78 protein-coding genes and 3 pseudogenes (1 of these 81 running past the window's edge) are annotated in these 115343 nt (G+C 69.3%); 37 read left to right on the top strand and 44 right to left on the bottom strand.

Annotated elements, in window-relative coordinates; all coding sequences use genetic code 11:
- From NLX83_RS34360 to NLX83_RS34340, 5 genes are all read right to left on the bottom strand, one after another.
- Positions 1 to 20, bottom strand: the beginning of a protein-coding gene (locus NLX83_RS34360; protein WP_254239421.1) for a Na(+)/H(+) antiporter subunit C. It extends 370 nt beyond the left edge of the window; only the first 20 of its 390 coding nucleotides appear in the window; it begins with the start codon at positions 18 to 20; its stop codon lies beyond the left edge, outside the window.
- A complete protein-coding gene (locus NLX83_RS34355; RefSeq protein ID WP_254239420.1) occupies positions 17 to 508 on the bottom strand; it encodes an MnhB domain-containing protein in 492 nt (163 codons plus the stop codon). The genes NLX83_RS34360 and NLX83_RS34355 overlap by 4 nt, the downstream gene beginning before the upstream one ends.
- On the bottom strand, positions 505 to 2778 hold the full coding sequence (gene mbhE / locus NLX83_RS34350) for a hydrogen gas-evolving membrane-bound hydrogenase subunit E (RefSeq protein ID WP_254239419.1): 2274 nt from the start codon (positions 2776 to 2778) through the stop codon (positions 505 to 507). The genes NLX83_RS34355 and mbhE overlap by 4 nt, the downstream gene beginning before the upstream one ends.
- A 151-nt stretch (positions 2779 to 2929) precedes the next feature.
- On the bottom strand, positions 2930 to 3724 hold the full coding sequence (locus NLX83_RS34345; protein ID WP_254239418.1) for a S1 family peptidase: 795 nt from the start codon (positions 3722 to 3724) through the stop codon (positions 2930 to 2932).
- Between the two features lie 237 nt (positions 3725 to 3961).
- A complete protein-coding gene (locus NLX83_RS34340) occupies positions 3962 to 4774 on the bottom strand; it encodes a helix-turn-helix domain-containing protein (RefSeq protein ID WP_254239417.1) in 813 nt (270 codons plus the stop codon).
- A 57-nt stretch (positions 4775 to 4831) separates the two neighbouring features.
- On the opposite strand from NLX83_RS34340, the gene NLX83_RS34335 reads away from it, so the two are divergent.
- Both NLX83_RS34335 and NLX83_RS34330 read left to right on the top strand, forming a co-directional pair.
- A complete protein-coding gene (locus NLX83_RS34335) occupies positions 4832 to 5386 on the top strand; it encodes an SDR family oxidoreductase (protein ID WP_254239416.1) in 555 nt (184 codons plus the stop codon).
- A 272-nt stretch (positions 5387 to 5658) separates the two neighbouring features.
- Positions 5659 to 6777 carry an HNH endonuclease signature motif containing protein gene (locus NLX83_RS34330; RefSeq protein WP_254239415.1) on the top strand — a complete coding sequence of 373 codons (1119 nt, stop codon included), beginning with the start codon at positions 5659 to 5661 and terminating at the stop codon, positions 6775 to 6777.
- Here NLX83_RS34330 and NLX83_RS34325 read toward each other — a convergent pair.
- Entirely contained in the window at positions 6774 to 8006 is a 1233-nt protein-coding gene (locus tag NLX83_RS34325) for a sodium:proton exchanger (protein WP_254239414.1), read from the bottom strand. The genes NLX83_RS34330 and NLX83_RS34325 overlap by 4 nt on opposite strands.
- A gap of 76 nt (positions 8007 to 8082) precedes the next feature.
- Between NLX83_RS34325 and NLX83_RS34320 the strand changes: the two genes are divergently transcribed.
- Positions 8083 to 8415, top strand: coding sequence for an ArsR/SmtB family transcription factor (locus NLX83_RS34320; RefSeq protein WP_254239413.1), 333 nt, complete (start codon positions 8083 to 8085; stop codon positions 8413 to 8415).
- Here the strand turns inward: NLX83_RS34320 and NLX83_RS34315 are convergent.
- Positions 8412 to 9584: an acyltransferase family protein gene (locus NLX83_RS34315; protein WP_254239412.1), complete on the bottom strand. Its 1173-nt coding sequence runs from the start codon at positions 9582 to 9584 to the stop codon at positions 8412 to 8414. The genes NLX83_RS34320 and NLX83_RS34315 overlap by 4 nt on opposite strands.
- A gap of 165 nt (positions 9585 to 9749) precedes the next feature.
- Between NLX83_RS34315 and NLX83_RS34310 the strand changes: the two genes are divergently transcribed.
- Positions 9750 to 10676, top strand: a complete 927-nt coding sequence (locus tag NLX83_RS34310; protein ID WP_254239411.1) for a helix-turn-helix transcriptional regulator — start codon at positions 9750 to 9752, stop codon at positions 10674 to 10676.
- Here NLX83_RS34310 and NLX83_RS34305 read toward each other — a convergent pair whose 3' ends face one another.
- The 3 genes from NLX83_RS34305 to NLX83_RS34295 all read right to left on the bottom strand — a co-directional run bounded on the left by NLX83_RS34305 (position 10677) and on the right by NLX83_RS34295 (position 15866).
- On the bottom strand, positions 10677 to 10865 hold the full coding sequence (locus tag NLX83_RS34305) for a hypothetical protein (protein ID WP_254239410.1): 189 nt from the start codon (positions 10863 to 10865) through the stop codon (positions 10677 to 10679).
- On the bottom strand, positions 10862 to 12940 hold the full coding sequence (locus NLX83_RS34300; RefSeq protein WP_254239409.1) for a hypothetical protein: 2079 nt from the start codon (positions 12938 to 12940) through the stop codon (positions 10862 to 10864). Before NLX83_RS34300 ends, NLX83_RS34305 begins: the two co-directional genes overlap by 4 nt.
- Positions 12941 to 13004: 64 nt before the next feature.
- Entirely contained in the window at positions 13005 to 15866 is a 2862-nt protein-coding gene (locus NLX83_RS34295; RefSeq protein WP_254239408.1) for an AfsR/SARP family transcriptional regulator, read from the bottom strand.
- Positions 15867 to 15952: 86 nt separating this feature from the next.
- On the opposite strand from NLX83_RS34295, the gene NLX83_RS34290 reads away from it, so the two are divergent.
- Genes NLX83_RS34290 through NLX83_RS34265 form a run of 6 tightly spaced genes read left to right on the top strand, consistent with a single transcriptional unit; the run spans position 15953 to position 21370 of the window.
- Positions 15953 to 17107 (top strand): NAD(P)/FAD-dependent oxidoreductase, encoded by a 1155-nt coding sequence (locus NLX83_RS34290; RefSeq protein ID WP_254239407.1) that lies wholly within the window; start codon positions 15953 to 15955, stop codon positions 17105 to 17107.
- On the top strand, positions 17107 to 18354 hold the full coding sequence (locus NLX83_RS34285) for a lysine N(6)-hydroxylase/L-ornithine N(5)-oxygenase family protein (RefSeq protein WP_254239406.1): 1248 nt from the start codon (positions 17107 to 17109) through the stop codon (positions 18352 to 18354). Before NLX83_RS34290 ends, NLX83_RS34285 begins: the two co-directional genes overlap by 1 nt.
- Positions 18351 to 18668 carry a cupin domain-containing protein gene (locus NLX83_RS34280; RefSeq protein WP_254239405.1) on the top strand — a complete coding sequence of 106 codons (318 nt, stop codon included), beginning with the start codon at positions 18351 to 18353 and terminating at the stop codon, positions 18666 to 18668. The genes NLX83_RS34285 and NLX83_RS34280 overlap by 4 nt, the downstream gene beginning before the upstream one ends.
- Positions 18650 to 20128, top strand: a complete 1479-nt coding sequence (locus NLX83_RS34275; protein ID WP_254239404.1) for a class I tRNA ligase family protein — start codon at positions 18650 to 18652, stop codon at positions 20126 to 20128. The genes NLX83_RS34280 and NLX83_RS34275 overlap by 19 nt, the downstream gene beginning before the upstream one ends.
- Positions 20128 to 20988, top strand: a complete 861-nt coding sequence (locus NLX83_RS34270; protein WP_254239403.1) for an LLM class flavin-dependent oxidoreductase — start codon at positions 20128 to 20130, stop codon at positions 20986 to 20988. Before NLX83_RS34275 ends, NLX83_RS34270 begins: the two co-directional genes overlap by 1 nt.
- A 34-nt stretch (positions 20989 to 21022) precedes the next feature.
- Positions 21023 to 21370 carry a DoxX family protein gene (locus NLX83_RS34265; protein WP_254239402.1) on the top strand — a complete coding sequence of 116 codons (348 nt, stop codon included), beginning with the start codon at positions 21023 to 21025 and terminating at the stop codon, positions 21368 to 21370.
- Between the two features lie 272 nt (positions 21371 to 21642).
- Here the strand turns inward: NLX83_RS34265 and NLX83_RS34260 are convergent, their stop codons facing one another.
- Positions 21643 to 22323, bottom strand: coding sequence for a DUF998 domain-containing protein (locus tag NLX83_RS34260; RefSeq protein ID WP_254239401.1), 681 nt, complete (start codon positions 22321 to 22323; stop codon positions 21643 to 21645).
- A 104-nt stretch (positions 22324 to 22427) separates the two neighbouring features.
- On the opposite strand from NLX83_RS34260, the gene NLX83_RS34255 reads away from it, so the two are divergent.
- Positions 22428 to 23084 carry a TetR/AcrR family transcriptional regulator gene (locus tag NLX83_RS34255; protein ID WP_254239400.1) on the top strand — a complete coding sequence of 219 codons (657 nt, stop codon included), beginning with the start codon at positions 22428 to 22430 and terminating at the stop codon, positions 23082 to 23084.
- A gap of 160 nt (positions 23085 to 23244) precedes the next feature.
- On the opposite strand, the gene NLX83_RS34250 is transcribed toward NLX83_RS34255, so the two are convergent.
- Positions 23245 to 23505, bottom strand: a complete 261-nt coding sequence (locus NLX83_RS34250) for a hypothetical protein (RefSeq protein WP_254239399.1) — start codon at positions 23503 to 23505, stop codon at positions 23245 to 23247.
- Between the two features lie 203 nt (positions 23506 to 23708).
- On the opposite strand from NLX83_RS34250, the gene NLX83_RS34245 reads away from it, so the two are divergent.
- Positions 23709 to 23882, top strand: a complete 174-nt coding sequence (locus NLX83_RS34245; RefSeq protein WP_254239398.1) for a hypothetical protein — start codon at positions 23709 to 23711, stop codon at positions 23880 to 23882.
- 212 nt (positions 23883 to 24094) lie between these two features.
- Here NLX83_RS34245 and NLX83_RS34240 read toward each other — a convergent pair whose 3' ends face one another.
- The gene (locus NLX83_RS34240; protein WP_254239397.1) at positions 24095 to 24388 is read right to left on the bottom strand and encodes a DUF6355 family natural product biosynthesis protein; all 294 of its coding nucleotides are present in this window, start codon (positions 24386 to 24388) and stop codon (positions 24095 to 24097) included.
- Positions 24389 to 24655: 267 nt separating this feature from the next.
- Between NLX83_RS34240 and NLX83_RS34235 the strand changes: the two are divergent.
- The 7 genes and pseudogenes from NLX83_RS34235 (at position 24656) to NLX83_RS34205 (ending at position 31289) form a co-directional block, all read left to right on the top strand.
- Positions 24656 to 25061: pseudogene (locus NLX83_RS34235) on the top strand (VOC family protein).
- 322 nt (positions 25062 to 25383) lie between these two features.
- Positions 25384 to 26811, top strand: coding sequence for an FGGY-family carbohydrate kinase (locus NLX83_RS34230; RefSeq protein WP_254239396.1), 1428 nt, complete (start codon positions 25384 to 25386; stop codon positions 26809 to 26811).
- The gene (locus tag NLX83_RS34225) at positions 26804 to 27412 is read left to right on the top strand and encodes a histidine phosphatase family protein (protein WP_254239395.1); all 609 of its coding nucleotides are present in this window, start codon (positions 26804 to 26806) and stop codon (positions 27410 to 27412) included. Before NLX83_RS34230 ends, NLX83_RS34225 begins: the two co-directional genes overlap by 8 nt.
- Positions 27409 to 28209: a DeoR/GlpR family DNA-binding transcription regulator gene (locus NLX83_RS34220; protein WP_254239394.1), complete on the top strand. Its 801-nt coding sequence runs from the start codon at positions 27409 to 27411 to the stop codon at positions 28207 to 28209. The genes NLX83_RS34225 and NLX83_RS34220 overlap by 4 nt, the downstream gene beginning before the upstream one ends.
- An 8-nt stretch (positions 28210 to 28217) precedes the next feature.
- Positions 28218 to 28853, top strand: coding sequence for an HAD family hydrolase (locus tag NLX83_RS34215; RefSeq protein ID WP_254239433.1), 636 nt, complete (start codon positions 28218 to 28220; stop codon positions 28851 to 28853).
- On the top strand, positions 28850 to 29884 hold the full coding sequence (locus NLX83_RS34210) for a 2-hydroxyacid dehydrogenase (protein ID WP_254239393.1): 1035 nt from the start codon (positions 28850 to 28852) through the stop codon (positions 29882 to 29884). The genes NLX83_RS34215 and NLX83_RS34210 overlap by 4 nt, the downstream gene beginning before the upstream one ends.
- Positions 29868 to 31289: an FGGY-family carbohydrate kinase gene (locus NLX83_RS34205; protein ID WP_254239392.1), complete on the top strand. Its 1422-nt coding sequence runs from the start codon at positions 29868 to 29870 to the stop codon at positions 31287 to 31289. Before NLX83_RS34210 ends, NLX83_RS34205 begins: the two co-directional genes overlap by 17 nt.
- 161 nt (positions 31290 to 31450) lie before the next feature.
- Here the strand turns inward: NLX83_RS34205 and NLX83_RS34200 are convergent, their stop codons facing one another.
- Positions 31451 to 31939: a hypothetical protein gene (locus NLX83_RS34200; protein ID WP_254239391.1), complete on the bottom strand. Its 489-nt coding sequence runs from the start codon at positions 31937 to 31939 to the stop codon at positions 31451 to 31453.
- Positions 31940 to 31979: 40 nt separating this feature from the next.
- On the opposite strand from NLX83_RS34200, the gene NLX83_RS34195 reads away from it, so the two are divergent.
- Both NLX83_RS34195 and ctaD read left to right on the top strand, forming a co-directional pair.
- Positions 31980 to 33200 carry a PP2C family protein-serine/threonine phosphatase gene (locus NLX83_RS34195; protein ID WP_254239390.1) on the top strand — a complete coding sequence of 407 codons (1221 nt, stop codon included), beginning with the start codon at positions 31980 to 31982 and terminating at the stop codon, positions 33198 to 33200.
- A 37-nt stretch (positions 33201 to 33237) separates the two neighbouring features.
- Positions 33238 to 34983, top strand: coding sequence for an aa3-type cytochrome oxidase subunit I (gene ctaD / locus NLX83_RS34190; protein WP_254239389.1), 1746 nt, complete (start codon positions 33238 to 33240; stop codon positions 34981 to 34983).
- Here ctaD and NLX83_RS34185 read toward each other — a convergent pair.
- The 9 genes from NLX83_RS34185 to NLX83_RS34145 form a co-directional block, all read right to left on the bottom strand.
- The gene (locus tag NLX83_RS34185) at positions 34980 to 35936 is read right to left on the bottom strand and encodes a TIGR03885 family FMN-dependent LLM class oxidoreductase (protein ID WP_254239388.1); all 957 of its coding nucleotides are present in this window, start codon (positions 35934 to 35936) and stop codon (positions 34980 to 34982) included. The two genes, ctaD and NLX83_RS34185, sit on opposite strands and share 4 nt — an antisense overlap.
- 620 nt (positions 35937 to 36556) lie before the next feature.
- The gene (locus NLX83_RS34180) at positions 36557 to 37771 is read right to left on the bottom strand and encodes an MFS transporter (RefSeq protein ID WP_254239387.1); all 1215 of its coding nucleotides are present in this window, start codon (positions 37769 to 37771) and stop codon (positions 36557 to 36559) included.
- Positions 37761 to 38882 (bottom strand): serine hydrolase domain-containing protein, encoded by a 1122-nt coding sequence (locus NLX83_RS34175; protein ID WP_254239386.1) that lies wholly within the window; start codon positions 38880 to 38882, stop codon positions 37761 to 37763. The genes NLX83_RS34180 and NLX83_RS34175 overlap by 11 nt, the downstream gene beginning before the upstream one ends.
- Positions 38883 to 38884: 2 nt before the next feature.
- Positions 38885 to 50764 carry a non-ribosomal peptide synthetase gene (locus NLX83_RS34170; protein ID WP_254239385.1) on the bottom strand — a complete coding sequence of 3960 codons (11880 nt, stop codon included), beginning with the start codon at positions 50762 to 50764 and terminating at the stop codon, positions 38885 to 38887.
- Complete coding sequence (locus tag NLX83_RS34165; protein WP_254239384.1) at positions 50761 to 59694, bottom strand: non-ribosomal peptide synthetase; 8934 nt, start codon at positions 59692 to 59694, stop codon at positions 50761 to 50763. The genes NLX83_RS34170 and NLX83_RS34165 overlap by 4 nt, the downstream gene beginning before the upstream one ends.
- 36 nt (positions 59695 to 59730) lie before the next feature.
- Positions 59731 to 60810, bottom strand: a complete 1080-nt coding sequence (gene gntD, locus NLX83_RS41435) for a guanitoxin biosynthesis L-enduracididine beta-hydroxylase GntD (RefSeq protein WP_254239383.1) — start codon at positions 60808 to 60810, stop codon at positions 59731 to 59733.
- A gap of 41 nt (positions 60811 to 60851) precedes the next feature.
- Positions 60852 to 61787, bottom strand: a complete 936-nt coding sequence (locus NLX83_RS34155; protein WP_254239382.1) for a TauD/TfdA family dioxygenase — start codon at positions 61785 to 61787, stop codon at positions 60852 to 60854.
- Positions 61788 to 61790: 3 nt separating this feature from the next.
- Positions 61791 to 62003 carry an MbtH family protein gene (locus NLX83_RS34150; protein ID WP_254239381.1) on the bottom strand — a complete coding sequence of 71 codons (213 nt, stop codon included), beginning with the start codon at positions 62001 to 62003 and terminating at the stop codon, positions 61791 to 61793.
- A complete protein-coding gene (locus tag NLX83_RS34145; protein WP_254239380.1) occupies positions 62003 to 62935 on the bottom strand; it encodes an ArsR/SmtB family transcription factor in 933 nt (310 codons plus the stop codon). The genes NLX83_RS34150 and NLX83_RS34145 overlap by 1 nt, the downstream gene beginning before the upstream one ends.
- A 506-nt stretch (positions 62936 to 63441) precedes the next feature.
- Between NLX83_RS34145 and NLX83_RS34140 the strand changes: the two genes are divergently transcribed.
- From NLX83_RS34140 to NLX83_RS34125, 4 genes are all read left to right on the top strand, one after another.
- Entirely contained in the window at positions 63442 to 63879 is a 438-nt protein-coding gene (locus NLX83_RS34140; protein WP_254239379.1) for a helix-turn-helix domain-containing protein, read from the top strand.
- Positions 63872 to 64462 (top strand): hypothetical protein, encoded by a 591-nt coding sequence (locus NLX83_RS34135; RefSeq protein WP_254239378.1) that lies wholly within the window; start codon positions 63872 to 63874, stop codon positions 64460 to 64462. The genes NLX83_RS34140 and NLX83_RS34135 overlap by 8 nt, the downstream gene beginning before the upstream one ends.
- Positions 64459 to 65640, top strand: coding sequence for an MAB_1171c family putative transporter (locus tag NLX83_RS34130; RefSeq protein ID WP_254239377.1), 1182 nt, complete (start codon positions 64459 to 64461; stop codon positions 65638 to 65640). The genes NLX83_RS34135 and NLX83_RS34130 overlap by 4 nt, the downstream gene beginning before the upstream one ends.
- 78 nt (positions 65641 to 65718) lie before the next feature.
- Positions 65719 to 66711 carry an ArsR/SmtB family transcription factor gene (locus tag NLX83_RS34125; RefSeq protein WP_254239376.1) on the top strand — a complete coding sequence of 331 codons (993 nt, stop codon included), beginning with the start codon at positions 65719 to 65721 and terminating at the stop codon, positions 66709 to 66711.
- On the opposite strand, the gene NLX83_RS34120 is transcribed toward NLX83_RS34125, so the two are convergent.
- Complete coding sequence (locus NLX83_RS34120; RefSeq protein ID WP_254239375.1) at positions 66708 to 67265, bottom strand: TetR/AcrR family transcriptional regulator; 558 nt, start codon at positions 67263 to 67265, stop codon at positions 66708 to 66710. The genes NLX83_RS34125 and NLX83_RS34120 overlap by 4 nt on opposite strands.
- A 58-nt stretch (positions 67266 to 67323) precedes the next feature.
- Here NLX83_RS34120 and NLX83_RS34115 point away from each other — a divergent pair, with 58 nt between their 5' ends.
- The gene (locus NLX83_RS34115) at positions 67324 to 68178 is read left to right on the top strand and encodes an alpha/beta hydrolase (protein ID WP_254239374.1); all 855 of its coding nucleotides are present in this window, start codon (positions 67324 to 67326) and stop codon (positions 68176 to 68178) included.
- A gap of 246 nt (positions 68179 to 68424) precedes the next feature.
- Here the strand turns inward: NLX83_RS34115 and NLX83_RS34110 are convergent, their stop codons facing one another.
- Positions 68425 to 69405: an ABC transporter substrate-binding protein gene (locus NLX83_RS34110; protein WP_254239373.1), complete on the bottom strand. Its 981-nt coding sequence runs from the start codon at positions 69403 to 69405 to the stop codon at positions 68425 to 68427.
- Between the two features lie 90 nt (positions 69406 to 69495).
- Between NLX83_RS34110 and NLX83_RS34105 the strand changes: the two genes are divergently transcribed.
- Complete coding sequence (locus NLX83_RS34105; RefSeq protein WP_254239372.1) at positions 69496 to 70065, top strand: hypothetical protein; 570 nt, start codon at positions 69496 to 69498, stop codon at positions 70063 to 70065.
- On the opposite strand, the gene NLX83_RS34100 is transcribed toward NLX83_RS34105, so the two are convergent.
- Positions 70055 to 71113, bottom strand: coding sequence for a Gfo/Idh/MocA family protein (locus NLX83_RS34100; RefSeq protein ID WP_254239371.1), 1059 nt, complete (start codon positions 71111 to 71113; stop codon positions 70055 to 70057). The two genes, NLX83_RS34105 and NLX83_RS34100, sit on opposite strands and share 11 nt — an antisense overlap.
- A 56-nt stretch (positions 71114 to 71169) precedes the next feature.
- Between NLX83_RS34100 and NLX83_RS34095 the strand changes: the two genes are divergently transcribed.
- The gene (locus tag NLX83_RS34095) at positions 71170 to 72342 is read left to right on the top strand and encodes an ROK family transcriptional regulator (RefSeq protein ID WP_254239370.1); all 1173 of its coding nucleotides are present in this window, start codon (positions 71170 to 71172) and stop codon (positions 72340 to 72342) included.
- Between the two features lie 113 nt (positions 72343 to 72455).
- Positions 72456 to 73793 carry a serine hydrolase domain-containing protein gene (locus NLX83_RS34090; RefSeq protein ID WP_254239369.1) on the top strand — a complete coding sequence of 446 codons (1338 nt, stop codon included), beginning with the start codon at positions 72456 to 72458 and terminating at the stop codon, positions 73791 to 73793.
- Positions 73794 to 74134: 341 nt separating this feature from the next.
- Here the strand turns inward: NLX83_RS34090 and NLX83_RS34085 are convergent, their stop codons facing one another.
- The 12 genes and pseudogenes from NLX83_RS34085 to NLX83_RS34030 all read right to left on the bottom strand — a co-directional run bounded on the left by NLX83_RS34085 (position 74135) and on the right by NLX83_RS34030 (position 96159).
- Positions 74135 to 74536: a nuclear transport factor 2 family protein gene (locus NLX83_RS34085; RefSeq protein ID WP_254239368.1), complete on the bottom strand. Its 402-nt coding sequence runs from the start codon at positions 74534 to 74536 to the stop codon at positions 74135 to 74137.
- A gap of 651 nt (positions 74537 to 75187) precedes the next feature.
- Complete coding sequence (locus tag NLX83_RS34080) at positions 75188 to 76324, bottom strand: HNH endonuclease signature motif containing protein (protein ID WP_254239367.1); 1137 nt, start codon at positions 76322 to 76324, stop codon at positions 75188 to 75190.
- Between the two features lie 272 nt (positions 76325 to 76596).
- The gene (gene menC, locus NLX83_RS34075) at positions 76597 to 77694 is read right to left on the bottom strand and encodes an o-succinylbenzoate synthase (protein ID WP_254239366.1); all 1098 of its coding nucleotides are present in this window, start codon (positions 77692 to 77694) and stop codon (positions 76597 to 76599) included.
- On the bottom strand, positions 77691 to 78377 hold the full coding sequence (locus NLX83_RS34070; RefSeq protein ID WP_254239365.1) for a GNAT family N-acetyltransferase: 687 nt from the start codon (positions 78375 to 78377) through the stop codon (positions 77691 to 77693). Before NLX83_RS34070 ends, menC begins: the two co-directional genes overlap by 4 nt.
- Positions 78353 to 80209 (bottom strand): S9 family peptidase, encoded by a 1857-nt coding sequence (locus tag NLX83_RS34065; RefSeq protein ID WP_254239364.1) that lies wholly within the window; start codon positions 80207 to 80209, stop codon positions 78353 to 78355. Before NLX83_RS34065 ends, NLX83_RS34070 begins: the two co-directional genes overlap by 25 nt.
- Before the next feature lie 61 nt (positions 80210 to 80270).
- Positions 80271 to 80900, bottom strand: a complete 630-nt coding sequence (locus NLX83_RS34060) for a GNAT family N-acetyltransferase (protein ID WP_254239363.1) — start codon at positions 80898 to 80900, stop codon at positions 80271 to 80273.
- Positions 80894 to 82075, bottom strand: a complete 1182-nt coding sequence (locus NLX83_RS34055) for a cytochrome P450 family protein (RefSeq protein ID WP_254239362.1) — start codon at positions 82073 to 82075, stop codon at positions 80894 to 80896. The genes NLX83_RS34060 and NLX83_RS34055 overlap by 7 nt, the downstream gene beginning before the upstream one ends.
- On the bottom strand, positions 82072 to 82740 hold the full coding sequence (locus NLX83_RS34050) for a glutathione S-transferase family protein (protein WP_254239361.1): 669 nt from the start codon (positions 82738 to 82740) through the stop codon (positions 82072 to 82074). The genes NLX83_RS34055 and NLX83_RS34050 overlap by 4 nt, the downstream gene beginning before the upstream one ends.
- Positions 82737 to 85568 carry a type I polyketide synthase gene (locus NLX83_RS34045; RefSeq protein WP_254239360.1) on the bottom strand — a complete coding sequence of 944 codons (2832 nt, stop codon included), beginning with the start codon at positions 85566 to 85568 and terminating at the stop codon, positions 82737 to 82739. Before NLX83_RS34045 ends, NLX83_RS34050 begins: the two co-directional genes overlap by 4 nt.
- Positions 85565 to 87397 carry a beta-ketoacyl reductase gene (locus tag NLX83_RS34040; protein ID WP_254239359.1) on the bottom strand — a complete coding sequence of 611 codons (1833 nt, stop codon included), beginning with the start codon at positions 87395 to 87397 and terminating at the stop codon, positions 85565 to 85567. Before NLX83_RS34040 ends, NLX83_RS34045 begins: the two co-directional genes overlap by 4 nt.
- Positions 87398 to 87471: 74 nt before the next feature.
- A pseudogene (locus tag NLX83_RS34035) lies at positions 87472 to 95322 on the bottom strand (acyltransferase domain-containing protein); the annotation flags it as partial.
- 111 nt (positions 95323 to 95433) lie between these two features.
- Entirely contained in the window at positions 95434 to 96159 is a 726-nt protein-coding gene (locus tag NLX83_RS34030; RefSeq protein WP_254239358.1) for a phosphotransferase, read from the bottom strand.
- A gap of 272 nt (positions 96160 to 96431) precedes the next feature.
- On the opposite strand from NLX83_RS34030, the gene NLX83_RS34025 reads away from it, so the two are divergent.
- The 5 genes from NLX83_RS34025 (at position 96432) to NLX83_RS34005 (ending at position 101491) form a co-directional block, all read left to right on the top strand.
- Positions 96432 to 98972, top strand: a complete 2541-nt coding sequence (locus NLX83_RS34025) for a beta-ketoacyl synthase N-terminal-like domain-containing protein (RefSeq protein WP_254239357.1) — start codon at positions 96432 to 96434, stop codon at positions 98970 to 98972.
- A gap of 38 nt (positions 98973 to 99010) precedes the next feature.
- Complete coding sequence (locus NLX83_RS42130; protein ID WP_254239356.1) at positions 99011 to 99661, top strand: phosphatase PAP2-related protein; 651 nt, start codon at positions 99011 to 99013, stop codon at positions 99659 to 99661.
- Positions 99658 to 100413, top strand: coding sequence for a hypothetical protein (locus NLX83_RS34015; protein ID WP_254239355.1), 756 nt, complete (start codon positions 99658 to 99660; stop codon positions 100411 to 100413). The genes NLX83_RS42130 and NLX83_RS34015 overlap by 4 nt, the downstream gene beginning before the upstream one ends.
- A gap of 100 nt (positions 100414 to 100513) precedes the next feature.
- Positions 100514 to 100987 (top strand): hypothetical protein, encoded by a 474-nt coding sequence (locus NLX83_RS34010; RefSeq protein WP_254239354.1) that lies wholly within the window; start codon positions 100514 to 100516, stop codon positions 100985 to 100987.
- 249 nt (positions 100988 to 101236) lie between these two features.
- A complete protein-coding gene (locus NLX83_RS34005) occupies positions 101237 to 101491 on the top strand; it encodes a hypothetical protein (RefSeq protein WP_254239353.1) in 255 nt (84 codons plus the stop codon).
- A 1-nt stretch (position 101492) separates the two neighbouring features.
- On the opposite strand, the pseudogene NLX83_RS34000 reads toward NLX83_RS34005, so the two are convergent.
- Positions 101493 to 101846, bottom strand: a pseudogene (locus tag NLX83_RS34000) (FGGY-family carbohydrate kinase); the annotation flags it as partial.
- Positions 101847 to 101930: 84 nt separating this feature from the next.
- Here NLX83_RS34000 and NLX83_RS33995 point away from each other — a divergent pair.
- Positions 101931 to 102230, top strand: a complete 300-nt coding sequence (locus NLX83_RS33995) for a hypothetical protein (RefSeq protein WP_254239352.1) — start codon at positions 101931 to 101933, stop codon at positions 102228 to 102230.
- Here the strand turns inward: NLX83_RS33995 and NLX83_RS33990 are convergent, their stop codons facing one another.
- From NLX83_RS33990 to rhaI, 5 genes are all read right to left on the bottom strand, one after another.
- Positions 102231 to 103367: an HNH endonuclease signature motif containing protein gene (locus NLX83_RS33990; protein ID WP_254239351.1), complete on the bottom strand. Its 1137-nt coding sequence runs from the start codon at positions 103365 to 103367 to the stop codon at positions 102231 to 102233.
- 304 nt (positions 103368 to 103671) lie between these two features.
- Positions 103672 to 105012, bottom strand: a complete 1341-nt coding sequence (locus tag NLX83_RS33985) for a rhamnulokinase (protein WP_254239350.1) — start codon at positions 105010 to 105012, stop codon at positions 103672 to 103674.
- The gene (locus NLX83_RS33980) at positions 105009 to 106433 is read right to left on the bottom strand and encodes an L-fucose/L-arabinose isomerase family protein (protein ID WP_254239349.1); all 1425 of its coding nucleotides are present in this window, start codon (positions 106431 to 106433) and stop codon (positions 105009 to 105011) included. Before NLX83_RS33980 ends, NLX83_RS33985 begins: the two co-directional genes overlap by 4 nt.
- Before the next feature lie 10 nt (positions 106434 to 106443).
- The gene (locus NLX83_RS33975; RefSeq protein WP_254239348.1) at positions 106444 to 108474 is read right to left on the bottom strand and encodes a bifunctional aldolase/short-chain dehydrogenase; all 2031 of its coding nucleotides are present in this window, start codon (positions 108472 to 108474) and stop codon (positions 106444 to 106446) included.
- A complete protein-coding gene (gene rhaI, locus NLX83_RS33970; RefSeq protein ID WP_254239347.1) occupies positions 108471 to 109637 on the bottom strand; it encodes an L-rhamnose isomerase in 1167 nt (388 codons plus the stop codon). The genes NLX83_RS33975 and rhaI overlap by 4 nt, the downstream gene beginning before the upstream one ends.
- 373 nt (positions 109638 to 110010) lie before the next feature.
- Here rhaI and NLX83_RS33965 point away from each other — a divergent pair, with 373 nt between their 5' ends.
- Positions 110011 to 111330: an MFS transporter gene (locus NLX83_RS33965; RefSeq protein WP_254239346.1), complete on the top strand. Its 1320-nt coding sequence runs from the start codon at positions 110011 to 110013 to the stop codon at positions 111328 to 111330.
- Entirely contained in the window at positions 111327 to 115157 is a 3831-nt protein-coding gene (locus tag NLX83_RS33960) for a hypothetical protein (protein ID WP_254239345.1), read from the top strand. Before NLX83_RS33965 ends, NLX83_RS33960 begins: the two co-directional genes overlap by 4 nt.
- Positions 115158 to 115343 lie beyond the last annotated feature (186 nt).

Here is a 115343-nt window from a genome sequence, read left to right as displayed (position 1 = left end):
ATGGTGATGTTGATCGTCACCGGTCCTCCTCCAGGCTCACGCCGAGGGTGCCGAGCAGGTCGACCACCACGCCCACGATCAACAGGTACACGCCGACGTCCAGGAACAGGCTGGTTGCGAGCTTGACCGGGCCGAACTGCCAGACGTCCGTGGTGAGCACCGGCAGCCCGAACAGCGTCGGCACCAGCGCGGTGATCACCGCGATGCTCAGCCCGGCGCCGATCACCACCGGCGGGCGCACCCGGACCACGGCGGTCAGCTCGACCTTGCCGCCCGCGAGGTAGCGCAGCACGAACGCCAGCCCGGCCACGAGCCCGCCGGTGAATCCGCCGCCGCTGTTGTCGTGCCCGGCGAAGAGCAGGTAGACCGACAGCACGAGCACCGTCGGGAACACGATCCGCGCGCACACCTCGAGCAGCAGCGACCTCGGCCAGCCGTTGCAGTCCTGCTCGGTGAGCAGCCAGCGCTCGCGCGGCGCGTCCCACTCCCACCACGGTTCCCGGCTCATCGGTCCGCCTTCCGCCGAGCCCGCTGCGAGGCCAGGATCAGGCTCGCCGCGCCGGTCGCCGCGACCGCGAGCACCGCGATCTCGCCGACCGTGTCGAACGCGCGGAAGTCCACGATGATCGCGTTCACCACGTTGCTCGCCCCCGCGTCCTCCTTGGCGCGCTGGATGTACTCCACGCTCGCCTCGGGCAGGCCGTCCCGGTTGGCGGAGAACAGCACCGCCAACACCGCGACGAAGGTGCCCGCCACGCACGCGACGACGGCCTTCACCCATCGGCCCTCGGTCAGCGGGCGGCGCTCCTCGGTGAACCTCGTCGGCATCCGGCGCAGCACGAAGACGAACACCACCAGGGTCAGCGACTCCACCAGGAACTGCGCGAGCGCCAGGTCCGGCCCGCCGTCCACCAGGAACAGGGCGGCGATGCCGTAGCCGATCACGCCGGTCACCAGCACCGCGGTGAGCCTGCGCCGCGCCAGCACGGCGAGCCCGGCGGCGACGAGGACAGCCACGGCGAGCGGCACCTGCAACCACGAGTCGAACCACTGCGTGCGCGGCAGCGGCGTCAGGCCCGCGAGCAGTCCCGCGCCGGGCACCACGACCGCGACCACCAGGATCACGCCCAGGTAGACCGGGACCGAACCGGCCTGCAACCGGCCGGTGACCCCGCGCGCCACGCTGTCCAGGGCCATCACCACGCGGTCGTAGCCGGTCTGCGCGTGCAGCGCCTCGGGAAGCCTGCCGGGGTGCCCGGTGGCGAAGCGGTGCACCAGGTAGCCACCGCCGAGCACCACCGCCGACAGCAGCAGCGGCACCGTGAAACCGTGCCACAGAGCCAATCCATACGGTTCGGCGACCGGATACGCCGACGCGTAGCCCGCGATCACCGGCTCGACGACGCCCGGCGCGAAGGCCAACACGAGCCCGGCCAGCGCGGGGATCACCACCGGCCCGGCGAGCACCGCTCCCGGCTTCTCACTGTCCACAAGGGATACTCCGGGTTTGCTGCCGAACGCGCCGATGAGGAAACGCAGGCTGTACGCGACCGTCAACGCCGAACCGAGCACCAGGACGGCGAGCACGAACGGCTCCCCCAGCAGCGCCTCGAACGCGGCTTCCTTCCCGACGAAGCCCAGCAGCGGTGGCGCGCCGGCCATGGACGCCGCCGCGAGCACGACGAAGCCGGTGAACGCCGGCCACCGCGCGCCCAGCCCGGAGAGCTCCCGGACGTCCCTGGTGCCGGTGCGCTTGTCGATCACACCGACCGCGAGGAACAACGCGGACTTGAACAACCCGTGCGCCAGCACCATCGTCGCGCCCGCGACAGCCGCGACGTGCTCACCGACGCCCAGCAGCACGATCAGGAAACCGAGCTGGCTGACCGTGCCGAACGCCAGCAGCTTCTTCAGGTCGTGCTCCCGCAGCGCCCGGACACCGCCGAGCACCATCGTCCACGAACCCAGCACCACCAAGGGAATCCACCACGCGGGCAGGTCCGCGAAGCCGGGCGCGAACCGGGCGACGAGGTACACGCCCGCCTTCACCATCGCGGCGGCGTGCAGGTAGGCGCTGACCGGCGTCGGCGCGACCATCGCCGCGGGCAGCCACGGGTGGAACGGCACCTGGGCGGACTTCGTCAGCGCGCCGACGAGCAGCAGGACGACCGCGACCTCGACCACCGCGCCGGACGGCGGGTACGCCACGATCGCGGAGATCCGGAACGTGCCCGCGGCGGTGCCGAGCAGGATCAGCCCGAGCAGCATCGCCAGCCCGCCGAACCCGGTGACCAGCAGCGCCTGCGTGGCCGAGCGGCGCGCGGCCCTGGTCAGCCCGAGCCCGCCGACCAGCAGGAAGGAGCAGACGGTGGTGAACTCCCAGAAGACGTAGAGGGAGAACACGTCGTCGGCGGTGACCAACCCGAACATCGATCCCGCGAAGACCACCAGCAGCGCCGAGTGCCGCCCGATGCCTTCGGGCGGGGTGTAGGCCGCGTAGTAGACGAAGACCAGCGCGCCGACCCCGGACACCAGGACGATCATCAGCAGCGCGAGCGGGTCCAGCCGCAGCGTCAGGTCGAGCCCGATCGTCGGCGCCCAGCTCAGCGACTCCGTGGGCGGGGCTCCATTGAGGACGGTCGCCGACCAGGACACCGCGGTCACGAGCGCGGCCGCGGGCGGCAGGGTGGCCACGACGAACGCGGCCCGGCCCCAGCGCGCGGCGACGGCGGGAAGCAGTGCGGCGACGAGGAAATGCGCGGCGATCAGGATCAACACTCGTCCTCCACCGCCCGTCCCTCGAACCGCCCCGAACCACGACCCACCTTACGTCGCCGGTCCGACATTCGCCCACTTCAGGGCAATAACCGTTGGGGCACAAGGGAAACGCGAGGGCGGGCGACCGCGCTGGGGTCGCCCGCCCGCTCGCTCAGAGCTGCTGCTTGATCAGGTCCACGTAGGAGGAGACACGGGCGTAGACACCCGGCTTGCCCGCGAGGGCGCAGCCTTCGCCCCACGAGACGACGCCGATGAGCTTGCCGCCCGCGACCAGCGGACCGCCGGAGTCCGCCTGGCAGCTGTCCTTGCCGCCGTTGGGGTAACCGGCGCAGACCATCGCGGCCTTCCTGTAGTCCGTCCCGTAGGCCGTCGAGCAGGTCTGGTCCGAGGTGACCGGCACGTCGACCTGGTTCAGCGTGTCGGAGTAGGTCCCGCTGCCGGTGGTGTCACCCCAGCCCAGGGTCTTCGCCATGGTGCCCTCGGCGTACAGGCCCGAGTCCGCCGCGGTGGCCAGCGGCAGCGTCTTGTACGGCAGGTTCTGGTCCAGCGTCATCACGGCGACGTCGTCGCCCTGGGTGACGCTGCGGTAGTTCGGGTGCTGCCAGATCTTGGTGACCTTGGCCAGCACGCCCTCGCCGGTGCGCAGATCGGTGCGCCCGGCGGCGATCTGCCAAGTGCTCGGCGCCTTGCCGACAGTGCAGTGCGCCGCGGTGACGACCTTGTTCGGCGCGACCAGCGTGCCGCCGCACCACTGGGTGCCGTTGTAGATCAGCGCGACCGTCCACGGGTACTGCTGCGTGGTGGCCGGACTGCCACCGACGATCATCGGCGAGACATCACCGGACGGCTTGGCCGGTGCGGCGGCGGCGGTTCCGGTCGCCGTGGCGGCGACACCGAGCGCGGCGGCGACACCGAAGACCTTGACCAGGGTGCGCAGGGTGCTCACTGGTCACTCCCTTCCTCGTGCCCTCGAACGAGGTCCGGCCACAGGCGGGCCGGTGAGGAAAGGCAACTGCAGAAAGGGTTCTCCGGACAACCGACGCCGGAAGGGCGACCGATCGGAGCAGGAACGAGGACCGAACGACGCAGCGGCGCAGGGGTTTTGCCGCCGTCAAGGGACATCAGCGAATCCGGGTGGACTGTTGATTCCACAGTGGACTGCGCGAGAAACTCCTTGCTGGACCTATGAAACCAGATGGTGTACGAGCGCCGCGAGAGCAGCCGCAGAATTCGACCCGGTTTCGGCCGTGTACACCACGACGCGCTGCCCCTCGTCGTCCGGGAGCAGCATCAGCTCGTCGGTCAACGTCAAGCGCCCCACCACCGGATGGTCGTACTCCCGGGCGTTGAACGCGCAGTTGCGCACCGGGTACTCCGACCACAGTGCGACGAAGTCCTCACTGAGCGCGGTCAACTCGTCGACGAGCGCGGCGATGCCCGGGTCGTCCGGGTAGGCCCCGGCCACCATTCGCAGGTGTGCCACGGCATCCCGCTTCTTCCGCTCGTAGTCGACGTAGAGGCGGCGGGTGTGCTGGTCGAGAAAAACCAACCGCGCCAGGTTCACGTCCTGTGGTGCCGCGAAGTCCCGGTGCGGAGCGAGCAGCGCGTGCGCGAGCCGGTTCCACGCGAGCACGTCGGTGCGCCGCCCCATCACCAACGCGGGGACGTCCTTCATGGACTCGATCATCAAGCGCACGCTCGGCCGCAGCCGCTCGGGCTCGGCGGGCCCCGCCCCCCGCGCCAAGCGGTAGAGGTGCGCCCGCTCGTCGGCGCTCAGCCGCAGCACCCTGGCCACCGCGTCCAGCACGGAGTCAGAGGCATTGCGGACGCGCCCCTGTTCCAGCCGCGTGTAGTACGGCACGCTGATCCCCGCCAACCGCGCCAGTTCCTCCCGCCGCAGCCCCGGCACCCGCCGCCTGCCGCCGTAGTCGGGCACCCCCGCGTCCGCCGGGCTGATCCGAGCGCGGCACGCCCGCAGGAACTCCCCCAGCTCCATATCCTGACCCTCTCAGTGTCCTGGCTAACCCCGGCGCTCCCGGTGAGGCTTCCTCCCATGAGAATCATCGTCGTCGGCGCCACCGGAATCCTCGGCTCCACCGTCTCCGCGCGGCTGGAAGACCTCGGCCACGAGGTGGTCCGCACCTCCCGCTCCAGCGAGGTTCAGGTGGACCTCGCTGATCCCAGCACTCTCGACAAGCTGTTCGCCACCGTGTCCGACGTGGACGCCGTGGTGTGCACGGCGGCTCATGCGCCGCTGAAGCCGTTGCTCGATCTGACCGATGCGGATTTCCGACAGGTGAAGCTGGACGGGCAGCTGGCCTTGTTCCATCGGGCTGTGCGGGCTTTGAACGACGGCGGTCGCATCGTGTTGACCGCTGGACGGTTCGAAGGGCCGATGTGCCGGGGAGCGGTGGGGGCGATGGTCAATGCGGCCTTGGAGTCCTTTGTGGAGAATGCTCGGGCGGAGCTGCCTCGGGGAATCGATGCGACTGTGGTCAGTCCGGGGTGGGTTTCGGAGACCTTGGCGTTGCTCGGACGCTCTGGGGGGACTTCGGCTGGCGTGGTTGCGCAGTCTTATGTGGAGTTCGTGGTTTCTGGGGGCGGGTGAGTTCGTGGCTGGGTTTCCAGCTTGCGTCGGTGCCAGCGTGGGGGTCGGCTTGACCTGGGGCCCCTTGCGCGTGCCCTTGGGCCTCCCGGGGGCACGGGATGAAACCCCGGCCCTCGCGACAAGCGTATGGCACGCGCACCCCAGGTAAAGCCGACCCCATTTTCCAGCCCGCCCTCACCTTTTCGCTGGGGTTGCGTTTTCGAGCTTTTGGGCGCCTGGCAATTCACCCTGTAGAGCCATGATCCACTATTATTCTGCGATAGAATAGGGACATGTTCCCTGTAGATCCCGACCACTATTTGAGGGTCATGTTCACCGCGATGGGGAAAGCCTCGGCGGACTTCGCGGTCGCGTTGATCGACTACGTGTCTCGGCTGGAGTTGTGTGATCGTGAGTTCGCCGAAGAAATCCTCATGCGACTACTCGCCATCTCCAAGACCAAAGCCGCCTGCCTCCTTCAACGCGCAGAAGACCTCACCGGTCGGCCTGTGGTGTTGCGGGCGCTGGCCGAAGGCCGCGTCGACGAGGGCAAAGCGTTGATGATCGTCGACCTGCTCTCCACACTCACTGCGGTGCACGCCGCGATCGCCGAGCAGGACTTCCTCGCCTTCGCCGAAACGCACAACTACACCTCGACACGTCGGCATGCGGTGCGGTTCATCACCAAGCTCGACCCCAAGGCTGCCGAGCGTCGCCATAAGGAGAAGCGCAAGGCCAGGTTGGTGGAGAAGATCCCCCTTGACGACGGCATGTGCCTGCTGCGGATGTTCTTCCCCGCCCTGCAAGCCTCGTTGATCTACGACCGGATCGACCGCATCGCCAGAGCCCTACCGAAAGATCACCGGACCTTGGATCAGAAGCGGGCCGATGTCACCATGGACTTGTTGATGGGCAAGGAAACCGGCGCACCCCAAGGCCAGGTCACCGTCTACTTGACCATGCCCATGGGCTCCTTCCTCGGCCTCGACAACGAACCCGCCATCCTGCACGGATACGGACCGTTGCCCGCCAAGATCGCCCGCGATGTCGCTGCGGGAGGGATCTGGAAACGCATCCTCACCGACCCCGCCACCGGGATCGCCGAAGACGTCACCACCTACCGGCCCTCAGCCAAACAGCGGGAGTTGATCCACGCCCGCTACCCCACCTGCACCGCGATTGGCTGCAACAGGCCCGCACACCGCTGCGACCTCGATCACTGCTGCCCCTTCGACGGCACCAACACCACCATCGACAACCTCCGCCCGAAGTGCCGCAGGCACCACCGGATGAAGCACGAATCCAACTGGAGCTGCGAGAACCTGCCGGACGGTCGGCACGTGTGGACGACACCGAACGGGAAGACCGCCGAAACCGAAGCCGAGCCGATCGCCGAACCGGCGCCGTTCTAGACCCGGATCAGCTCCCGGGCGGGCGCCGACCGGAACGGAGCCAACAACGTGGGCGCGATGTGCCTGCGGTTGCGCACCAATGCGGCCAGGGCGATGGCGCCGTACACCGCACACAAGGCGTACCGGGCCTCCTGGCCGGGCAACGCGAACTGGAGGGCGAACAGGGCGAGCAGGGTCCAGGCGGCCCAGCGCGGGAAGCGCAGCGCTAGCAGCGCGGAGACGCCGAGCAGGGTCTGGGTGGCGGTCAGCAGGAACTCCTCGACCTGCCGCGCGTCCAGGACGAGGGTGCCGGAACCGCCGCCGACGAGGTAAGCCAGCGGCAGGCTGCCGACCAACAGGGTCCACTGGTTGACCTTGCTGGAGATCAGGGTGCCGATCGCGGCGGAACCGTTGCCGCGCAAGGCGAACAGGATCGCGACGATGAACTCGGGGGCCTCGGAGGCCAGGGGGGCCAGCCACTGGACGAGCAGGAAGCGGTCCACGCCGAGCTGGGTGCCGGTGTCGATCAGGGCGTGCGCGAAAGGCTCGGCGCAGAGCAGGATCACCACGGCTGCGAAGGCGAACAAGCCCGCGACGAGGGGGCGGCGGGTGCGGGACGGCAAGGCGCCGATGACCGAGGCGGGGCCGACGAGGGCGGGCTCCTCGGCCTCGGCGCGGGAGACCTTCCAGAGGTAGAAACCGAAGAAACCGAGCAGCGCCAAGCCGAAGACGAGCGTGATCTGACCGCTCACCGGCACCACGAACGCCACGACGGAGGCGATCGCGAGGAAACCCAGCTCGGTGCGGTGACCGGGGTCGAGGACGAGTTCGCGCACCGTGCGGCCGGACCGGCGGGATGCGACGGCGAGCGAGACCAGCACCACGGTGGACCAGCCGAGGCCGAGCAGGAGCCGGTTGGAGCCGGTCATGTTCGCGGCGGCGTAGGCGACGAACTCGGGGTTCTGCCCTGCGGTGTAAGCGAAGTAGAGGTCGACGACATATTCCGGCAGCACGGCGATGAGCGCGAGCAGGGCGATCGCCAAACCGCCGGAGATGTCCACCTGCGCCGCCTCGGCCGCCCACGCGAGCACGAACGACGCGGCCACGACGGCGGCGCCGAACAGCAGCAACGCCAGCCACGGGACCACCCCGGCGCCGGAGAACCGGAGCGCGAGGGCGGGGGTGGCGAGGGCGCAGCAGAGGGACAGCGGGCGGAACAGGACCATCACGGCGTCGACGTTCGCACACACTTCGACACTTTCGCAATCACCAAAATGTCGGCGTGTCTAGCCCCTGGTTGGGTCGCGGGGAACAATGAATCTCGTCATGCCGAAAAATTCCGAGCCGACGCCGGTCCAGCTCAGCGCCGCCGCCGCCACCTTCGCGTTGTTGTCCAGCCCGCCGCGGCTGCACCTGGTCTGGCTGTGCGCCCAGGGCACCTACGACGTGGGCACGCTCGCCCAGCGCGTCGGCGTGAGCATCCCCACCGTCAGCCAGCACCTGACCAAGCTGCGGCTGGCGGGGGTGGTGACCGCCCGCCGAGAGGGGCGGCACCACTTCTACGCGGTGGACGACCCGCACGTGCTGACGCTGCTCGACCAGATCTTCGAGCACATCGCGCCGGACGGGTCGCTCGCACCGGACCCACCGTCGCGCTAACGCCGCCGAGTCGCCAGGTGGGTCACCGCGGGGCGCTCCACGAACCTGTGCAGCAGCCAGGCCGCACCGAGCGACACCGGAATGACGACCAGCAGGATCAAGGCCGTGGCGGCCGGAATGCCGAACTTCGCTCCGGGTGTGAAGACGAACTGGCACAAGTACATGATCACCACGTAGTGGATCATGTAGAGCGCGAACGAGCGGTCCCCGAGGTAGATCATCGCCGGACGCCGGAGGAACGAGGGGACACCGCGGACGTCACGCGAGGCGACCTCACCGACGATCAGCGCGACCGGAAGCGCGAAGTACGGGCCGAAGGCGAACACCGGCGGCAGGACCGCCAGGGTCCCGATCGCCAGGAACGGCAGCGGGAGGACGAGGCCCATGTGCAGCGGTCGCCACAAACCCTCGGCGAGGATGCGCGCGAGCACCATGCCGAGCACGAACTCCGGCAGGCGGGCAGCGGGCAGGAAGTAGGCCAGCCAGATCTGCGAGCCCGGAACGGGGATGGTGGGGAGGAAGTCGGGTCCGTGCAGCAGCGTCGCCAGCGCCGGAACGGACAGGCCGACGAGCACGGCCACCCAGGCGGTCAGCCACAGCCTGCGCACCGGAATCCCGCGGACGAGCGGGAGCAGGACCGGGAAGAGCAGGTAGAAGAAGAACTCACAGGCCAGCGACCACGCCAACGGGTTCGGGCCGAGCAGGAACTCGTTCGTGGGAACCCAGTTCTGCACCAGGAACAGGCTCGCCAGCACGGCGAGCGGGTTGTACTCGTCGCCCGGGGAAACCAGGTTCACGTGGATGCCGTAGCCGATGACCAGTGCCGTCCCCAGCGCCCAGGCCACCGCGTGGTTGGAGAAGATCCGGACGAACCGGCGGCGCCAGAACTGCCTCGCGGTGTCGGCGGGCCGGGCCGACCAGGTCAGGACCAGGCCGGAGAGCACGAAGAAGAGGGTGACCGACGAGGTGGCCAGCGGGACCAGGGCGCTGGTGCCCTTCTGGACCGCGGCGTCGGCGTAGAGACCGGGCAGGAAGAAGGCGTGGGCCACGAGCACCAGTCCGGCGGCGAAGATCCGGATACCGGTGAGGGATGGCAGCCGGGCGTGCCCTGTCGTCTCGGCGTTTCCTGGTTGCCGCACAATGGCTTCGTCGCCATCTCGAATGTCCACGTGGTCCTCCGGTATCAGATTCACGGGCGCCGCTTTTCGCCCCCGGGCGAAGGAATGGCCGTGAGAAGTGATCTTCTCCCCGGGAAGAACCACCGCAAAGGGGGAGCTGGATTTCGTGCCCCAGGCCGTAAGTTCACCGGCACCTCGACGTAAACCCGCCACCCGATGGAGATCGTCGTGCACTACCTCAACTTCACGATCGACTCGTCGGAAGCGTGGTCGGAGCTGGCCGACAGCTTCGTTCCGATGCGCCACCGCTACCGCGACCCGGAGACCTGGTACTCGGCGCTGACCGCTCAGGAGAGCTCGGCCTACGCCCTGGTCCACTGGGACCAGCGCGGTGACCGCGTCAGCCTCCGCACGCCGTCGCTGGTCCGCCAGTCCCCCGGCGACGAGCACTACTGGATCATGCTGCCCCTGTTCGGGTCGTACTCGGCGTGGCGCGGCGACGAGCAACGCCGCGCCACCCCGGGCAGCGCCCTGATCAACCGGTTCGACCAGATCTCCCAGATCCGCATCCCGGAGTCCCGGTCCTACGCGTTCCGGGTGCCGAGGGCGGAGTTCGACCACCGCCTCGCCCCGGCCGCGCCGGTCCACACCCAGCTGGACATGACCACCGGGCTGGGCCGGGTCACCGCGAACCTGATCGACAGCGTCCACGAGCAGGCCGAGGCCCTCACCGATCGCGAGTTCAACGCGCTCTGCGACCGCGCGGCCGAACTGCTGTGCATGCTCGCGCTCGGCGACATGGGGCCCCAGCGGACCCATCGCGTCGAGGCCGCGGCGGCGATCCGGCGCTACGTCCGCGACCGCGTGGGCGAGAGCGATCTGTGCCTCCCGGCGGTCGCCCGCGCCCTGGGCTGGTCGCCCCGGCAGATCCGGCTGATCCTGCACGAGGAGGGCATCACCTTCCGCGACCTCCGCCAGGACGAGTCGCTGCGGGCGGCCAGGGACCTGCTCGCCACCGGCGAGGTCGAGATCGGCGAGGTGGCCGCGAGAACCGGCTTCACCCCGACCTGGTTCTCCGCGGCCTTCAAAGCCCGTTTCGGTGAGACACCAAGGGAATTCCGCAAGCGCAGACTCGCGGAGTGATCAGTCGGCGAAGGACTGCCCGCGCGCGGCCAGCTCCTCGCCGAGGATGCGGATGGACTTCGGGCCGATGCCGTGGATGCGCAGCAACTCCTCGGGGCTCACCCGGCACAGCTGGTCGTAGGTGGTGTAGCCGTTGAGCTCCAGCTCGCGGTTGGCCACCTTGCCGATCGTGCGGGGGAACTCCGTCATGTGCCCACCAGCTCCGCGAAGAGGTCCAGGACGCGGCGCACCGCGGGGCGGGCCGCGCTCGCCCTGGCCACCTCGATGACCTCGCGGTCCGCGTCGGTGATCTTGCCGATCGGCTTGGCCAGCACCTCGAACAGCCCGGCGGGCGGCATCCCGCAGAACCAGACCAGCCCGGAGCTCGTGCCCAGCGCGAGGTGCTCGCCGTCCGCCGAGGTGGCCAGGGTGCAGCCGGAGAGCTCGAAGCCCTCCGCGTGGGTCAGCGTCTCCAGGTCGAAGAGCACGAGCCGCACCGGGCTGCCGACCCGCGTGCTCATCGCCGCGAGCAGGCCGCGCGCGGGCACCACCCGCAGGTCCACCAGCGGGCTGCCCAGCTCCGGCGGGACCTTCGCCCTGGTGCCGCGGACCAGTTGCTCGCCGTCGCGGGTCCACCGGGACAGGTGGCCGTCGCCGTCCATGGTGAGCAGCGTGTCGGCGTCGACGAACGCGGTCTCGCGGACCCAGCCCGGCTCCTTCGCGGTCGCCAGCAGCCGCGCGTCGGCGTCCAGCAGCGCCAGCTCCGCGCCGCCGAGCGCGAACCGGCCCGTTCCACTGTGGACGGACAGGGAGGCGGGGCGGAACCGGTCGCCCTCGGGGACCGCGCGGCGGACCTCACCGTCCACTCCGGACCCGACGAGCAGTTCGCCGCCACCGGTGACGGCCACGAAACCGCTGAGGGAGCGGGCGAGCGCCTCGATCGAGCCCTCGTGCTTGGTCAGGATCTCGCGCTCCGCCCCGATGTGCCTGGCGAGCACGGAGCCCTCGGCGCCCATGTTCTCCGCGGTGATCACCGCGTGCCCGAGGTGCAGCACGTGGGCGAAGCCCGCCTCCACCGTGTGCATGGACAGCTCGTTGCCGGAGGCGACCTCCAGCTCGATGATCGAGCCCTGCTCCTTCTGCCTGCCGTAGCGCGGATCCCAGGTGGGCGCGTGGAATCCGGCCGTCGCCGCGATCCTGGTGGCGTCGGGCGAGAGCGAGACGCTGTGCACCACCGAACTGCCGACGCGGTAGCTCAGCGCCCAGTGCTCCGGCGAACCCTGGAGCTCGTGCACGACCTGGAGCGTCTCGATCTCGGCCAGCTGGGCGAACAGTCCCGGGTCGGTCTCCGGGCGCCAGTCCCGCGCCAGGTGCACCAGCTCCACCGCCTGGCACAGCGGCCGGGTTCTGGCGAACTCCCAGAGCCGTTGCGGGTCGTCGTTGTCGGCGAAGGCGAGGCCGATCTGCATGACCTGCTCGTCGGTCAGCTTCGCGCGCGCGAGGACCGTCCCTTGTGGATCCAGCTCGCGGTAGGCGTCGATCTGGTCCGCCCGCAACAGGTACAGCGCGCATTCCAGTGGCTTCTCCGGCTGGAGCCCGTGCCGCACCAGGAACTCGACCCGGCGCGGGTGGCCGATCGCCGCCTCGCACAACCGACCCGTCAGCGACGGCGTGGACAGGATGCGCCGCCGCGCGATCCGGCCGATGGCGCGTTCGGCGTGCAGCGCGGCGTCCAGCAGCTCCCCTGGGTCCACGTCGGCGCCGAGCGCGATGGAGGACAGCGGCGGGACGCGCCGGGGGTCGGGCTTGACGGGGTTGTGCAGCAACGCGTTGAGCACCTGCTCGTGCTCGCTGAGCGCCCACAGCGCGTAGAGCTGGTCACCGGTGGCGGCGGTGCACGCCTCGACGACACCGGCGCGCACGTCCTCGTCCTCGTCCTCGAACAGCTCGACCAGTTCCACCCCGCTGCGCCACTCGTCGAGCAGCTGCCCGTGCAGGGCCGCGGTGATCAGTCGGGGCTTGCCGTCGGTGGCCAGCGCGCGCAGCTGGCGCACCACCTTGCGCAGCGAGGACTCCCGGGTGGCGACCCAGCGGTCGGCGACGAGCTCCCCCGCCCACGCCTGGTACGGGTGGCGCTCGTCGCGGGCGATGGCGATCAGCGCGTCCAGCGCGCTCGGGTAGCGCTCCTCGGCGGCGCCGACGAGCTGGACCCACGCCGGGTACCCGCGATCGCGCCAGCGGCTCTTCGACCGTCTGACCAGCTTCGCGGCTTCCCTGCTGTCCATATGGGCCAGAGTCTAGGCACGCGCCCTACGCTCTCCCAGCATTCGCGCGCCAAGTGAGACCAAGTTAGGCCGATCCGGCGGCAAGGGTTGACCGGAGCAGCTCGCGGTGGGCGCGGTCGTGCGCCTCGTCCAGCCCGGCCCGCCGCAGCAGCGCCAGGCTGCGCCGCAACGGCTCCAGCGCGGCCGTGTGCATGCTCTGGTCGGCCAGCAGCTGCCCGCTGCTCAGCGTGGCCAGGCCCGCGCCCCTGGAGTCACCCAGCTCCAGGAAGATCTCTAGAGCGGCGTCGATGCTGCGCTTGGCCTCGCGGTGCCTGCCGAGGCCGCGCTCGTTCTCGCCGATCGCGAACAGCGTGTACGCCTCGCCGCTGGGGTGGCCGATCTCGCGGATGCGGCGCAGCCCGCCGCGCAGCTGGACCAGCGCCGACTCGAACGCGCCGCGCCTGGTGTCCAGCAATGCCAACGTGTGCATGAGGTTCACCTCGTTGAGCGGCTGGCCGAGCTCGGTGACGATGCGCAGCGCTCGGTCGATCGACTCGCGCGCCGCCGCGTGGTCGGCGTCGAAGAACAGCATCGCCTTGATCTTCAGCGTCTGGGCGACGGCGTGCCGGTTCCCGGTCGCGGTGAACGTCTCCAGCGCGCGCTCGACGCGGTCCCGGCCCCGCTCGTTCTCCTTGCGGAGGCAGTGGCAGAAGGCCAGGCCGACCTCCGCGCAGGCCGCCTCGTGCTCGTCGCCCAGCTCGCGCGCGGTGGCCAACGCCGCGCGGAAGGACTCCGCCGCCTCGGCGATCCGGCCGCGCTCGGACCACATGTCGCCGAGCGAGCGGTCGGCGAGCATGCGCAGCTCCGGCACGTCCGCGGTGGCGTCGCGGACCGCGCGTTGCATCCGTTCCCACTCCTGCCCGCCGCCGGTGAGGTGCCAGAACGCGTCGAGCCGCCCGGCGAGCCGGGACGCGCGCTCCAGTTCACCGCGCTCCAGCGCGATGCCCACGGCGTCGGTCAGGTTGCGCTTCTCGGTGCTGAACCACTCGGCCGCGCAGCTCTGGCCCGGTCGCCGCTCCAGGCTCGCCCCGGCGCGCGGGATCAGGCAGGAGGCGGGCACCGTCGCGGCCCGGTCCTCGACCCGTTCGAGCCAGCCGTCGACCACCCGGCGCAGCGCGGCGGCCCGGTCGGCTTCGGGTTCTTCCGCGGCTTCTTCGGCCGCACAGAGCCACAACAGGTCGTGCAGCTGGTAGCGGAGCTGGCCCTCACTGTCCACTGTGGAGGCACAGAGCAGCTGAGCGTCCACAAGGGACTCAAGCGCGCGTTCCGCCTCCCGCTCGGGCTCGTCGAGCAGCGCCGCGAGCACCCACGCGGGCTGTTCGCGCCCCGGCAGCAGCCCGAGCAGCCGGAAGGCCGCGCGCGGGCGCTCGCTGAGCCCGGTGAGGCTCAGCCGCACGCTGGCCCGCACGTCGAGGTCGCCGATCGCCAGCTCGTCCAGCCGGCCGCGCTCGTCGTCGAGCCGATCGGCGAGCAGTCGCAACGGCCACATGGGACGCGCGGCGAGCCGGGCCCCGGCGATGCGCACCGCCAGCGGCAGGCGCCCGGTGCGCTCGATGATCCGGTCCGCCGCTTCCGGTTCGGCGGCCACGCGGTCCGGGCCGATGATGCGCGCCAGCAACTTCCCGGCCTCCGCCGCCGACAGCACGTCGAGGTCGACCAGCCGCACCCCGGGCAGCTCCGCCAGCCGCGCCCGCCCGGTCACCAACACTGCGGTGCCCGGTGTCGCGGGCAGCAGCGGCCGCACCTGCGCCGCGTCGGCCGCGTCGTCGAGCACGATCAAGATCTTGCGGTCCGCTAGGCGCTCCCGGTAGAGCGCGGCGCGTTCGTCAAGTCCGTCCGGCACAACGGTTCCCGCGCCGCCGAGGGAGCGAAGCAGCTCGCCGAGGGCGTCGTAGGCGGTGCGCGGGCGGGTGGCCGCCCCGGACAGCGACACGTGCAGCTGACCGTCCGAAAAGGACGATCGGAGGAGGTGGGCGGTGCGCAGCGCGAGCGCGCTCTTGCCGACGCCCGCCGGGCCGGAGATCGCCACCAGCGGCAGGCCGGGCCCGGTCAGCAGATCGGTCAGCGCGGCGACCAGGTCGGCGCGGCCGGTGAAGTCGGTGGTGTCCGCTGGCAGCTGCCTCGGCACCCGGCGCAGCGCCGCCGAGTTGCCCTCCTTGGCGAGAACCTGCTGGTAGGCGGCTTGCAACTCGACGCTGGGCTCGACTCCCAACTCCACCGCGAGCATCCGCCGGGCGTCGTCGTAGGTCTGCAGCGCCTCGGTCTGCCTGCCCGCCCCGGACAGCGCGGTGATCAGCAACGCCCGCAGGCGTTCGCGCAGCGGGTACCGGGCGACCCAGGCGCGCAACTCCCCCGCCAGCTCCCCGTGCTCGCCCAGGGCCAGCCGCGCCCGCGCCAGCTCTTCGACGGCGAGCGCGTGCAGATCGTTGAGCTCCGTCAGCAGCGGCTCCGCCCCCGGGCCGAGCCGGACGTCCTCGCACGGTTCGCCGCGCCAGAGCTCCAGGGCGGATCGGACCCGTTCGACTGCCTCTTCGGGCTGCCCCGCGGATTCGGCGAGGCGAACGCGAAATTCCTGCGCGTCGATCGATTCGGCCGGGGCCGTGAGCTGGTAGCCGCCGCGGTGGGCGAGCAGGCGCACGTCCGGATCGACCTCGATGATCTTGCGGAGGGCGGCCACGTACCCGCGCAGGTTCGGTCCGGCGGAGGCGGGCGGCTCGTCGTCCCAGACGCTTTCGGCCAGGCGCCGCACGGAAACCGGCTGGTTGGCGCTGAGCGCGAGGGTCGCCAGCAGCCGGAGCTGGCGCGGCCCGCCCGCGGCGACGGCCCGACCGCCGACGCGCACTTGGACCGATCCGAGCAGCCGGATCTCCACTGGCCTGTTCCCCACACCACCGATGTACCGCATTTGTGCGCCGCCTGTGCGGTCGATCCCAAAACTCTTTCCTGGCTTCGAACAACTCGGGGGTGCAAGACATGACGACGTCCTACTGGCAACGGTCCGCGCTGCCCGCCACGGCCGAGGTCGTGGTCGTCGGCGGCGGGCTGCTCGGCGTCGCCTGCGCGTACTGGCTGGCCCGGCAAGGTGCCCGCCCCGTGCTCGTCGAGGCGGGCGAGCTGGCCGCCGGCGCGACCGGCCGCAACAGCGGCATGGTCGTGCAGGCGACGGCGGAGTCCTACCCGGAGGCGGTGCGGCGCCTCGGTGGGCCCGCGGCCAAGGAGGTGTGCGCCGACGCGGGCGAGGGAATGCGGCTCGTCGCCCAGGTCGTCGCGGAGGAGGAGATCTCCTGCGACCACCGCGAGACCGGTCACCTCCAGTTCGCGCTCGTCGCCGACCAGCACAAGGAGTTCGTCGCGGCGCTGAACGAGGACGGCTTCGACGGGCGGGTGCTCGACCGTTCGGAAGTCGCCGACCTCGTGCGCACCCGGCTCGCCGACGACGTGTGCGGCGGCATGCTGCTGCCGGGCGCGCTCGTGCACTCGGTGCGGCTCGTGCGCGGCCTGGCGGAGGCGGCGGTGCGGCACGGCGCGTCGCTGTTCCCCCACTGCGCGGTGACCTCGGTCGGCGAGCGCGGGGTCGAGACCGCGCAGGGTTCGATCACGGCCGACGCGGTCATCGTGGCGACGAACGCGTGGTCCGGCGGGCTGCTGCCGGAACTGCGCGGTCTGTTGAGGCCGGTGCAGGGCCAGATGCTCGCGACCGAGCCGCTGCCGCCGATCTGCTCGTCCGGCATGTCCGCGCAGATCACGCCCAACGGGGAGTACTGGCAGCAGACCCCGGACGGGCGCGTTGTGCTCGGCGGTTGCCGCGGCGCCGGAGCGATGGACCGCATGGACGCGCTGGCCGGAGTGCCAGAAGACGCCGTGCACGAGGCGCTGCTGGGCGTGCTGCCGCGGTTGTTCCCCGACATCGGGCCGATCCGCGCGACCGACTCGTGGGTGGGGCCGATGGCGTTCACCGCCGACCTGGTCCCGGTGGCGTCGCGGGTGCGGGAGCGGGTCTGGGCGGTCGGCGGGTTCTCCGGGCACGGCATGCCGTTCGGGCTGAGCCTGGGCCGGATGCTCGCGTCCGCGGTGACCTCGGGCTCGGCCCTGTCGCCGACGTACGCGCACGAACGGCTGGCGGTGTGATGGACACCGAAACCGTCGATCTCGTCGGCATCGGCGCGGGCCCGGCGAACCTGAGCCTGGCCGCGCTGCTGCACCCCGTCGGCGGGCTGCGGGCGCGGTTCCTGGAGCGGCGGCCCGAGCTGAGCTGGCACCCCGGTCTGCTGCTGCCCGGCGCGCGCATGCAGGTCAGCTTCCTCAAGGACCTGGTCACCCCGGTCGACCCCACGAACCCGTACTCGTTCCTGTCGTTCCTGGTCGAGCACGGCAGGCTGTACCGCTTCCTGTCCGCCGGGTTCACCCGCGTCAGCCGCGCCGAGTTCACCCAGTACCTGGCGTGGGCGGCTGCCCGGCTGCCAGCGGTGGAGTTCGGCAGCGAGGTCTGCTCCGTCGAACACCGCGACGGCCAGTTCGTGGTCAGCACGACCACGGGGCAGCTCCTGGCGAAGGACCTGGTGGTGGGAACGGGAGCGGTGCCCCACGTCCCGGACTTCGCGCGTGGTCGCACCGGCCCGACGCTGTTCCACAGCAGCGACTACCTGACCTACCGTCCCGCACCGGGCAAGCGCGTCGCGGTGATCGGCGGCGGGCAGTCCGGTGCCGAGGTGGTGCTCGACCTGCTCACCTCGTCCGCGCCGGACCGTCTACTGTGGACGACTCGGCGATCCAACTTCCTGCCGCTGGACGAGACCCCGTTCACCGAGGAGATCTACACGCCGCAGTACGTGCGGCGGTTCTTCGGGTTGCCCGCCGGGACCCGTCAGTCCCTTGTGGACGAAAACCGGCTCAGCAGCGACGGCATCTCCTCAGAGCTGCTCGACCGGCTCTACCACCGCCTCTACGAGCTGGACTTCCTCGCGGAGGCGAACCCTGCACGGCTGTCACCCGGCACGACCCCGGTCGGCCTCGACCGGCACGGCGACGCGTGGCGGATCACCGTGCGCGAGGACCGCACGGGCGAGCTCACCGACTTCACCGCCGATGCCGTGGTGCTCGCGACCGGCTACACCCAGCGGCTGCCGTCCTGCCTCAACCCGGTGCTCGACCGGCTGTCCATTGTGGATGGACAACCCGTCGTCGGGGTGGATTTCGCGATGGAGCTCCAGGACGCCGGGCGGTCCAGGGTGTTCGTGCAGAACGGCGCGCGGCACTCCCACGGCCTGGCCGACCCCAATCTCAGCCTCACCGCGTGGCGAGCCGCGACCATCGTGAACAGCTTGCTGCGCAAGGAAGTCTACCGGCTCGACCCCGAGGAGGGCGTACTTCGATGAGCCCGCGCCTGAGCTTCGTCAACCACGACACCCCGGCAGGACTGGCGTGGGACGAGGTGACCCTGCCCGCCGCGCCCTTCAAGACCGCGGTGCTGCGCGTCGACCCCGGGCACACCACGCCCGTCGACTCCCACGCAGTCCACGAGATCTGGCTCGTGGTGCGGGGAACCGGCGAGCTGACCTACGACGGCTCGCCGCTGCGGCTGTCCAAGGACGACGCGGTCTACCTGGAGCCGCCGAAGACCCACGAGGTGCACAACGACGGCACCGAACCGCTCGTGGTGCACTCGATCTGGTGGGAGCCGACCGCGTGAACCTGTTGATGCCGGTCCCGGCGACCGCGAACGGACGGCTGCACCTGGGGCACATCGGCGGCCCGATGTTGCGGATGGACGTGCTCGCACGGCATCTGCGCCGCTGTGGTGAACAGGTCCGGATGGTGTCCGCGACCGATCCGCACGACTCGTTCGTGCTGCTGCGCGCGCTCCAGGAGGACCGCTCGCCGGAAGAGGTCGTCGAGTACTGGCACGAGTTGATCGGGCGGGACCTCCGCGCGGTGGGCATCGACCTCGACTGCTTCGCGAACCTGCTGACCGAGCCGTGGGCGACGCGCAACGCGGAGATCATCAAGCAGCTGATGGACGACCTCGTCGCGGAGGGCCTGGCGGAGGTGGTCCGCGAGAAGTTCCTGTACTGCCCGGCGAGTGATCGGTGGATCGTCGGCGTCTGGCTGCTCGGGTCCTGCCCGACGTGCGGTGCCGGGTGCGCGAGCTACTTCTGCGAGGAATGCGGCACGCACTACCGCCCGGAGATGCTCGCCGACGCCCGTTCGCGCTTCGGCCTCGACGAGGGCCCGGTTGAGTGGCGCGAGCTGCCATGCCTGTACCTGCGGTTGCCGAACACCGAAGAGCTGACCCGGCGCATGGTCGAGATGGGTGTGCCGCAGGAGTTCCGCGACATCGTGCTGCGCCACATCGCCACCCAGGGTCCGTTGCTGCGGCTGACCGTGCCGGGCACGTGGGGCGTGCCGTACGAGGTCCCCGGCAGCCCGGTCCCGCAGGTGACGTTCACCTATTCCGTTGGCGTGCTGGCGTTCTGGCTGCTGAGCGCGGAGATGGCGGGCATCGAGCCGGGTTCCGAGTCGCGGTCGGTCGCCAGTTTCGGCATCGACAACTCGCTGCCGTTCCTGCTCGGCGGCCTCGGCATGGGGCTCGCGCTGAGCACGGTCCGGCCGCTGGATCACGTGCTGCTCAACCACTTCCACACGTTGGAGGGCTCGAAGTTCTCCACCAGCCGCGGCCACGTGATCTGGGCCGAGGACATGGCGGATGAGGCCGGTTCGGACGCCGTCCGGGCCTACCTCGTCGAGGTCAACCCCGCGCGCGGCACCACCGACTTCGCCCGCGCGGAGTTCTGGTCCTATGTGGACGACGTGCTGATCGGCCAGTGGCAGGCGGCAGTGCACCGGGCGTGGTCCGGCCCGGCGGGCGAGGCCGATCCGCTGCCGCTGCTCGAAGTCCAGTCACGGGCCATCGACCCCGCGCACCAGGACCTGGTTCCCGCGCTGGCCGCCGTCCACGAGTGGGTGCACGCCGCCACGCCCACCCTGGCCTGGCTCAAGGGTTTCGCCCTGCTGGCCTACCCGTTCACGCCCGCGTTCGCCACGTCCGTCTGGCAGGCCATCGGCGGATCGGGCACACCGTCCACATTGGACTTCACCGTCCGGGCGCCGTCCGCCGCGCCGCCCCTGATCACCTTCGCCAGGAGCCACTGATGCGCTACGCCATCAACCTGCCCCTCTTCGAGGAGTACGCCAACCCCCGCCTGATCGCCTCCCTCGCCCAGGACGCCGAGCGGGCGGGCTGGGACGGGTTCTTCGTGTGCGACCACCTCGTCTCCGACCTGGTCAACCCGCCGCCCATCGGCGACCCCTGGATCACCCTGGCCGCCGTGGCCGCCGCGACCGAGCGGATGCGCATCGGCCCCATCGTCACCCCGCTCGCCCGTCGCCGTCCGTGGAAGGTCGCCAGGGAGACGGTCGCGCTGGACCACCTGTCCGGCGGTCGCCTCACCCTCGGCGTGGGCCTCGGCTTCCCCCCGGAGCTGGAGTTCGCCAAGTTCGGCGAGGACCCCTCCGGCCGCGTCCGGGCCGCCAAGCTCGACGAGGCGCTGGAGATCGTCACCGGCCTGTGGTCCGGCCAGCCGTTCTCCCATTCCGGCGAGCAGTTCCAGGTCTCGGAGATCACCTTCCGGCCGACCCCCTTGCAGTTCCCCAGGATTCCGATCTGGGTGGCGGGCGTGTGGCCGCGCCCGCGCCCGTTCGCCCGCGCCGCGAGGTGGGACGGTGTGGTGCCGATGGGCGATGGTCTCGGCTACCACGAGATGATGTCCGTGGACAGCACCCGCGAGGTGATCGCGGCCATCCAGCGCCAGCGCACCAGCGACACCGCGTTCGACGTCGTGCACTGGGGCAGCACCCCGGACGGCAAGACCGCCGTCATGGACGACTACGCCGAGGCCGGTGTCACCTGGTGGATGGAGACCCTGGCGCCGTGGTCCTACGGCTGGGCCGACGAGGGCCCATGGCCCATCGAGGCGATGAACGAGCGCATCCGCATGGGCCCGCGCCCCTGAGTCACCTTTCCGGCGTGCGCGTCGTCGATGGAGTATGAGCACCGCATACGTCATCGCCGCCTGCGTCACCATCACCGCGAACCTCGCCATCGCCGCCGCGGACTTCGCCAAGGCCGAGTTCGTCGTCGCCAACTCGGCCGAGGTCGGCGTGCCCCTGTCGTGGCTGCCGACCTTGGCCACCCTCAAGGCAGCGGGTGCCGCCGGGTTGCTCCTGGGCTTGCTCGGGATTCCTCTCGTCGGCACCGCTGCCACTCTCGGTTTGATCGCGTTCTACGTCGGCGCTGTCGCCGCTCACGTCCGCGCCGGAGTCCTGTACAACATCGCCGCTCCGCTGTTCTTCCTCGCGCTGCCCACCGCGACGCTCCTGTTGTCCTTCGGCTAGGAAGCGTTGGCGCCGTCATGCGGCTAGGCCCTGTCCTAAGTCCTCAAGCACTCCGCACACCACGTAAACTGAGCCCATGCACCCCACGCGCCCGCACACCCCATCCCCCGCGCGCGCCGTCTAGAGAACCCCGTTTCGTACTCATAACGGGAAAAAGAGCGCTCCAAAAACCCGTTTTGAGTACGAAACGGGAGTTTGGGCTGCGGTGGTGATGTTTGGGGTGGCGAGCACGGGGGCGTCACGGTTGCTGGGGACCACTTGCAGGACACGGACTAGGAAGCTTTGGCGCCGTCGGGGTGGGGCACGGTGCGGTACAGGCCGACCGAGGTCACCGCCAACCAAGCCCACCCGGTGACCACCGCGATCCACAGGCACGCCACGCCCACCGCAGAGGTGGCCAGCGCGGCACCGCCGATGAAGCCGAGCGCCACCACCGCGCCGCTGACGCGCGAGTACAGCGCCTGCCGCACCTCACCACGCTTGGCGAACCACCCGGCCACGACGAACGCGGCGATGGCCAAGCACAGGAAGCCGACGGCGCCGAAGGCCAGGTGCAGCACGCCGCTCAGGGAGCCTTCCGAAGCCGGTACGCCCGCTGGGAAACCCGCCATGGGGTCGGGCGGGAAGATCGCGCTGCCGACCAGGCACAGCCCGTAGACCTCGATCAGCGCGCTCGCCACCGTGGAATCCGTCGCGCGCCGCACCCCGGCAGCGGCGGCGAGGGTCATGAGCCCGGCGAGGATCAGGTTGGTCGTCTGCGCCCAGCCGAAGTCCCCGAGCGTCAACAGGCTCAGCGCGTGCCGCCCGAAGTCGAACCCGGGCCTGGTCAGGGCCAGCGCGACGCCGACGACCAGGTAGAAGATCCCGGCGACGACGCCCCAGCCCAGCAGTGACCGCGTCACTGCTGCCGCCATGTCGAAACCCTCGTCGCGTCCTCGGGCCGTGTCCGCCATCGCTCTTCCTCCAGCCAGAAGTTGCACTGACAAGTGCAGTATTACACCGCTGAGTGTTGTAGTAAACTGTTGAGTGCATAAGATGCCGGAGAACGGGGGCGCGTGTGGGTTCGGCGAAGGACGGCTCGGAGGGGCTGGACCCGCGGGTGGCGCGCTCGCGCGCCGTGATCGTGGCCGCGGCGACAGAGCACTTCCTGCGCAACGGGTACGTGGGCGCGAACGTCGACGAGATCGCGGCCGAGGCGCGGGTGTCCAAGCGGACGATCTACAACGTGTTCGGGGGCAAGGAACAGCTGTTCCGGGAAACCCTCGCCGAGGCGCTGGTGACGGCGGAACGGTTCTCCCGGCAACTGTCGGTCGAACTCGGCACCACCGGCGACGTCGCCGGCGAACTCCGCGACGTCGCCGTCCGGCTCGCCGCCGCCGTGCTCGGCGGACCGGTCCTGCGACTGCGGCGACTGCTCATCGGCGAGGCGGAGCGCTTCCCCGACCTCGCCGATGACTACTACGCGCGGGCTCCCGGCCGTGTGATGGACAGTCTCGCCGAAGGTCTGCGCCGCTTTCACGAGCGCGGCCTGCTCCACGTCCCGGAACCGGAACTGGCCGCCGAGCACTTCGCGTTCCTCGTCATGGGGGCACCGCTGGACCGGGCACTCTTCGCGGCGCGCCCGCTCGCCGCTGATCACGTCGCCGCGCGAGCGCGCGCGGGAGCGGAGGCGTTTCTGCGCTCGTACATGAACGCGGCGCCAGCCCGGCGTTGAGCATCGATCGCCAGCCCGAGCCGAGTACCGCCCCGGGCTCCTAGTCGCGTAGGCGTTGAACGAGGTGCATCGTCATCTCACGCATGGGCTCAGGCAGGCGCCCGCGTCCCCGATTCCTGGGGCCTAAGTTGATTATAGTTGCTAAAATCGATTATTCTCCTTACGGTCGATCGAGTCCGCCGGTGGTCGCGAGGCCGAGTTGGTCGTGCTGGATGCCGCGGAGGAAGGGCAGGTCAGCGGACCATCCGGACCTTTCCCGCTTACCTCTGCGGCGCCGTTCGCCGCTTTCCCTTGTCAGGGAACGAGCGCTGCCGAACCAGGATCTGCGCACTCCCGCGATCGAGTTGGCGCGGCGGCTGAGATCCGGCATCGCCTGCGATACCCACTTCGAGATCGTGTCGGGAGCCTCGGGAGCGCTCATGGGACTTACCGCTCTGCACCGCGTGCGGCCGCTCAGCGTGGTCCGGGACGCGATGCGGGCCGCGCTCCACTACGAGGCACATCCGTTCGACGCGAAGATCGACGACTGGCGGAATGTGCGCGACACCGTCGAGTTCGGCCTCGACGTCACCGCCGACGAACCAGCGCAACCCGTGGCGCGGTGTCGCGACGAGCAAGCGTGGCGTGACCAACTGCGGACCGCACCCGAACCTCGTCTCCGCCGGGCTGTTCACCGGCCTTGCCGGGATCGGCCTGCCTGCACGATCCCGGCTCGGTGTCTCCATTGTCGCGCTTCAAGCCGGTCGTACTGCCCTTGAGGCTTTCCGCATGGCCCGCACTCTGTGGATTGTGCCCTGATACACGCGGTGGCGGCCGTGGAACCGTGACTCATTTTGACGAACTGGGGGCTGGAAGAACAGTTCTTCTAGTAGGGACCGTGCATATAACCCGATTCGGCGACAGTGCGGGCCGTGCTAAGGCCGCAGCGAAGGGGGGACGCCGGAAGGGACAGCCCGACCGAGGCCGCTAGAACATATTCTTCCATTTCTTGAGACGTGCACGGTGACTGTTCAGCAACGCCGTCCCGTTGCCCACGCGTCCTGGGTGAACAGTGCGCCGCCAATCAGCTTGACCTCTGGAGGCACACACTGGAACTCGTTGCCCTCGAAAGTCTTGTTGATCTCGATCTGGATGTTGCTCCCGTGCGGAGGGACGCAATGGTTGTAGACCGCGTTGATCGCGTCCTCGTAGTATCCGCACGTTCGCGGAGAACCACCGTCCTCCGCTGTCGCCGAACCCGCACCCACCAGTCCGAATGACCCGGCGAGGGCCATCATCACGATCGCCGGAATTTTCCCGCTCATCCTTCTCCTCTGGGCCGCCTGAGGTTCACGAGGAAGTCTCGCGCCAACCGACTTCGCAAATGTGAAGAATCATAAGAAATGGCCATTCATCTCAAGCGAAGCCATTGCACCGGTCGATATCAGCGGGGCTGATGCTCCACAGTGGACAGTGCGCCCGGCGATACCGGCGGTCCCGGGGAGTGCGTCACGGGCGGGCGCGGTGATCCTGTCGCGACTGTCAGGGGGTGGTGCCACGATGCGGTTCCGACCGAAACCAGGAGGATCAACGTGGCTTCTCACCTCAACCCCTACCTCAGCTTCACCGACAACGCGCCAGGCCATGGAGTTCTACCGGGAGGTCTTCGGCGGCACACTGGAGGTGAACACCTTCGGCGAGTTCGGCATGACCGACGGGGCCGACCTGATCATGCACAGCCTGCTCGTCACGGACAGCGGCTTCCGGATCATGGGCGCGGACACCCCGCCCGGGATGGACTACCGGCCGGGCAACACCGTCACCGTCTGCGTCAACGGTGACGACATCGAGGAGCTGCACGGCTTCTGGGACAAGCTGATCGCGGGCGGCACCGTGGCGACGCCGCTGGAGAAGCAGGTGTGGGGCGACGAGTACGGCGCCTGCGAGGACCGCTTCGGCATCCAGTGGATGTTCAACATCTCCCAGCCCCAGGGCTGAGCGCGGTGCGGCGGCCGGGCCCAGGCCGGACCGGGCCCCGCCGTCACCGCACCGTGAGGGTCACGTGCTGGTGGGCCGTAGGCGTGGCCGACCCAGTGCGCCCCCTTTCGCTCCTGGCACAGCGTGCCGCCGACCAGCGAAAACGAAAGCACGGGCGCGGCGGCTGAACACCGGCAACGCAGTCGCCCCGGCCGGGCTTCGCGGACCTTCCGCGGCGCGCGTTCGAAGGCTTGATCACCACTCGGTGGCCGGATGCGGCCGACCAACTTGAGATGAAGAGGTGTTAAGTTCTCACCCAGGACCTCAACCTGGGAGGCGGGCCGTGGGTGAGCTGGTGGTCGGCATCGACCTGGGCACGCAGGGCGTGCGCGCCGTGGTCAGCGACCTGGGCGGCCGCGTCCTCGGGCAGGGTCACGCGCCGCTGACCAGCCACCGCGACGGCGATCGGCACGAGCAGGACGCCGAGCGGTGGTGGCAGGCGGTCGGTACGGCCGTGCGCGCGGCGCTGGCCACGGCGCCGGACGGACCGGTGCTGGGCGTCGCGACGTGCGCGACGTCGGGCACCGTGGTGCTCACCGACCGTGCGCTCCGGCCGAAGCGGCCCGCGTTGATGTACGACGATCTCCGCGCGAGGAACCACCGCGTCCTCGACAAGATCGACCCAGCGGTGTGGGACCGGCTCGGAGTGCGACCGCAGCCGTCGTGGGCGCTGAGCCGGATCGCGTGGCTGCGCAACCAAGAACTGCGTGATCACGATCCGGACGGGCTCGTGCTGCACCAGGCGGACTTCGTCACCGGGCGGCTGGCCGGGCACCCGGTCGCGGCCGATACGAGCCACGCGCTGAAATCCGGCGCCGATCCGCTCACCCGGTCCTGGCCGGAGGAGGTCCTCGCGGAGCTGGGCCCGCTGCCGGAGCTGACCAAGCCCGGCGCGGTGCTCGGCGGGGTCTGCGCGGAGGCGGCGGCGCACACCGGGCTGCCGGTCGGCACGCCGATCATCGCCGGGATGACCGACGGCTGCGCGGCGCAACTGGCCACCGGCGCGCTGGACGTGGGCAGCTGGAACTCCGTGCTGGGCACGACCCTCGTCGTCAAGGGCGTCACCGAGCGGCGGATCACCGATCCGGACGGCAGCGTCTACAGCCACCTCTCCCCCGATGGCCACTGGTGGCCGGGCGGCGCGTCGAGCATCGGCGCGGGCGTGCTCGGCAGCGAGTTCCCCGGGCGGGCCCTGGCCGAGCTGGACGCGGCGGCTCCGCTGCGCGAGGCGCTGGGCTGCGTGAGCTATCCGCTGGCCGGGCGCGGCGAGCGGTTCCCGTTCGTCCGGCCGGACGCGGTGGGTTTCACGCTGGGCGAACCGCGCGACGAGCTGGAGCGCTACGCGGCGACCCTCCAGGGCGTGGCGTTCGTGGAGCGGCTGTGCTTCGAGCACGTCGCGGGCCTCGGCGCGCCGGTCGGCGACACGATCCGGGTCACCGGCGGGGCCGTGCGCAGCGCCGCGTGGACGCAGCTGCGCGCGGACGTGCTCGGCCGGGCCCTTGAGCTGCCGGAGGTCGCTCAGCCCGCGTTCGGCATGGCGGTGCTGGCCGCCGCCGCAACATCGGGCACATCGGCCACATCGGGCACGAGCACGGCCGACGCGGCGCGGGACATGGTGCGGGTGGCGCGCGTGTTCGAGCCGGACGCGCGGGTCGGCGAAGCCCTCGAACAGGGTTATCAGCGGTTGAGGAGGAGCCTGCTCGATGACTGAGCTCACCGTCGTGCGGCACGGGGAAACCGTGTGGCACAAGGAAAACCGCTACGCGGGCCGCTCCGACGTCGCGCTGACCGAACGCGGCGAGCGACAGGCGGCGGCGCTGGCGGACTGGGCCGAGCGCGCGGGGCTGGACGCGGTGCACTGCTCGACGCTGAGCCGCGCCGTGATCACAGCGACGGCGGTCGGGACCAGGATCGGGCTGACGCCGGTCGTCGATCCGCGGTTGCTGGAGCTGGACTTCGGCGAATGCGACGGGCTGACCGCGGCGGAGATGCCCGCCGACGTGCGCAAGCGGTTCGAGGCCGACCCGGTCGCCAACCACCTGCCCGGCGGTGAACACCCGGCGGACGCGGCGAAGCGGTTCCTGGACGGCCTGGCCGATGCCGTCGCCGCGCACCCCGGCGGACGCGTCCTGGTGGTCGCGCACAGCACCGCGCTGCGGCTGGCGTTGTGCGAGATGCTGGGCATCGCGCTTTCGCGGTACCGCACGGTGTTCCCGGCGATCGCGAACTGCCGCGGCGCGCGCCTGCGCGTCCACAAAGGACAGTTCTCGTTGCTCTCGCTGAACGAACCGCTCGTCGGGGCCGCCGGATGAGCGAGCAGAACCTGTCGCGCCGCCGCGAAGGCCGCTTGGACGAGCTGACCGCGCTGTTGCTCGCCGAGGGCACCGCCACCGCGCAGGACCTCGCCGAGCGCTTCGACGTGAGCCTGATGACGATGCACCGCGATCTCGACGAGCTGGAGCGGCGCAGTCTGGTGCGCAAGTTCCGCGGCGGTGTCACCACGCAGCCGTCCGGGGTGTTCGAGAGCAACGTGCTTTTCCGCCAGCAAGCCATGATCACGCAGAAGCAGCTCATCGCGCGGGCCGCGCGGCGGCTGGTGGAACCGGGCATGTCGATGATGCTCGACGACTCCACTTCGGTGTTGGAGCTGGCGAAGCTGCTCGACGGCATCACACCGTTGCGGGTGGTGACGAACTTCCTGGCGGGCCTGAAGGTCCTCTCGGGCGTTCCGGGGATCTCGCTGACCGCGCTCGGCGGGGACTACGACCCCAACCACGACTCCTTCCTCGGGGTCGGCTGCGTCGAGGCGATCGAGGCGCTGCGGGTGGACGCGGTGTTCGTCTCCACCTCGGCCGCCGCCGAAGGGCTGGCCTACCACCAGGAACAGCACATCGTCTCGGTCAAGCGGGCGATGCTGGCCGCCGCCGCGCACCGCTACCTGTTGCTGGACAGCGGAAAGTTCGGCCGGGTGGCGCTGCACCGGGTGGTGCCGCTGGAGACCTTCGACGCGGTGGTCGTCGACGACGGGATCACCGAAGAACAACTGGCGGATCTCCGCGAGCGCGGGATCATGGTGGAGGTGGCGCAGTGCCGCGCTTCGACGGAGTGATCTTCGACATGGACGGCGTGATCGTCGAGTCGGAGCACCTGTGGGAGGAGAGCTGGACGGTCAGCGCGGCCGCGCGCGGCTACACCTGGATGCCGGAGGACACCTCGACGGTGCAGGGCATGAGCGCGCCGGAGTGGTCGGCCTACGTCGCGGCGCGGGCCGGGATGCCGGAGGAGGCCGAGACCGTTCGCGCCGAGTGCGTGAAGTTCATGGTGGACAAGGTGATCGGTGGTGAGGCGCCGCTGATGCCTGGCGCCGCGGAGCTGGTGCGCGCGGTCGCCGGGCTGGTCCCGGTCGCGGTCGCCTCCTCCGCCGCGCGCATGGTGATCGAGGCGGTGCTCGCCGAGCACGGGCTGGCCGACCGGTTCGGCGCGGTCTGCTCCAGCGAGGAGGTCCCGTACGGCAAGCCCGCGCCCGACGTCTACCTGGAGGCGGCGCGGCGGCTGGGCGTGAACCCCTTGCGCTGCATGGGAATCGAGGACTCCAGCAACGGCATGCGCTCGGCCCGCGCCGCCGGGCTGACGCTGGTGGCACTGCCCAACGCGGCCTATCCCCCGAAGCCGGACGCGCTCGCGCTGGCCGAGCACGTCGCGGCCACCCACGACGACGCACGCGAGTACATCACCGGGAGGCTGACCTCATGATCCTTCGTGTCCTGGCGGCGGGCGACAACTTCGTGCTCAGCTCGCTGCTCAAGAGCGCCGTGCTCGGCGAGGTCCCGGACGCCCAGGTGTCCACAGTGGACTTCCCGTGGCCGGACGTGCCCTTCGGGAAGGTGGCCGAGGTCGACGAGGCCACCGGCTCCGAGGACGAGATGATCTCCGCGCTGCGCGGGCACGACGTGCTGGTGACGCAGATGGGCGCGGTGACCGAGCGGGTGCTGCGCGAATGCCCTGACCTCAAGCTGGTCGCGGTCAGCCGCGGTGGCCCGATCAACGTGAACGTCCCGGCGGCCACCGAGGCCGGTGTCGCGGTCTGCTACGCGCCGGGCCGCAACGCGACGGCGACCGCGGAGATGACGATCGCGTTGATGCTGGCGGTGTTGCGGCGCGTCCCGGAGACGCACGCGCACACCGCGAACGGCGAGTGGCGCGGCGACTACTACCGCTACGAGCGCTGCGGCCTCGAACTCGAAGGCACTCCGGTCGGCCTGGTCGGCTACGGCGCGATCGGCAGCAGGGTGGCCAAGGTGCTCAGCGCGTTCGGCGCCGAGGTCATGATCTACGACCCGTACGCCGACCCCGGATTGCCGGGCCTCGTGCACGATCTCGACGACCTGTTGACGCGCAGCCGAGTTCTCACACTGCACGCGAGGGTTACCGAGGAGACCGAGGGTCTGATCGGCATGCGAGAGCTGTCATTGCTCCCGCGGGGGTCCTATGTGGTCAATGCGGCGCGCGGCGCGCTGCTGGACTACGAAGCGGTCGTGGAGGCGTTGCGGGACGGGCACCTCGCCGGGGCCGCGTTCGACACGTACGCGGTGGAACCGATCCCGTCCGGCGACGCGTTGCTCAGCGCGCCGAACGTGGTGATGACGCCGCACATCGCCGGTGCTTCCAAGGCGGTTGCGGAGAAGGCCGCGCGCATCGTGGCCGCCGAGGTCGGCCGGTTCGCGCGCGGCGAAGAGCTGGCCAACTGTTCCAACCCGGAGGCGCGCGGTGTACATCGGAGTTGATGTCGGCACGTCCATCACCAAGGCTGTCGCGTTCGACCGATACGGCGCGCAGTTGGACAGCGAGTCCGTCCAGACGCAGCTGATCCACCCGGCGCCCGGCCAGACCGAGCAGGACGTCGACGAGGTGCTGCACTCGGTCACCACGGTGTTGGGCGCGCTGGTCTCCCGCGTCGGGCAGCCGGAGTTCGCCGCGGTCACCGGCCAGGGCGACGGCCTCTGGCTGACCGACTCCGAGGGTCGGCCGTCGCGCGCCGCGGTGTCCTGGATGGACGGCCGGGCCGCGGAGACCGTGCGGGCGTGGACTTCCGGAGGCGTCGAGGAGGCGCTGTTCCGGATCAACGGCAACATCCAGTTCCCCGGCAGCCCCGCCGCGATCATGTCCTATTTGGACAGACATGAGCCGGAGGCGCTCGACCGGTCCGCGACGGCGGGCTACTGCAAGGACGTCGTGTTGCAGCACCTCACCGGGGTGCGCGGCACGGACGCCTCCGACACGACCATGCCGTTCGGGGACCTCCGCGGCGGCTACAGCGCCGAAGCCCTCGAGCTGACCGGGCTGAGCCACCGCGCGGACCTGCTGGCCCCGATCCACCCCGGGCAGCCGGTCGGCGAGCTGCGCCTGCCGGACATCGGCCTCGCACAAGGAACCCCGATCGTCTCCGGCCCATACGACCTGCCCGCGTGCGCGCACGGCGCCGGTGTCATGGAACCCGGTGACGGCATGGTGATCATCGGAACCACGTTGGCCTGTCAGGTGATCACCGACGCGCCGGACACCTCCGGCCGCCCCGCCGGGCTCACCCTGGCCACCGGCGTCCTGGGGAAGTGGTTGCGCGCCATGCCCGCCATGGTGGGCACGGCGTCGCTTGACTGGGTCCTGCGCACGATCGGCGCGACTACGAGCGATGTGCCCGGCCTGCTCGCGGAATGCCGGGCCGGCGCCAACGGTGTCGCGGTGCTGCCGTACTTCTCCCCCTCCGGCGAGCGCGCCCCGTTCGTCGATCCGTCCGCGCGCGGACAGATCACCGGGCTGACGCTGCGGAACTCGCGGGCGGACCTGGTGCGTGCGGTGTGCGAGGGCATCGCCTACGCGGCGCGGCACTGCCTCGACGCGGCCGGGCTGACCGGAACGCTCGCCGTCGCCGGTGGTGGCGCGCGGAGCCCGGAGTGGTTGCAGATCTTCGCCGACGTCCTGGACCGGCCGCTGCGGCTGCCCCGCTGCTCCGAGGTCGGCGCGCGCGGCGTGGTCGTGAACGCTTTCGGCGCGTTGGGGCGGGAACACGACGCGGCATCGTGGACCGGCTCCGAGCAGATCATCGAGCCGGGCCACGATGTCGAGCACTACCGCGAGGGCTACCAGCGGTACCTGGCACACCTGGACGCGGCGCGCCCGCTCTGGACCTAGGGCGTGTTTCACAGGTCCGTGTTCGCGATAGCCGGGCCGAGCCCGCCCCTGGCGGCGTCGTCGGAAAGCCCACGTACAACACCGGTACGCGGTCTTCCCGCCGTCTTGCCAGGAACGACCTCGATCCCGACTCTCATCGAACGAGACCTATGAAACACGCCCTAAGCCTCCAGGTCGCGGCCGTTGCCGCGCTTGCGGAGGTACCCGAAGCCCGGGATGCCCAGGATCGCCTTGCGCACGTCCTTGGTCACGTCGAGCAGCTCGTGTATGTCCGGGCCGACGCGGTCCAGGGTGCCCAGGATCGGCATGATGTCCTTGACCATGTGCTCGGCCAGCTTCGGCAGCTCGTCGACCAGCTTGATCGCGGCCTCGATCTCGTGCGCGGACAGCTCGGTGACGAAGCGCAGCATCGGCTTGGTGGTTTCGAGGATCTCGTCGACGGCGGCCGTCACCCGGCGCGCGTGCTCCACCGCCTCCTCCGACGACGTGATCACGGCGTCGGTGCGCTCGACGAGCTCGTTGGCCCGCCGCACCACCTCTTCCGCGGCCGTGAGCAGGGTGAGCAGCCGACCGGGGATCGACACGACGGTCGTCGTCGTCTGCACGGCCCAGTCGAACACTGTCCTCGGGCCGGGAAGGTTGAGCACCATGTGACCAGTCTGCCGGAAAACGGGCCTACCCTGTCGGGTCATGCCCCCGGACGCCGTGTGGTTCCAGGCCCTCAACGAGATCATCAACGCCTCTCACCTCGCCACCGCGGATGATCTGGTGCCGATCCTGGACTCCGCCTGCGCGCGCTTGGGCATCCGCCTGAGGCTCTACCTCACCGATCTTCCCCAGCGGGAGTTGCGGCCCATCCGCGCGGGCGACTCGCTGACGGTGGACGGCACGGTCGCGGGGCGGGCCTTCCGGCTGACCGAGATCCTTCCCGGACACGACACCCACGGCGCGGGCGTGCTGTGGGTGCCGGTGCTCGACGGCACCGAACGGCTCGGGGTCGTGGCCATGCGGCTGCCCGCCGACGCCGATCCGGACGACCCTTCACTGCGTGAGCGGTGCTGGACGCTGGCAGGCCTGATGGGTCACCTGATCGTGGCGAAACTGCCCTACGGCGACCTGTTCCACCGCGTGCGCCGCACCGCGCCGCTGACCGTGGCCAGCGAACTGCTCTGGCAGCTGCTGCCGCCACAGACCTTCGCCTGCCAGGAACTCGTCGTCGCCGCCATGATGGAGCGTTACGACCAGGTCGGCGGCGACGGCTACGACTACGCGGTGAACGACAAATGCGCTTATCTGGCGATGTTCGACTCCACCGGGCACGACCTCGCCGCCGGGTTGATCACCACTTCGGTCCTGGCGGCCACCCGCAACGCCCGCAGGGCCGGGGCCGACCTGCTCGGTATCGCGGCCGCCGCGGACAACGTGCTCAGCGAGCACCACCCCACCGCCGGTTTCACCACGGCCGTGCTGGCGGAGCTGGACCTGAGCACCGGCGCGCTGAGCTACCTGCTGGCCGGGCACCCGCCACCGGTGCTGCTGCGCGGCGGGAGCGTGATCAAGACGCTGGGCGCAGCGCCCCGGCTGCCGCTGGGCCTGCGCCGTCTGCGGCCCGACTCCGCCATCAGCGGCGCCGGGGTGGAGCACCTCGAACCCGGCGACCGGCTGCTGCTGCACACCGACGGGGTCACCGAAGCGCGCGACCAGAACGGGGTGGAGTTCGGCATCGACCGGCTCGTCGACCTCACCGAACGGCACGAGGCGGCCGGGCTGCCCGCCCCGGAGACGCTGCGCCGCATCACCCACGCCGTGCTCGACCACCAGAACGGCAGGCTCCAGGACGACGCCACGCTCATGCTGGTCGAGTGGTCGACGGAGGCGGCGAGATCGTTGCTGCCGGAGGTCGCGGGCTGAGAGGGTTGGGCGGGCGCCGTTCGGGTAGCTCCCAGCCATGACCGACACCGTCCGCGTCCGCCCCGTGACCACACGGCGCAGGGGGCCCAAGGGCGCGGCGCTGCTCCGGCTGCTCGGCACCACCGACCACAAGCAGATCGGCCTGCTCTACATCGCGACGTCGTTCGGGTTCTTCCTGATCGGCGGGTTGATGGCGATGCTGATGCGCGGCGAGCTGGCCGCGCCGGGGCTCCAGTTCCTCTCCGCCGAGCAGTACAACCAGCTGTTCACCTTGCACGGCACGGTGATGATGCTGCTCTACGCCACGCCCATCACCTTCGGCTTCGCCAACTACGTGCTGCCGTTGCAGATCGGCTCCCCCGACGTCGCCTTCCCCCGGCTGAACGCGTTGTCGTACTGGCTGTTCCTGGTCGGCGGGCTGATCACGGTCAGCGGGTTCCTCACCCCGGGCGGCGCGGCGGACTTCGGCTGGTTCGCCTACACCCCGCTCTCGGACGCCACCCACGCCCCGGGCATCGGCGCGAACCTGTGGGCGGTCGGGCTGATCCTCAGCGGGCTCGGCACGATCCTGGGCGCTGTCAACATGATCACCACGGTGCTCTGCCTGCGCGCGCCGGGCATGACGATGTGGCGGATGCCGATCTTCACCTGGAACATGCTGCTGACCAGCGTCCTGGTGCTGATCGCCTTCCCGATCTTCACCGCCGCGCTGTTCGGCCTGCTGGCCGACCGGCTGCTCGGCGCGCACGTGTTCGACCCGGCCAACGGCGGCGCGATCCTGTGGCAGCACCTGTTCTGGTTCTTCGGCCACCCCGAGGTCTACATCGTGGCGCTGCCGTTCTTCGGCATCGTCTCGGAGGTCCTTCCGGTGTTCAGCCGCAAACCGCTGTTCGGCTACAAGGGCCTGGTGTGGGCCACGATCGGGATCACCGCACTGTCCATTGTGGTCTGGGCGCACCACATGTACGCCACGGGCGCGGTGCTGCTGCCGTTCTTCGCGTTCGCCACGTTCCTGATCGCGGTGCCGACCGGGGTGAAGTTCTTCAACTGGATCGGCACGCTGTGGAAGGGGCAGCTCACCTTCGAGTCGCCCATGCTGTGGAGCATCGGGTTCCTGGTGACGTTCCTGCTCGGCGGGCTGTCCGGCATCCTGCTCGCCGCGCCCGCGCTGGACTTCCACGTCACCGACACCTACTTCGTGGTGGCGCACTTCCACTACGTGCTGTTCGGCACGATCGTGTTCGCCACCTTCGCCGGGATCTACTTCTGGTTCCCCAAGATGACCGGCCGGATGATGGACGAGGGCCTGGCCAAACTGCACTTCTGGACCACGTTCATCGGCTTCCACACCACGTTCCTGGTGCAGCACTGGCTCGGCGCCGCGGGCATGCCCCGCCGCTACGCCGACTACCTGCCGACCGACCAGTTCACCGTCATGCACGCGGTGTCCAGCATCGGCGCGTTCCTGCTGGGGCTGTCGGTGTTGCCGTTCCTGTGGAACGTGGCGAAGAGCTACCGCTTCGGCGAGGTCGTGACCGTGGACGACCCGTGGGGCTTCGGTAATTCGTTGGAGTGGGCCACGACCTGCCCACCGCCCCGGCACAACTTCACCGAGCTGCCCCGCATCCGCTCGGAGCGGCCCGCCTTCGAACTGCACTACCCGCACATGGTCGAGCGGTTCCGGTCCGAAGCCCACGTGGGCGGTCGCCCGGCTCCCTCGGAGGCGGCCGCGGATGCCGCTCGGGAGGAGTCAGAACGCGGGGACGACACGCGCGACCGCTAGCCGCGCAGCAGCGGGAGCACCCTTTCGCCGAAGACATCGAGGAAGCGTTCCTGGTTCCGCCCGACCTGGTGCAGGTAGACGCGGTCGATGCCCAGTTCGGCGTAGGAGGCCAGCAGTTCCACGTGCTTCGCGAGATCACTGGACATGAGGACGCTGCTCTCCAAGGCAGAACTGGGAACGTGCTCCGTCGCGGCGTCGAACTGCTCCGGCAGCTCCAGCTCCTCGTTCAGCTCGGGCGGCAAAGCGTTGGTGCACCACTGGTCCACGGCTTGCGCGCGGACCTCGCTCTCCTCGTCGGCCCAGGACAGGTGGACCTGCACGTGCACCGGGCCGGTGCCGCCGCCTTCGCGGAACGCCTCGATCACCCGGCGCAGCTTGCCTTTCGGCGCGTTGACGGTGATCAACCCATCCGCCCAGGACGCGACCTCGCGCGCGGTGGACGGCGTCAGCGCGGCGGCCAGCAGCGGAGGCGGAGCTGCCGGGAGTGAGTAGACGCGCGCGGCCCGAGCCGTCACCAGGCCGTCGTGCTCCACCGTCTCGCCCGCGAGCAACCGCCGCATGACGTCGGCGCACTCGCGAAGGCGGGCGTTGCGGACGGGCTTGCGCGGCCAGGGCTGCCCGGTCACGTGCTCGTTCAGCGCCTGCCCGGAGCCGAGAGCGGGCGTGAACCGGCCGGGGAACATCTCCGCCAGCGTGGCGATCGCCTGGGCGAGGACCACCGGGTGGTAGCGATCGCCGGGCGCGGTGACGACGCCGAAGGGCAGCGAGGTCGCCGCCATCGCCGCGCCGAGCCACGTCCACGCGAAGCCGGAGTGCGCCTGCCGCCCGCTCCACGGGGCGAGGTGGTCCGACGACAGCACGGCGTCGAAGCCCGCCGCCTCGGCGCGCTGGGCGAGGCCGAGCAGCCGTGACGGCGGGAACTGCTCGTGCGAGGCGTGGAAGCCGATGTCCACAATGGCCACCTTTCCCCGGGTTGCGTGTCGATGGGCACACAACGCGAACCGACATCCGGGGTGTTCCCCTGTCGTGAATCGCCTACTCCGGTTCGTGCCGCTCGCCTACCTGGCGCTCGCCTTCGTGGTCTACCTGCCCCTGTGGGCCGACCTCGACCGCGGCTACCTGTACTACCCGGACCTTCCACGTGGGCTCCGCCGGAGGATTCACGCCGTACCGGTGGCATGCCGATCGCGCGGATCTCGTTCTCCGCAACGCCTCCTTCCGGGGCTGTGGCGCCGAACGTGCACGGCCGCTCCGCCCGGTGGGTCGTCTCCGCCGAACGGAGTGGCGTCGCTTGGGAAGTGAAGGACGGCATCTGGGGACACGCAACCGTGCCCGGCACCGACGACGCGGCTCGCGACCGAGCACATCGCGTAGCCCAGAGCGTCCACCCCTGAACCACGTCCGCCAGGTTCGCATCCCCGCACTACAATGAGCCCCGTGCACGCCCACCCCACTCCCGCCGAGCACCCCTCATCGGTGGCCCACGTGGTCCAAACCAATCCCGTTTCGTACTCATAACGGGCAAGAGAGCGCTCCCAAATCCCGGCAAGAGTACGAAACGGGAGAAGCGGGGTTACTGGGGTGAGGCGGAGGGGAAGCGGCGCATCGTAGGGCTGAGGGTGGTGGCCAACGCGACGCACGCCATGGCGGCTGCGCAGAGCAGGACAGCGGGGGTGCCGCCCAGGGCAGCGGTGAGCGCGCCGCCGACCAGGGGGCCGAGGGCACCGGCGCCACCGGAGCAGAAACCGGCGACGCCGCTCAACCGGCCTCGCAGCTCATCCGGAGTGATCATCATCTGATAGGTCATCACGGTGGTGTTGGCGACGGGCAGCAGGAACGCGGCGCCGCCCAGCAGCAGGCCGAGCGGGACCCCGGCGGGCACGAAAGCCATCACGGCGGTCAGCGCGGCGGCGATCCAGGAGAAGCCGAGGATCAGCACCGGCGCCCGGAAAGCGGCGTGCAGGCGGGCCGCGAACAGGCCGCCGAGGAGGCCACCGGCACCGAGGAACGCCATCATGAAGCCGATCTCGCCGGGGGCGACGGAGTCCTCGCCGGAGATCGCGAGGATCACCACGAGCAACGCGCTGAACAGCAGGTTCGAGCACATCATCCACACCAGGGTGGAGCGGATCACGCGCTGGCCGAGCACCCAGCGGAAGCCGCCGAGCAGATCGGCCGACACGGCCTCCGGAGGTGCGGGAGCCCGCGGTGGAAGCCGGAGAAACACAAGGGCCACAACGGAAATCCCCAGCACCGCCGCCTGAGCGAGGAAGGGCAGCATGGGATGGGCGCCGAAGAGCACTCCGGCGATCACGGGGCCCGCGAGGGTCGCGATGAACGGGCGGGCGGTGTTCGTCGCGATGGCCTGGGAGAGCTGTTCGGCGGGGACGACCTGGGGTAGCGCAGCGTGTTCGGCGGGGTCGAAGACGGAGCCGAGGAAGCCTTCCACCAGGGCGACGACGACGAGCAACAGGAAGGAACGCGCGTCGAAGGCCAGGGTGAACGCGAGGGCGGCCATCGCGGCGGTCCTGGCGATCTGGCAGACGAGCATGACCCGCTTGCGGTTCCACCGGTCGGCCATCACCCCGGCGGGCACGATCGCGATCATGTGGGCGAACGCGAGCACGGAGCCGATCACGCCGACTTCGAGGGGCGAACCCGCGGAGAGCAGGATCAGCAACGGGAACGCGATCTGGGTGATCTCCCCGGCCAGCTCGGAGAACAGCTGGCTGGTCCACAGGATCGTGTAGTTCCTGTTGCGGGACAACGGCTGGATGTCAACCACCACGGCGCGCCAACCTTCCGCTGAGCTGGACGCTGTCGGGCAGGAACCGTCCAGAAAGGACGAACTTGCTGCCGGGGAGGGCCTGCGCGGTGAAACGCCCACCCGCATAGCAGGTCAGCTCCGTGTCGGGAGCCAGCACCAATGTGCCGTCGTGCAAGGAAACGACGAACTCGGACGGACCGTTGACATAGCGGCCCACGGCCCATGGATCGGGTTGCACCGGCTCGCCGGGATCAACGGGGTCATAGTCAGGTACTCCGAGCTTCGCGACGAGGTCCTGCCACAGATCCAGGCCCGTGCTCGCGTTCGTGGTCAGCGCGACCGCATGGCCGCTGCGAGGGTCGAATCGGAAGTGACACGACGTGCCGTCGCTGGTGCCGTCGTGGCCCCACCAAGTGCCGTAGCGCGCCCAACCCAGACCCCAGCCGTCCGCCATGCCGAAGGGTCCTACCGCGACAGAGTCAAGCTGGTCCTCAACCATCTCGCCGCAGAATCCAGCAGCAGCAAGGAGATCGCTCGCGCTCAGCGCCAAGCCACCGTTCGGATCCTCCAGAGCGAGTGCCGACTGGGGCCCGATACCGACGACGCGCCCATCGGGGAGCACGGTGTGCCCCTCAGCGGTCTCGCGGCCGGACACCGAGATACCGAGGGGACGCAACAGGATCTCCGCGACAGCCTCAGCCCAGTCCATCCCGGTCAGGACCTCGATGAGGTGCCCGGCGACGATGTATCCCACGTTGGAGTACGAGAAAACCGTGCCCGGCGGGTGCACGAGGCCGTTCTCCCGCCAGTAGCGCGGAAACCAATGGGAGCGCAGAGCGGGTTGCTCGGCGTCCTCGTCGATGTTCGACGCGAAGCCCGCGGTGTGGCTGAGCACTTGCCGAAGCGTCACGTCAACGTCCGGCAGGTGCTCGGAAAGCGGCTCGTCGAGGGAGATCTCGCCGTCCTCCACGAGGATCATCGCCAGCGCTGCCGTGAACGGCTTCGTGAGCGATCCGAGCGGAAACGCGGTGTCAGCCGCGGTGCCGAACGACTCGGAGGTGGTCCCTGACGCATCGCGCACCACGAGCTGCGCTGAGGGCACCTGGTGAGAAGCGCACAGTGAAGCGAGCACGACTACCGACCTTCCAGGTGTGCGGCGAGTTCCCGCAGCAGTGCCACGAGATCCGAAGCCACACGCTCCACAGTGGACTCGGAATGCACGTTCGACGAGTAGTACCAGGTGAATTCGAGCTTGCCCTCGCTCACCGCGCTCACGACTTCGAGGAGGTGCATGGTCCGCTCGTCCAGGGCCTGCTCTCGACCGATCGGCTCACCGAAGCCCCGGTACAGCGCGCTGGAGTTCGGCGCGCCGACACCATCGACCTTGCCGTGGTAGTTGAACACCACCTGCGACCTGGCCTGGGCCAGCGCATCCGCGAAGTGCCGCAGCGCCCCATAGCCCAAGCCGTTTCCGGGCACCTTGCGCAGGCCACGCCGCGCCGTCTTCACCACGGTCGCCCAGTCGGTTTCTCCACTGGGGACGTCGATCGCGACCGGGTAGAGCGTGGTGAACCAGCCGACCGTCCTGGACAGGTCGACGCCGTCGAAGATCTCCTCGCGACCGTGGCCTTCCAGGTCGATCACGACCTGATCGGAGCCCGTCCACCGGCTCAGCGCCCACGCGAGGCCGCTCAGCAGCACATCGCCGAACCGGCTGCGAAGCGCTCCCGAAGCCAGGCGGAGCAGTGCATCGGTGTCCTTTTCGGACAGCGAAACCGTGATTGTCTTCGTGGAGGAGACCAGGTTCACGCCCGAGTGGTCCACAGGCAGGGACTGCGCCGAAGGCAGGGCCGACCAGAAGGCAAGCTCTCGGTCGAACCCACCGTCCACAGTGTGCTGACGGAGCCGGTTTCCCCAGTCCTTGAACGAGGTCGACTTCGGGCCGAGCCGCACGGGCTTGCCCGCCACCGCCTGCCGATAGGCGCCTTCAAGGTCATCGAGGACGATCCGCCAGGACACCGCGTCGACCACGAGGTGGTGCGCGGTGAGGAACAGCTTCGGCCGCTCCCCCGCCCCGAACTCGAACAGCAGCGCACGAACCAACGGCCCAGCAAGACCCAGCCCGGAGTCCGCCGCGACTGCCAAGGCGTCCATCGTGGCCTCGCGATCCGGGTCACCGGACAAGTCGTGTCGCTCAACGACAAACGGCGCGGGCTCGGCGTGCCACTGCACCCAACCGTCCGAAGTGGACCGGAACCTCAACCGCAGCGCGTCGTGCTGCGTGACGACGGCGGTGAGCGCGGCCCGCAACGACGGCTCGTGCAGGTCCTCGGTCAGCTCGATCAACGCGGACTGCGTCAAGTGGTGCGGGGCGATGGTGTGCGCCGCGAAGAACTCCCGCTGGATCGGCGTGAGCGGTGCCTCGCCGGTCACCGGCGCGGTGTCCTCGGCCCGCGTGTCCACGGCGACGACCTTGGCCAGGCGCTCCACGGTCTGGTGCAGGAACAGGTCCTTCGAGGTCGCCTTCAGCCCGGCCTGGCGAATCCTGGACACCACCTGGATGCTCAGGATCGAGTCCCCGCCGAGGCTGAAGAAGTTGTCCTGCGCGCCGACCTTGTCCAGTCCGAGGACTTCCGCCCAGATCCGCGCGAGCGTGTCCTCGACGGTGCCTTCGGGTGCGACGTAGCCCTCATCGGAGGCGTTCTCGATCTGTGGCGCGGGCAACGCGTTGCGGTCGACCTTGCCGCTCGTCGTCACGGGGAAGGCTTCCAGCACAACGAAAGCGGACGGCACCATGTAGCTCGGGAGCCGCTGCCCCAGGTACTCGCGCAGCTTCCGCGTGTCCACGTCGCCGACAACGTAGGCGACGAGCCGGTTCGCCCGAGCCACCACGACGGTCTGCGCCACACCGGGCGCAGACATCAGCGCGGCCTCGACCTCGCCGAGTTCGATGCGGTAACCGCGCACCTTGACCTGGTCGTCCGTCCGCCCCAGGTACTCGATCATGCCGGAGGCGGTCCAGCGCACGAGGTCGCCGGTGCGGTACAGACGCCCACCCGAACCGAACGGGTCCGCTACGAAGCGCTCCGCCGTCAAGCCAGGGCGGTTGAGGTAGCCACGCGCCAGCTGTGCTCCGGAGAAGTACAGCTCGCCCGCGACACCGATCGGCACCGGCCGCAGGAAACGGTCGAGCACGTGCGCCGTGGTGTTCCACAGTGGACGGCCGACCATCGGTCCGGTGCTCTCGCCCACGCGGCAGAACAGAGTGTCCACAGTGCACTCGGTCGGCCCGTAGAAGTTGTAGCCGATGGTGTCCGGCGCATCGCGGAGGTCCCGCCACAGCGCCTCGCCCGCCGCCTCACCGCCGAGCATGAACACCTTGGGACGGTGCCGTTCCGAGGTGAGCAGGCCGACCGCGGTCAGCTGCTCGGCGTAGGTCGGAGTGACGTCCAGCAGGTCGATCCGATGCGAGGCGACGTAGTCCACCAGCGCCTCCGGGTCACGGCGGGTGAGGTCGTCGACCAGGTGCAGCTCGTGGCCGTCGACCATCCACAGCACGGCTTCGAGCGAGGTGTCGAAGGAGAAGGCCGCGGTCATCGCGACCCTGAACAACTCACTCCCGGACTCCTTCCGCACGAACTCAGACCGGTGGTGCGCGAGGAGATTCGCCAGGTTGCGCTGCTCGATCACCACGCCCTTGGGCCGCCCGGTCGAGCCCGACGTGTAGATCACGTACGCGGGATGGGCCGGATGCCTGTCGACAACGGGGTTTGCGGTCGGGAACGCGGACAGATCGTCAATCTCGTTCAGCACCAACGATGGCGCAGCGTCGGACAGGACGAACTCCAGCCGCTCAGCCGGGCTGTCCGGGTCGAGCGGAAGGTACGCGGCTCCCGCCTTCAACGCGCCGAGCATGCCGACCATCAGGTCGCCAGTCCTGGGCGTGCCCAGAGCCACCACGTGCTCCGGGCCGATCCCCCGCGCAATCAGCTGGTGCGCCAACTGGTTTGCCCGCGCGTTCAGCTCGGCGAAGGTCAGCGAACCGCCCTGCCACACCACGGCTGTGCGAGAAGGCGTGCGCCGCACCTGCTCTTCGAAAGCATCCGTGAGCATCGGCGCCGGGCCGGAGTAGGCGGTGTCGGGGTGTGCGGATTCCTCCAGCAGCGGCAGCGTGGACAGCGTCCGCCCGGGGCTCTCCGCAACGCCCGCGAGCAGAACTCGCAGGTTGTCGATCATCCGGTCGATCGTGCCCTCGTCGAACAACGCCGTGCTGTAGCCGACCGCGGCCAGCAGGCGGTCCTCCTGCTCGACGAAGTCCACCGTCAGGTCGTGGCTGATGTCCTCACTGACCGTGGGCAGCGCCTCCACCTCGACGCCGGGCAGTTCCATGTCCTGGGCCCGGGTGTTCTCCAGGCCCACCATCACCTCGACCACCGCGTTGCGGCTCGGGTCGCGCTCCGGCTGGGCGATCTCGACCAGCCGCTCGAACGGGACCTCGTCGTGGGTGAACGCCTCCAGGATGGTGCCGCGCTCGGTCGCCAGGTGCTCGGCGAAGGTCCGCGACTCGTCCACAGTGGACCGAAGCACCACGGTGTTGACGAAGAAGCCGATCAGGCCCTCCACTTCGGCGCGATTGCGGCCGGAGCCCGCGGTGCCCACGACGATGTCCGTCTGCCCGGTGTAGCGGGCCAGCAGGACCTTCACCGCGGCGACGAGCGTCATGAACAGCGTCGCGTCCTGTTCCCTCGCCAGGGCGCGGAGCCGGGCCACGACATCCGCGTCGACCTCGAACATCTTCATGCCACCCGCGGCCGAACGCACGGTGGGCCGAGGCCGGTCGATCGGCAGGTCCAGCGGCACGATCCCCGTGAGGTGGGAACGCCAGTACTCCAGATCCCTGTCCAAAGTGGACATCCTGGAGCGCTGCCAGACGGCGAAGTCCGCGTACTGCACGGGCAGCGGTGACAACGACGCCCGCTCGCCGCGCAGTGCCGCCGAGTAGAACGCGCCGAGCTCGCTCGCCAGCAGGCCCATCGACCAGCCATCTGTCGCGATGTGATGCATGACCAGCGCGAACACGTGCTCCGTCGGCGACTCGCTGAGCAGCGCGGCACGGAAGACGGGGCCGTTGCGCAGGTCGAACGGCTGCTCCACCAAGGCTTCCAGGTCGCCCTGCAACGCGAGGTGGACGGGCACTGAGTCGTGGATCACCTGCACGGCTTCTTCGTCCACGAGGTCGAAGATCGTGCGCAACGGCTCGTGCCGGGCGACGAGATCACCGAGCGCGATCTCCAGTGCGTCGGCGTCCACCGAGCCGTGCAAGCGGAGTGCGAACACAGTGTTGTACTCGGTGCTCGTCGGATCGAAGTCGTTGAGGAACCACAACCGCTGCTGCGCGAAGGACAACGGCAGCGGCTTGCTCCGCGACACCGGCACGATGGGGTCATCATCCACAGTGGACTGCCCGATGATCTCCGCGAGTGAAGCGACCGTTGGCGTGTCGAAGAGCTGACGCGGCGACGGTGCGACACCGAACGCGGCGCGGACCCGCGAGATGACCTGGATGCTCAGGATCGAATCCCCGCCCAGGTCGAAGAAGTTGTCATGCACGCCAACACGCTCGACGCGGAGAACTTCGCGCCACACCTTGGCAAGGCGTGCCTCGACGTCACTGCGCGGAGCCGCATACGGGGTGCTCGACTCCAACACCGCAGTCGGCTCGGGAAGCGCGCGCCGATTCACGATCCCGCTGGCAGACATGGGAAGTTCGTCCAGCACGATGTAGGCGGAAGGCACCGCGTGCGCTGGCAGAGCGGAGCTCAGGAACTCCCGCAGCTCGGCCAGGCCGACGTCACCGACCACATAGCCGACGAGGCGGACATGTCCGGAATCGTCCTTGTGCGCGGCGACAACGGCATCGGTGACCCGCGGATGCTTGGCGAGCGCGGTCTCGACCTCGCCCAGCTCAACCCGGAAACCGCGGACCTTCACCTGGTCGTCGGCACGGCCGACGAACTCCAGGTTGCCATCAGGTCTCCAGCGCACGACGTCACCAGTGCGGTACATCCGCGCGCCGGGGATGAACGGATCAGTGAGGAACCGCTGCTCGGTCAGGTCAGGACGATTCCAGTAGCCCTGCGCGACCGCGTCTCCGGCGATGTACATCTCGCCCGCGACGCCGATCGGCACCGGGCGCATCGCGTCGTCCAGCACGTATCCCCTGGTGTTCACCAGCGGACGACCGACCGGGACAAACCCGACCGTCTCGGACAGCGCCGACGTGACCTCGAAGATCGTGGCGTCCACAGTGGTCTCCGTGGCGCCGTATGCGTTGACCACCAAGGTGTCCGGGCTCATCCGCGCCAACACTTCGGCGGCGTCGCCGACCTGCCAACCCTCCGAGCCCACCGCCAGCACGCGCAGCTCGGGAAGCGAGCCGGCACGCCAGGTCAGCTCCCGCGCGATCGCCTTGGCCAACGCCGGAACGGTGACCAGCAGCTGCGCGTCAGTGTCGGCCAGCAGGTCGGTGAGCGCGACCGGATCGGCGACCTGCTCCGTGGGGCACACGATCATCGTGCCGCCGAACATCGCCGACAGCAGGAAGTCCGCGAAGAACAGGTCGACCGAGAGGCTGGACACCGAGACGCAACGGGGGCGCATCTCGGTCAGCCCGTAGCGCGCATCCCACGCACGCATGATGTGGTGCACGTTGTCGTGGTTGACCATGACGCCCTTAGGCCGTCCGGTCGATCCCGACGTGTAGACGACGTAGGCAAGATCAGCCGTGGTCACGGCGGTGACCGGCGGCCCTTGAACGTCAGGGAGCGCAACGGTGTCCAGGCAGAGCACCCGCCCGTCTCCTGCGTCGAGCTTGTGCCGCAAGCGTTCCTCGGTGATGAGGACGGGCGCCGCAGCGTCCTCCAGCATCGTGGCGAGCATCGCGGGCGGGTAGTCCGGGTCCAGCGGCACGAAAGCACCACCGGCCTTCAACACGGCCAGCAACGCCGCAACGGCCGCGCTCCCGCGCTCCACGCAAACACCGACCAGGGCGCCTGGCGCGACGCCGAACTCAACGAGCTTGTGTGCCAAGCGGTTCGACAGCCGATCAAGCTCGGCGAACGTCATCGAGTCGGAGCCGCACTGCACGGCGGTCTGCTGCGGGATCTCCGTGGCCTTCTCCGCAAACATCTCGTGCACGAGCCGAGTCGGCGGATACTCCACGGCGGTGGAGTTCCACCCGTGCAGCAGGAGTTTCCGGTCCTCATCCGACAAGATCCGAACATCGTCCACAGTGGACGTCTCAGTGATCGACGACAGCAGCGCCGAAAGGTGTGCGGCGAGCCGCTGCGCGGTGCTGTCGTCGAACTGCTGCGGGTCGTACCCCAGGGACAGCATCAAGTTCTCGGCCGCATACGCGCTGAGGGTGAGCGCGTAGTTGGTGTGCTCATCACCGCTGTACTCGTTGATGCTCAGCCCGTGGCGATTCGCCGCGTCGCCATCAACCGGGTAGTTCTCGAAGACCACGATGCTGTCGAAGAGGTTGACGCCCTTCGGCACCTCACCGCACGCCTGGACCTGCGCCAACGACAGGTACTCGTACTGCCGCGCGACGACCTGGGCGTCCTGGATCTCCCGCAACCAGTCCAGCAGTCCGGCGGCGGGATCGACCTGGGTGCGCACCGGGACCATGTTGATGAACAGGCCGATCATCTGCTCCGAGCCCGCCAGCTCCGGGGGCCGACCGGAGACCGTCGCGCCGAAGCACACGTCGCGCTCGCCACTGAGCCGCGACAGCAGAATGGCCCACGTGCCCTGGACCAGGGTATTGACGGTGATCCTCGCGCGCTTGGCCAGCTCGAAAAGTCGCTGCGAGACCTCCGTAGGCACCGTGAGCCGCACATCCGTCGAGGTCCGAGACTCGTGAGCGCGAACGAGGGCGCGGTCCACCGGCAGCGGAGTAGGCGCCGTGAAGCCCTCCAGCACCGTGCCCCAGTGCGCCCGCGCCTCCTCGATGTCCTGCTCGGCGAGCCAGGCCACATAGTCCCGATACGGTCGCCGCACAACGGAAGCGCCTAGAGCCGCGTGCTCCTCGAACACCTCCGAGAGCACAGCGGAGAAGCTCCACCCGTCGCAGAGCAGGTGGTGCGCCGCCCACTGCGCGTAGACCCGAGTGTCGGACAACCGCACGAAAGTCATGCGCAGCAACGGCGGCGTCGACAGGTCAAGCTGGACAGAGTCCCGCTCATCCCACATCGCGCTCAAACCGTCCCGCTGCTCCTGGGCAGAACGGTCGCGCCAATCGTGCACAGTGAGCGGAAGTTGCACTCCACTGTGGACGATCTGAACTGGCTCCGGAACGTCCTCCCACACCACGGAGGTCCGCAGCACGGGCGTTCGGTCGATCACCCGCTGCCAGGCTCGCGCCAACGCGGCGGGGTCGGAGACGCCGTCCAGCTCGATGCGGAAGTGCCCGGTGTAGACATCACGTCCAGAGACGCTGAGCGAGTGGAACAACATGCCGGTCTGCATCGGCGTCAGCGGATAGATGTCCTCGACACCGCCACTGGTCAGACGATCCACAGTGGACTGGTCGAGCGCGGCGAGCGGGAAGTCGGACGGTGTGTAACCACCCGCGGCCGGATCGGCGCAGTGCTCGACGATCTCCTCAAGCGCGCTGATCATGCGAGTGGCGAGGCGACAGACGGTGTCCTCGTGGTGCCGGTTGGCCGAGTAGGACCACCGGAACTCCAGCTCACCGCCGACGATGATGCCGTTGATCTCCAGAAGGTGCTGCCGTTCCTGCCGGTCCGCGCGCTCGAAGCCCGGGTAGTTCACGGTTCCCAGGTGCAGCGCGCTCTCCGCGCCCGACTCGAACCGGCCCAGGTAGTTGAAGGCGATCTCCGGTTGGACCGTCCGGCCGAGCGACCCGTAGCCGATGCCGCGGTTCGGCACCGCACGCAGCTGCTCCTTGATCGACTTCAGTACCGGCCCCCAGCCCTCGCGGGGCAGGGTGAGCGCAATCGGGTGCATCGAGGTGAACCAGCCGACCGTGCGCGACAGATCGACGTCGGCGAAGAGGTCTTCGCGCCCGTGCGACTCCAGCTCCACGAGCGCGGTGTCTCCGCCCGCCCACTCGGTGACAGCCTTGCCCAACGCGCTCAGCAGCACGTCGTTGATCTGCGTCCGATAGACCTCGGGCACCTTGTTCAGCAGCGCGTTGGTCTTCTCCGCGGTCAGCCGCACGGAGATCGACCGCGCCGAGCCGATCGTGTTGTCGCCCGCGGTGATGTCGACCGGCAGTGCCGCGCCCGCCCCGATGCCCGACCAGTACTCGCGCTCGGCCTCGAAACCGGTGTAGTCCGCCAGCTGCCGCGCCCACGACAGGAACGACGTGGTCTTCGGGCCGAGGTCGATCTCCTCGCCCGCCACGGCTTGCTGATAGGCGGTGTCCACATCGGACAACAGGATTCGCAGCGAGACGCCGTCGACGACCAGGTGGTGGGCGACTAAGAACAGCAACGGATTCCAGTCGCCTTCGCGCACGATCAACAACGCCCGGAACAGGGGGCCATCGGCCAGGTCGAAGCCGCGCTGCGCCTCGATCAATGCTTCGTGCAGCTGGGCTTCGTGCTTGAGTTCCACACGTTGCAGCACAGGATCATCGGAGACCGGCGCGTTGTACTGCTTGCCATCGGCGAAGCGCATGCGCAGCGCGTCGTGGTGCCGCGGCAGTGCCGCCACAGCGGCGTTGAGCGCATCGAAGTCGACGTCGTTCCGGAGTTCCAGGAACAGCGCCTGGTTGAACTGGTCCAGGCTGTCGGTCAAGTTGTCGAAGAACCACCGCTGAATTGGCGTCAGCGGTGCCTCGCCGACAACAGGTCCCTGGTCTGCGACGGGCTCCTCGGCGACGTTGACCTCGGTGGCCAGCTCCGCGATCGTCTGCTTCTGGAAGGTCTGCTTCGCAGTGAGCCGCAGCCCCGCCGCGCGCGCCTTCGACACCACCTGGAGGCTGAGGATCGAGTCGCCGCCGAGGTCGAAGAAGTTGTCGTGCACACCGATCCGCTCGATGCCGAGCAGACCCGTCCACACGTCCACGAGTGCCCGCTCGATGTCGTTGCGGGGCGCCACATAACCGTTGCCTGCCTCGCGCTCGCCAGACGGAGCAGGCAGAGCACGACGGTCGATCTTGCCGTTCACGTTGAGCGGCAAGCTTTCCAGGGGAACGAACGCGGTCGGCACCATGTGCTCCGGCAGCCGCTCGCGCAGGAACGCCCGCAGTGAAGCCACATCCACGTCGTCCGCGACGAAGTACCCGACCAAGCGCCGCGCGCCCTGCGCGTCGTCGCGCACGGTCGCAGCGGCAGCGGCCACGCCGGGGAACGCGCCGATCGCGGCCTCGACCTCGCCCAGCTCGATGCGGAACCCGCGCAGCTTGACCTGCTCGTCCGTGCGACCCAGGTACTCCAGGTTCCCATCAGCCAACCAGCGCACACGGTCACCGGTGCGGTACAGGCGCTCACCGGAACCGAACGGGTCCGCGACGAAGCGCTGCGCCGTCAGCTCCGGCCTGCGCAGGTAACCCCGGGCGAGCCGGGTTCCCGCGAGGTACAGCTCCCCGGGAACCCCGATCGGCACCGGCCGGAGCTCGTTGTCCAGCACGTAGCTCCGGACGCTCGGAATCGGGCGGCCGATCGGCACGACACCCGAGGAGCCGGGTCGCAACGCGTCGCTGAACGTCGCGCACACCATGGTCTCGGTCGGGCCGTAGCCGTTGATCATCACGCGGCCGTCCGACCACGTGTCGACGAGCGCGGGCGGGCAGGCTTCACCGCACACCACGAGCGCGACGTGCTTCGGAATGTCCTTTTCGGACAGAGCGGCGACGGCGGTCGGCGGCAGGTTGAGGTGGGTGATGCCGTGCCGCAGGATCAGCTCGCTCAGCGGCTCGCCCGGCATTCGCTCCTCGGCGGTAGACAGCACGAGCGCGCCGCCGGAGAGCAGGGCCAGGCAGATCTCCCAGAACGCGCCGTCGAAACTCAGCGACGCGAACTGGAGCACCCGCGAGTCCGGCCCCGCGCCCAGCCGTTCACGGTGCATGGTGACCATGTCCTGGATGCCGCTGTGCGTAACGACAACGGCCTTGGGCTTGCCCGTCGAGCCGGAAGTGTAGATGACGTACGCCGGATTGGAGACCAGCGCCTCGGGGCCGTCCAGCCCCGCGCCATCGGTTGCCACGGTGGAAACGCCGTCCGGCACCGCGCCGATGCCGAGCACCGGCCGGGCGTCCTCGACCATGAAACGCAGGCGGTCGGCGGGGTAGTCCGGATCGAGGGGAAGGTAGCCCGCGCCGGACTTGAGCACGCCGAGAATCGCGACGATCATCTCAATCGAGCGCGGCAGTGCCACGGCGACAAGGGTTTCCGGCCCCGCGCCTTGCGCACGCAAACGCCCGGCCAGGCGCGATGCCCGCTCATCCAGCTCGGCATAGCTGACCGTGTCGTCCCCGAACACCAACGCGGGCGCGGAGGGGTTCGCGCGGACCTGCTCGGCGAAGATCTCGGTGAACGTGCGCGGTCGCGGCCCGGCACCCGTGCCAGGCCATCGCTTCGTGAGCAGGTCGCGCTCCACCCGAGTCAGCAGCGGCAACTCCCCCAGCCGCGTCAAGGGGTCGGCTGCGATGGCGGCCAGCAGCGTCTTCAAATGGGTGGCAGTCCGCTCCGCCGTGCCCAGGTCGAACAGGTCGGTGTTGAATCCGAGGTGACAGGACAACCGCCCGTCGCTGTCGGTGAAGTCGAACGCCAGGTCCATACTGGACACCAGCACCGGCGGCGGCACGTCCTCCACGATCAAACCGGCCAGCTCGACGGTGTTCTCCGCGATCGGGCGCAGGTTCACCGCCACGTCGACCAGCGGCGGGCGGCTCGGATCGCGCTCGGGACGCAGCACCTCGACGAGCTTCTGGAACGGGACGTCCTCGTTGGCGAAGGCATCCAGCACGGTGGACCGCACATCGTCCAGGACGTCCGCGAACGTGCCGTCACCGATCGTCGTCCGCAGTACGACGGTGTTGACGAAGAAGCCGATCAGCTTCTCCAGCTCCTCGCGGCCACGGCCGGAGGTGGCCGTGCCGACCGCGATGTCCTGCTGCCCGGAGTACCGCGCCAGCAACACTTTCACGGCCGCGACGAGCGTCATGAACAGCGTCGCGCCACGGGCCCGGCTCAGCTCCCGGAGCCGGGCCGCCACGTGGTCGGGGATGTCGAACGAGTACGACGACCCGTGCGGAGTGCGGACAGCAGGACGGGGGCGATCGGTCGGATAGTCCACAGTGGACAGCCTGTTGAGCTTGCCGCGCCAGTACTCCAGCTGCGTGCTGGTGTCCTGCTCCCGCTGCCACGTCGCGAAGTCCGCGTACTGCAAGGGCAGCTCCGCGAGCCTGCCGCCCCCGTACAACACGCCCAGTTCGTCGGCGAACAGGCCCATGGACAGGCCGTCGGTGGCGATGTGGTGCATCGTGATCACCAGCACGTGCTCACGCGCGGAGAGCTTCAGCAGCAGCGCGCGGATCGGGAGATCGGTCCGCAGGTCGAAGGGCAGGGTTGCCTCCTCGACCAGGTACCGCTCCACTTCGCGCGGGTGTTGCCACTGCGGCAAGTCGGTGAGATCGGCCAGCGGCAACGGCACCACCGAGGGCGGCTGGACGATCTGCACACCGGTGTCGTAGGTCGTGCGGAGGATCTCGTGCCGGGCGACCACGCCGCTGATCGCGTCCCGCAACGCCTCGACGTGCGGCGAACCGATGAGGCGGAGCACGAGCGGGACCCGGAACTCGATGCTGCCGGGCTCCAGTTCGTGTAGGAACCACAACCGTTCCTGCGCCGCCGACAGCGGTGCCGGGCCGGATTCGGCGCGGCGGCCGATGACATCGGCGCGGGCCTGCCCCGAGAGCTGGCGCAGCACCATCTCCCGGATATGCGCGGGGAGCGCGGCGATGCGCTCGTCTGACAGGCTCATGCGAGGTCCCCGTTCGCCATCAGCTGCTCCACATTGGCCATGACCGCGGTGAGCACGACCCCCGCCAGCTCTGCGACGGTCGGCCCTTCGAACAGCTCGCGCGGCGACAGGTCCACCCCGAACGCCCGCCGCACCCGCGACATGAGCCGGAGACTGGCGATGGAATCGCCGCCGAGCGCGAAGAAGTCGTCGTGCGCGCCCACCTTGTCGATCTTCAGCACCTCGGCCCACAGCTCGGCGAGCGCCTGTTCGGTCGGGTTGCCCGGCGCGACGTACTCGGTGCTCAGCGCCTGTTGCGGCATGGGGTCGGGCAGTGCGGCCCGGTCGACCTTTCCGTTCCTGGTAACGGGAATCCGGTCGATGACCACGATGTCCGATGGGATCTGGAAGGACGGCAGCCGTTCTGCCAGGTGCTCCGTCACCGACTCCGCCTCACCGACGACGTAGCCGATGAGCCTGTTGTCCTTGGCGATCACCACCGCCTGACGCACACCGGGAACCTCGCGGAGGGCAGCCTCCACCTCGCCCAGCTCGATCCGGAAGCCACGGATCTTGACCTGGTCGTCGGTGCGCCCCAGGTATTCCAGTTCCCCCTTGGCACTCCACCGCACGATGTCGCCGGTGCGGTACAGGCGCTCACCAGAATCGGCCGCGACAAACCGTTCTGCCGTCAACCCCGGTCTGCCGAAGTACCCGCGGGCAAGTCCGGCTCCACCAAGGTAAAGCTCGCCTGGCGCGCCGATCGGCACCGGCCGCAAGCGGTGATCGAGCACGTGGGCCGTGGTGTTGTCCATCGGCCGACCGATCGGGGCAATGTGGTCGTCGGTGAGCAGCTGAGTCGTCGCGAACGTCGTGTTCTCGGTCGGTCCGTAGCCGTTCACCACCCTGAGCCCGGGGCAGTGCGCCCGCACTCTCGTGACAGCACTCGGCGAGACCGCCTCACCGCCGGTGATGACCTCTGCTAATCCCGCGAAGCACTCCGGCGTTTCCTCCGCGTACATCGCGAAGAGTGCCGCCGTGAGCCACAACCCGGTCACTCCGTGCTGCTCGATTGCCTTTCGCAGAAAGGAAACCGTGAGTTCACCTTCGGCCACCACAACACGTCCGCCCGCCAACAGCGGCACCCAGATCTCCATCGTCGACGCGTCGAAGGCGTGCGGCGAGTGGAACAGGCTGCGCTCGAAGCCGGAACCGCTCCAGCGCCGATCCGCCGCCAGGGCAACGATGTTGCGATGGGTCACCGCAACGCCCTTCGGCGTTCCGGTGGAGCCGGAGGTGTACATGACGTATGCCAGATCGTCCTGGACGACCTGCACGTCGGGGTTGTGCTTCGGCCCCTGCGCATCCAGGGAAGCGACAGGGCAACCGATGTCTTCCGTCGAGCGGTCGGTCAGCAGCAGGACCGCCCCGGTGTTCTCGATCATCCACCGCACTCGCTCCACCGGATAGCTCGCGTGCAGCGGAACATAGGCACCACCGGCCTTGAGCACTGCCAGCATCGCGATCACCGTATTCGGCCCACGTTCCATGAGCATGGCCACCGGTGATCCGGCTCGCACACCGTGTTCGATGAGCTGGTGTGCAACGGAGTTCGCGCGCTCGTTGACCTCGCGGTAGGTCAACTCGTTCAGCGCGGTCGCGTCGGGCTGCGCGGCGGCGATCGCCTCGAACAGCGCGGGAACCGACTCCTCAGGGTAGTCCGCCGCCGTGTCGTTCCAGTTCCGCAGCAGCTCCGCTTCGCCTGCCGGGAGGGCATCGATCGGCCGGTCATCCGCGATGGCTTCGACCACAGTGGACAGAACCTCGGTGAGCCGCCGCACGGTGGTCGCGTCGAACAGCTCTGGGTCGTATCGGAGCACGAACCCCAGTCGCTCCCCGGGATATGCCACCAGGTTCAGCGGGAAGTTGTTCGACTCGGTCACCTCGACGTGCCGCACTCGCAGCCCGTTGCGGGCGGCAGCATCGCGGTCCACGGGGTAGTTCTCGAACACCACGATGCTGTCGAACAGCATTTCGCCTGGCTGCAACGAAATCCAGGACTGGACCTGCGGCAACGAGACCGACTCGAAGTCCCGGGCCTCGACCTGTGCCTCCTGCAAGCGCTGCAACCAGTTCGTCACATCGCTGTCCACAGTGGATCTCACGGGCAACGTGGTGATGAACAGGCCGAGGATGTCCTCGGAGCCCACCAGCTCCGCCGGGCGCCCGGAGACGGTCGCACCGAAGCACACGTCCCGTTCGCCGCTGTACCGCGACAGCAGCACCGCCCACGCGCCCTGCACCACCGTGTTGAGGGTGAGCCCAGCGTCTTTGGCGCGCTCGTGCAGGCGCCGCGAGACCGCCGTCTCCAGCTCGAACGCCACCTCTTCGGTCGCCTTCGGCTGATATCCGGTGGCCGGAGCACGGTCGAAAGGCAGCGGCGTCCGGGCTTCGAAGCCGTCCAGCGCCGACCGCCAGTACTCCTCCGCAGCAGTCTCGTCCTTGCTCTGCGTCCACTCCACGTAGTCGCGGAATGGCCGCCGCACAACGGGAGTACGGCCCGCGTAGGTAGCGAAGACCTCGGACAGCAGCTGATGTCCGCTCCACCCGTCCAGCAGCGCGTGGTGTGCGGTCCACACGAACCGCACGCTCGTCGGCCCGAGCCGGAAGAACATCAACCGGCTCACCGGTGCCACCGCCAGGTCCAGCCCGCGAGCGCGGTCAGCCTCCAGGAGTCCGTCCGGATCACCCTCGTACTCGGTGATCTCCAGGTGCGCCTCGCGGTGCACGACCTGGATCGGCTCGTCGACATCCCGCCACACCAGGGACGTCCGCATGATCGGCAGCCGCGCCGCGGTGTCCTTCCAGGCCCGCAGCAGCGCGTCCGGATCAGCGACCTCGTCCAGCGTGACGTCGAACTGGCACAGGTAGAGCCCGGAACCCGGGTTCATCAGCGAGTCGTAGAGCATACCGCTCTGCGTCGGCGTCAACGGATAGATGTCCTCGGCGTCCAGCTTGTCCACAGTGGACTGGTCGAGCTTGACGAGTGGGAAGTCCGATGGCGTCCGCCCGCCCGCTCCGGGTTCGGCGCAGTGCTCGACGATCGCGCGCACGTTGGCGGCGAAGTCCTCCGCCAGCCGCTCGACGGTCGCGGCGTCGTGCAGGTTCTCCGAGTAGTGCCAGGAGAACTCCAGCTCGCCGTCATCGACCTGGCCAACGATCTCCAGCACGTGGTGGCGCTCGGCCTCGCCGTCCTCGTGGAGTTCGATCCTGCCCGTCCCGGAGAACTGGCCGAGGTAGTTGAAGCTGACCTGCGGCTCCAGCTCCGGCCCGAGCGCCTTGGCGCAGTACCGCAGCGCGCCGTAGCCCAAGCCCTTGCGGGGAATCGCGCGGAGCTGTTCCTTCACGGACTTGAGCAGCCCACCCCACGCTGCCGCGTGCACGTTGATCACCGCAGGGAAGTAGGTGGTGAACCAGCCGACCGTGCGGCCGAGGTCCACGTCGTCGAAGAGGTCTTCGCGCCCGTGGCCTTCCATGCCGACCAGCACTCGATCGCGGCCCGTCCAGCCGGAGAGCGTGCGCGCCAGCGCGGTGAGCAGCACGTCGTTGATCTCCGTGCGGTACACGTCCGGTACATCCCGGAGCAATGCGCCGGTGACCTCCGCGTCGAACCGCACTCGGATCTCCCGAGCACTGTCCACTGTGTTTGGTCCACTGTGGTCGGTCGGGAGATCGGCCTCGGCGGTCACACCGCGCCAGTACTCCAGCTCGTCGTCGAAGCCACCCGAGGCGGCGTGCTCGGTCAGCTTGATCGCCCAGTCCCGGAACGAGGTGGTCCGCGGTCCAAGGTCGGCATCGGCCTGGTGGTAGGCCGTGTGGAAGTCCTCCAGCAGTACGCGCCACGAGATCCCGTCCACCACCAAGTGGTGCGCGGTCAGCTTGAGACGCGTGGGCGTCTCAAGCTCGGCCCGGAACAGCTCGGTTCCCTTGGCGGCGTTGTACTGCTCGCCCTCGTCGGTGAAGCGCATGCGGAGCGCGTCGTGGTGCTCCACCAACGCATTCAGCGCTCGCTGCAACGCTTTCTCGTCCACAGGCGCGGGCAGGTCGATCGTGACGCTCTGGTCGAAGGTCCCGCGCGCGTCGAAGTTGTCGAAGAAGTACCGCTGAATCGGCGTCAGCGGTACTTCTCCGACCACAGGGCCGCCTCTGGGGGTGGCGACCACATCCTGGGTGACGTGCGGGGCGAGCGCGGCGATCGTCGGCCAGCGGAACAGGTCCTTCGTGGTCATCCGCAGCCCGGCGCGGTGCGCCGCGGACACCGCCTGGATCGCCACGATCGAGTCGCCGCCGAGCGCGAAGAACCCGTCCCGCACACCGACCCGCTCGACCCCGAAGGTCTCCGCCCAGATCCGCGCGAGCGCGTGCTCGACCTCGCCGGTCGGCGCGACGTACCCCTCCGCCGCCTCGGCGACCGGCTCCGGCAGCGCGCGCCGATCCACCTTCCCGTTCACGGTCACCGGCAGCTCGTCGAGCACCACGATCGCGCTGGGCACCATGTACCCCGGCAACCGCCCCTCAAGCTCGCGCCGCACCTCCCCCACCCCCAACGACGCATTCGGGGCGTTAGATTCCCTGAACGGGTCGTTCGGGGCGTTGGGTTCCCTGAACGGGTCGTTCAGGGCGTTAGGCGCCCCAATCGCGGCGTTGATCTTGGGGGATACGTAGGCGACGAGGCGTTTGGTGCCGGGGGTGGGTTCGTGCACGATCACGGCCGCTTGGGCGACGCCGGGGACGGCGAGCAGGGCGGTCTCGATCTCGCCGGGCTCCACGCGGTGGCCGCGGATCTTGACCTGGTCGTCGACGCGGCCGAGGAAGTCGAGTTCGCCCGACGGCAGCCATCGTACGAGGTCACCGGTGCGGTACACCCGCTCGCCAGCGAACTGGACGAACCGCGCGGCGGTCAGGTCGGGCCGGTTGACGTAACCGCGCGCCAGGCCCGCACCGCCGATGTGGAGCTCGCCGGGAACGCCTTCGGGCACCGGGCGCATCGCCTCGTCAAGCACATAAACGGTCGCGTTGGCGACGGGCTTCCCGATCGTGGGCAGCCCGTGATCGACGGGAGACACTGACGCGCACGTCGCGACCACAGTGGACTCGGAGGGGCCGTACTGGTTGACCAGGCGCACGCCCGGAAAACGCCGACGAAGCACATCGCCGCCGGTGGTCACGACGCGCAGAGACGTCGGCACCGAGTCGAGCTGCTCGAACACGGAGTCCAAGCGCGCCACGGGAAGCGTCGTCAGCGTCACGCTCTCGGAAGCCATCCACCGCACCAGATCGTGCGGGTGGTCGAGAACCGCGGCACCAGGCACAGCCAGCCGTGCACCCGCGGTCAGCGTGCCCCAGATCTCCATGACCGCGGGGTCGAAACCCACCGCGATCAACTGCGAAACACAATCCGAGGACGTGATCGAATAGTACGACCGGAACCAGGCGCACAGGTCGGACAGCGCGCGGTGCTCGATCGCGACGCCCTTCGGCTGACCGGTCGAGCCAGACGTGTAGACGATGTACGCCAAGTGCTCCGGTCCCACCTCCACACCGGGATCAGTTGAGGGGTAACCCGTCACGTCCGGCCAAGCGGACGAGCCCAGCACGAGGCGCGCGCCGGTGTCGGAGATCATGAAGTCGCGCCGCGCGGTCGGCAGCGCGGGGTCCAACGGCACATAGCCACCACCGGCCTTGAGCACGGCCAGCGCCCCGATGACGAACTGCTCGCCGCGGTCAGCGCACACACCGACCGGCACATCGGGCCCAACACCTTGTGCGACAAGGTAGTTCGCGAGCTGGTTCGCACGCAGGTCAAGCTCCGCGTACGTCAGGTCGTTGACCGCCAACGCCGACGAGGACGGAATCAGCCTGTGCACGGGCTCGACCGAGACCGGAGAAGCAGTGGCGTTGTACTCCACGAGAAGGCGGTGCCGCTCGGCATCGGTCAGCAGAGGCAGCTCGGACAAGGCCGAAGCGGGGGCCGCCGCGATGCCTTCGAGCAGGACCCGGAGGTGGCCCGCCATACGCTCCACAGTGGACGCGTCGAACAGCGTCGTGTCGTACTGGATCACGCCGTCCAACGAGCCGTCGCGCTGCACGAACTCGACGGTGATGTCGAAGATCGCGGAGACGTTGGGCAACTCGATCCGCTCCGCCGTCGCGCCCGCGAACCGCAGGTTCTTGCCAGGACCGTTCTGGAGCACCACGAGCGCTTGGACCAGTGGCGTCATGCTCGGGTCGCGGGTCTGGCACAGCTCGTCGACCAGTCGCTGGAACGGGACGTCCTGGTGCGCGAACGCGCCGAGCACGGTCTCCCGCACCTCGCCGAGGAAGTCCTTGAAGGACAAGGACTCCCGCACCTGCGAACGCAGAACCAGGGTGTTGATGAAGCAGCCGACGACTCGGTCAAGCGAAGCGTTGTCGCGCCCGGCGACCGCAGTGCCGACAGCGATGTCGCGCTGCCCGGAGTAGCGCGCGAACAGCACCTGACACGCGGCGACCAACGTCATGTACAGGGTGGCGTCGCACGCGGCGGCGATCTCATTGAGCTTGCTGGTCAAGCGCTCCGGCAAGGTGAAGGCGACGACCGCGCCGTTCGTGGACTTCACGGTGGGACGCGGCCGATCGGTGGGCAGGCGCAGCGGCGCGAGGCCGTCGAGCTGGTCCCGCCAGTACCGAACATGCGGCTCCAACGCCGCATCGGTGAGCCGAGCCCGCTGCCATGCCGCGAAATCGGCGTACTGCACGGGCAGCGCGGGCAGTGCCGTGCCGTTGTACAGCGCGCTGAGGTCGTCGGCCAGCACGCTCATCGACCAGCCGTCAACGGCGACGTGGTGCAGGCCGAGCACCAGGACGTGGTCGCGATCACCAAGCCGGACAAGGAGTTGCCGCATCACCGGCCCGCGCGCGAGGTCGAACGGCACACCGACCTCGGCGGTCAGTGCCAGGTCGAGCTCGTCAAGAGAAGCATCCACAATGGACAGACCAGGGCGCTCTCCGGAGACGACCTGGAAGCCGGAGGAGATCACGGTGCGCAGCACCTCGTGCCGCTCGACCAACGCGTCGAGGGCCTTGGTCAGCGCGGGCACGTCCAGCTCCCCGCAAATGCGGAATCCGAAGTGGACGTTGTACTCGACCGAATCCTTGTCGTACTCCTGGAAGAACCAGAACCGCTGCTGGGAGAACGACAGCGGCAGGGGCTCGGCGCGCGAGACCGGCACGATGGCGTCGGCGCCTCCCCCCGACGAGGACGGCGAGGACGACGCGGCCTCGACCAGTTCGGCGAGCCCGGCGACCGTGCGCGCGTCGAAGAGGACCCGTGCGGGCAGCTTCACGTCGAAGGCGCCCTTGATCCGCGGCACCACCCGCAGTGCCAGCAGCGAATTGCCGCCCAGCTCGAAGAAGTCGTCGTCGGCGCCGATCCGCTGCACGCCGAGCACCTGGGCGAGGATGCCCGCGATCGTTTGCTCGGTGGCGTTCTTCGGCTCGCGGGAGGACTTCACCTCCTGCCGCACCGGCTCCGGCAGCGCGGCGCGGTCGATCTTGCCGCTCGGCGCCAACGGCAGCCGGTCGAGCGGCACGAACACCGATGGCACCATGTACTCGGGCAGGTCGGCGGCCAGGAACTCCGCGAGCTGAGACGGCGAAGCACCGGAAGGTGCCACGTAGGCAACGAGATCGCCCGAGTGCTCCACCACAACCGTGTGCGAGACATCGGGGTGCCGCATCAGCGCGGACTCGACCTCACCGGGCTCGATGCGATAGCCACGGATCTTGATCTGATCGTCGGACCGCCCCCGGTACTCCAGCTCACCATCCACATAGCGCACAAGATCACCGGTGCGGTACATCCGCCCACCGCCGGGCACCGCGACGAACCGCGAGGCGGTCAGCGCAGGACGTCCGTGATAGCCGCGAGCCACACCCAGCCCGGACACGTACAGCTCGCCGATCTCCCCGTACGGCACCGGACGCAGCTGGTCGTCAAGAACGTGTGCCTGCGCACCGGAAATCGCCTGGCCGATCGCGACCGCGTCAGGCCCCAGGCCCACGCCCGGCTCCACGCGGTACACGACACACCCGACCGTCGCCTCGGTCGGCCCGTACTCGTTGATCACCGCGGCGCCCGGGTGCGCGCGCCGCCACTCCGCGAGTGCCGTTCCCAGCAAGGCTTCGCCGCCAACAACGAGGTCCTGCGACGGCGAGTACGAAGGCGGCAGGTCGCGCAGGATCGACAGGTGGCTCGGCGTGACCTTCAGAAAGGTCGGCCGCAGCGGCAACGGGTCCCCGCCGACCAGCTCGCCGACCATGAGCACACCGCCCGCCACGAGCGGACCCCACACGCTCGTCACCGTCAGGTCGGAGGCGAGCGAGGAATGCAGCAACGTCGCCCCGGTGAGGCCCGGGTAGTTCTCCACGCAGAAGTCCAAATAGGACGCGAGCTGCCGGTGCTCCACCAGAACGCCCTTGGGACGGCCGGTCGAGCCCGAGGTGTAGATGATGTAGGCGATGTCCTCGGCGGCGATGTCCACTACCGGCGCCTCGGCGGGATACGACGAGAAGTCCGTGTCGCGCAGGTAATCCTGAGTGAGCACAGTGGACACACCGGCGTCGGAAACCATGTACGCCAGGCGGTCCGCGGGGTGCTCCGGGTCCAGCGGCAGGTAACCGGCACCCGACTTGAGCACGCCGAGCAACCCGATGATCAGCTCGACGGAGCGGTCCGCGCAGACGGCGACGAACGAGCCGGGGCCCGCTCCCCGCGCGCGCAGGTGGTGCGCTAGCCGGTTCGCCCGCAGGTCCAGCTCCTGGTAGCTCACGGACTCGGCGCCGACCACCGCGGTCGCGGTGGGAGCGAGCCGGACCCGCTGGCCGAACATCTCGATCACAGACCAGCTCACGCCGGCACCTGCCTTCTCGTCGATCGTCGAAGCGGCTCAGTAGATGACGCGGGACTCCGCGTCCAGGCGGCAGTCCCGGGACTTCCGCAGGTCCCGCGCGACGTTGAGGCGGCGCAGCCAGCGGTCGGTCCCGTCGAAGCGGGCCTTGAACGGCTTGCGGCCGTGCACGGCGCGGTAGTTGTCCACGAAGATGATGTCGCCGGGCTGGAGCACCACCCCGCCCATGGCCACGTCGATGGCCGAGGAGATCACGTCGAGGGCCTTGCGCTCCTCGGGGTCCTCCGGCACCAGCATGTACTCCGGGTCGATCCGCAGGTACGGCAACTCGGGGCCACCGAAGAGGACCGCCTCCGGCTCGGGATCGCTCATCGCCTTCTCGACGCGCTCCTGGCTGCGCCGCAACAACTCAGCGGCCTGCCCGGTCTGCACCAGACCGTTGTTCTGCGGTCGGTGGGCGTTGTCAGGCACGAAGCGGAAACGCTTCTGCGACAGGATCTCCCTGTTGTGCGGGTCAATGTCCAAATCGGACACATCGGCGACCGTGGTCTCGACCTGCTCGTTGTTGCGCAGGCACATCAGGCCGAGGTAGTCGGTGCGCAGCGGGTGGAACGCGTCCTCGGTGTGCCAGGTCAGCAGCTGCGCGCTGCCCCAGCCGATCTGCTCGTTCTCGTGCGCCTTCAAGGGGAAGACGTCGTGCATGATCCGGCCGTCCTGCTGGGTGGCCCAGGCGATCGGGTCCCCCAGCAGGGCGGCCATCAGGAAGAACGCCACGTCGTAGACCAGCGTTCTGGACGGTTCGCGGTTGTCCCGCCACTCCGGCGGCGTCGGCCCCACCCGCTCGTCGTCCACCGGCAGCCCGGAGGTGACGAAGGTGCTGTCGGACTCGCTCGCCCGGAACCGGTGCAGCGCCTCCCGCACCCGCCGGGGCAGCTCCTCGGCGATGGCGCGGCTGTCCCGGTGGAACTCGGCGGACTCGATGTCGCCGTACCGGTGGGCGACCTCGGCGGCGATCCGCTCGATCGCGGCGACCTCGGCGTCGCGCAGACTCAGCTCCAGCACACCGAACTCCTTGTCGTGAAGTGACGGCTCCTCCAGTGGATACTTCTCCGGTCCCACCGCCGCCTCCACGTCTTTGACTCGGGGGCTAAAGAGGGCGGTCAGCCGCCGTAGGGCTCCGCCATCGCCACCGCGATCTTGCGCGGCCCGGTGAAGGGTTCCCTGGCGTGCGTGCACAGCATGTTGTCGATCACCAGCACGTCGTCCTGCCGGTAGTCGAAACGCGTTGTGGCGGCCCGGTAACAGGACCGCAGGTGGTCCATCACGTCGTCCGGGATGCGCCCGCCGTCGCCGTAGTAGGTGTTGTTCGGCAGGTTCTCCTCGCCGCACATCTCCAGCAGCGCGGCCCCGATCTCCTGGGGCAGCGTGCTGATGTGGAAGAAGGTGGCGTGGTTGAACCACACCTGCTCGCCGGTCACCGGATGGGTGTGCACGGCCTGGCGAACGGCCTTGGTGCGCAAGCGATCGGCGTCGATCCACTCGGCGGCCAGCCCGCTGTTCGCGCAGTGCGCGGTGACCTCGTCGCGGTCGTCGGTGTTGAACACCTCCTGCCACGGCAGGCCCAGTTCCTCGCTGTAGTTGCGCACCACCATCCAGCCGCGCCGGACGAACTCCTCGCGCACGGATTCGTCAATGCGCGCAAGGACTTCCCGGGTCGAGGCCAGCGGCGTCGCGCCGTGGGTCAGCGGTGGCCGGACGCAGTAGAAGAACAGCTTCTGCGGCCACACCCGCTGGTAGGAGTTCTCGTTGTGGGCGAAGATCTCCTCCTGCTCCGGGTACTCGGTGGAGGTGTAGACGTTGCCCTTGATGCGGCTGCGCGGCGACGAGCGCTCCGAGTAGGTCAGCGGCTCGCCGGAGAGCTCGCGCACCGCGGCGTCGAACCCTTCGACCCCGCCGACCGAGAACCCGCGCAGCAGCACGGCGCCCTCGGTCGTCAGGTGTTCGCGGACGCGCTCGCGCTCACGGCGGATGTGCTCGGTGATCGGCTCGCCGTTGCCCTCGAACAGCACGGCGAGGCTGGATGTCGCGGTCGTCACGGCTCACTCCCCCATCGCCGCGACCAGGCTGGCCGGCCGCATGTCGGTCCAGTTCTTCTCGACGTGCTCCAGCGCGGTGGCGCGGTCGGTCGCGGCGAGCGCGACCCGCCAGCCCTCGGGCACGTCCGCGAACGCGGGCCACAGCGAGTGCTGGTTCTCGTCGTTGACCAGCACCAGATAGGTGCCGTCGGGATCTTCGAACGGGTTGGTGCTCATCAGGCTGCCCTCCCAGTAGTCGCGGCTTGGCCTCGTGGTGGTTGCGCGGGAACGCGGCTGCGCAGCAGCGCCAGCCCCAGCGGGGTGAGCGTGTGCAGCACGGTGTTGCGGTTGCGCGCGGTGGTGATCAGCCCGGCCTGCCGCAGCACCGTGGCGTGCTTGCTCGCTCCCGCAAGGGAGATCCCGAGCCGCTGGGACAGCGTCCCGGTGGTGCAGCTCTCGATCAGCGCCTGCAGCGCCGCCGCCCTGGTGTGCCCGACCAGCGCGGCCAGCGCCTGCTCGTTGGGCTCGGCGGTGCCCCACAGCTCGGCCAGGGTGGACGCGGTGCTCGGCATCGCGAACACCAGCGTCGGCGGCCCGCCCGGCTCCGCGCTCTCGATCACCACGTGCTCGCCGCCCGCCAGGAACAGCGAGGGGCTCAGCACCAGGCCGCGCCCGTCCAGGCGCAGCTCGCGGCCGGACCGGTCCGGGACCTCCAGCACCGCCTCGCCGACGCACATCCGCAGGTTGAGGGTGTCGAGCATGCCCTCGACCCCGCTGCCGATGGCGATCCGGCCCCGGGCCTCGCGCTCGGCCTGGAGCAGCGCGGAGACGCCGCTCCAGTACGGCAGCACCGCCACCCGGCAGAACTCGTACACGGCCGCGGTGACGCGCCCGCTCTCGTCGGCGCCCGCCCCGGTGGAATCGGGGGCGTGCCCGGCGTGAAACAGCAGTTCGGAAAGGGGACGGCGCTCGGCCAGCAACCTTTCCACGTTCTCCCCGGCGGCTCCGGACGCGGCCAGACGGCGGCGGACCTGTTTCCGCCATTCGCCGAATTGGCTATTACCGCGCCCGCGCAGGAGGTCGAGCGCGAAAACGCCCTCGACAACCGGCCCCAGGGTCGAGACCATTCTCATTTTGGCCAGGTCGTTCAGCGTGAAGCGCACCCGCATGCACTTCACCTCCCCACCGTCACTTCAGGCGAAGGATCTCGGGGCAGCCCGGATCGCGGGAGGTGACGAGCCCCCGAACCCGACGGAAAACCCCGGAAATATCCCCAGTAATAACGATGCGAGCTGGCCGACAAGGCCAGTTTATGCATCGGCGGACAACATAAACTGGCAAAACGACGAGGGTCAACGCACGCTACAAAGAAGCTAAATCAGTGGCCCGGGGCCACGTTCGTACTAGGCCGATCGCCGTACCCCGAAAACGCTCCCGTAATGTAATTACTCCAGGCTACGGCGTCGTTTCGTATCCGGGCGTTGAAACGCTCTGGGCCGAGCGGCCGTCATCGGGACCACGAATTTGTCATGATCTTTGATGCACCGTTCGCCGGTACCGCCGTGTCCCGCGTTCGGCCCAGCGCCGCGCCGATCGGCCCAAGGCCGGTTAATGATCTTCGAGCCGGTTCAGGGCCGTTGTACCCTCCGGGAACCATCAGGTGAAGGAGGCCCGGATGACCGATCCGCGGGGCGAGACGTCTCTGGCGGCGAAGGTCGACCACCTCTTCCGCACGATCCGCCCGCGCGAGGGCGGCGAGTTCAGCTTCGAGGAGGTCGCCGACGCGATCAGGGCGGGCGGCGTGACGATCTCCGCCACCTACCTCTGGCAGCTGCGGCGCGGTGTGCGGGACAACCCGACCAAGCGCCACCTGGAGGCGCTGTCCGGCTTCTTCGGCGTCCCGGTCGGCTACTTCTTCGACGACGAGGTCGCCGAGCGGATCGACGCGGAGCTGGCGCTGCTCAGCGCGCTGCGGGACAGCTCGGTGCGGCAGCTGGCGCTGCGCGCCTCGGGGCTCTCGCCCAAGAGCCTCGACGCCATCAGCGAGATGGTGAACCGGGTCCGCGAGATCGAGGGGCTGCCCGAACCCGACCCCGAGCCCGCCGATGGCTGACCCGCCCGCCTGGCTCTCGCCGTCCGCGGTGCGCCGCCGGTGGCGGTTGCGCGGGCTGCGGCGGCGCTGCGAGGCCAGGATCCGCGAACTGCCCATGCCCGCGCCGTTCGACGTGCGGGAGCTGTGCCGCCTGGTCGCGGACAAGCGCGCCCGGCCGATCCGCCTGGTGCCGATCGCCAGCGACGGCGGGGTGCTCGGGATGTGGGCGGCCACCGACACCGCCGACGTGATCTGCTACGAGCAGGCGACCACGCGGCCGCACCAGGACCACATCATCCTGCACGAGCTCAGCCACCTGCTCTGCGACCACTACCCGGCGCCGCTGTCCTTCGCCGAGCACGCCACGCTGCTGCTGCCCGACCTCGATCCCGCGATGGTGCGCAGGGTGCTGGGCCGCACCAGCTACCTGACCTCGGAGGAGCAGGAGGCGGAGCTGCTCGCGTCGCTGATCCAGCGGCACGCGCAGGCGCTACCGCGCCCCCGGGGCAGGCGCAGCGGCGAGGTGTCCGACCGCATCGACGCGGCGCTGGACTGGCACGAGGGGCAGAAGCCGCGCCGCTTCTCCCGGTGCCATCGCCGATGATCGAGTGGCTGCGGTTCGTCGTGCCCGCGCTGCTGGTCTGGGCGTTCGTCTCGGTGCGGATGGCCGAGGGCCAGCACCGGGCGGGCAGCCCGGCCCGGCGCGCGGTCGTGCTGGCGCTGTTCTGCCTGGCGCTGTCGATGACCGTGCTGACCCCGGACCCGTACGCGGCGCTGGCGGAGCTGACCGGGGTCCCCAACATCGCCCGCCTCGTCGGCCATTCGCTGATGCTGGTGGTCGCGTGGGCCGTGCACGTGTTCGTGCTCCACCTCAAGCGTCCCGACGACCTGGTGTGGGCCAGGACCCACCGCTACACCTCCGGCGCGCTGCTGGCCTTCGCGGGCATGGCGCTGGCGTTCGCGCTCTCCGACCTGCCGGTGGACGATCCGCGCTTCGCTGGCCGGTACTCCGGCGAGCCGTGGGTGCTGGAGTACTGGCTGATCTTCCTGTGCTACATGCTCCCCGCGTTCTGGAGCCTGGCCCGCAACGGCTGGCGACTGGGCGGGGAGGCGGCGAACCCGTTGATGCGCCTGGGAATGCGCTTGATCGCCGCGGGTGCCGCGTGCGCGTTCGCCTACCACGTCCACAAGGCGCTGGTGTTCGTCTCCGACCGGTTCCGGTTCGGTTATCCGAAGGACGGCCTCAGCGCGCTGGACAAGTACCTCACCCCGGCGGCGGCGCTGCTGGTCCTCGCGGGCGTGATGGTGCCCATCGTCGGCCCCCGGCTGCGCCTGCCCGAACTGTTCGACTGGCTGCACCGCTACCGCGTCTACCAGACCCTCCGTCCACTGTGGACGGCCCTGTACCGGGCCAGCCCGCACATCGCCCTGGAGCCACCGGCTTCCCGGCTCGCGGAGCTGCTGCTGCCCGGTGACCTCGAACTGCGCCTGTACCGCAGGGTCATCGAGATCCGCGACGGCCGCCTGGCGCTGCAACCCTTCGTCGACGACCGCGTCGCCGAGGCCGCCCGCGACCGGGCCCGCGACAGCGGCCTCACGGGTCGCGCCCTCGACGTCGCCACCGAGGCCGCTGTCCTCGCCGCCGCACTGGCCGCCGCGGCCGCCGCGGGCGAGGAGCCGCCCCGCGCGCACCAGCCCGCGGAGGTCCCCGGCGGCGTCGACCTCACCAGCGACATGGCTTTCCTCGCCGACGTGGCCAAGGCACTCCGCAGGCACGGCTGAGGCAAATCCGGGCGACGGACACCCGTGTCAACCGGTCGGTCGATACGGCGGCCGGAACCCGCTGCGACCGTGGTGGACATGCTCACCGCACAGGCCGTCAACGTCACCCGGTTCGACCTCGGTAACGTCGACGGGCTGCGCGTACGGCTCGGCTACGCGCCGCTCACCACGGTCCTGTCACTGGCACTCGACGCGATCGGCGGACGTCGCCGCGGGGCCCCGGAATCGTGGCGTTCCGCGCTGCGGACGGCCGCCCCGCCGGGGAGCCAGCACGCGCTCGCACCCCTTGCCAGCGGGCAGCACAGCGTTCTCCCCAGTTGCCTGCTGCCCGCTCCCACCCATGCCCCGGTGCCTGTGCCGGTGCAGCTGGAACGGTTGCGCGCCACCGATCCCGAGCTGTTGCTCGCCCGGCTCGACGAGATCTTCGACGGCGGCAACCCGCCGGTGCGGTGGCGCTCCGCGGTGCTCGACCCGCGCCGGTGGCTGGACAGCTACGTGAGCGTGCTCGCCGCGTCGTGGCGGGTGTTCGCCCCGTTGTGGCGGCGCGGCGAGGCGGTGATGCGGCGCGAGGCGGAGCGCGTCGGGCTGGCCGTGGTGCACGGGGCGGTGGAACCGTTGCTCTCCACCCTGCTGCCGTCCGCCCGGTTCCGCGACGGAGTGCTCGAAATCCCCTCAGCAGAGCCGAGTTCGCCGCGCGCGCCGGGGCGGGACCTGGTGCTCGCGCCGATGTTGTCCGGGCACCGCGCGGGCGCGCTCGGGATCGTGGGCGACGAAGCGTGGCTGGCCTACCCGGCGCGCGGAGTCGGGCGGTTGTTCGACGCCACCTCGACGAACACCACGGACGGGCTGAGCGCGGTGGTCGGTCCGGTCCGCGCCGCGCTGCTCCGCGCTTTGGACCGGCCGTTGACCATGGGCGAGCTGGCCGCGATCGGCGGGTGCGGCCCGAGCACGACGACCTACCACTGCGAGCGGCTGGAGGACGCGGCGCTGATCCACCGCGAGCGCGTCGGCCGCTCGGTGCGGATCAACCGGACCGAACGCGCCGACGCACTGATGGACCTGCTCGCCTAGTACCGGCCCTTGCTCATGCGCAGGATCAAGGCGACCGCGTCCTCCGAGAGGACTGCCGGAGTCAGGACCTCCTGGAGGAGCAGGCCACGAATCGCGGCGATGGTGACGGTGGCCGTGGTCAGCGCTTCCTTGGTGTCGAGCCCTTCGCGTTCCGCGAGCGAGGCCAGCATCTTGGTCAGGTCGTCGAGCGAGTCGATGAACTCGCGAAAGTTCTCTGGGCTGTACGCGGCCAGGCCGACGACGTGGAAGAAGCCGCGGACACGCGACAGCTGCTCCGGGCGGGTGTAGGCCCGCCAGATCGCCACGACGAGGTCGTCGAAGGTGCCCTGCTGGGCGGCCTCGAGCAGTGCCTGGTTGTCCCGGGATCGCTGCGCCGTGAGCATGGCCGCCAGGACGCCAGGGAGTGACCCGAAGTGGTATCGCAGGAGGGCGTGGCTGGTCTCGGCCCTGGTGGCGATCTCACGCAGCGACATCTCCGGTGCGGGAAGGGCCTCGCCGAAGGCGTCGAGAAGCCGCGCCAGGAGCCGCTCGCGTGCCGTGCTTGACAGGATCACTCCCACAGTTTATCCATTGGAAAAGAAACTGTGACGGACGTGTTGTGAAGGACCTCCGATGAGCACCATGTGGCACGGCTGCCTCGCCGACACCGACTACTTCGAGATGCGCTCCAGCGGAGGGCACGACTACGGCGTCTGGGTCACCACGCCACCGGGCTACGACCCCGCCACGACGCGAGCGCCTGCCGTGTACGTGCTCGACGGCAACTGGGCCGTGGGCATGACGGCTCCGCTCATCGTCACCCAGAAAGACCCCATGCAGCAGATCCAGCCCTACATCCAGGTCAGCGTCGGCTACGCGGGCGAAGACGCACAGCACTGGGATCGGCTGCGCAACAGAGACCTCGTGCCCCCCGGCGAGCCCATCGCCAAGGAGCTCATCGATGCCGTGGAGATGGGAGTTCGATTGGGCGCGAGGACACGCGAGGAATCCGACGCCTACCTCGCCGAACTGCGCGACACCCACGCCGATGCGTTCCTGAGCTTCCTCACCGCGGAACTGCACCCGCGGATCGAACGCGACTACGGCACAGCCACGAGCGGTCACGGCCTCTTCGGCTACTCCTACGGCGGCCTTTTCAGCCTCTACACCTGGCTCACCGGCAGCACGCTCTTCGAAAGCATCGGAGCGGGCAGCCCCGGCGTCGCCGGTGAGGACAGTCAGATCTTCGCCCAGCTCCAAGAGATGGGTGGCAGCCTGCCTGCCGCCAAGCTTCACGTGACCCTCAACGAGCAAGAGCTTCTCGGAGACCTGGCCGTCTACCAGAACCTCACGAAGAACACGGCTACCGTCCTGCACCGCCTGACCGCCCGCGGCGGAGCCGTCACCAGCGCGGTCCTGCGCGAAACGCACGTGACTGGTCTGCAGGCCTCGTTCCTCAGCTACCTCAGGACCTGCCGGGCCCAGTAAGCGCGAACGCCGCGCTGGGCTAGCCCACGTCCCACAAGCGGCCCCCAACGACCGCGACACCAAACATCAGCACCGCAGCCCAAAATCCCGTTTCGTACTCAAAACGGGTTTTTGGAGCGCTCTTTTTCCCGTTATGAGTACGAAACGGGGTTCTCTAGACGGCGCGCGCGGGGGATGGGGTGGACGGGCGGGTGGAGTGCATGGGCAGAGTTTACTTGGTGCGCGGAGTGCTGAGGGCCTGCTCGCCTAGAGGGCGGCGGCGATCTGGTCGGCCAGCTTGTTCATGATCTTCGCGTAGCTGGCGTAGCTCATCGGCGCGACCGCGTCCCACCCGGCGAAGCGGTTCTGCGCGGCGGCGGGCAGCGCGGCGAAGACCGGGTTGCGCTTCATCTGCTCGGGGTTGAAGGAGGCGGGGCGCGTGTCCCACATGAGGATGTCGCCCTTGTAGGCGCCCGCGTTCTCCCACGACAGCCGCTCGAAGTAGCCGCCGCCCGCCACGTCCGGGTTCTTCGGCGTGGTGATCGGCAGCCCCAGTTCCTTGACGTAGTAGTCGAGATCGGGGTTGCGCGCGGGCACGACGACGAAGTACTCGTCCTGGACGCCGCCGACGGCGAGGATCGTCCTGCCCGCCGTCCTCATCCGCGCGCCCAGGGAACGAAGTCGTTGTGCCGCAGCGGTGAACCGCTCCTCGTCGGCCTTCACCCGCGCGGAGTCCACGTCCCCGCCGAGCGCGCGGGCGAGCTCCTTGTACTTGCGGATGCTCTCCGGCAGCGAGATCCCCGACTGCGCGACGCCGAGGGTCGGCGCGATCGGCCGGACCGCCTTCTCCTGCTCCTCGGTGAGGTGCCAGAGCCCGGCGAACTCCTTGTACTTCCCGCTGACCACGAGCTGCGGGCGCAGCGACGTGAGCGTCTCGATCCGCACCTCGCCGTACCCCGGACCGGTGACGTCGGTGACCGCGTTCGGGTCGAGGCTGCCCGCCTCCGGCTCGACCGCGCCGGTGCCGGTGCGCAGCGGCCCGAAGGTGCCCGCGACGTTCACCCCGAAGTCCTTGAGCGCCGCCGCCGCCGATACCTGCGCGACGATCCGCCGCGGGCGTTCCGGTGCGGTCACGGTGATCCCCCGATCGTCCACATAGGACCATGCCGCGCCCTGCTGTCCCGGCCCCGGCGAACCGCACCCCACGAGCAGTCCGACGCCCAGCACCAGGCCGACGAGCCTCCGCACCACAACCACCTCCACAATTAGGTGACCCTAACCTAACTCCGGCGTAGCTCATTCGGGGGACGGGTGTGACCGGCGTCTAAGGTCCGCGGCATGACCGACTCGCAGGTGGCCGCGGTGCGCACCGACCGGCACGGCCGGGTGACCGTGACCTTCACGCCGACCGGCTGGGAACTCCGGCCGAGCCCGGTGACCAGCGCGGACCTGACGAAGTGGTTCTGGTGGAGCTTCGGCGCGTGCCTCGCCTTCGCGTGGGTCGGCTTCGTCCCGCACCTCGCGGGCGCGCCGAAGGAGGTTGCCTTCGGTTTCGCTCTGCCCGGCGCGCTGCTGCTGTTCGGGCTGCTCCTCTACGGCGTGCTGGCGTTGATCGGCGAGGTGCTCGCGTTCGTGCTGGCGCTGTTCGGCCTCACCCGCTCCGGGCAGCGGCACCGCCTGTTCGCCGCGCCCAAGCCGTCGCCGGACGTGCGGCCGCTGGTGGCGCTCCCGGCCGGCGCGGTCGCGGAAGCGCGAGCGACCCAGCACTGGCGCCGCGTGGTGATCACCGTGCGCATGGTCGACGGCATCGAGTTCCGTTACTCGCGCTTCGGCATGCGCCACCCGCGCCGCGCCCTGCAGGAGGGCTTCGCAGCCCTCCTCGGCGCCCGTCTGGTCGCTACGGTGTAGCGTCCAGCTCCACCACTCGCCCGCAGCCCGCGGACGACCGCGCCGCCTCGATGATCTCCAGTGCGGCAACGGCTTCCGTGGGCGCGACCGGCACTGGCGCGCCGTCCTGGATCGCCGCGACCATGCCCCGGTAGAAGTTCTCGTAGGCGCCACGCTCGGTCTCCACCTGACGCGTCGAGCCCTCGACGCCGAGCGTGCCCCAGCGGTCCTCGGGTTCCTGTCCCCACTCGGGCGAGCCCGGTCGCGCCCCGGCCTTCAGCGCCGCTTCCTGGCCGTCGAGGCCGTGCTTGACGTAGGCCCCTTGATCACCGAGCACGCGGAAACGCGCACCGCGCTGCGCCGCGAGCGAACTGGACCACAGATGCGACCGCACACCCGAAACATGCTGCAGCGCAACGAAAAAGTCGTCGTCGACCTGCACGCCGGGCCGCAGTCGGGAGACCTCGGCGTAGACCGAGCGCACGGGGCCGAACAGGTCCAGCGCCTGGTCGACGAGGTGCGCGCCGAGGTCGAAGAGCACCCCGCCCGCCTCCTCCGCACCGGCGTGCTCCCGCCAGCCCTGCTTCGGCGTCGGCACCCAACGGTCGAAGCGCGACTCGAAGCGCAGCACGCGCCCGAGCTCTCCGTCCTCGACGAGCTTGCGCACCGTCCGGAAATCGCCGTCCCACCGCCGGTTCTGGAAGACCGACAGCGGCAGGCCACGGGCTTCCGCGAGCGCGGCGAGCTCGCGGGCCTGGGCCGAGGTCGGGGCGAACGGCTTGTCGACGACGACCGGCAGACCGTGCTCCAACGCGGTCGTGGCCAGCTCGACGTGGGTGCGGTTCGGCGTGGCGACCACGACCAGGTCGTGCTCGCCCGCGAAAAGCTGCTCGGCGGAGTCGAGCGCGGTCGTGCCCGGGTGTTCCCGCCGCAGCCGCTCGCGCTTGGCGGGGTCGGTGGTGACGACGGAGGTGAGGGCCAGCCCCGGGGTGGCGGCGATCAGCGGCGCGTGGAAGACGGCGCCCGCGATGCCGTAGCCGAGCAGGCCGACGCGGATCTCGGAGTTCATGCCCCTAATTTAACAACAGCGTTGCTTAAATGCACGGGGGCATCTAGGATCTGCGGGTGGCTGCAGGCGTGAACCTCGACGTGGTCCGGGACCACAACTCCGCCCTCGTGCTCTCCCTGGTCCGGCGCAGCGGGGAGCTGAGCCGGGTCCAGGTCGCCGAGCACACGGGGCTCACCGGCCAGGCGATCTCGAAGATCATCGCACGGTTGCTGGCCGACGGCCTGGTCCGCGAGGGGCGCCGCGAGGTGCACGGCCGGGGCAAGCCCAGGACGATGCTGCGGCTGGTCGGCTCGGCCAGGCACGCGCTCGGCGCGCACATCGACCGCGACGAGCTGCGCCTGGTGCTCGTCGACCTGACCGGCGAGGTGGTGGCGAGCCGGGCCCGCACCTACGAACGGACCCCGCTGGAGCCGGAGACCGCGGTGGGCATGCTCGCGGACATGGTCGCCGAGATGGTGGCGGAGCAGGCCCCGGCCGAGATCACCGGTCTCGGCATCGGCCTGCCCGGACCGCTGGACCACACCACCGGAACGGTGCTGGGCGCGACCCACCTGCCGGGCTGGGACAAGGTGCCGCTCGCGGAGCTGGCCGCCGAGCGCACCGGGCTGCCCGTGCTGGTGGACAAGGACACCAACACCGCGATCCTGGCGGAGAACTGGGATCGCGGCGACACGCTCAACGACGCCGCGCTGGTCTACGTGGGCACCGGTATCGGCGCGGGCCTGGTGCTCGGCGGGCGGATCCACCGCGGCGCGCGGACCAACGCGGGCGAGTTCGGGCACACCACGCTGAGCGTCGACGGGCCGCTGTGCGCCTGCGGCAGGCGGGGCTGCGTCGAGGCGCTGTGCGGTCCGGCCACGATCGGCGGCGGCGCGCGCTCGGCGGACGAGGCCGTCGTGTGGACGCCCGAGGCCGGGGCGCGCTTCACCGCGGTCTGCGCGGCGGCCCGGGACGGCGACCCCGATGCCAGGCGGGAGCTGGCCACGGCGGCCCGCACGCTCGGCGTCGCCGCGGCGGACCTGGTGGCGTTGCTGGACATCGACGTGGTGCTGCTCGGCGGGCGGGCGCTGCGGGACTGCTCGGAGATCTACCTGGACGAGGTCTCCCGCGCGCTGCACGAACAGGAGGGTGAGTCGGTGGTCGTCTCGCTGGCGGGGCTCGACCCGGACCAGGTGGCGACCGGGGCGGCCCGGCTGGTGCTGGCGCGCACGCACTACGCCACCCAGTGAGGCGACCTTTGCCGGTGATCCGGGCGGTTTCGTCCGCCGCCACCATCCGCATCGGGTGATTTCGTGCTCCAGCACGGAGATCCTGGGGCGAGCGGTCCCCTACGGTGACGTTCATGAAGCGGATCCGGGCGTGGCTCGCCGACGAGGTGCCGAGGCTGATCGACAAGCACGGTGTGCCCGGCGCCGCGGTCGCGGTGCTGGCCGACGGCGAGATCGTGGACGTGGCCGCGGGCGTGCTGAACCGGGGCACCGGGGTCGCGGCGACGACCGACTCGCTGTTCCAGATCGGCTCGATCACCAAGCTGTGGACGGCCGCGCTCGTCATGCAACTGGTCGACGAGCGAGTGATCAGCCTGGGCGATCCGGTCACCGAGCACCTGCCGGACCTCCGGCTGCCCGATGACCGGGTCACCGTCCGCCAGCTGCTCAACCACACCAGCGGTTTGGACGGCGACGTCGTCACGCCGACCACGCGGGGCGACGACGCGATCTCGGCCTACGTCGAGACCGTGGTGCCCCGACTGGCGCAGACCATGCCGCCCGGCACCGGGTTCTCCTACTGCAACTCCGGCTACGTGATCCTCGGCAGACTGGTGGAAGTGTTGCGCGGCAAGCCTTTCCACGCGGTCGTGCGGGAGCGCATCGCGGATCGGCTGAAGCTGACGCACGTGGCCACGATCCCCGAGGAGGCGTTGCTGTACCGGACGGCCCTGGGGCACATCGAGGGCGTGGGGCCCGCGCCGGTGTGGAGCCTGCCCGCGTCGATCGCCCCGGCCGGGTCGCTGCTCAGCATGACCGCGCGGTCGCTGGTCGGCTTCGCCGCCGCGCACCTCGAGGGGAGCGAGCTGTTGTCCGAGGCCGCGCTCACCACCCTGTGGGAGTCCGATGTGGACGTTCCGGACATCGGTTCCTTCGCCAGGCACTGGGGTCCGGGTTGGGCGTCCTTCGACTGGGACGGAGCGCGGGTGCTCGGCCACGACGGCGGGACCATGGGCCAGGCCGCTTTCCTGCGCGTGGTGCCGCAGGCCGGGGTCGCGGTCGCCGTGCTGACCAACGGCGGGACCGTGGGGCCGTTCGCCGACGAGGTCCTCGGCCACGTGCTCGGCGAGCTGGCCCCGGTCCGGCTCCCGGCCCCGGAGCGCCCGCCTGCTGCGCCTGGGCCGGTGGACGCGGGGATCGTCACCGGGACCTACAGTTCGGCCGCGTACCGGTTGGAGATCTCCGTCGACGGGTCCGGACGGGCCAGTGCCCGCATGTCCGCGGAGGCGCCGGAGCTGCGGGCGACCATGCCCGAGCCGATCGTCCGGGAGCTGGTGCGGCTGGACGAGCACCGCCTGATCACGCTGGAGCCCGGACCGCTCGGCAGGCACGACGTCTACGTGTTCGTCAGCGAGGGCGGGCCCGCCGGGTTCGTCTTCGTCAGTGGCCGGTTGCTCCCCCGGATCGGCTGACCCAGCAGGCGGTGCACATTGATCAACTGAAGCCCTTGGCTCGATCTTCCCTCTGTCGCAAGAGGAATGATCAACCAGGGTGCTGGCCAACCACCCAGACGTTGAAACTCAAGCTAGGTCGTGTCTCGAAGTCATAGCCACTCGTTGATCGCTGCGACTGTGACGGTGGCCTCGTAGCGGACGGCGAGCCGATCCAGGTCAGCACCACCACGGCAACCAGGCCGCCGTCGATACTTGCTGGGACCAGCCAGGCCCAGCGGCACGTTATGCCGGTCCGCTAGGTCGCACTACCAGGGCCTGCTCCACGACGAACCCACGGTCCGCGCCTTCCTCGTGCTGGGTCAGGGTGCGGCCAACGGAAGGTCCATGATGCCGGTGGCTTGCGACCAGACACAACGCCACGTGCCGCTGGCATTGGTGTAGACGTCGGTGTGCCAGGCCTCGTGCCGCGGGATGTACGCGCCGTCGACGGTGAGTTCGATAACGCACCGGTAGCGGAGGACGACGACGTCGGTGCCGACGATGGCGTCCACGTCGCCGGTCAGCCCCAGTTCCCGGTAGGCGACCCGCCCGGTGGTGAGGAGATCCAGGTATTCGGCCTTCGTCCACACGGTGCCGGTCGGGTTGCACAACCGGTACTCCGCAGCGTGCAAGCGGTCGTAGGTGCCGCGATCCACGTCGAGGAGACATTGGATCCGATCCTGCTCAGCCTTGATCACTTGGCTGGCCACATCGTCGGTCATACCCGCTCCTATTCACTCGTTCGGCCCTGGTCGGCGACACGTGGTCTACAACCAGGCCAGAAGGCGTAGAGGTGGTCTCTGGCTGACGCCATCTGTGCCGGTGCCGAGCCCTTGAGCATGGCCGTCGGCTACACGGTATCGGGGGACCAGGAGTACGTCACGGCTCGCTGCTCGTCGAAGAGTGGGTAGGTGAACCGGTCTCCTGTTGTAGAGGTACTGCACCTCCGACGAATGGAAGACACCCACGACGCCACGTGCGTGCCCGACCACGAACGCGCGCTCCGCACGTTCGACGACATCGTGGGTTGGTTCACGCACGAAGGGGGGTGTCGACCACGTGCCCCCTGCTCCAGCCCGGTGCGAAAGCTCCGCACGTGTTCGTCAACGACGTTCGGCTGCGTACACCCTGATCGGTTTCTCCGCTTACTCAAGCCAGCTTCCGGCGGTCCGACAAACAGCGCCAGCCGTGGAGTGCGGGATCAACCGACTCAACGCAACCGTGCAGTCGCGACAAGGCATGACAAGCTCGCCGTCCGCTACGAGGCCACCGTCACAGTCGCAGCGATCAACGAGTGGCAATGACTTCGAGACACGACCTAGACGACGACCTGACCGTCGAGCTGCACTCCACGGTCAATGAAGCCGACCGTCCTAGAACGGCGCGGGCTCGTCGAACGGTGCCGGTTCCGCGATCGGCTCCGCTTCCGTCTCCGAGGTCTTCCCGTTCGGTGTCGTCCACACGTGCCGCCCGTCCGGCAGGTTTTCGCAGCTCCAGTTGGATTCGTGCTTCATCCGGTGGTGGCGCCTGCATTTCGGCCGGAGGTTGTCGATGGTGGTGTTGGTGCCGTCGAAGGGGCAACAGTGATCCAGATCGCAGCGGTGGGCGGGCCTGTTGCAGCCGATGGCGGTGCAGGTGGGGTAGCGGGCGTGGATCAACTCACGCTGCTTGGCTGAGGGCCGGTAGGTGGTGACGTCCTCGGCGATCCCGGTGACCGGGTCGGTGAGGATGCGTTTCCAGATCCCTCCCGCCGCGACATCTCGGGCGATCTTCGCGGGCAGTGGTCCGTGACCGTGGAGGATGGCGGGCTCGTTGCTCATGCCCAGGAACGAGCCCATGGGCATGGTGAGGTAGACGGTCACCTGGCCTTGGGGTGCACCGGTTTCCTTACCCATCAACACATCCATGGTGACATCGGCCCGTTTCTGATCCAAGGTGCGGTGATCCTTGGGTAGGGCTCTGGCGATGCGGTCGATGCGGTCGTAGATCAGGGAGGCTTGCAGGGCGGGGAAGAACATGCGCAGCAGGCACATGCCGTCGTCTTGGGGGATCTTCTCCACCAACCTCTGCTTCCGCTTCTCCCGGTGCCTGCGCTCGGCGGCCTTCGGGTCCAGCTTGGTGATGAACCGCACCGCATGCCGACGAGTCGCGGTGTAGTTGTGGGTCTCGGCGAAGGCGAGGAAGTCCTGCTCAGCGATCGCGGCATGCACCGCAGATAGGGTGGAGAGCAGGTCCACGATCATCAACGCTTTGCCCTCGTCGACGCGGCCTTCGGCCAGCGCCCGCAACACCACAGGCCGACCGGTCAGGTCTTCCGCGCGTTGCAGGAGCCGGGCGGCCTTCGTCTTCGAGACCGCTAGTAGTCGCATGAGGGTTTCTTCGGCGAACTCACGATCACATAGTTCAAGCTCAGCGACATACTCCATCAACACGACCGCGAAGTCCGCCGACGCTTTCCCCATCGCGGTGAAGGAGACCATCAGTTTATGGTCGGGATCTACAGGGAACATGCCTCTATTCTATCGCACAATAATAGTGGATCATGGCCCTAAAGGATGAATTCCCAGGCGTCCGAAAAGCAAGTTCCAGCGAAAGCGAGCCGCCGCTGGAAATCGGGGTCGGCTTTACCTGGGGTGCGCGTGCCATACGCTTGTCGCGAGGGCCGGGGTTTCATCCCGTGCCCCCGAGAGGCCCAAGGGCACGCGCAAGGGGTCCCCAGGTCAAGCCGACCCCACGCGCTGGTACCGGCGCGAGCTGGAAGCCCAGCCACACAAGCAGGAAGCTACACCGGCACCCACTCCACCCACGTCGTCCGCGAAGCCAACACCTCACCATCCGGCGCAACCCCCAACCCCGCCCCACCAGGCACCCGCACATGCCCGTCCTCCAAAACAAAAGGCTCCGTAACATCCTCCACATAATACCGATCAGAAGCCGAAGTATCCCCAGGCAACACAAACCCCGGCAACGCGGCCAAAGCCACATTGGCCGCCCGCCCGAGCCCGGTCTCCAACATTCCCCCACACCACACAGGCACACCATGGGCCGCACAAACATCGTGCACCCGCCGAGCCTCCAAATACCCACCGACCCGCCCAGGCTTCACATTCACAACCTGACAAGCCCCGAGCGAAAGAGCAAAAGCAGCGGCCTTGGCGGAAACAATGGACTCGTCCAAACACAAAGGCGTTCGCAACAGCCGAGCCAGTGAAGCATGATCCCGCAGATCGTCCTCGGCGAGCGGCTGCTCGATCATCAGCAGGTCAAACGAATCGAGCTGCGCCAGGTGGCGGGCGTCGGCCAAGGTGTAGGCCGCGTTGGCGTCGACCTGGAGCAGCACGTCGTCACCGAACTGCGCACGGACAGCGCGCACCGGAGCGACGTCCCATCCCGGCTCGATCTTGAGCTTGATCCGCTGGTACCCCGCCGCCAAGAATCCCTCCACTGTGGACAGCAGCGAGGGGATGTCAGGGGCGATACCGACCGAAACCCCGGCCGGGACACGGGAACGGACAGCGCCGAGGTACGTGCCGAAGGACATCCCCGAGGCCCGCAACTGCGCGTCCAGCAACGCCATCTCCACCGCGGCCTTCGCCATCGGGTGGCCTTTGAAGCGCGACATGGCCTGCGACGCCTGGGCAGCGTCACAAGAGGTCAAGGCGGGGAGCAGGAAGCGCTTGATCACCGACGCTGCGCCGGACACGTACTCCGCCGAGTACAGCGGCGAGGACATCGCGACGCACTCGCCCCATCCCTCGGACTCGGTGGTGACCGCGCGCAGCAGCAACACATCGCGCTCGTGCTCGGTGCCGAAGGACGTCCGGAACGGGGTCCGCAGCGGCATCTTGATCCTGCGCAGCTCCACGCCTTCGAGCTTCACTCCGCCTCCAGGGTCAACACGTACGAACCGTCCGGGGTCATCCCGGTCACGGCGTAGCCCTCCGCGAACGCCAACTCGACCGCCTCACGCACGGCAAGACGCCAGCGGAGCGCCGACGCGGGATCCGAAAGCCGCAACGCCTCGATGTCAGCGGGCAAGGCGATGGTCAGAGAGGGACCGACGACGGGCGGAGGCGAGGACGTCAGCGACCACTCGACCAGGAACCGGTCGCTCTCCCCCTCCCCGATCGGCCCGTAGAAGTTCGGCAGGTAGCGCACGGGCCGCGCGCCGAGCTTCACGAGGTTGAAGTGCGCGTTGCGGCGGACCAGCGGGTCGAAGGTCCAGTGGATCTTCGTGATCCCCCGCGCGAGCGCCCAATCCCGTTGGTGCAGCTTGAGTGCGAGCCCGACACCGCGTCCTCGCGCGGATGCCCGGACACCCGCGACGTGCGAGTGCAGGGCACCGGAGGAGTCGAAGAAGCCCACTGCCGCACCGACCAACTCCGAACCGGCGTATGCACCGGCGACGTAGTTCCCGGTGAGCTGGAGCGCGCACATCAGCTCCGCGGGAACCGGTGACGCGGCGATGTCGAGGGACCAGATCTCGCCGAAGAGCGCGGCGACCTGGTCGAACTGCTCCACTTCGGTCAGCGAGACGATCACCGCGCGTGCTCCTCGACCCACTCCGCGATCCTGCGGTTGTAGTCCAGGCGGTGCGACGGCCGACCGACGAGCACGAACAGGTGGCTCGCGCCGGGGTAGCGGACGAGCCGCGTCGGCACTCCGCGAACGCGCAGCGCGGTGAACCACTGCTCCGCCTGGCCGATCGGACAGCGATCGTCGTTTTCCCCGTGCAGCAACAAGGTCGGAGTCTCAACGCGGTGCACGGACGCGATCGGGTTCTGCGCGGCCAATGCATCGGGATCGGAGTGCGGCAGGGCGCGCAACTCCCGCGAGCCGATGAAGTGCCCGGCGTCCGAAGTTCCGTACATGCTCGTCAGATCGGACACACAACCCCCGGCGACCGCCGCCGCGAACAGGTCGGTGTGGGCGGTGAGCCAGCACGTCGCGAAACCGCCGTAGCTGTAGCCGCACACCGCGACGGAGGACGCGATCCCCGACGAGATCAACGACCGAACCGGATCGACGAAGTCCTGTTGATCGGCAACGCCCCATCCGCCGAGCCCCGCGGTGAAGTACGAGGAGCCGTAGCCGTCGCTCGCCCGCGGGTTGAGCAGAAGCACCGACCACCCTTTGGACACCAGAACCTGGTGGTAGAAGTGCTTTCCATCGAACACCGGAGACCACGCGTTGTGCGGGCCGCCGTGGATGTCGAGCAGCAACGGCCCCGGCGAGGTCGCCGAAGGATCGCGCAACAGCCACCCGTGCACCGAAGTGCCGTCCGTGACCGTGAACGACACCGGTGACGGCTCGAACAGCGAAACGTCGTGCAGCCGGTAGTCGGTCAGTCGACGAGGAGAACCGTCCACAGTGGTCACAAAGACATCACCGGCGGACGAAGGGCTCGACTCCACATAACACAGCAGAGAGTCCACAACGGACAGTCCGCTGATCACGGTGGACGGCGAGCCGATGATCTTGCGCGGAGTACCGCCGGACGCGGGCACCGAGTAGATGTGCGTGCACCCCCGATCCCGGGCCGCGAACACGACAGAAGAACCAAGAGCTTGCGGCGCGGCACCGGGATACCCAGGCCCACCAGGTATCACGTTGCGGTCGAAGCCCGGCGTCAGGGAATCGAGGGAGGAACTGACCAAACGCACATGACCGGTGGACTTGGCGCCGGTCGCGGTCAACAACAACCCCGAAGGCGACCAGTACGTGCCGGTGATCAACTGGTCACCGCCCTCGATGCGGCGGTCCCCGACGAACACCGTCGAACGCGGCGTGACATCGCCATCGGTCACGCAGTAGACCAACGAGCCGTCCGGCGACCACGACGGGCCGGACACGTGGAAGTCACCGGAGGTCACCTGCTCCGGCGCCGCGTCCTCGGCGAGGTCCAGGACGAACAGGTGGTTCCGAAGCTGCCGCACGAGGCCGGAGCCGTCCGCCTTGTAGTCGATGCGATCGATGACCACCGGCTCCGTGCGGCGCTTGTCCTGATCGACGTCCTCGCCGCCGAGGTCGGCGGGCGCGCAGAACGCGAGCTTCTTCCCGGACGGATGCCACAGCGCCGAACCGGCACCGAGCTTGCGCGAGGTCAGCTGCCGCGCCTCACCACCGTCCACCGGCATCAGCCACAACTGTTGCTTGCGCAGGAAAACGACCGAGCTGCCATCCGGGGACCAGCGCGGCGCGGAGTCGTCGTCGCCGAGGGTGAGCTGCCACGGCCTGCCGCCTTCGACGCCGACGAGCCACAGCGCGCTGCGTGCCTCGTCGGCGTCCTCGTCGTCCTGGTGCAGCACGTAGACGACCGTGCGGCCGTCCGGTGACAGGCGCGGATCGGCGGGGACGCGCAGGCGGTACTGGTCCGTCCACTGGAGCCGGGTCATGCTCAAACGCTACAAATGTTCGCGCTTTCCCGCTTGGTCCCTGAGGACGAAAACTCCGTCCTCATTCGGTGCTCAGCGACCGGACGACGATCGCCCCGTAGTCGCGGCTCGGCGGGTCCGGGTAGTAGTTCGGGACGATGTGGTCCTTGTCGGGCACCACGTAGCCGTGCCCGCGGTACATCTCCAGGAACGGGTCCACCAGGCAGCCGTTGAGCCACTGGAACGCGTACTCCCGCGCGTCGATCTCCCCGAAGCGACGGCAGTAGGCGTCGTAGCCGGGGATCTTCGCGCCCGCCAGCACGTAGGAGAGACCGAGCCGTTCCGCGAGCGCCGCCGCCTCCTCCATCATCGCCTCGTAGGCCGTGCTGCCGCGCTCGGACCGCTTCAGCGAACCCGACGCCAGGTAGAGCGCGTTCGCCGTGGTGAGGTCGATCGGCGGGTAGTCACCGTTGTTGGTCACCGCGTCCCAGGTGCTCAGCTCGCCGATCTCGGCCGGGTCGTAGCGCATCGGGAAGCTCATCAGCGTGCCGATCACCGCCCCGTCCCGCTCGAAGATCAGGAAGCCCTCGCCGAACGTGCGCAGCCGCGTGGCCATCCTGGCGCGGCTGGCCCGCTGCGACTCCTCCCAGTCCTGCTCCACCAGCATGATCTCGTCGAGGTCGGCCTCCGTGGCCCGCCGCGCGGTCACCATGTGACGCCCACCTTGGTCCTGCCGTGCACGAACACCCCGGCCTTCCACCGCGTGGGCTCGTCGGCCAGCGCGAGCTTCGGGAACTCGCGCAGCAGCGCCTCGATCGCCACCGCCGCCTCCAGCCGGGCGAGCTGCGCGCCGAGGCAGAAGTGCGAGCCGAGACCGAAAGCCAGGTGTTTGTCGGCCGCACGGGTGATGTCGAAGCGACCCGGGTCGGCGAACCGGCTGGGGTCGTGGTTGGCCGACAGCAGCGACGCGACGACCTTCTCCCCCGCCGGGATCACCTGCCCGCCGAACTCCACATCGGACAGCGGGTAGGCGCCGATGGTGTTCTTCACCGGCGGGGCGAACCGCAGCACCTCCTCGACGGCGGACTCCAGCAGCGCCGGGGTGCCGCGCAGCCGCTCCAGCTGGTCGGGATGGCTCAGCAGCGCCCACACCGCGTTGCCGATCAGGTTGCCGGTCGTCTCGTAGCCCGCCGCGATCAGCAGGAACAGCATGCTGATCAGCTCGACGACGTCCAGCGTGTCGCCGGACTCCTCAGCCTCGATCAGCGCGCTGGTCAGGTCGTCGGTCGGTTCCCGCCTGCGCCGGTCCACGAACGCGACCAGGTAGTCGTGGAACTCCACGGCCATCCGGCGCAGCGAGTCGAAGTCGGGTGGGGCCGCGAGGGTCTTCGTCCAGCCCTGGAAGCGGTCCTGGTCCTCGACCGGAACGCCCATCAGCTCGGCGAGCACGGTGATCGGCAGCGCGAAGGCGAAGACCTCCAGCACGTCCGCCTCGCCCCGGGAACGCACCGGCTCCAGCAACCGCCGCGCGCTCTCGACGATCATCGGCCGCAGGTCGCGGATGCGGCGCGGCGTGAACGCCTTGGCCACCAAGGACCGCAGCCGCGTGTGCTCCGGCGGGTCGGAGAAGAGCATGTGCTTGTCAAGAGCGTCCAGTTCGGACACTCGGAAGTACATGTCCTTCGCCTTGTCTGGCAGCTTGCGCTTGTCCTTGCTGAACCTGTTGTCCCGCAACAGCTCGACCACGTCGTCGTAGCGGGTGACCATCCACTCGGGAGCTTCCTGGTGCGGGTCGAACAGGCGCACGACCGGCGCCTCGGCCCGCATCCGCGCCAGGATCGGCAACGGGTCGTCGTGGGCCTGCTCGCCCCACAGGTCGAAAGTCACGCGTTCTCCAGCCTGTCCAGGACCTTGCCGACCTTCTTCCAGGTGGGGCGGGAGCTCGTCCGCTGCCACCAGTCCGCCAGGTTCGGCCGTTCCAGCACGAGGTCGCCGCCGTTCGAGGCGAACAGGTAGGTCAGGTACGGCAGCCAGCAGATCTCGGCGAGGCTGAACTGCTCACCGGCCAGGTAGGTCCGCCCCTCCAGGTGCTTGTCCACCGCGTCGAAGGCGCGCGCCAGCTCGCCCCGCACCGCGGCCAGCTCGGCGTCGTCCGGTGCGGGCGGCATCGTCTTGATGGCCGGGCTCCGCCGGATCAGGTCGTAGACCGGGCCGCTGCGCACGACCGTCCACACAGGACCGCTGACGTAGTACTGCTCGACGTTGATCCACTGCTCCATCAGCCCGAACTCGCGGAGGTCCGCCGGGGTGAGCGACGGGCCGGGCAGGCGGCGGTCCAGGTAGCGGATGATCGCGCGGGACTCGTAGAGCAGGAAACCGTCGTCGTCCAGGACCGGAACCTCGCCGAAGGGCTGCCGCGCCAGGTTCTCCGGCGACTTGTCGGCGCCGCCGAGCACACTGGTGTGGATGAGCTCGGGCTCGTGCCCCTTCTCGGCGAACGTCAGCAGCACCGGGTGGGTGGCGGCGCCCGTTTCCGTTCCGTAGACCTTCATTCGCTTCCCATCTCTAGTAGGTACCGCGCGATCGCCCTGGGTGTCGGGTGATCGAAAGCGAGCATGGCCGGCAGGGCCGCCCCGGTCCGTGCGGACAGCTCGTGCCGCACCTGAACGGCCATCAGCGAGTCCACGCCGAGTTCCATCAACGGCCCGTCCACCGGCACTTCGTCCACAGAGGACAGTCGGAGCACGGTGGCCACGTCCGCGCGCACCGCCAGCTCCACGGCCGCGACGCGTTCCTCCGGGGCGAGCGCGTTGATCTGGTCGAGCCAGTTCGGCTGCGCCGTCCGCTCCGAGGCCGAGTCCAGCCAGTACGACCGGTGCTGCCAGGGATAGCGCGGCAACGTGACCACCGCTCCCTTCGGCACGATCTTGGCGAAGTCGACGTCGTAGCCGCTGGTGTACAGACCGCCCACCGCGTCGAGGAGTTCCGCCCCGTCCCGCCGGAGCGTGGGGATCACCGCGCCGTCCACCGCGTGGTCGGTCAAACCCTGTCGCACGTGCCCGATCAGCACCGGGTGCGGCCCGATCTCCAGGAAGATCCGCGAACCGGCCTCGATCGCCGAGCCGACCGCATCGGCGAAGAGCACGGGTTCGCGCACATTGGCCGCCCAGTACCGCGGCCCCAGCTCCGTGATCGCCTTGCCGGTGACCGAACTGAACATCGGCACGGTGGTCGGGGCGTCTTCAAGTCCCACCAACTCGCGCTCCAGCGAATCGGCCAGCGGCGCCATCTCCGGCGAGTGGAAGGCATAGCGCACATCGAGCTTCCGCGCCCGCCCACCGATGCGCGCCACCGCCTCGTCCAGCTCGCGCTCCGGCCCGGCGAGCACGACGGACCCGCTGTCGTTGACCGCAGCGATCGAGACAGCACCGTGCACGCGAACGGCTCCAGGCGTAGCGCGAACGGCGGTCATCCGACCAGAAGTGCTGGCACGGCTCATGATCCGGCCACGAGTCACCGCGAGCCGCATCGCATCGGACAACGTCAGAGCCCCGGCCGCGTACGCCGCGGCCACCTCGCCGATGCTGTGGCCGATCACGGCTTCCGGCGTGATCCCCCACGACGCGAGCCGAGCGACCAACGTGGCCTGCACAGCGAAGATCAACGGCTGGACGACCGACGTGTCGTGGAGCCGCGTCCCGTCCAGCTCGGCACGCAGATCGAACGGCGCGAGCGCGGCGCACTCCGCGAAAACCGGATGATCAACGAGCTCCCGGCCCATGCCAACCCATTGCGAGCCCTGACCGGAGAACACGAACGTCAACGGCCCGGGGTTCTCGACCGCGCGGTGGATGCCCGGCTCCGAGCCGTCCACGAACGCGGCCCGGTACTCGTAGTGCTGACGGCGCAACGCGGCGGTGTAAGCGACCTCGCGCGCATCGAGCCCGCGATAGGCCGCGATCAGCTCGCGCAGAGCCGGTTCGGTGCGCGCGGAGATCGTCACGATCGCCGGTCCGACCGCCGTGACGGAAGCCGGAGGCGCCTCCTCGACCACGATGTGGGCGTTGGTCCCGCTCATCCCGAACGAGCTGACCCCGGCGATGCGCGGGCGCTCCGACCGTGGCCACGGCACTGGCAACGTCGGCAGTACGAACGGTGTCCCCGCGAGCCGCATCCGCGGGTTGAGCGTGGTGAAGTGGAGGTTGCCCGGAATGCTCTCGTGCCGCAGCGACTGGATCACCTTGATGAGCCCGGCGATCCCGGCCGCCGCCTCAAGGTGGCCGATGTTGGTCTTCACCGCGCCGAGCACGCACCGTTCGCCGTCCACCACCCCCGCCAACGCCTCGAACTCGATCGGATCGCCGAGCGGAGTCCCGGTTCCGTGCGTCTCGATGTAGCCGATGTCCTTTGTGGACACACCCGCGTCGGCGTACGCCTGCCGCAGCATGTCGCGCTGTGCGAGCTGGTTCGGCGCGGTGAGCCCGGCGGAGTGCCCATCGGAGTTGACCGCCGCGCCCCGGAGCACGGCGAGTACCCGATCTCCGTCCGCCTCGGCGTCGGAGAGTCGCTTCAACACGACGATCCCGCAGCCCTCTCCGCGCACGAACCCGTTGGCCCGCGCGTCGAAGCTCCGGCACCGCCCGTCCGGCGACAGCGCGTCGAGGTCGGCGACCGTCTCGGTGCTCTCCTGCGACAGCACGAGGTTCACGCCACCCGCCAACGCGAGCGAACTCTCACCGCTGCGCAGGCTCTGCATCGCCAGGTGCACCGACACCAGCGAGGACGAGCACGCCGTGTCCACCGCCATGTTCGGACCGCGCAATCCGAGGAGGTGTGACAACCTGCCAGGGCCGAAGCTGTGGGCGGTCCCGGTGCCGACGTGGGCATCCCGCGCCTGCCCGCCGGAACTCAGCAGGAGATAGTCGTTGCCGGACATGCCGACGAACACACCGGTCGCGCTCCCTGCCAGCGAGCTGGGCACGATTCCGGCGTGCGCCAAGGCATCCCATGCCACTTCGAGCACCATGCGGTGCTGCGGGTCCATGCGCGCGGCCTCACGCGGCGGAACACCGAAGAAGTCCGCGTCGAATCCGTCCACATCGGACAGGAACGCGCCCCAGCGCCCCGCGTCGGAGGCGGGCTCGTCCCGCCCTCTCCGGTCGATCCGCTCGTAGGGGATCTCGGTGACCGCGTCGACGCCGTCGCGCAGCATCCGCCAGAACGCCTCGGGATCGTCGGCGTCACCAGGGAAGCGGCAGCCCATGCCCACGACCGCGATCGGCTCGGTGCGCTCCCGGCGCACCTGCTCCAACCGCCCCTCCAGGTCCTTGATCGCAGCGGCCGCGCGGACCAGGCTGGCACGGTACTTCTCCTCGCTCACTCACTTCCCCCTTCCACACGGTCGAGCGATTCGTCAAGCAGGGCGAGCAGATCCTCGGTACTGACATCCGCGTACTCATCAACGAGACCGAGCTTGTCGATCAAGTACTCGGCCAGCGCGGCGACGGTGGGCGCGGCGAAGAGCACGGTCACCGACAGGCGCACGCCCAGCGCCGCTTCGAGCCGGTTGCGCAGCTCCAGCGCCATCAACGAGTCCACGCCCATGCTGGTGAACGGCGCTGCCCGATCGATCCGAGCGGGGTCGAGGTGCAAGATCCGCCCGAGCTGGTCGCGCACCAACGGTTCCACCGACTCGGCGTCGACCTCCATCGCCTCGACCGGCTCCTCCCGGTCATGCAGCTCGGCGAACAGCGGATTCGCCGCCGCACCAGGGAAGAACTCCAGCCACTGCCGCAAGTTCAGCCGGAGGGCGGCGATGTGCGCGACATCGGAGCCGAGCAGCGCGCCAAGGATCTCCGTGCCCTGCTCCGGGGTGAGCGTGCCGATGCCGCGGTCGGCAAGGCGGTTGCCCTCCGCCGCGCGATCCGCCATGATCCCGGCCTCGGCGAACAACCCCCAGTCAATGCACAGCGCGGGCTTCCCGAGCGCGGTGCGATACCGAGCGAGCGCGCCGAGGAACGCGTTCGCGGCGGCGTAGTTCGCCTGTCCTGGCGATCCGATGATGTTGGACGCCGAGGAGTAGAGCACGAAGAAGTCCAGGTCGCCGGTCAGCTCGTGCAGGTTCCACGCGCCCAGCACTTTAGGCGCCAGCACTCGCTCGAACCGCTCCTCGTCGAGATCGAGAATCGTGCGGTCATCCAGCACCATCGCCGCGTGCACGACGCCCTTGAGCGGCGGCATCCGCCGGTCAATGTCCGCGAGCACCCGAGCGACGTCCGCGCGGAGCGTCACGTCCGCTTGTGCGACAACGACCTCAACCCCCTTGGCGCGCAAAGCATCCACAGCTTCCAACGATCGCTCGGTCCGGCCGAGCAGCACGATGTGCCGCGCTCCCTGTTCAGCCATCCACTCCGCGATCCCGATGCCCAGGCCGCCAAGACCACCAGTGATCAGATACGTCCCACTCCAGTCGACCTCGCCAGGCGTGCCGACCTCACGCCTGGTCAGACGAGCGACGCGGCGCCCCGACAGCCCGAGCGCGATCTCGTTCTCCCCGTCCGGCGCCAGCAGTTCCGGCAGGAGGTCGTCCACGCTCCCGTTCAACTCGACGCGCACGGAACGGAACTCGGGGTGCTCCATGTCCAAGGTCCGGCCGAAGCCCGACAGCGGTGAGGTGGACAGCGCGCCCTTGGTCACGAACCACAGCCGCGGCGTATCCCGGAGCCCGCGTCGCAGCACCGCACGCACCAACCGCAGAGCGCTGAACGTGGTCAGCCACTGGTCCGCCGCGAGACTGTCCACAGTGGTCACTTCAAGAGCGTCGACGCCCCACATGTGCACGATCCCGGTGCAGTCCGGCACGGAGTCGAGCAACCGGTCCCAGTCGGCGTCGTCAACGAGCCCGTCACTCGCGTACGCCACCACGGCATCCGGCAACCGTTGTGCGAGCTGAGCGCCGACACCGCCGTGATCGGCGAGAACCAGCCACTTGCCGGTCGGCTCCGTGGCTTCCAGGGCCTCGGCGTGCCGCCAGCTGATCTCGTAGAGCCAGTCCTCATAGGGCTTGCGCGCGGGCAGGTCCCGCGCCCGCAGACCTGTGATCTCCGCGATGACGTGCTCCTCGTCGTCGAACACCACGAGGTCACCGGTGGCGCGAGCGTGCACCCATAGTTGGTTCGGCGGACGTCGATGCAGGGATATCCGTTCCACTCCAACGGGAACGAGCGCCGTGGAGCCGCCGACGAGCGCGCCGTAGACTTGGAAGCACGCGTGTCGAGCAACGCCGGATGGAAGACGTGACCACCACCGGTCGCGGCGACCCGCGCGACAGCCTCACCTTCGCCGATCCACAGTCGTTGGACGCCTTGGAAAGCGGGGCCGTACTCGACGCCCTTCTCCGCCTGCTCCCGGTAGTGATCAGCGACCGAGACCTCGATGGGCAAACTCGGCAGGCTTGCCCGCACTGGCTCACCGGAGACGCCGACCTCGCCCGACGCGAAGCGCTGCCACCCGGCCTCCGAGCGGGAGAACAGCTCGAACCCTTCTCCCGACAGGACGAGCTGCACCTCCGGCTGGTCGCCCACCAGGCGCTCGAAGTCAATGTCCACCAACGTCTTGGACTGCGTGGCGTACAACACCATCTCGACGCTTGCCGCTCCTGGCAGCACCGCGCGCCCGTGCACTCGATGATCTGCCAAGTACGCCGCGTCCAGCCTGCCGCTGAACACCCGCACACCTGGCTGCGTCGCCAGCTCCACCGCCTCACCGAGCAACGGATGCCCACCGGTGCGTCTCCCACGAGGAGCCGGGTCAGCCCAATACCGCGAGCGCTGCCACGGATACGTCGGCAGCGCAACGCATCGCCCGGCTTCGGCCCACCGCACCGGGACGCCGTGGACGTGCACCGCACCGACTGCTTCAAGGAAAACCGGGCGGTCCCGGCGCAGCGAAGCGACCGTGGCACTGCCCTCGGTCAACACTTCGTCAATGGACGGCAGCAGCACCGGATGCGGGCTGACCTCAACGAACACTGTTGGCCCGTCGTTCAGCAGTTCCTCGACGACTGGCCCGAAGAGCACGGGCGCGCGGAGGTTGCGCACCCAGTACTTCGCATCCATGCCCGCGCCGTCGACCGCCTCGCCGGTCACCGTGGAGCGGAGCGGAATCGAACCGGGAACAGGGGAAATGTCCTTGAGCACGTCCAGGAGGTCAGCCGTGAGCTGGTCCACCTGAGGGCTGTGCGAGGCGACCTCGACCCGAACCCTGCGGCAGAACACTCCCGCCTCGGTCAGCCGCAGCAACACGCTGTCCACCACCGTCGCGGTACCGGAGATGATCGTCGAGCGCGGCCCGTTGGCGGCGGCGACCGAGACCTCAGCGGACACAGTGGACAGTGCGGCTTCGGTTTCACTGAGCGACAGTTCGACCAGCGCCATCGCGCCTTGCCCGCTGATCCGATCCAACAGCCTGCTGCGTCGGCAGATCACCTTCACAGCGTCCACAAGGGACAGTGATCCGGCGATGTGCGCCGCGGCCACTTCGCCCATGCTGTGCCCGACCACGACATCCGGGCTGACACCGTACTCCCGCCACAGTTCGGCGAGCGCGACCTCCATCGCGAACAACACCGGCTGGATCACGCCGACCTGACCGAGGTTGTCCGTTGTCTCCGCGTGCAGCACGTCGATCACCGACCACCCCGCCTCCGCGTGGATCGCCTCATCACACCTGCGAAGCGCCTCCGCGAATGCCGGTTGAGCCGCATAAAGATCGCGTCCCATGCCCACCCACTGCGAACCCTGCCCGGGAAAGACGAAGACCACCTTGGGCCTCCCGGAAGCTCGCCCGCTCACCACTCCGGCAGGTGCCTCTCCGCGAGCGAACGCCTGGGCCTTCGCCTCCAAGTCCTGAACAGAGTCCGCGACGAACACAGCCCTGTGCGGGTGGTGGTGACGCCGGAAGGCCGCCGTGTACGCCATGTCCGCCAACCCGCCGAGGGCAAAGTCCACATAGGACGCCGCGAGAGCACGCAGTGCGGGCTCCGTGCGCGCCGAGATCGGCAGCAGCGCCGGGCCATCGACCTCGGGTTCGGGCAGCCGGGGTGGCTCAGCCAGGATGACGTGCGCATTGGTGCCGCTGATGCCGAACGAGCTGACCCCGGCGAGCTTGCCCGGTCGCCATTCCACGGGCTCGGAAGCGATCTCCAGCGGCGTCCCGGTCAGGTCGATACGCGGGTTGAGCGTGCGCATGTGCAGGTTGGCCGGAATGCGTTCCCGCTGCATCACCAGCACGGTCTTGATCACACCCACGACCCCGGCCGCCGACTCCAGGTGGCCGATGTTGGTCTTGACAGCACCGAGCACGCAGCGATCACCGTCGAGGACGTCGGCGAGGGCGGTCACCTCGATCGGATCGCCAAGCGGAGTGCCCGTGCCGTGCGTCTCCACGTAGCCGATCTCGCTCGCCTCGGCGCCCGCGTTCCGCAATGCCTGACGCAGCACCGCCTTCTGCGCGGTGACGTTCGGCGCGGTCAGACCGGAAGACCGTCCGTCGGAGTTCACCGCCGAGCCCCGGATCAGGGCGAGCACGGGATCGCCGTCAGCCTCGGCGTCGGAAAGCCGTTTCAGCACAAGCATTCCGCAGCCCTCGCCGCGCACGTATCCGTTCGCGCGGGAGTCGAAGGTACGGCACCGGCCGTCCGGGGACAACGCGTTCGACCCGGCGAGCATGTCGGACATGTCGGGATCGAGCATCAGGTTCACGCCACCCGCGAGCGCGAGCGTGCTCTCCCCCGCGCGCAAGCTCTGGCAGGCGAGGTGGATGGCGACGAGCGAGGACGAACAGGCGGTGTCCACAGTCATGCTCGGGCCCTGCGCGCCGAGCTGGTAGGACAGCCGCCCCGCGGGGAAGGAGTGCCCGTTGCCCGTCACGGTGTAGATGTCCCGCTCCGCGTTGAGCTTGTCGTAATCGTTGACCACCATGCCGACGAACACCCCGGTGCTCGACCCGGTCAGCCCTTCCGGCGGCGTGCCCGCGCGCTCCAGCGCCTCCCAGGTGACTTCGAGCAGCAGGCGCTGTTGCGGGTCGAGGCTCTTGGCCTCCCGGGGTGAGATCCCGAAGAACTCGGCGTCGAAACCGTCCACCTCGGACAGGAATCCGCCCCAGCCCGCGGGCCCCTCGGAACGCGGCCAACGGTGCTCCGGGACCTCGGTCACGGCGTCCACCCGGTCTTCGAGCAGGCGCCAGAACGACTCCGGGTCATCGGCTCCGCCCGGCACCCGCAAGCCCATCCCGACGATGGCGATCGGCTCCGTCGTCGTGTCCCGCCGCTGCTCCGGAACACTCTCGCCCGAGCGTTCGGCCAAGAGGTACTCGGCCAGCTCGGACACGGTGGAGTAGGTGAACAACAGCGCGACGGACAACCGCACACCGATGCTGTTCTCCAGGCGGTTGCGCAGCTCCACCGCCATCAGCGACTCCAGCCCGAGGCTGCGGAACGGCGTCGACACATCCACAGTGGACGGTTCCTGGTGCAGCGTCCTGGCCAGCTGCTCGACCAGGTGCTCCTCCAGCAGCCTCGGCGTGACCGTGCGGAGATCCAGGCTCGGCCCGCGCACCGTGTCCCTGGGAAGCTCCGACAGCAGCGGTGTTCCCGCAGCAGCCGGATGCACCTCCAACCACTGCCGCACATCGAGGTCCACAACCGTGAGCTGGGCCGGGGCGGACGGGAGGACACCGCTCAGCACACGGTGATCACCACCGACGCTGAACGCGGGCAGCCCCAGTTCTCGTCGGTGCCGCGCGATCGCGTCGAAGACAGCCCCGCTCTCCGCGTCCGGCCCATCACCGAGCAGCGAGGCACCCGACGACAACAGCACGAAGAAGTCGAGATCGTGCTCAAGCGACAGCTCGTGCAGCTGCCACGCGACATCAGCCTGCCCACCGCCGTACACGATGCCGCTCAGCCGCTCGCCGCCATACGAGCCGACGACCTGCCCCCGCGGCACTTCAAGGGAAGCGTCGACCACCAGATACGTCCCGTTGTCGCGGAACGTCAGACCGCCATCGCGTCCCACGGCATCGGCGGCGCGCACAACCCTTGCCACGTAACGACCATCCGACCGCAACTCCACGTCGGTCTCATCGGAGTCCGCAGCCAGCTCTCGCACGAGCAGATCAACATCGCTGAATTCAACGCGAGCCCAGTCGAACTCGGGATGCCGCAACGCGAGCGACTTCCCCAGGCCCCACAACGACGCCTGCCGATGATCACGCGTGACCAGCCATAACCGCGGCAGATCCCGCCACCCACGCAGCTCCTCGACGTCGACATGCGCACCGTACGGCCACACCACCCCCGCAGGCGCCGCGGTCAGCGCTGCCACCGAATCCACGCACTCCGCGCCGTACGAACGCAGCCGCTCCGCCACCGCCGCGCCGACCCCGAGTTCATCGCGCAGCACCAACCAAGTCCCAGAAACGGAGGTGACCGGCTCGTGGTGTTCACGCCGCCGCCACTCAAGGGTGTGCAAGCGGTCATCGCGAGCATGCGCGCCGGAGTGCCAGTACCGCTCCCGCTGCCACGGATATCCCGGCAGATCGATCAATGATCCGTCTACAAAGGACACGTCGAGGCCATGTCGGTACAGGTCACCCAAAGCCCGGAGCACAGTGTCTTCGCCACGGCGGAGAACACCAACCGCTCGCCCGTACTGTCCTTCGGCGGCAACACATTCCTCGATGTTGTCCACGAGTGCCGGATGCGGCCCGATCTCCACATACAGCCGATGCTCCGCCGAGACCGCCTCACTCACATGGTCCGCGAACCGAACGGTGTCACGGACATTGCGCACCCAGTGCTCGGCGTCGAACCGATCTCCGGAACTGTAGACCGGAATCGTCGGCGGCTGCGGGGAAAGGTCGCTGAGCGCTTCGGCCAGCTCATCCAGGATCGAATCCATGTGGCGGCTGTGGAATGCGTAGTCGACGCGGAGTTCCCGCCCGCCGAGTCCACTCACGTCACCCGCGAGCACAACGGAACTGGGATCGTTGACGGCGGCGATGTCCACCCGGCCCGCACGCACCTCGGGCAGCTCCCGCGCGGTTTCCTCCGACATGGCCACCGACACCATGCGGCCCAGCCCGGCAGTGCGACGCATCAAGCGCCCGCGGTGGTAGACGACGCGAACCGCCTCCTCCAAGCGAAGCACCCCGGCAGCGTAGGCCGCGGCCACCTCTCCGACGCTGTGCCCGATCACCGCAGCCGGGCTGATGCCGTGTTCCCGCAACAACTCGACCAGTCCGACCTGAATCGCGAAGAGCACCGGCTGGATGACATCGGTGTCGGTCAGCTCGCCGTTCACGGCATCGATCAGGGACCAGCCCGCCATGGGCGCGAACAGGTCGTCGCAGGACTCGACGGCGGCGCGGAACGCCGGTTCTCGTTCGAGCAGCGCGCGACCCATCCCACTCCACTGCGTGCCTTGCCCGGAGAAGACGAACACCGCGTCGTCCGCCCAAGCGCGGGAGAACTCGGCCGTGCGCAGGGCATCGGCCATCGCGGCGTGCGTGTCCCCGGCGACGGACAGCCGGAACTCGTGGTGGCTACGCCGTGCCGAGAGCGTGTGGCAAACGTCGTTCGGGGCGGAATTGTTGTTTGCCATCAACCACTCTGCCACATCGAAGGCGGCCCGCCGCAGTGCATCTTCGGTCCTGGCCGAAAGGAAGAGCAACTGTTGCCGAGACCCCCTGGGCACGGTGGTCCCCCGCCGCAACGCGGCCACCGCGACGGCGGCCTTCCCTGAGTCGGCGATGACTTGTTCAAGCGGCTCAACGAGAACAGCGTGCGGGTTCACATCGACGAACACGGTGTGCCCGTTCGCGAGCAACGCCTCCAGCGCCGACGACAGCCGCCACGGATCGCGCTCGGTGCGCACCCAGTGCTCCGCGTCCAGTGCCTCGCCGGGCAGCTCACCCCCGGTCACCGCCGAATAGAACGGGATTCGGCACGTGCTGCCCTGGATTCCGGCGAGCGCTGCTCGCAACGAGGGCAAGATCGGCTCCACATAAGGGCTGTGGGACGCGTAATCCACCCGAATCCGCCCAGATCGGACGGCAGCGTCCATCACCTGCCGCACGGCCGCCGCGTCTCCGGAGATCACCGTCGAGCGCGGACCCGCGACCCCGGCGGTCCACACGTCCTTGCCCCGCACCAGGTCCGCCACGTCCGCTTCGGGCAGTTCCAGCGCGGCCATCGCCCCGGAGCCGCTGAGCCCGCTCGCGATCCGGCTGCGCTCGCACATCAGCACCGCCGCCGTCTCCAGGTCCAGCGCGCCCGCCGTCCAGGCCGCCGCGACCTCGCCCATGCTGCTGCCCGTGACCGCGACCGGCTCGACACCGCGCGAGCGCAGCAGTTCCACGAGCGCGACCTGCATGGCGAAGATCGCGGGCTGCGCGATGGCGGTGTCGGTCAGCCAGTCGTCGTCCAGCAACGTGGTGAGCGAGCGCCCGATCCTCGGCGCGATCACCGCGTCGCAACGCTCGAACGCCCGCCGGAACACAGGTTCGTCGCGCAGCAGGTCGGCGGCCATGCCCGGCCACTGCGAACCCTGACCGCCGAAGACGAACACCGCCTCACCCGCGGACACTCGCGGCTCCGGTGAAGGACCGCCTTCAAGGACGACGTGGCAGTTGGTGCCGCCGAAGCCGAAAGCGCTCACCCCGGCGAGGAGGCGCTCATCGGTCCACTCAGTGAGATCCTGCTGCACCCGCAGTCGCCAGTCCTCGAACGGGATGTGCGGGTTGGGCTCCTCGAAGGCCAGGCTCGGCGGGAGCGCACGGTGCCGCATCGCCAGCACGACCTTGATCAGTCCCGCCATCCCGGCAGCCGCCTCAAGGTGGCCGATGCTGGACTTCACCGAGCCGATCCGCAACGGCTTCTCCGCGGGCCGATCGACGCACAGCACCGCGTTCAGCGCGCTGGCCTCGATCGGATCGCCCAGCTCGGTGCCAGTCCCGTGCGCCTCCACGTACTGCACGTCCGCCGGACTGATCCCCGCGCGCTGATAGGCGCTGCGCAGAACCTCCTGCTGCGCCAAGGGGTTCGGGGCGGTGAGACCGTTGCTCGCGCCGTCGTTGTTGACCGCGCTGCCCCGGATCACGGCCAGCACGCGGTCCCCCGTGGCCTCGCTCAGCCGTTTGAGCACCACGAACCCGCCGCCCTCGCCGCGCCCGTACCCGTCAGCGCGCGCGTCGAACGCCTTCGAGCGGCCGTCCGGGGCGAGCGCGCCGAGTTCCCGCAGCGCGACGCCGGTCGTGGGGTCGAGCATCAGGCTCACCCCGCCGACGAGCGCGAGATCGCAGTCGCCCTCCCGCAGGCTCTGCGCGGCGAGGTGGACCGCGACCAGCGACGACGAGCACGCGGTATTGACCTGGAGGCTCGGCCCGCGCAGCCCGAGCGCGTAGGAGATCCGCGCCGGGATCACGCTCGGATCGGTGCCCGCCAGGGAATGCTGGCCGAGCTGGTCGGGCGCGGCGCTGTACTCGCCCCACATCGCGCCGACGAAGACACCGGTCCGCCCGCCCGCGAGCCCGCGCGGCGGGATGCCCGCGTTCTCCAGCGCTTCCCACGCCAGCTCCAGGGCGAGCCGCTGCTGCGGGTCCACGTGCGCCGCCTCGCGCGGGGAGATGTCGAAGAACGCGGCGTCGAACTCGTCGATCCGGTCGAGGAACCCGCCCCTGCCGGTCGTGCCGCGCGCGGCGGGCGCGTCCACGACGGCGTCGCGTCCTTCGCGGAGCAGCCGCCAGAACTCCTCCGGGCTCGCCCCGCCGGGTAGTCGGCAGGCGAGCCCCACGATCGCGATCGGCTCAGCGGTCCGGAAAACCGGCAGCTCAGCACGCGCGGGCTCGGGGTCGGCGAGGTGCCTGGCCAGCTCGCGCGGCGTCGGGTGGGTCCAGACGAGGGTGGCCGACACCGCGCGGCCGAGCAGCTCGCCCAACTCCGCGGTCAGACCGGTGAGCCCCCGGGAGTCCATCCCGTGCCGCGTGAACGGATCGTTCGGTCCGACCTCGCCACCGCACAGCGCGGCGACGCGGCCGACGATCCACTCTTCGACAGCGGCGGACGACAGATCCATGGCCACACCTCATGCGCTAGTGCGTTCGGTACCCGTGGATCCGCCCCCCGGGGACCGTACATGGGCATAGGCCAGAGAAAACCGCCGCTGAACGAGTGAACGTGCGGTGGGTCAGAGCCGGGAGACGATCCCGGCGATGCCGTCGCGCACCAGCTCGGGCCGCCCGGTGTCGAGGCCGTGGGTCACCTCGTACCACGGCCCGAGCCGATGCCACAGGAGCGCGCGCCGCCGCAGTTTCCCTGACACCCCATAGGTTTCCGCCAGCGCGTGGGCGAACTCGGGCGGGGTGCCGAACAGCGCCCACGCGAGGTCGATCGCCGGGTCGCCGAGGTGCGCGTCCGTCCAGTCGATCACCCCGCTGACAGCACCGTCCCGGCACAAGACGTGTTCCGGCCCCAGGTCGCCGTGCACCAGGCAATCCTTCGACACAGACCGAAACTCGTCGAGAAGGGCGGTCGCGCGCGGGCAGTCTGGCAGCAGCGGGACCACCTCCTCGCGAAACCGGTCCAGCTCACCCAGATCGGCCTCGTGCACGGGTTCGACGGGGTCGACGTCGTGCAGGGCGCGCAGGAACCGGCCGAGCACGCGCCCGTCGACGGCGGCCAGTCGCTCGGCGGGCTCGCCGGGCACGAGTTCGTGCCGCAGCACCAACGGCTCCGCGCTGAAGATCACCGGCCGGGGCACGGGCAGCGGCAGCAGGGGCGCCAGCCACGACAGGAGGCGGGCCTCCGCGAGGAGCCGGGGCGCCACCTCCGGGCGGCGCGGCCTGCGCTCGACCCAGCGGCCGTCGACGAGGGTGGCCGCGCTGTCCCAACCGGAGCCGAATTCCATGATCATCAGAACACCTCATCCCGGCGCCGCGCGCACCCGGATTTCCGCGCCCGGCAGAGCGCAAGAAAAAACTTGCAAAAGTATCCCTTGACGCCTTCTTGAGGTGGCTTCACGTCCACATTCCCCGGGAAAACACCTAATGTTGCCACCCGAATGGGTGAATCTACTTCAGTTCTCTGTCCGGATTGGGCCTCAGCCGCAGGTGACCCCCTTTCCGGTCACTTCCGTGCTGTAACTTTCGCCCACCCCTCGCCCGTCCCAGCACTGGAGCCGCATCGGTGAACCACACCGCACCGCTCTCCGAACTCCCGCCCGCCGAACCCCTCGCGGTGCTCGGCATCGGCTGCCGCCTGCCGGGCGGCGCCGACTCGCCCTCGGCGTACTGGCGGCTGCTCGTCGAGGGCCACGACGCGGTCACCGAGATCCCCGCCGACCGCTGGGACGTCGACGCGCTCTTCGATCCCGAACCCCTGGTGCCCGGCCGCACGTCGTCCTCGTGGGGCGGGTTCCTGCACGACCCGCACGCCTTCGACGCGGCGTTCTTCGGCGGCACCCCCGGGTTCGACCAGCGCGACCGGCTGCTGGCGCAGGTCGCGGTGGAGGCGCTGGAGCACGCCGGACTGCCCAACGCCGACGCCGGGCTGTTCACCACCGGGTCGGGCGCCGGGCGGATCGCGACCCTGCTCGGCCTGTCCGGCCCGAGCGTCGCGGTGGACGCCGGGGACTCCTCCGCGCTGGCCGCGCTGCACCTGGCTTCGGCGAGCCTGCGGGCCCGCGACTGCGACGTCGCCCTGGTCGGCGCGGCCACGCTCGTGCTGGACCCGGCGGAGTCGATCTCCTTGTCCACCAAGGGAGTCCTGTCCACCTCCGGCCGCTGCCGGGCCTTCGAGGCGCGCTCCGACGGCTTCGTGCGCAGCGAGGGCTGCGGCGTCGTCGTGCTCAAGCGGCTCACGGATGCCTTGTACGACAACGACCGCGTGCTCGCGGTGATCCGTTCCTCCGCCATCGGTCGCAGCGATCTGGCCACCGTGTTCGGCCAGGCGCTCGCCGCCGCCGAGGCGCGCGGGGACGAGGTCGGGTTCGTGGAGACGCACGGCAGCGGGGTGCTCGCCGAGGACGCCGCCGAGTTCACCGCGCTCAGCAAGGTCTACCGGTGCGCGCTCGGCGCGGTGAAGTCCAACCTCGGGCACACCGGTCCCGTGTCCGGGATGGCCGGGCTGATCAAGGCGGTGCTCGCGGTGCGCGCCGGGATCATCCCGCCGACACCGCACTTCACCGCGTGGCACCCGTCGCTGTCCGCCGAGGACACCGGGCTGACCGTGCCCACCAGGCCGACCGTGTGGCCCGACACCGCCCGCCTCGCCGCAGTGTCCACAATGGACGAACACGGGGGCAACGCGCACGTGCTGCTCGAACCCGCCCCGCCGCGCACCCCGACGCCGCGCAAACCATTGCCTAGCCGGGTAGTGGTGCCCCTGTCGGCGAGCACACCGCTCGCGCTCGCCGAGACCGCGACGCGGCTGGCCGACTGGTTGGAGGGCGACGGCGCGGACAGCTGCCTCCAAGATGTCGCCTACACCCTCGCCCGGCGGCGGCCCCGCGCCGTGCAGGCCGTGGTGACCGCCTCCGACATCGATCAGCTCGTCGCGGCGCTGCGCGCGGGCCCGAAGTCGCCCGGCGTGGACACCGTGATCACCCACGGCGAACTGCTCGACCTGCCGCCGACCGCTTGGGACCGCACGGTGTTCCCGCCCGCGCCCGCGCGGGTGGAGGCGCATCCGCTGCTGGGCACGCGCGTCGAGGTGCCCGCGACCCGCAGGCGCGTGTGGCAGGCGGAGATCGGCACCGCCGAGCTGCCGTGGCTGGCCGACCACCGCATCGACGACGTCCCGGTCCTGACCAGCGCCGCGTACTTCGAGATGGTCCTCGCAGCGGCCACCGAGCACTTCGACTGCCCTCCACACGCCGTCGAGGTGCGTGGCGTCGAGCTGCACCACCGGGTCGAGTTGGGGCGCCGCACGACGATCTCGACGCAGCTCACCCCGACAGACGACGAGCGGGCGAAGATCGAGGTCTTCGGCCGCGCGGGCAGCGAGTGGACCCGCCTCGCCACGGCCGCCGTCCGCCACTACGTGGAGTTCCGCCAGGAGCCGCCCGTGGAGATCGACGGCGTGCCCACCGACCCCGCCGAGCTGTATGAGACCTCGCGCAGCCACGGCATCCACCACGGCCCGGCGTTCACCGCGATCGTCGGCCTCCTCGGCCCCGGCCTCGCCCGCGTGCGCGTGCCGCGGGCCGTGCGCGGCGCTTCCACCCGGTTCGTCGTGCACCCGGTGCTGCTCGACGCCTGCCTGCACATGCTCGGGGCCGGTCTGCTGCCGGTGTCGGCCGGGATGCTGCGGGTGCACGGTGATCTCCGGCGCGCCACGTACTGCCGATGCGAGCTGACCGAGCTGTCGGGCACCGTCACCGTCACCGACCGCGAGGGCACCGTGCTGTTGGTGATCAAGGACGTCCAGCTGTCCGGCCGCCAGAAGGCACCGCGCGGCGCGCAACACGATCCGCTGACCCGCGCCGACGTGGAGCACGACCTGATCCGCCACCTCCGCGCGGTGCTCGGCCTCCCGGAGAGCGTGCTGATCGACTCCGGCACCCCCCTGCTGGAGCTGGGCGTCGACGAGGCCGTGGCCGCCGAACTGCGGCTCCGGGTGGAGCGGGCGCTCGGCCTGCTCATCCCCGACCATCCACTGTGGACGAACGGTTCCCCCGGCGCGTTGTCCGCCTACCTGGCGAACCGCTTCGGCATCGCGGGCGCCTGACTGGACGTGTTCCGGACGGCATGATTGTCTTCTGATCCGTGACCGCGAGCCAGACCTTCGAGCGGTGTCGCCCGCTGACCTCCCTGCGGCTCGCCGTCGAGGTGGCCATGCTGGTCGCGGTGCTCGCGGCCTGTTCGGCGTTCCTGACCTGGGCGCAGGCCCGCCCCGGCACCCGCCTCGCCGACCCGCTGCTGGACCTGCTGCCCGCCGCGGACCTGTCCGAGCCGATCTTCGTGCTCACCTACGGTTCGCTCGCCGCGGTCCTGTTCACCCTCCGGAACCAGCGGGAACGCCTGGTCACCGCGCTGCGGGCGTACTGGCTGATGGTGTTGTTCCGCATGGTCACCATCGCGCTGATCCCCCTGGAGCCCCCGGACGGGATCATCCCGCTGCGCGACCCGATCTTCGTGCTCGGCCCCGGCCAGTACATCGACCACGACCTGTTCTTCTCCGGCCACACCGCCACCGCGGCCCTGTTGTTCCTGGCCGCCGACCGCCCGTGGCTGCGCCGCCTGGGCGCCGCGACCGTGGCCGTGATGATCCCCGCGCTACTCGTCCAGCACTGCCACTACACCCTCGACGTCCTCGCCGCGATCCCCGCCGCCGTGCTCGCGTGGCGCACGGCCGTCGCCACCCGCGGCTGCGACTCCGGCCCCGACTGCACCTGCGCCCTGGGAGTGCCCCGATGACCTACCGGTACTGGCAGTCCGGCCTGATGCACGACCGCCACCCGCGCCAGGTGCCCGAGTTGCTCCAGAAGATCGCGGACCACGCCCTGGCCCAGGACTACGAGCTCCACGAGGCGGTGCTCAGCCAGAACGACACCCTGGGACGCGTCGACATCGAGTGGGACGAGGACGGCCGATCCGGACGCGCACTCGTCGTCCTCGCGCCGGGTGACCAGAGGGACTCTCTCGTCGCCATCGTCCTCACCGCGATGTCCGACAGGTGGACCGCACGCGTGCCGTCCCCGCTGCACATGCTCGGCTTGGTCTCCTCCGAACACGTGTGGCCGCGATGCGTAACACCGTTCCGGCCGAACATCCTCGACCTAACCTCGGTCCCCGAGGACAGCAGGATCCACGCCGTCGACGTGATCGTCGATGACATCGTGTCCCCGCACCGGGTCAACCACCTGATCCTGGCCGGTACCGAGGTCAACCGGCTGATCCTGTGGTCGTGGCCGGGCATCGTGGACGTCGTGGTGATCGACGACTTCCAGCGGAAGCTGCTGCACGACATGAACGCCCCGACGATCCCGCCCGGCCAGGTCCGTGTGTTCCCCGCCTACGGCAGCGCCGTCCCCACCGCCACCTTCGACGTGCTCGACAATGCGCTCACCGACTGCGTCGCCGCCCTCATGACCGAGCACTCCGAACGCCCTTTGCGCTTGGAGTGGAACGACTACCCGATGTTCACCAAGTGGTGGCACTCCGTCTGACCCGCGTTCGGACCGCGGTTCGCTTCCCCGGACCGAACGCCGAATGCTCCGAACACCGATCGAGGGCCTCCGACCTGCGGTTCTCGCTACTGTGATGATCATGTTGCAAGCCGCCTACCTGGCCGGTGTCGTCACGGCACTCGCCGCCACCACCCTCTCCGACGGGGAGATCCTGCCTCCGCTCATGGGATATGAGCAGGCGGACGGACGGAGCTTCCAGGCCACCTTCTTTGTGGAGGCACAAGCCCGGAACGCCCTTGAGAACAACGAGCACGAGGCCACTCGCGCGGCGATCGTCGTCAACGGCCGCGTCCCGCTCATCCCCGTCGTGAAGGAGGCGCTGCTGATCGACATCGTGGAGTACGGCCCGGTGCGGCAGCGGATGCAGCTGGTTCTTCCCTACCGCGACGCCCATTCCCCGTGCGGATTCGCCCTGCACGAGATCGGGGTGCTCGACTTCGACAACATCGCCGACGCCGACGAGGCCCCGATCCTCGACGCGATCTTCGCCGGGATCGAGTCACAGCCGGCGTACGCGGAGCTGTGGGACAAATACTTCGAGAACTGGGACTAAAACGATCATGTACCAGACCGCCATCCTGGCCGGTGCCGTCGCGGGATACGGCGCCCTGACCGTCTTCAACGGGGACGTCCTGAGCCCACAGCTGGCATACGAGCTGCCCGACGGACGAGTCGTCCGGATCACCTACTCCTCACTCGACGAGGGAACGACGCCGCGGCGGTCGCCCAGGAAGCACTGGCGGGCAACCCCTTCGGAGCCGTTCGCGCGACACTGGTCACCGACGCCTACGTCAACCTCGGGGTGGGACGGTTCGACGCCCTCTCCGCCCAGCTCGTGGAATACGGTCCGGCCGAGCTGAGGGTGATGGAGGTCGCCGTGCCCTATCGGCCCGCCGACTCCCCGCAGGGGTTCGCACTGCACAAGCTCAAGATCTTCCGGTTCGACGACATCGAGCAGGGCGATCTGGACGTCTGCACCGAGGCGTTCTTCCACGGGGTGTGCTTCCACCCGTCGCAGAAGGCGCTCTGGGACGAGTACCTCGACGAGTCGATCTGACTCACCGGACGCGGTGGGCGAGGGCTGCCCAGGAAGCTGCCGAACCGGAAGGGAGATGGCGCCGCACGCTTCCGGACGCCAGCGTCCGCAACTCGGCCAGCCCGCCGTCCACCGCACCCAGAGCCCGGGCCTGCACGAGAACGTTGCCCACGGCGGTCGTCTCGGTCGGCGCGGCGACGACGGGCAGTCCGCACGCGTCGGCGGTCAGCTGGCACAGCAGCTCGTTCTTCGCGCCACCGCCGACCATGTGCACCACGTCCACCTCCCGCACGCATTCCTGGAACAGCCCCAGGCCCATCACGTTGCGGAGATAGCGAACCGTGCCGTCCACGCCCAGCTCGTTCGAGAAGTTCGCCTCGGTCCCCGAGGACCAGAAGATCAACGCCGTCACCGTGACCGTCGAGGAGATCGTGTCCCGGAACGGACATATCACCTGATCTTGGCCGGTACCGAGGTCAACCGGCTGGTCCTGTGGTCGTGGCCCGGCATCGTGGAGATCGCGGTGATCGACGACTTCCAGCGGAAGCTGCTGCACGACATGGACATCCCGCCGATCCCGCCCGACCAGGTCCGCGTGCTCCCCGCCCCCGCCAGCGCCGTCCCCACCGCCACCTTCGACGTCCTCGACGACGCGCTCACCGACTGCGTCGCCGCCCTCGTGACCGAGCACGGTGCACGCCCCTTGCGCTTGGAGTGGTGCAATGTCCCGCTGCTGACCAAGTGGTGGCACTCCGTCTGACTAGAACGGCGCGGGCTCGTCGATCAGCACGGGTTCGGCGATCGGCACGGCTTCGGTTTCGGCGGTCTTGCCGTTGGGTGTGGTCCAGACGTGCCGACCGTCCGGCAGGTTCTCGCACTTCCAGTTGGATTCGTGCTTCATGCGGTGGTGCCTGCGGCACTTCGGCCGCAAGTTGTCGACCGTCGTGTTGGTGCCGTCGAAGGGGCAGCAGTGGTCCAGGTCGCAGCGGTGTGCGGGCCTGTTGCAGCCGATGGCGGTGCACGTGGGGTAGCGGGCGTGGATCAACTCCCGCTGCTTTGCTGAGGGCCGGTAGGTGGTGACATCTTCGGCGATGCCGGTGACCGGGTCGGTGAGGATGCGTTTCCAGATCCCGTTCGCGGCGACATCGCGGGCGATCTTGGCGGGCAGGGGTCCGTAGCCGTGCAGGATCGCGGGCTCGTTGCTGAGACCGAGGAAGGAGCCCATGGGCATGGTGAGGTAGACGGTGACCTGGCCTTGGGGTGCGCCGGTTTCCTTGCCCATCAACACATCCATGGTGACATCGGCCCGTTTCTGATCCAACGTCCGGTGATCCTTCGGCAAGGCTCTGGCGATCCGGTCGATCCGGTCGTAGATCAGGGAGGCTTGCAGAGCGGGGAAGAACATGCGCAACAGGCACATGCCGTCGTCTTGGGGGATCTTCTCCACCAACCTCTGCTTGCGCTTCTCCTTGTGGCGGCGTTCAGCGGCTTTCGGGTCGAGCTTGTCGATGAACCGGACCGCATGCCGCCGCGTCGCGGTGTAGTTGTGGGTCTCGGCGAAGGCGAGGAAGTCCTGCTCGGCGATCGCGGCGTGCACAGCAGACAGGGTGGAGAGCAGGTCGACGATCATCAACGCTTTGCCTTCGTCGATACGGCCTTCGGCCAGCGCCCGCAACACCACAGGCCGACCGGTGAGGTCTTCCGCGCGTTGCAGGAGCCGGGCGGCCTTGGTCTTGGAGATGACGAGTAGTCGCATGAGGATTTCTTCGGCGAACTCGCGATCACATAGTTCAAGCTGAGCGACGTACTCCATCAGCACGACCGCGAAGTCCGCCGAGGCTTTCCCCATCGCGGTGAAGTAGACCATCAGTTTATGGTCGGGATCTACAGGAAGCATGCCTCTATTTTACCGTAAGAAAATAGTGGATCATGGCTCTACAGGGTGAATTGCCAGGCGCTCGAAAAGCAAAACAACGCAAGTTCCAGCGAAAGCGGGCCGCCGCTGGGAATGGGGTCGGCTTTACCTGGGGTGCGCGTGCCATACGCTTTCCGCGAGGGCCGGGGTTTCATCCCGTGCCCCTGAGAGGCCCAAGGGCACGCGCAAGGGGCCCCCAGGTCAAGCCGACCCCACCGCTGGTACCGACGCAAGCTGGAACCCAAGCCCAGCTGGAAGCCCAGCCAAGCCGGAAACCCAACAGAACTCAAAACAGCCGAGCCTCCAAAGCCTCCCACCCCCCACCCCGAGGCTCATACCGAACCGACTCCCCACACCGAACCCCCCGAACCCCGAGCTGCACCAACGCATTCCCCACCGCAGCCCCCTCAACCGGCCCGGCCACCACCGGCACCCCACAAGCATCCGCGGTCAGCTGACACAAAAGCGAATTCCGTGCCCCACCACCCACGACGTGCACCACATCCACCTCCCGCCCAGCCAACTCCATGGCTGAACGCAATGCCCGCCGATGCGCCAAAGCCAAACTGTCCAAAATGCACCGAACAGTCTCCGCAGGCGTTGAAGGCACCGGCTGCCCAGTCCGCGAGCAAGCCGCCGCGATCCGCGCAGGCATATCCCCAGGCGCGAAGAACTCCGCCGCGTCCACAACAGAACCGAAAGGCGTGGCCGCCGCAGACAACAAAGGCGGAAGCGGAAGATCCCAAGAGCGCAAGCACTCCTGCAACAACCAAAGACCCATCACATTGCGCAAATACCGAACTGTGCCGTCAACACCCAACTCGTTCGAGAAGTTCGCCGCGCTACTGGCCGAGGAGAGCACCGGCGCAGACAGGGATAGGCCGACGAGTGACCACGTCCCGCACGAGATGTAAGCGAACCGAGGCGACGAGGCGGGGACACCGACGACAGCGGACGCGGTGTCGTGGGAGCCGACCGCCACGACGGGAACGGGCCCCAACCCGATGTGCGACTGAAGCGAGCCGATGCGCGAACCGGGCTCGCGCAACGAACCGAACAGCGACGGATCGAGCCCGACGCGGCGCATCAGCGAGGTGTCCCACTCACGACGACGCACATCCAGGAGCCCAGTTGTCGACGCATTGGTGACCTCGGCGCCCACCGAACCGGTGAGCCAGTACGCCAACAGATCCGGGATCATCAGCAACTGGGAGGCCGACGCCAGCAGCGGCTCCACCGCGAGCTGGTAGATCGTGTTGAACGGCAGGACCTGCACGCCCGTGCGCGCGTACAACTCCGCGGCGGGAACCGGATACGAAGAGTCGACTCCGGCAGTTCGCGAGTCGCGGTAGTGCACGGGATTGCCGAGCAGCGCACCATCGGACGACAAGAGCCCGTAGTCGACCCCCCACGAGTCGATGCCGATGCTGTCCACCGGCCCCGCCGCGCGCAGTCCTTCCAGAATCCCTTGGTACAGAGCCAAAATGTCCCAGTGAAGCCGATCACCGAGGCGCACCGGCCCATTCCAAAACCGGTGCACCTCCGTCAAAACCAGTTCCGAGTCGCGCAGCTCGCCGACCATCACCCGGCCGCTGGAGGCGCCGAGGTCGACCGCGGCGACCCTCACGGGCTGACCCGGACTTCGCGGAACTCCACCCCGATCAGCTCTGCGACGCAGCGCAGTTCCGCTGCCTGGTGCCCGGTCCCGAGCGCCCAGTGGTGGTCGACGCCGGACGCGCTCCAGGCGTCGGTCCACTCGCCGGGATCGCAACCGAAGTCGACCCGGGACGTCGTGTTCCCGATCTCCAGCAACGGCCCCGGCACGACGGTGCCCTCGGCGGCCACCATCACGTAGCTGCCGTCGCGCTCCTGCCCGAGGCCGAACACCGTCACCGGTCCCTGCCGCACGTCGAACTCCACGGACACGCCCCAGCCGCGCTTGCCGTGGTAGACGCCGAGCCCGCGCAGCAGCGGTCGCCGCGCGCTGATCGCCAGGTGCGCCGGGCCGTCGTGGCCCATCTCCACCACGTTGTCAACGAAGTTCAACGCCTGCAGCTCGGTGAACGACCCGCCGGCGCCGAGCCGGTCCATGATCAGCATCGCCAGGGAGTTGCGCAGCTCGTACTCGCCCGCCGCCGGGACACCGCGCGCGGTGAGCAGCGAGGCGCCCAGGATCATGCCCGCGCCCAACCGCTCGTGCTGCTCGCCGTCGAGCCCTCGGTGGTAGTACGCGAGCGAGTCGAGCGCGAAGTCCGAGACCAGCCGGTCCAACCCGACGGAAACCTTGGCGCCCCAAGCGAAATCCTCATCGACCACCGAGGAGTCCAGCTCGAAGACCGAGCGCGCCAGCTCCATCCGGGAAGCCACCTCGGCGTCGGTCACGGCGGCGACCCGGACGCGCAGATCGTCGAGTTCCAGCACCTCCACGTGCCCGCCGAGCTGCGCCGACACCGAGGTCAGATCCGTGGACACGTCCAGCATGCCCGGGTAGAGGTGCCCCATCAGCCCGTGCCTGCCGTGCCGCAGCGCCCCGCGCACCCCGGCCGCCCGCACCCACCGGGCGATCCGCGTCCACGCGCGCTCGTCCTCCACGTAGCCGGACACGCTGCGGAACTCCACGCCCGCCCGGCGGAAGGCGTTGGCCATCTCCGGCAGCGGGCACGCGCCGCAGTACGCCAGCCACGCGCCGGTGTCGAAGGACGCGTGGTCCATCTTCTCGGTGGGTTGCAGGTTGATCAGCAGCACCGGTGCACCACTGCGCTGCGCCACCGGCACGAGCATCGACGCCGTCATGTACGTGGTGAGGAAGCCGATGATCAGGTCGCAGCCCGCGACGCGCAGTTTCTCCGCCGCGGCGGCGCCCTCCTGCGCGTCGGAGATGAACCCGACGTCCACCACGTCGATGTCACCGATCTCGCCCAGCCGCTCCGACACCCGCGCCGCCGATTTTCGCAGCTGCGGCAACAGGTTCGGGAACTGCGGCCAATAGGCGCCGAGTCCACCGGCGACCAGGCCGACCTTGGTTCGCCGTGGGGGAACGCGATCCATCTGGACCTCCTCAGCGCAGGAACGCGGCGGCAACGCCCGCGTCGACGGGAATGTGCAGTCCGGTGGTGTGCGACAGCTCTCCAGCGGTCAGCACGAAAACGGCGGCGGCGACGTGCTCCGGCAGCACCTCGCGCTTGAGCAGGGTCCGCTTGGCGTAGAACGCGCCCAGGTCCTCCTCGGCGACGCCGTAGACCGCCGCGCGCTGGGCACCCCAGCCGCCCGCGAAGATCCCCGAGCCGCGGACGACGCCGTCCGGGTTGACGCCGTTGACCTTGATGCCGTGCTCGCCCAACTCGGCCGCGAGGAGCCGGACCTGGTGCGCCTGATCGGCCTTGGCCGACCCGTACGCGAGGTTGTTCGGCCCGGCGAACACGCCGTTCTTCGAGGCGATGTAGACGATGTCGCCGCCCATGCCCTGCGCGATCATCGCCTTCGCCGCCGCGCGCGCGACCAGGAACGAGCCGCGCGCCATGACGCCGTGCTGAACGTCCCAATCCGCGTCGGTGGTCTCCAGCAACGGTTTCGAGATCGACAGGCCCGCGTTGTTGACCACCAGGTCCACGCCACCGAAGGCCAGCACGGCCGCATCCACCGCAGCCGCAACGGCTTCGCTCGATGTGACGTCCACGGTGACCGGCACCGCGACATCGGTCGAGCCCAGCGACGCGGCGACCTCGGAGGCCGAGGAAGCATCGCGGTCGGCGACAACCACGCATGCGCCTTCAGCGGCCAGCCGCTGCGCGATCGCACGGCCGATGCCCGAGCCGCCGCCGGTCACGAACGCGACCCGCGCGGCCAGTGGCTTCGGCTTGGGCATGCGGGCGAGTTTCGCCTCTTCCAGTGCCCAGTACTCGATGCGGAACTTCTCCGACTCGGGGATCGGCGCGTAGCTCGAAATCGCTTCCGCGCCGCGCATCACGTTGATCGCGTTGACGTAGAACTCGCCCGCAACGCGAGCGGTCTGCTTGTTGGCACCAAAGGAGAACATCCCGACGCCGGGCAGGAGCACGATCGCGGGGTCCGCGCCGCGCATGGCAGGCGAGTCCGGTGTCGCGTGCCGCTCGTAGTAGGCGCGGTACTCCTCGCGGTAGGCCGCGTGCAGCTCGCGCAGCCGCGCGATCGCGTCCTCCAACGGCGCGTCCGCAGGCAGGTCGAGCACGAGCGGCGCGACCTTGGTCCGGAGGAAGTGGTCCGGGCACGAGGTGCCGAGCGCGGCGAGCGGCGCCAGCTTCTCCCTGGCGAGGAAGTCCAGCACCTCGTCGGAGTCGGTGAAGTGGCCGACCTGCGCGCGGTCGGTCGAGGCCAGCCCGCGGATCACCGGGGCCAGCGCGGCGGCCCGCGCGCGGCGCTCCGCGACCGGCAGCGGCTCGAATCCTGGCTTCACAGAGCCAAAAGGTTCGGCTGCGCCGCGCGCGTCGATGTACTCCTGCGCGGTGCGGATGATCTCCAGCGAGCGGGCTTCGCACTCCGCCGAGGTCTCGCCCCACGCGGTGATGCCGTGCCCGCCGAGGATCACGCCGATCGCGCGCGGGTTGGCCTCCTTGACCGCCGCGATGTCCAGCCCCAGCTGGAAACCCGGCCTGCGCCAGGCAACCCAGACAACGCGGTCACCGAAGATCTCCTTGGTCAGCGCCTCGCCGTCGGCGGCGCACGCGATCGCGATCCCGGAGTCCGGGTGCAGGTGGTCGACGTGCGCGGCGTCGACGAGCCCGTGCATCGCGGTGTCGATCGACGGGGCCGCGTCGCCCTTGCCGTGCAGGCAGAAGTCGAACGCGGCGACCATCTCGTCCTCGCGCTCGACGCCGGGGTACACGTCGACGAGCGCGCGCATGCGGTCCAGCCGCAGCGTCGCCAGCCCGGACTCGGTCAGCGTGCCGAGGTCACCGCCAGAACCCTTGACCCACAACAGATCCACCGGTCCACCGGTGACCGGGTCGGTGGCAGTGCCCTTCGCGGAGGTGTTCCCGCCCGCGTAGTTCGTGAAGCGCGGATCGCCCCCGAGCCGGTTGCTGCGCTCCAGCAGTTCCTGAAGGGTGCTCATGCTCCCCAACCCGCCTGTGTACCGCCCACGCGGTCAGCCTCGATTCGTTCTTGATAGCCCGAAGCGCGGTAGGCCGCAACCGGGTCCGGGTCCAGCCCGGCCTCCGCGCGCACCTCCCGCAGCAGCGGGCGGACATCGGTGGAGAAGGCGTCCATCAGCACCGCGTTCGCACCGAGCACGTCACCGGAGTTCTGTGCCGCCACAAGGGCTTCCGCGTCGACCAGCAGCGCCTTCGCGGTGGCCTCCTGGACGTTGAGCACGGAGCGGATGATCGCGGGGATCTTCGCCTCGATGTTGTGGCACTGGTCCAACATGAACGCGATCCCCGCCTCGGGCCGCAGCGCGTCGGCGGAGACGATCTCGTGCATGATCCGGAACAGCTGGAAGGGGTCGGCCGCGCCCACCATCAGGTCGTCATCGGCGTAGAACCGCGAGTTGAAGTCGAACGCGCCGAGCTTGTTGGCGCGCAACAGGAACGCGACGATGAACTCGATGTTGGTGCCCGGCGCGTGGTGGCCGGTGTCGATGCAGACGGTGGCCTTCTCGCCCAGCTCCACGCAGTGCGCGTACGAGGTGCCCCAGTCCGGCACGTCCATGGTGTAGAAGGCGGGTTCGAAGAGCTTGTACTCCAACAACATCCGCTGGTCCGGGCCGAGCCGGTCGTACACCTCGCGGAGGGCTTCGGCGAGCCGGTCCTGCCGCGCGCGGATCGAGTCCTGGCCCGGGTAGTTCGTCCCGTCGGAGAACCACAGCTTGAGGTCGCGCGAGCCGGTGGCGTCCATGATGTCGACGCACTCCAGCAGGTGGTCGATCGCCTTGCGGCGGATTCGCGCGTCCGGGTTGGTGACCGAGCCCAGCTTGTAGTCGTTGTCCTGGAAGACGTTGGAGTTGATCGCGCCCAGCGCCACGCCCTGTTCCCCGGCGTAGGCGGCGAGCTCGCCGTAGTCCTCCACCTTGTCCCAGGGGATGTGCAGCGCGACGGTCGGAGCCACCCCGGTCAGCCGGTGCACCGTCGCGGCGTCGGCGATCTTCTCCCAGGGGTCGCGCGGGACACCGGGCTGCGGGAAGACCTTGAACCGGGTGCCCGAGTTCGCGTAGGCCCAGGACGGCGTCTCGATCCGCTGTCCGGCCAGTGCCGCGCGAACCTCGTCCAGCAGTGGCATCGTAGCTCCTCCCCCAAGGCGCAATTGAAAGGTTTCACCACCGTAAAGCCGCCTCACTCCGACCGTCAACCCAACGCGCCCGCACCGGTCCCGCAGTCTTCAAGTACGCCCTACCCACCCAAAATAAGTCTTCAACCGCCCCCAACCCCAGCCCGCCCCAGCGCACGCGCGCGCGGCGTCGGGAGTTGGGGGCGGTTGAAGACGGCTGGGAGCCGGGTTCGGGGGACTTGAAGACCAGCGCACCCGCAGGTAACAACTCGGTCAGCCCTGTCTTGTGTGCCCCAGTGGGCCGTGGTTACAGTGCCGATTAATACGTTTCATTTTGTGAGCGGGGTCGCACGGCAGTGTCGCCGTTGGAAGACGAGGAGTCGCCATGACCGCACCCCAGAGCGTCCGCGAGGACGACCGCACGATCAGCAGGCAGCAGTGGAAGATCTCGGTGCTGGCCGCGATGGCGTCCTACCTGGACGCGGGCTCGATCGTCGCGCTCGGCGCGGGGATGAGCATGTTCCAGGCGGAACTGGGGCTGACCAGCACCGGGGTCGGCATCCTCGCCGCGATCGGGCCGAACGCCATCGGCTGCGCGATCGGCGCGTTCATCGGCGGGCGGCTCGGCGACAAGCTCGGCCGCAAGCGGATCTACAAGTGGGACCTGATCGTCTACGCGCTGGGCGTCCTGCTCATCGCGGGATCTTTCAGCGCGCCCATGCTGTTCGTCGGCACCTTCGTCGTCGGCGTCGCGGTGGGCGCGGACGTGCCCACCTCGCTCGCGCTGGTCGGTGAGCTCGCACCGGCGAAGGGCCGAGGACGCCTCATCGGGCTGACACAGGTCGCGTGGAACCTGGGGCCCGTGGTGGTGCTGCTGCTGGCGCTCGCCCTGACCCCGATGGGCATCACCGGCACCAGGATCGTGTTCCTGTCCCTGTTCGTCGTCGCCGTGGTGACCTGGGCGCTGCGCCAGGGCATCGCGGAGTCGGCTCGCTGGCAGAGCGCGGTGTCCACCTCGACGACGTCGCTCGATCCCGCGAGCGGATCTTCGAAGCCCTCCCCTTCCGTCCAGGTCAAGGCCCTGTTCAGCGGCCAGAACCTGCGCGCCCTGATGTGGACCGGCACCATCTACACGTTCTGGGGCCTGGCGGCGGGCACCGCAGGCATCTTCACCCCCTACATCGTGACGACTCTCGACGCGGGCTCACAGGCGGCGGGGGTGGCGCTCAGCTGCGCGGGGTTCGTCATCGCCATCATCGGGACAGTCACCATCTTCATGCGTCTCAACGACAAGAGCTACCAACGCCGTCGCATGATGTGGGCTGTCGGTTCCCTGATGCAGATCGTGGCGTACGCGCTGTTCCTGGTGCTGCCGTTCACCGTTCCCACGGTGATCGCCAACATCGTGCTCTTCGGGATGGGCGCGGCGATCGCGGGTGAGGCGACCTACAAGGTGTTCAGCCAGGAGCTGTTCCCGACCATGTTGCGCGGCACCGCGCAGGGCTTGACCTTCGGCGTCGCCAGGGTGCTGCTGGGCATCTGGAGCTTCTTCGTGCCGCTGCTGGCCTCGGCCTCCATCGGCCCGGTCGCGACACTGCTGACGGCCTTCCTGTTGGTCAGCGGGATCGTCGGCTTCTTCTTCATGCCGGACACCGTCGGCAAATCCCTTGAGGACATCGAGAAGGAGCGTGGCGTCGCCGCATGAACGGAATCCCTGAGTTGCTCGCCCGGTTCACCGATCCGGCTCCGGAGTACGGGCCACTGCCGATCTGGTGGTGGAGCGGCGCGAAGGTGACCAGGGAACGGCTTCGCGAGCAGATGGAGAAGCTCGTGGCGGGCGGGGTCAGGCAGGCCGTCGTGCTCTGCCTGGCCCCCACCGGACCGATGTTCGGTTCGGTGGCCGACGATCCGGCGTTCCTCACACCCGAGTGGATCGAGTTGTTCGACGGGGCGTGCGCCGACGCCGACGAACTCGGCTTCACGCTGTGGCTCTACGACCAGATCGGCTTCTCCGGGGCGAACTTCCAGGGCAGGCTGATCTCGGCCAACCCCGGGTTCTCCGGGCGGGCGCTCTACCGGACGTTCGTGGAGACCTCGGGGAAGATGACCGTCTCCCCACCGGAAGGCCACGAACCCCTTGCGGCGTATGCGATCCTGCCTTCCGGCGAGCGGACCGCCGTCCCGCTCGCCGGAGGCGCGGCCCGCTGGTCCGGTGGCTCGGCCCGGATCGTATTGGTCCACAGTGGAGTGAGCGGTTTCGACTACTTCTCCACCGAGGCTTGCGCGGCCCTGCTCGACAAGGTGCACGGCACGCTCGAACGCGGCGTCGGCCACTGGTTCGGCCGCAGCATCGGCGGCTTCTTCCAGGACGAGCTGCCCGCGATGCCCACGTGGGGCACGGACTTCGCGACGACCTTCGCCGCCGCGTACGGCTACGACCTCGTCCCGCGGCTGTGGGCGCTGTGGGAGGACGACGCGTCGCCGGAGGCCGTGCGGGTTCGGCGCGACTACCACGCGCACCGTGCTTTCCTTGCGCGGCGCGGGTTCTTCGACCAGCACGACGAGTGGTACCGGTCGCGCGGGCTGATCTGCGGCTTCGACCAGCCGACGCCCGCGCGTGAAGGCGATCCGGCGGGCGGTGTGCGGCTGTACGGGGACTACCTCGACACGCATTCCGGGTACGGCGCCCCCGGCAGTGATCACTGGGGCGACGCCAAGGTGCACAGTTCGCTGGCGCACGCCAACGGCCACGGCCGGACTTGGATCGAGGCGTTCCACTCCTCGGGCTGGGGCGGCACCCTGGAGGAGACCTACGACTGGCTCGCCCCGTTCCTCAGGCGCGGCGCCAACCTCTACGACCCGCACGCGGTCTATTACTCCACTGTGGGCGGTTGGTGGGAGTGGGCGCCGCCGTCGACCTGTTGGCGCCAGCCGTACTGGCCGTCCTACCACGTGTTCTCCACCGCGGTCAGCCGTCTGTGCTCGGTGCTCACGGCGGGGCAGCACGTCTGCGATGTCGTGCTGCTCTCCCCCACCTCGACGGTTCAGGGGCACCTGACCCTGGACGGCCCCCTCGCCGCGGCGCACGAGGCGAACGAGGCTTTCCTGGCGCTCAACGGCGTCGGCACGTGGTTCGCGGAGAAGCCCGGAGTGCTGGAGCGGGCCGGGATCGACCACGACGTCTTCGACGAGGCGACGATCGCCGGGGCTTCGGTGTTGGCCGGTGGGCGCCTTCGCGTCGGCGAGGAGGAGTTCCGCACGGTCGTCCTGCCCGCCGTGCACACGCTGCACGCCGCCGCGGCTCGGCGCCTGGTGGAGTTCATCGCCGAGGGCGGACGCGTGATCTGCGTCGGGCGCGTCCCCTCGCTGTTCCTCGACGGGACGGTGCCCGATTTCCCAGTCACGTTGGTCGCTTCGGTGGAGGACGTCCCAGCAGCCGTCCAAAGTGGACCCATTCGGGTTTCGGCGGATGCGCCACATCTGTTGCGGCGGGTCGGCGACGCGTATGTGCTCGCGCTGACCGCTCACGACGATGTCAGCGGGACCGCGGCACCCATGCTGGACCTCGGCGAGGGCTACTGGTGGTCCAACGGCGTGGAGTTCGACTGGCAGGGCTACAACGAGCAGCTCCGCACGCACGGCTACTCCTTCCGCCCGCCGGGCGACCGCGTGGCGCGCGTCCGGATCTCGGGCATCTCCGACGTGCGCGCACAAAGCTGGGCTCCGGGGCGTGGCACGCGCACCGAGCTGTCCATCGAACCGGACGGCACGTTCGAGGTTCCGTTCGATGACGGTTCCGTTGCCCTGGTGGTCATTTCCGCCTCGCTTCCCCCGGCCACCGCTGTGCCGTTCGGCCCGGTCGAGTCCGTTGTCGAGGTCGTGGGTCCGTGGACCGGCCTTACTTCGTCTACATTGGACAATTCGCGCGGGGATCTGGCTGCGCCGTCCCGCACCGGTGTGCTGCCCATCGAGATCTGGCGGCTGTCCCACGGCGTTGGGGATTCGTGGGAGCCGGTGATCGCCTCATACGGCCCCTTCGCTTGCGTGCACGACGGCGATGGTGCGTGGCGGTCCGTCGAATGGTCGCTCACGCGCGGCATCCGCAAGGACCCCCTGCACTCGGATACCTTGGGCCCCAAGGGACAGGTTCCCGAGGAGTTCCTCGACTGGCGTGATGTCCGGGCCGGTCAGACAGTCGCTGTGCGCACGCACATCGCGCTTTCCGAGGCAGCGCACCTCGTGGTCGGCGCGAGCGCTCCGCGCCGCGTGCTGCTCAACGGTGTCGAGCTGCCGGTGTCCGGTGACGGCCACCAAACCGTGAGCCCGCTCGTGTCCGGCGGTGAACTCGTCATCGAGCTGACCGCGACGCAGTCCGGCCCACTGCGGGCGTCTTTCGCCGTCGTCACCGATGTCGCCGCATACCTCCGTCCAGAGTGGATTCGCCCGGACCGCCCGGTGGTCATCGGAGCCACGCACGACATGTCGCTGTCGTTCTCGCTCGATGCTGTTCCGGCCGACGGGTCGGTCCTGGTCGGTTCGGACGGCGCGTGCAGCGTGCTGATCAACGGTGTCGAGGTCGGCAGGCAGGGCGACTTCAACCCGTATCCCGAGCACCGCGAGATTCGGCTGCACACCTACGATTTGGCGCCGCACCTACTGATCGGCTCGAACACCGTGGTGCTCCGCGTGACCCACCAGAGCAGCCACGGCACCGCCGCGACCCTCGACTCCGGTTCGCTCGGGCTTCGCAGCGGCCCCGGCTGGACTTCCGCGGAGCTGCGTCGTGAACACCGCCGCGATCCGCGTTTCGTGTGCGCCTACCCCCGGCCGCATCCGCTGCCCGGCGCCTCCTGGCTCGACCCCGCGGTATCGTCGTCCGGCGTTGTCGTGCCTGTGATCCCCGACATCGCGCCCGGCGTTTCCCGCACCGAGAAGCTGCGTTTCCAGGTGCCACCCGGGACCGTCTCCGTCCAGATACCGTCCACTTTGGACATGGTCGCGGTGTTCGACGCGCAGGAGATCAAGGTCGAGGACGGTCTTCTGCGGTTGCCTTCCCCCGCTCGCGCCGGTGACTCGGTGACCCTGTTCGTCTCGGCGGTCGACGGTCGCCGTGGCGGCGCGCTGGTCGACGGGCCGCTCTCGGTATCCGTAGTGGAGGCGGAGTTCCCCTTGGCGGACTGGGCCTCCCTCGGCCTGCGCAACCTCGGTGGAGAGGTTCGGTACCGGACGACGTTCACCGCTTCTGTCGGCGGGCGGCAGATGCTCGATCTGGGGTCGGTGCGCGGGGTGGCGTCGGTTTCGGTGAACGGGTCTTTTGCCGGGGAATTGGCGTGGGGGCCTTGGCGGGTTGATGTGAGCGAATTGGTGGCGGATGGGGAGAATGTTGTCGAGGTAGTGGTGCGGGGGACTTTGGCGGGGTATCTGGATGATGCTTCGCCGACTTCGGGGGTTTATGCGGGACAGGTTCGGAGTGGGCTTTTCGGGCCTGTGCGGTTGTTGTGTTCGGGTGGGCTGCCACAGGGGGATCGCTGAGGTTTCGGCTTTTGGCGTTCGTGGGCTGGGGCTTCCGGCGGGGCTGGGCTTCCAGCTCGCGTGAGCTGGGCTTCCAGCGGAGTTGGGCTTCCAGCTCGCGCCGGTACCAGCGTGGGGTCGGCTTGACCTGGGGCCCCTTGCGCGTGCCCTTGGGCCTCTCGGGGGCACGGGATGAAACCCCGGCCC

Source organism: Allokutzneria sp. A3M-2-11 16 (genome assembly GCF_024213555.1).
GTDB lineage: Bacteria > Actinomycetota > Actinomycetes > Mycobacteriales > Pseudonocardiaceae > Allokutzneria.
Note: the sequence above shows the minus strand (reverse complement) of the source record. Positions and strands in the feature narration are given on the sequence as shown.

Bases quoted from the DNA above. Each gene is read 5' to 3' on its own strand.
- NLX83_RS34355 (WP_254239420.1), bottom strand. From the start codon at position 508: ATGAGCCGGGAACCGTGGTGGGAGTGGGACGCGCCGCGCGAGCGCTGG.
- NLX83_RS34340 (WP_254239417.1), bottom strand. From the start codon at position 4,774: ATGGAGCTGGGGGAGTTCCTGCGGGCGTGCCGCGCTCGGATCAGCCCG.
- NLX83_RS34335 (WP_254239416.1), top strand. From the start codon at position 4,832: ATGAGAATCATCGTCGTCGGCGCCACCGGAATCCTCGGCTCCACCGTC.
- NLX83_RS34330 (WP_254239415.1), top strand. From the start codon at position 5,659: ATGTTCCCTGTAGATCCCGACCACTATTTGAGGGTCATGTTCACCGCG.
- NLX83_RS34320 (WP_254239413.1), top strand. From the start codon at position 8,083: ATGCCGAAAAATTCCGAGCCGACGCCGGTCCAGCTCAGCGCCGCCGCC.
- NLX83_RS34310 (WP_254239411.1), top strand. From the start codon at position 9,750: ATGGAGATCGTCGTGCACTACCTCAACTTCACGATCGACTCGTCGGAA.
- NLX83_RS34305 (WP_254239410.1), bottom strand. From the start codon at position 10,865: ATGACGGAGTTCCCCCGCACGATCGGCAAGGTGGCCAACCGCGAGCTG.
- NLX83_RS34300 (WP_254239409.1), bottom strand. From the start codon at position 12,940: ATGGACAGCAGGGAAGCCGCGAAGCTGGTCAGACGGTCGAAGAGCCGC.
- NLX83_RS34290 (WP_254239407.1), top strand. From the start codon at position 15,953: ATGACGACGTCCTACTGGCAACGGTCCGCGCTGCCCGCCACGGCCGAG.
- NLX83_RS34285 (WP_254239406.1), top strand. From the start codon at position 17,107: ATGGACACCGAAACCGTCGATCTCGTCGGCATCGGCGCGGGCCCGGCG.
- NLX83_RS34280 (WP_254239405.1), top strand. From the start codon at position 18,351: ATGAGCCCGCGCCTGAGCTTCGTCAACCACGACACCCCGGCAGGACTG.
- NLX83_RS34270 (WP_254239403.1), top strand. From the start codon at position 20,128: ATGCGCTACGCCATCAACCTGCCCCTCTTCGAGGAGTACGCCAACCCC.
- NLX83_RS34265 (WP_254239402.1), top strand. From the start codon at position 21,023: ATGAGCACCGCATACGTCATCGCCGCCTGCGTCACCATCACCGCGAAC.
- NLX83_RS34260 (WP_254239401.1), bottom strand. From the start codon at position 22,323: ATGGCGGACACGGCCCGAGGACGCGACGAGGGTTTCGACATGGCGGCA.
- NLX83_RS34250 (WP_254239399.1), bottom strand. From the start codon at position 23,505: ATGAGCGCTCCCGAGGCTCCCGACACGATCTCGAAGTGGGTATCGCAG.
- NLX83_RS34240 (WP_254239397.1), bottom strand. From the start codon at position 24,388: ATGAGCGGGAAAATTCCGGCGATCGTGATGATGGCCCTCGCCGGGTCA.
- NLX83_RS34225 (WP_254239395.1), top strand. From the start codon at position 26,804: ATGACTGAGCTCACCGTCGTGCGGCACGGGGAAACCGTGTGGCACAAG.
- NLX83_RS34220 (WP_254239394.1), top strand. From the start codon at position 27,409: ATGAGCGAGCAGAACCTGTCGCGCCGCCGCGAAGGCCGCTTGGACGAG.
- NLX83_RS34215 (WP_254239433.1), top strand. From the start codon at position 28,218: ATGGACGGCGTGATCGTCGAGTCGGAGCACCTGTGGGAGGAGAGCTGG.
- NLX83_RS34210 (WP_254239393.1), top strand. From the start codon at position 28,850: ATGATCCTTCGTGTCCTGGCGGCGGGCGACAACTTCGTGCTCAGCTCG.
- NLX83_RS34200 (WP_254239391.1), bottom strand. From the start codon at position 31,939: ATGGTGCTCAACCTTCCCGGCCCGAGGACAGTGTTCGACTGGGCCGTG.
- NLX83_RS34195 (WP_254239390.1), top strand. From the start codon at position 31,980: ATGCCCCCGGACGCCGTGTGGTTCCAGGCCCTCAACGAGATCATCAAC.
- ctaD (WP_254239389.1), top strand. From the start codon at position 33,238: ATGACCGACACCGTCCGCGTCCGCCCCGTGACCACACGGCGCAGGGGG.
- NLX83_RS34170 (WP_254239385.1), bottom strand. From the start codon at position 50,764: ATGAGCCTGTCAGACGAGCGCATCGCCGCGCTCCCCGCGCATATCCGG.
- NLX83_RS34150 (WP_254239381.1), bottom strand. From the start codon at position 62,003: ATGAGCACCAACCCGTTCGAAGATCCCGACGGCACCTATCTGGTGCTG.
- NLX83_RS34145 (WP_254239380.1), bottom strand. From the start codon at position 62,935: ATGCGGGTGCGCTTCACGCTGAACGACCTGGCCAAAATGAGAATGGTC.
- NLX83_RS34140 (WP_254239379.1), top strand. From the start codon at position 63,442: ATGACCGATCCGCGGGGCGAGACGTCTCTGGCGGCGAAGGTCGACCAC.
- NLX83_RS34135 (WP_254239378.1), top strand. From the start codon at position 63,872: ATGGCTGACCCGCCCGCCTGGCTCTCGCCGTCCGCGGTGCGCCGCCGG.
- NLX83_RS34130 (WP_254239377.1), top strand. From the start codon at position 64,459: ATGATCGAGTGGCTGCGGTTCGTCGTGCCCGCGCTGCTGGTCTGGGCG.
- NLX83_RS34125 (WP_254239376.1), top strand. From the start codon at position 65,719: ATGCTCACCGCACAGGCCGTCAACGTCACCCGGTTCGACCTCGGTAAC.
- NLX83_RS34115 (WP_254239374.1), top strand. From the start codon at position 67,324: ATGAGCACCATGTGGCACGGCTGCCTCGCCGACACCGACTACTTCGAG.
- NLX83_RS34105 (WP_254239372.1), top strand. From the start codon at position 69,496: ATGACCGACTCGCAGGTGGCCGCGGTGCGCACCGACCGGCACGGCCGG.
- NLX83_RS34100 (WP_254239371.1), bottom strand. From the start codon at position 71,113: ATGAACTCCGAGATCCGCGTCGGCCTGCTCGGCTACGGCATCGCGGGC.
- NLX83_RS34090 (WP_254239369.1), top strand. From the start codon at position 72,456: ATGAAGCGGATCCGGGCGTGGCTCGCCGACGAGGTGCCGAGGCTGATC.
- NLX83_RS34085 (WP_254239368.1), bottom strand. From the start codon at position 74,536: ATGACCGACGATGTGGCCAGCCAAGTGATCAAGGCTGAGCAGGATCGG.
- NLX83_RS34080 (WP_254239367.1), bottom strand. From the start codon at position 76,324: ATGTTCCCTGTAGATCCCGACCATAAACTGATGGTCTCCTTCACCGCG.
- NLX83_RS34065 (WP_254239364.1), bottom strand. From the start codon at position 80,209: ATGACCCGGCTCCAGTGGACGGACCAGTACCGCCTGCGCGTCCCCGCC.
- NLX83_RS34060 (WP_254239363.1), bottom strand. From the start codon at position 80,900: ATGGTGACCGCGCGGCGGGCCACGGAGGCCGACCTCGACGAGATCATG.
- NLX83_RS34050 (WP_254239361.1), bottom strand. From the start codon at position 82,740: ATGAAGGTCTACGGAACGGAAACGGGCGCCGCCACCCACCCGGTGCTG.
- NLX83_RS34030 (WP_254239358.1), bottom strand. From the start codon at position 96,159: ATGATCATGGAATTCGGCTCCGGTTGGGACAGCGCGGCCACCCTCGTC.
- NLX83_RS34015 (WP_254239355.1), top strand. From the start codon at position 99,658: ATGACCTACCGGTACTGGCAGTCCGGCCTGATGCACGACCGCCACCCG.
- NLX83_RS34010 (WP_254239354.1), top strand. From the start codon at position 100,514: ATGTTGCAAGCCGCCTACCTGGCCGGTGTCGTCACGGCACTCGCCGCC.
- NLX83_RS33990 (WP_254239351.1), bottom strand. From the start codon at position 103,367: ATGCTTCCTGTAGATCCCGACCATAAACTGATGGTCTACTTCACCGCG.
- NLX83_RS33980 (WP_254239349.1), bottom strand. From the start codon at position 106,433: ATGGATCGCGTTCCCCCACGGCGAACCAAGGTCGGCCTGGTCGCCGGT.
- NLX83_RS33975 (WP_254239348.1), bottom strand. From the start codon at position 108,474: ATGAGCACCCTTCAGGAACTGCTGGAGCGCAGCAACCGGCTCGGGGGC.
- rhaI (WP_254239347.1), bottom strand. From the start codon at position 109,637: ATGCCACTGCTGGACGAGGTTCGCGCGGCACTGGCCGGACAGCGGATC.
- NLX83_RS33965 (WP_254239346.1), top strand. From the start codon at position 110,011: ATGACCGCACCCCAGAGCGTCCGCGAGGACGACCGCACGATCAGCAGG.
- NLX83_RS33960 (WP_254239345.1), top strand. From the start codon at position 111,327: ATGAACGGAATCCCTGAGTTGCTCGCCCGGTTCACCGATCCGGCTCCG.